Here is a 112241-nt window from a genome sequence, read left to right as displayed (position 1 = left end):
GCGCTGGTCTTCGTGATCATCACCGCGCTGATGGTGCTGCACCTCGGTTGGTCCAGTTATCGGCGCAATGCCATTCGCCGGGCATCCTCCTAAGCCCGGCCTAACCGCGTCGCCCCAGGCGAACACGTAATCACAACAACCTGAATGAGGAATCTCCATGTACCTTAAACGACTCAGCACCGCCATTGTGGCCACTGCCATGGCGGTGGGCGTAGCGCAGGCCGACGACTTCCCGAGCAAGCCGCTGACCCTGGTAGTGGGCTTCGGTGCCGGCGGCAGCACCGATATCCAGGCCCGCGTACTGGCCAACGTGCTCGAGGAAGAGCTCGGCCAGCCGGTCAACGTGGTCAACCAGCCCGGGGCCGGCGGCGGCGTGGCGCTGTCGCGCCTGGCGGTCAGCGACGACGAGGGCTACACCTTCGTCTTCGGCACCTCGATGACCATCACCTTCGGCCCGCTGTCCACCGAGACCAACTACCAGCTCGACGACTTCCGCTACGTCGCCGGCGTGACCCTCGGCCAGTCGGCCATGGTCACTGGCGAAGACCGTCCCTTCGGCGACACCTGGGAAGGCCTGATCGAGTATGCCAAGGAGAACCCGGGCACCAGCTACGCGACCCAGACCGCGCTGGACCGCATGATCATCGAGTACATCGCCCAGCAGGAAGGCCTCGACCTGCGCATCGTGCCGACCTCCGGTGGCGCCGGCATGGCCCCGCTGATCCTCTCCGGCGACGTCGACTTCGCCTACAGCGGCGGCACCCACTCCGGCTACGCCGACTCCGGTGAAATGCCGGTGCTGCTGAGCCTCGCCGAAGACCGCCTGGTGGCCTTCCCCGACGCACCGTCGATCCAGGAAGCCGGCTACGACATCAACCCCGCCGAGATCCGCGTGGTGATGGTCCCGCAGAATACCCCGGACAGCCACGTCGAGCGCCTCGCCGAGGCCCTCGAGGTCGCCACTCAGGACGAGCGTTTCATCGAGATCACCGAGGAGCGCATCCTGATGCCGGTGACCTGGATGCCCGAGGACGAGGTCACCCAGACCCTCGGCGACCAGGTCGCCGGCTACAAGGCGCTGCTCGAGGAGCTGGGCGGACTGCCGCAAGACGAGGAGTGACCGAGGCACACCGCCCAGCATAGGCGGACAGTCTCTACTGCGCCCGGGGCCCGCGAAGAGCGGCCCCGGGCGTTTTTTTGGCGATAGCACCTAATGCATCAGGTGTCTGGTGCAGTGTGCTGCACTCGGTGGCGCCAAGAATGCAACGCAGTGCATCGTTGCGCCAAATTTTTTCCATCAAATCAACTGGTTTAATCGGGGAGCGCTACCAATAAGACAACAGCGGAGACCCATCATGCTTGACCTGCTCAACGAGCTCCTCTGGGGCAAAATCCTTCTCGTCCTGCTGGTCACCGTGGGCATCGGTTTCACCGTTGCCTCACGCTTCGTCCAGTTTCGCTACTTCGGCCGCATGTTCCAGATCCTGGGATCTCGCCAGGCCTTCCGCCATGACAAGCACGGCCACCTCAGCAGCTTCCAGGCGCTGGTGCTATCCGTCGCAGGCCGCGTCGGCGGCGGCAATATCGCCGGCGTCGCCGTAGCGATTACGCTGGGCGGCCCGGGGGCCATCTTCTGGATGTGGCTGGTCGGCCTGATGGGCATGGCCACGAGCTTCCTGGAATGCACTTTGGCACAGACCTACAAGCAGCCTCAGGCCGACGGCACCTATCGCGGTGGGCCAGCCTACTACATCGTCAAGGGCCTGGGCCGCAACTGGCGCTGGCTGGCCGGCTTCTATTCGGTGCTACTGCTGCTGACCTTCGGCTTCGCCTTCACCGCCCTGCAATCCTACGCCGTGTCGACTTCGTTCAACGACGCCTTCGGCGTGCCGGTGCTCTACAGCGGCATCGCCCTGGCCATGCTGGTCGGCCTGATCATCTTCGGTGGCATCAAACGAATCGCCCGCATCTCCGAGGTATTGGTGCCCTTCATGGCCGTCGGCTATCTGCTGATCGCGCTGATCGTGATCGGCCTGAATCTCGAGCGCATCCCCGAGGTCATGACCCTGATCGTCAACAGCGCCTTCGGCCTCGAGCCAGCCATCGGCGGCGGCATCGGCGCGGCCATCATGATGGGGCTCAAGCGCGGCCTGTTCTCCAACGAGGCCGGCCTGGGCAGCGCTCCCAATGTGGCCGCCGTGGCCTATGTGCCGCATCCGGCCAACCAAGGTATCGTGCAGGCCTTCTCGGTGTTCATCGACACCCTGATCATCTGCTCTTCCACCGCTTTCCTGATCCTGCTCAGCGGCGCCTATGACCCGGGCGCCGGTGGCAACATCGAGGGCATCGCCCTGACCCAGGCAGCGCTGGCCGACCACGTCGGCGAGTGGGGGCGCGCTTTCGTCAGCGTGGCATTGCTGCTGTTCGCCTTCAGCACCATCCTCTACAACTACTACCTGGGCGAGAACAGCCTGAACTTCTTCAGCCGCGACAACCAGAACCTGTTCAATGCCTTCCGCGTGGCCATCGTGCTGCTGGTGTGCTGGGGCGCCACCTCCGACCTGGGCACGGTATTCGGCTTTGCCGACGTCACCATGGGCCTGCTGGCGGTCACCAACCTGGTGGCCCTGATCCTGCTGTTCAAAACGGGACTGCGCATCCTCAAGGACTACGACGACCAGCGCCGCCAGGGCGTCAGCCAGCCGGTTTTCGACGCAAGCCAGCATCCAGACCTGAATCTCTATCCACACGCCTGGGACCTCGAGCCTGAGGACCGAGAGCTTTTACGAGGCAGCACCGCCAAGACGCCACGCCGTCCCGTCGCGGAGTAAACGCCACACGCCGGCCCTCGCTTAGCTAGGGTCGGCATACTCTTCCAACGCTAGAGCGTCTACGCCATGACTACTCGTATCGAACATGACCTGCTGGGCGAGCGCACCCTGCCGGCGGATGCCTGGTACGGCATCCAGACCCAGCGCGCGCTGGAGAACTTCCGCATCACGGGGATTCCGATCAGCCACTTCCCCGAGCTGGTGCAGGCACTGGCCATGGTCAAGTCGGCCGCCGCCAGCGCTAACCAGGCGGTGGGCGCCCTCGAACCTCACAAGGCCGCAGCGATACAGGACGCCTGCCAGGAGATCATCGCAGGCGCGCTACACGACCAGTTCGTCGTCGACCTGATCCAGGGGGGCGCCGGCACCTCCACCAACATGAACGCCAACGAAGTGATCGCCAACCTGGCGCTGGCCAAGCTTGGCCACCCCAAGGGGGCCTATCAGCACCTGCATCCCAACGACGACGTCAACCGCTCCCAGTCGACCAACGACGCCTACCCCACCGCTGCCTGCCTGAGCATGCAGTTCGCCGCGGAACCGCTGATCACTGCCATAAGCGACCTGGGCGATGCCCTCCAGGAGAAGGCCGTGGCCTTCGCCGACGTGGTCAAGATGGGACGCACCCAACTGCAGGATGCCGTCCCCATGACCCTGGGGCAGGAGTTCGAGGCCTTCGCGGTAAACCTCGGCGAGGACATCGAGCGCCTGCGGGAAGCCCAAAGACTGCTGTGCGAGATCAACCTCGGCGGCACTGCCATCGGCACCGGCCTCAACGCACCGGCACGCTACCAGGCACTGGCCGTCGAGCACCTGGCGCAGTTGTCGGCGCGCCCGCTAGTGCCGGCGTCGCACCTCATCGAGGCCACATCGGACATGGGCGCCTTCGTGTTCCTGTCGGGGATGCTCAAGCGCTTCGCCATCAAGCTGGGTAAGCTGTGCAACGATCTACGTCTACTCTCCAGCGGGCCGCGCACCGGGTTTGGGGAAATCACCTTGCCCCCCGTGCAGCCCGGCTCCTCGATCATGCCCGGCAAGATCAACCCGGTGATTCCCGAGGCGGTGAACCAGACCGTCTACCAGGTGATCGCCAGCGATCTCGCCGTCACCATGGCCGCTGAGGCGGGTCAGTTGCAGCTCAACGCCATGGAGCCGATGATCATCTACAACCTGCTCAATGCCATGCGCATGCTGGGCGAGGCCTGCCATATGTTGCGCACCCGCTGCATCGTCGGCATCGAAGCCAACCGCGAGGCCTGTGCCCAGCACGTCGAGCGCAGCATCGGCGTAGTGACCTCGCTGGTACCGCACATCGGCTACGCCAATGCCACGCGTATCGCCCGCCAGGCCCTGCACAGCGGTGCCACGGTCCGCGAATTGGTAATCGCCGAAGGGCTGCTGGAGCCACAGCGGCTCGATGCACTGTTGCGCCCCAACGCCATGCTGGCCCCGATACAGGAGGACCAACCATGCAACGACTGCTGATTCTCTATACCGGCGGCACCCTGGGCATGCAGGCGTCACCGGCGGGCTACGTGCCCTCGGCCGACTTCGACGAGCGGCTGAACACGGCCCTGGCGACCTATCCGGCCGGGACGCTGCCAGACTACACCCTGCACAGCCTGCAGCCACTGATCGATAGCGCTGACCTCAGCCTGGGGTGCTGGAATCGCATGGTCACCGTGCTGGCCGCCGCCTGGGAGCGCTACGATGGGTTCGTCATCCTGCATGGCACCGACACCATGGCCTACACGGCCTCGGCGCTCTCCTTTCTGCTCGGCGCACTCGACAAGCCGGTGATATTGACCGGGTCCCAGGTTCCGCTAGACGAACCGCGCAGCGATGCCCTCAATAACATCATCCTGGCCATGCAGGCGGCTGCACACCCGGCTGCCCCACGCGAGGTGTGCCTCGCCTTTCACGGCCGCCTGCTGCGCGGCAACCGTGCACGCAAGTGCCGGACTCAAGACCTGGATGCCTTCGACTCGCCCAACGCCCCCTGGCTCGGCGAGGCGGGCATCGAGCTGCGCTTCTCAGCTCACGACCCGCTGCCGAGCGGCACCCCCGAGCTGGCTGTAGCTGGTTTCGAAGCGGGCCGCGTCGGCGTGCTGCACTGCCACCCAGGGCTGTCGCCGCGGCAGGTCGCCCTGCAGCTCGACGATCACCGGCTTCAGGGCCTGGTACTGATGACCTACGGGGTCGGCAACCCGCCCGGTCTCGACGGTCAATTGCTCGACTGCCTACAGCAGGCTGCCGACAGGGGGCTGGTCGTCTTCAACGTGACGCAGTGCAGTCAGGGCGCGGTGCAGCAGGCGACCTATGCCACCGGCAAACGCCTCCACGATGCCGGGGTGATCTCAGGGCAGGACATCACCCCCGAAGCAGCGATCACCAAGCTGCAGGTGCTGCTCGCTCGCGGCCAGTTCGGCCAGGCGCTACGCGACGCCCTGGGCCTACCGTTGCGCGGCGAGATGCGTGCACCGACAAGCTAGGCCCCAACGATGTACAAATTATGTCCAATTTTTATGTTAGAGAGAAGGAAGCCATGCCTACACTGCAACTCTTCTCGCCCTAAATGGGCAAAGAATTCGCCCCTGGCGCCAATCTCTCCTACATTACTTGTACATTCACTCTTGAGGCATTCAACATGGCCGAGAGCATCCACCCGGTCTCGGGCAATATCACCCTGAAGCAGCTGAGCCGCGGCGTCGCCGATGGCCATACCCCGATCGTCGAGGTCGAGTCCCAGGACGGCATCTACATCGTCCGCCTGCACTACGCGAATGGCGTGGCCGAACTCTCCGACGAGCAGGGCAAGACCCGCACCTTCCTGGGCACCGGCGAGATCCGTGACCTGCTCGGTGAAACCGGCCTGACCCACGGCGTGCTGACCTGGGCCGACCAGTGCGGCGACGAGATGATAGGCGTCCAGGGGCATGCCATTACCCCCGATGAAATGCTCGCCTACGGCACGCGTATCTCGTTTCGCTGAGCCAATCTCCACAGCGGCGCCCCGGGCGCCGCGTGGACGATGGACACCGCTACGTGGCATGCCGATTGCCAGTGTCTAACCGGACTCAATCGCTCCATGTACTCACCGCCTGTTCGATGGCCTCGGGTGAAACCTGAACCGCTCCCCGGAAGGGATTGTCCTGGATGGCCAGCAACCACAGAGCGACGACCGCAGCAAGGCTGAAGACAACAATTGCGTGCCGGTTCGCGGACGCCCTGTCGAGGAATCCCATGCCCATCACGAATTGCGTCAGGAAGCCGAGCAGGAACAAGGCACTCCACGAAAATTGCTGGTAATGATTAGCCACAACGGCGATGCGGTTTGTCCGCGCTTCGACAATATCTTGTGCTAGAGACAGCATCTGGCCGTGGACCGCGGCCGAGTGGGCCTCATCGTTCGTGGCGTCCCGAACGGCGCGTAACAGTTCGAGTAGCGCCTGTTCCGTCTTGCTGCTTCCGCTTTCCTGAACCAGGCGCGGCCATTCGTCCGCCACCACCGAGTCAGCGTAGTCGACAATCGCCGCGCGGATCCTCCCTCCGCTGGCCGTTGTCGTTTCACTGGCGACACCGAGTCCGAAGATCGCCGCGCTCTCGGTTTGGACGGCTTGGGAGGCTCGCTCCTTGCGGTCCATGGTGTCAGCGAGCAGGAAGGCCGCGAACAGCGCAAACAAGGTCGAAACGGCCACGAAGGTTGGCAAGCCGAGGGCGCCCCCCTTGAGGTGAGCGCTGAGCGGGGAATGAAACTGGATCCAGTGGATCAATGCCCCGGAAGCCAGAAATACAATCAGCAGGAGCGGAAGGATCAATAGGGGGTGGAACTCAAACCAGAAGCGGATCATCGCAATGTATCGACTTGCGCCCGGTACGGCTCAAGTCTTGCCGTTGGCAGGCCCAGCCGCTGGGTTCGCCATCGGCCCCACGTCTTGGTAGAAGGCGCGTACTTCGGCGACGCCGGGCCGCTCCATCTCGTTAGGGAAATCGACGCCAGCGACCATGAGACCGTCGCAAGCGAGAGGCTCGATGCGCCCGACAGCCCCGGCATACTCATGATGCCCTCGATACAGAAACCGGCCGCAAGGATCCGCGGTTCGTCTTCCCAGAGATCAGCGTTTGTAACAGGAAAAGCGGAAACATAGTTTCCCCTAGGTTCTTGTATTTTTATAAGGCCAACATTGCCGGTCGGGTTTGCCTCCGGCATTTCATCTTCGCCTGTATCGTGGCGGCATTCAAGTTGCAGAGGTTTGCCCTGGACCGAAAGATTCCGAAGGGCGAAATGATCATGGAAACCGCGTTCATGAGCGTGTTCGAGCAGACGACGGGGCTGCACGCGCGACGACAAATCGGCTAGTAACTTCAGAGCAATGGTATGCCTGACGTGCATAGACCGCTGCCTGCGTGCAGCTTTTCGGACAATACCTAGTCGCCGAGCTGATTGAGGCGCGCTGCCTCGACGATCTCGATCCAGTAGCCGTCGACGTCCTTGACGAAGGCCACGTCCTTCATCTTGCCCTGGTCGGGGCGCTTGACGTACTCGACGTCGTTGGCATCGAACCAAGTCACCGCGGCGTCGAGGTCCGGCACGCTGAAGCAGATATGCCCGAAACCCTGGGGTTCGGCATTGCCGTCGTGGTAGGCGAATCCCTCCTGCTCCTCGGTGCCCCAGTTGTGGGTCAGCTCGAGCAAGCCCTTCTGGCTGAAGGTCCACACCGTACGCTGCCGGTCATCCTCCGGCACCTCGTCGCCGGCCTCGAGCTTGGCCAGGAAGTAGAGGCTGAACTGCATCTCCTCGAAGTCGAGCCGCCGCACCACCTGCATGCCGAACACCCGGGTATAGAAGGCCAGCGCCTTCTCGGGATCCTTGATACGCAGCATGGTGTGGTTGAGACGGAAGCCCTGGGATTCGGCGCTGGGGGCCACTACGCCGGGGTGCTGCTCACCGTTGAAGCTCATCCAAAAATCCTCTATTAATCAAAAGGTGCATTAAGGAATACTAGAGTATCTGTGTATGCGGCGACGCAAATTCAAGCCTGGAGCCTCATGAACCCACTCCCTACTCCCATGCCGCGGCGCGCCCTGCCTCTCGCCTGGATGCTGCTGTTGCTGGCCCTGATCTCGGGCTGCGCCAGCCGCGACATCGCCACCCGCGACGCGCCCATCGACGCAGACGGGCTCTCCATCGAGCGCGCCATGATACTGGCCAACGCCCAGCAGGCGCTGGGCACGCCGTATCGCTTCGGCGGCAACTCTGCGGATGGGCTCGACTGCTCGGGACTGGTGGAAATGGCCTATCGCGCCGCCGGCATTCGAGTGCCGCGCACTGCCCATGACCAGTTCCGCCAACTGCCGCAGGTGGACGAGGCGCGCCCCGGCGACCTGCTGTTCTTCGGCAGCGGGCGCAAGGCAACCCATGTGGGGATCTATCAGGGCGACCGCCAGATGATTCATGCGCCGGGACGCGGCCGCGAGGTGGTCAGCGTGCCGCTGGATATCGACTACTGGCAGAGTCGCTTCCTGGGGGCCGCCGGGCCGGCGCCGTGAGCGCCTGGCAGCGCGTCAGGACGACTCGTGCTGCTGGCTGAAGCGCTGCATCGCTGCCAGCGTCTCCTCGCTGACGTGATGCTCCATGCCCTCGGCGTCGATCCGCGCGGTGTCGTCGCTGATGCCCAGGGCACGCAGAAACCGCAGCACGATGGCGTGCCGCTGGCGTGACATGGCGGCCATCTCTTCCCCGCGTTCGGTCAGGAACAGCGAGCGATAGGGCTTGCTGGCCACCAGGCCGAGCCCCTTGAGCCGCGCCACCATCTTCGACACCGTGGCCTGGCTGACCCCCATGCGCTGTGCAATATCCGCAGAGCGGGCTTCTCCCTGGTGCTCGATCAGATCGCCGATCAGCTCGACATAGTCTTCCAGCAATTCGGTTTCATGGGCGTTACGCACGGCAGCGTACTGCTGAGCGTGCTGGTCGCTCGGCGGCAGCGCATCCGCTTCGCAGAGACAGGGGGAGGGGCTTTCATCTGGGGTCTCGATCATGCGACGAATATAGCCAACCTCCTCTGATGCAGCAACCTCACTTCATTGCAGTCTTGCGCAATACAGTTAGCCTTTGCTAAGTTATTTTGACTATACTCAAGAAAACCAAGTGGCCGCTCTTCGGCCCTTACCAGTGGGAGATCAGCATGCAAGCACATATGCGCGGCGCCTTGCTCGGCGCCCTGGCCATGGGGCTGGCGAGCACCGCACAAGCGCAGCCACTCAACGTGGCGGTGACCTTTTCGGTACTCGGCGACTTGGTCGAGCGGGTCGCCGGCGCGGATGCCGAGGTCAGCACCCTGACCCCGGTGGGGGCCGAGGTGCATGAGTGGGAGCTGATCCCCAGCAACTTCGCCGACCTCGAGGACGCCGACCTGGTGTTCTACAACGGCTATGGGCTTGAGCAGTGGCTGCCCCAGGTCGAGTCGAGCGTCGGCGACGGCGTTGCCGTGGTGGCGGTGGCCGAAGCCTCCGGCTACCCCACCCAGCCGATCGTCACCGGTGAGCTTGCCGGCGAGCCGGACCCGCACCTGTGGATGGACCCGCGCGCCAGCGCCGAATACGCCCGGGTGATCGCCGACGCCCTGAGCGAGGCGAGGCCCGAGGCCGCCGAGGGCTTCCAGGCCCGCGGCGCGGCACTCGCCGAGTCCCTCGAGGCGCTGCATGCCGAGATCGAGGCAACGTTGGCCGAGATCCCCGCCGAGCAGCGCCTGCTGATCACCAGCGAGGCGGCCTTTCTCTACTTCGCCGACGCCTTCGACTTCGAGCATGACGGCATCTGGGGCACCAACGCCGAGGATGAGGGCACCCCGCGCCAGCTGATGCGCATCGTCGATCTCATCGAGGCGCGCCAGCCGGCGGCGATCTTCTGGGAGAGCACCATCTCCGACCGCCACGTGCGTAGCGTCGCCGAAGAGACCGAGATCGCCATCGCCGGGCCGCTGTACGTCGACTCGGTCAGCGACGCCCAGGGCGAGGCACCGGACTACGCCGCCATGCTGCGCCACAACGCCGCGCTGTTGAGCGAAGCGCTGGGGGCCCAGCGTGATTGATACGCCGGCCCTCGAGGTGCGCCGACTATCCGCCGCCTACCACCGTGAGCCGGTGCTCAGCGACATCAGCCTGACGCTTGCCGCCGGCCAGTGGACCGCCATCGTCGGCCCCAACGGAGCCGGCAAGTCTAGCCTGCTGAAGGTGGTGCTCGGCACCCTGCGTCCGCTGCGCGGTGAGCTGAGAGTGCTCGGCGCCAGCGCCAGCCAGCAGCGCCGCGCGGGCAAGATCGCCTACATGCCCCAGCATGAGCAGGTGGAGTGGGATTTTCCGGTCTCGGTGCGCGAGACGGTGATGACCGGCCGCTACGGGCTGATGCGCCGCGACCCCTGGTGGCAGCGCGTGGTGCCCCAGCGCTGGGCCAATGCGCGGCACCGCGACGCTGTCGATGAGGCGCTGGACGCCGTCGACATGCGCGAGCACGCCGCGCGCCCCATCGGCGAGCTTTCCGGCGGCCAGAAGAAGCGCGTGATGCTGGCCCGGGCACTCGCCCAGCAGGCCGAGATCCTGCTGCTCGATGAACCGCTGGCCGGCGTCGACCCGCCCAGCGAGCGGCTGATCCTGCGCATGCTCGAGCGCGAGCGCCGGGCCGGCCGCAGCATCGTCATGGTCACCCACGATTTGCCCAGTGCCCGCCAGCATGCCGACCAGGTGGCGCTGATCAATCACGTGCTGGTCGGCATCGGCGCGCCCGACGAGATGCTCAGCGATGCCATGCTGGCGCAGCTGGCCGTGGGTGGCTCGCCCAAGGGAGGGCTGCGTGTCGCTGCTTGAGAGCCTGGGCAACGGTCTGATCGAGGCCTTGATCGCGCTGCTGATGCTCGGCATCAACCTGCTGCCCGATAGCCTCGCGGCCGCGTTCGAGTATCGGTTCATGCAGCGTGCACTGCTGACCGCGGTGCTGGTCGGCGCCATCTGCGGCCTGCTCTCCAGTTTCGTGGTGCTCAAGCGCTGGTCGCTGCTGGGCGACGCCATCTCCCACGCCGTGCTGCCCGGCGTCGCCATCGCCTACCTGCTCGGCTGGCCGTTCTTCATCGGCGCCTTCATCACCGGCGCGCTGACCTCGCTGGGCATCGGCGCCATCGAGCGCCACACCCGCATCAAGCCGGATGCCGCCATGGGCCTGATGTTCACCGCGGCCTTTGCGCTGGGTATCGTGATCATCAGCAAGATCGCCTCGAGCACCCACCTGATGCACATCCTGTTCGGCAACGTGCTGGGCGTGCAGACCTCGGCGCTGCTGCTCACCCTGATGGCCGGCCTGGTCACGCTGCTGGCGGTGTGGTTGGCCTATCGGCCACTGCTGCTCTACACCTTCGACCCGCAGCAGGCCCAGGCGCTGGGCTTCAACGTCGGGCTGATCCACTACGGGCTGATCATGCTGCTGACCCTGACCATCGTCGCCAGCCTGGAGACCGTCGGCATCATTCTGGTGGTGGCGATGCTGATCACCCCCGGCGCCACCGCCCACCTGCTCACCGACCGCTTCAAGCCGATGCTGGCGATCTCGGTGCTGGTCGGCATCGTCTCGGCAGTGGCCGGGCTGCTGCTGTCGTTCCATTTCGACGTCGCCTCCGGCGGCGCCATCGTTCTGGTCGCCACCGCGCTGTTCTGCGTGGTGCTGCTCGCCGCCCCCCGGCACGGCCTGGTGGTGCGTCTCTGGCAGCGCGCCCGGCTGAGCAGATGACCATGGCGGGGAGGCCGCTGAGACGAGGCTATTCGCTCACCGCGCTGTAACCCCAACGACACCTGAGAGACACACGGCTGTCACCTCGCACTGACAGGGTATGGACGCATTATTCCGATCCATCCCGAGGTGATACCGTGAAAAAGCCACTACTCTCCCTTGCCGCTGCCATCGCCCTGGCCGCCGCCGGACAGGCGCAGGCCCAGACGGCCGACTCCTGCCCCACCACCCTGCGCTTCGCCGATACCGGCATCGAAGGCACTGAAGAGCTGCAGCGTGCCTTCCAGGAGTTCGTCGACGAAGTTGAATCGCGCCTCGGCGTCGAGGTCGAATTCTTCCCGGTAGGCAACCGCACCACCGCCATCAACGCCCTGCGCTTCGAGCAGGTCGACATCGTGCTGGCCGGTCCCTCCGAATACGTGCTGATGGCTGAGCGTGTCGAGGGCATCAAGCCGATCACCGCCATCGTGCGCCCCGAGTACTACTCGGTGTTCATCGCCCCCACCGACAGCGACATCGAGACGCTGGAAGATCTGCGCGGCAAGCACGTCGCCATGAAGGACCACGGCTCTACCACCGGCCACATCATGCCCAGCTATATGCTGCACCAGGCCGGTCTGGACATCGACCGTGACCTGCAGATCACGCTGCTCGACGGTGCCCGCATGCAGGCGCTGGCCTCGGGCGAAGTCGACGCGGTGGGCACCGGCGTACGCGACTTCGCCCCCTTCGCGGAACAGCACGGCGAGGAGAACTACCGCATCATCGCCCGCGGCCAGGACATGCCGGGCGACCCCATGGTGGCCGGCCCGCACATCTCTGCCGACTGCGTGGCCGAGATCCGAGACGCCTTCATGGCCGACCCAGAGAGCCTGCTCCAGGCAATCCTTGCCCCTGGCGAGCGCGACAAGTACATCGGCGCGGAAATGGTGCGCGTGGACGATGCCGAGTATGACGTGGTCCGCGACTCCTATGCCCTGCTGGGCCTCAACGACTGAGCGGTGCCCCATGCAAGTGACCGTAAGCGACCTGACCAAGGTCTACCCGGACGGCACCCGCGCCTTGAGTGGGCTGTCGATGGATGTCAGCCCTGGAGAAGGCGTGGTCATCCTCGGCCACAACGGCTGCGGCAAGTCGACGTTGATGAAGTGCCTGACCGGTCTCGAGCGCCCCACGTCGGGGCGCCTCGTGCTGGATGGCATCAACCTGGCCAGCGCCAGCCGCCGTGAGCTGAGGCCGCTGCGCCAGCGCATCGGCTGCGTCTTCCAGAAATTCAACATGGTCGGCAACCTCTCGGTGCTGCAGAACGTGCTGTTCGGCCTGATGGGCCGCCACGGCATCCTGGCCAGCCATGCGCTGACCGCCAGCCGCGAATCACGCCTGGCCGCCATGCAGGCACTCGAGCGGGCCGCGAGGTGATGGAGCTGCTCTGGTCGGTGGTACGCGAGCGTGGCATGACCGTGCTCTGCGTGCTGCACCAGATCGAGCTTGCCCGCGAGTTCGGCGAACGCCTGATCGGCCTTCACGCCGGCCGGCTGGCCTTCGATCGCCCCAGCGGCGAGATCAGCGACGCCGACATCACGGCGCTCTACCAGACCGACACTCCCCAGGAGGCCGACACCGATGAGCCAGTCATCACCGCGCCACACCGCGCCGCCCAGGCTTGAACGCCCCTCCCCCGTCGCCTTCATCCTGTTGCTGGCATTCGCTGCCTTCTTCATCAGCGGTTTTTCCAGCGCCGATATCCATCCCGACCGGCTGCTGAGCGGCGTCGTGAACCTGGGCACCTTCTTCGGTGAGGCGCTGCCGCCGAATTTTTCCCGCTGGGACGTGATCGCCGTAGCCATGCTGGAGACCTTTCAGATGGCCATCGTCGGCGTGGTATTCGGGGTGATCCTGAGCCTGCCCATGGCCCTGCTGTGCGCCCGCAATACCAGCCCCCATCCGGCGATCCGGGTGGTCGCCCGCAACCTGGTGGCCACCCTGCGCACCGTGCCCGACCTGGTATGGGCGCTGATCTTCGTGGTCGCCGTCGGCCTCGGCCCGCTGGCCGGGATCCTGGCCATCATCATGGACACCATCGGCTTCTGCGCACGCTTCTTCTCGGAGCGCATCGAAGAGGTAGACCCCGGCCCGGGGCAGGCCCTGGCCGCCACCGGCGCCTCGCGCAGTGGCGTGGTGTGCGGCGCGATCATCCCCGAATGCACGCCCTCCTTCGTGGCAACCAGCCTGTTCTCGGTAGAGAAGGCCATACGTAGCGCCGTGGTGCTGGGCCTTGTGGGTGCCGGCGGCATCGGCGTGGAACTCTCCGCTGCCATGAACCTGTTCCGCTACGACCAGGCCCTCACCGTCATCCTGGCCATCCTGGTGGTGGTGATCGGCGTCGAGCAGGTCAGCGCCTGGATTCGCAAGCGGGTGATTTGAACAGCTAGACACCCTCTCTCCTCAAGGCCGCCTTCTGGCGGCCTTCCACATTTCCCAACGCACCACGCCACGCAACCTCCTTATTAATAACAGACCCCGACTGCCCTATCACGTCATTCAATTTTCCTGAACGGCTTGCCATTAAGCAGGTGAAAAATCTCAAATTCCTGATATCCATCTTTATTAAATAGATGGAATATCGACACTTAATAAACGGGAAATATGTACGTCACACTCAGACTATAGCCTTAGATTCGTCGAATCGGCCGACTTGACACCGAGATTAATTCCTTCGCCACGGACTGGTGAACCTAACTCCATGACGACAGGCAATACTCATGTATGTGTTCAAGAAAATGCCCCTGGCCCGTACCGTGGCCCTGATGGCAATCCTGGCAGGCGCTTCCGCCTCCCAGATAGCCATCGCCAGCGAAGACGCTCTGCTGCAACGCCTGATGGAGCGCGGCGTCCTTACACAGCAGGATGTAGATGAACTGCGTGCCGAGTCCCAAGCCGATCAGGCCGCTACTCAGCAGCCGACCCGCAGCGATGGCCTGCAGTACGAGCCCCAGGAGGGTTTACAGCAGGATAATGCCAACGTACAAGTGCGGCGCTTTGGGGTAGAAACGGCCGATGGCAGCGACCGTTTCCGGATTCGTGGCCGCTTGATGCTAGATGCCGCTCACCTCGATGATAACCTCGATACTACCGATGATCATCGAGTCGGCGAAGGTAACCTTGGCAATACAGGAACCATCATTCGACGAGCCAGGCTGGGCGCCCTTGGCCTGTTCCACGACAACTGGGAGTGGCAGCTCGAGGTTGATTTCCGCGACGAAGAGGTGCGCTTCGCCAACGCCTATATCGCCTATTTAATGGATAATGGCCGCTTGGCTTTCGGCCATTTCAAGGAGCCTTTCAGCCTCGAAAGCTCCACCAGTTCGCGGCGTATTTCCTTCCTCGAGCGTGCCACGCCGATCGACGCTTATCGGCCCAGCCGTAATCTCGGTGTGATGTACGAGACATTGCAGCCAGACTGGTACGGGGCCATCGGTGTCTTCGGCGGCGACGGCGTGGGACGCGACCGTGAGGTCTCCGAGGGTTATGCCCTCTCCGGCCGCGCCAGCATCGCTCCCATCAACGAAGACAATGCCTTCGTGCATCTCGGCGTCTCCGGTAACTACCGCAAGAATGCCCGCAACGAGGACGATGAAGAATATTCAGATGTTCGCATGCGTAGTCGTTTAGGCACCCGAGCCATCGACGGCCGCATTATCGGGCGCCGCGACATGGAAGCGGTAAGCGACTACACCACCACCAACCTGGAGTTCGCCGCCGGCCATGGCCCCTTCTCCGTTCAAGCGGAATATATTCGCCAGGACCTGAGCCGAGACGTCAACGACCCCAACTTCAGCACGGGCGAAGTCGACAGCATGACCATGGACGGCTGGTACGCCCAGGCCGGCGTCTTCCTGACCGGCGAATCGCGGAACTACCGGGCGTTCAGCGGCGATTTCGGACGCGTTACACCCCATCGTCCCTTCAACCCGTCACAGGGCCACTGGGGCGCATTTGAGCTGCTGGGACGCTATGCCACCGCGGATCATACCGACCATCACGCGCCGCGCGGCAAACAGCAGGTCGATCACTGGACGCTGGGCCTGAACTGGTATCTCCAGCCTGAGATTATTGCCAAGTTCAACGTCATGTATATCGATGCCGAGGCCGGCGACGAGAGCCTGGATGATGGCGTCAAGGAGTGGGATAGCTGGGTGCTGGGCGCCCGTCTGCAGTACGAATTTTAACCCCTTAGCTGCACACACGACGGTTCGGGCACAGGGAGGTGCCTGGTTACAAGCGTCATCCCCCTGTCACATCAGTGACATCTTTCCCCTCTAGGTTGGGACTTCCAAGCAAGAGAGGCACCCCTTCATGTCCACTCATGCACTCAACATCAAGCGCCTGCACAAGCGCTTCGGCGACACCGTGGCCCTGGACGGCATCGACCTCGCGCTGCGCCGGGGCCAGGTGCTGGCACTGCTGGGCCCTTCCGGCTGCGGCAAGACCACCCTGCTGCGCTGTATCGCCGGCCTGGCCGAGGTCGACGGCGGCGAGGTACACCTCGACGGCCAGTGCGTCGCCGCCCCGGGCCGCCACCTGAGCCCCGATGATCGCCAACTGGGCATGGTCTTCCAGGACTACGCGCTGTGGCCGCACATGAGCGTCTACCAGAACGTCGCCTTCCCGCTGGAAATGCAGGGCGTCAAGGCCAACGCGCGACGCCCCCAGGTGGAGTGGGCGCTCTCCCTGGTCGGGCTTGGCGATTTCGCCGAACGCTCACCCGGCGCGCTCTCCGGCGGCCAGCAGCAGCGGGTTGCCCTGGCACGGGCCATCGTCGCCAAGCCGCGCCTGCTGCTGATGGACGAGCCCCTCTCCAACCTCGACAAGGGCCTGCGCGAGAACCTGGCCCTGGAGATTCGCAACCTGATCGAGGAGCTCAACCTGACGGCGGTGTTCGTCACCCACGACCAGCACGAAGCCTTCGCCCTGGCCGACCGGGTGGCCGTGCTCCAGCACGGTCGGCTGCAGCAGGTCGACTCGCCGGAGGCGCTCTTTCATACCCCGGCCACGCCGGAGATCGCCGACTTCGTCGACGCCGGCACCCTGCTCGACGGCCGGCTCGACGCCGAAGGCCTGGCGCTTGCCGATGTCTATTTGCCGCTCGGCGCCGCCTGCGGTCATCGCGGCGAGGTAAGCGTGCTGCTGCCGCGCCGCGCCCTGCGACTCTGCGCGCCCGGGGAGTGCCTGCTGAGCGGGCGCATCACCGGCCGGCTGTTCCAGGGCGAGCACCTGTCGCTTCAGCTCACCCTGGCCGATGGCCGCACGCTCAAGCTGCATGCACCCCATGCACCGGAGCGCGGCTGCCAGGTGGGGATCGACATCGACGTCAGCGCCCTGCGCGCCTGGAATGCCGAGGCGCGCCTGATCGACCTGATGCCACGCGCCGACGTGGCCGCCAGCGCCAGCGCCTGATGCGGCCTGGCCCACTTCTTTTTTCCTTCTCGGGAGCCTTCAATGCACGCCTTGAAACCCTTTGCCCTCAGCGCCTGCCTCTTGGCCCTGCCAGGCCTGGCCTCGGCCAGCGCCTTGACCGTCTACTCGGCGGGCCCCGGCGCGCTGATCGAGGATCTCGCCGCCGACTTCTCTGAGGAGACCGGCATCGAGGTCAATGTCTTCCAGAGCACCACCGGCCAGGTGATGGCCCGCCTGGAGTCCGAGCAGGCCAACCCGCTGGCCGACGTGGTGATCTCCGCCTCCTGGGACAGCGCCGAGTCGCTGCACGAGGAGGGCCTGCTGCATGAGTACCGCTCACCCAACGCCGAGACGGTGCCCGACTTCCTCAAGACCGACCACTACGTCGCCCAGGGGGTCTCGGCCCTGGCCCTGGTATGGAACCGCAACAGCGATGTACCCCAACCCAACGATTGGAGCGATCTGACCGATGCGGCCTATCACGACCAGGTGACCATGCCCGACCCGGCGCAGTCCGGCGCCGCCTTCGAGCTGATCAGCGGCCTGCTCACCGCCATGGGCGAGGACGCCACCTGGCAGTTGATGGCAGACCTCGCCGACAACGGCATGCTGGTGCCGGGGCCCAACGCCCGGGCTCTGAACCCGGTGCTGCAGGGGGCCAAGTCGGTGGTGTTCGGCGCGGTGGACTACATCTCGCTGGGCCAGCAGGCCGAGGGCGAAGCCATCGAGGTGATCTTTCCCGAGAGCGGCACGGTGATCGCGCCGCGGCCGATGATGATCCTGGCCTCCACCGCCATGCCCGACGAGGCCGAGCAGTTCGTCGACTTCGTGCTCTCCGAGCAGGGCCAGGCACGGGTCGCCGAGCGCTACCTGATGCCGTCGCGCAGCGACATCGAGGCGCTGCGCCCGACCATCGAGGAGCTGACCCTGATCGAGGTCGACAGCGACGCAATGAACGCCCAGCGCGAGGCGATTCTCGAGCGCTTCCGCGAGGCCACGGGTAGCTGATGGCGGCGCGCCTCGCCCTCGGTCTTCCCCTGCGCCTGCCCCGGATCACCGGGGCGGGCGTGGTCATGCTGCTGACGGCGGCGGCCCTGCTGCTGCTGGTCGGGCTGCCGCTGCTCTACGTGCTGCTGCAGGCGATCTTTCCCGGCTGGTCGCGGGGCGAGCTGAGCGGCGCCTTCGGCCTGTTCGTGCCGCTGCTCTCCGACCCGGCGCTGCTCGGGCTGCTGGGCAATACGCTGCGCCTGGGCATCGCCGTGGTGGTGGTGTGTGCTCTGCTGGCCATCCCGCTGGGAGCGCTGCGCGCCCTGACCCGGGTACCCGGCGGCGCCGCCTGGGACTTGATCTTCCTGATCCCGTTCATGATTCCGCCGTATATCGCCGCGCTGTCGTGGATGCTGACCCTGCAGCCGCGGGGCTACGCCGAACAGCTGAGCGGACTCTCGGCCAGCGCTTTCCTGTTCTCCTTCTCGGGCATCGTCTTCGTGATGGTGCTCAACGTCTTTCCGGTGGTCTATTTCGCGGTGTCGCGCACCATGATGAGCGTCGGCGGCCGCTACGCCGCCGCCGCCCGGGTCAGCGGTGCCGGCGGCTGGCGCGCCTTCTGGCGCATCACCCTGCCTCTCTCCACCCCAGGCATTGCCGCCAGCCTGCTGCTGGTGTTCGCGCTGACCATCGAGGAGTTCGGCACCCCGGCCACCCTGGGCGCCCAGGCCGGCTACAAGGTACTGGTGACCGGGATTCACGAGCGCTTCGCCGACTGGCCCATCGATATCCCAGGCGCCGCCGTGCTGTCGCTGCTGCTGGTGATGCTGGCCATGGCAGCCTTTTACCTGCAGCACTGGCTGGTGACCCGGCGCTCCTTCGTCAGCCAGACCGGCAAGCCGACGGCGCCGGAGCGCATCGAGCTGGGCCCCTGGCGCTGGCCGGTCGTGGGCCTGTTCAGCCTGGTGGCGCTGATTGCCGTGGCGGTGCCTATCCTTGCCGTGCTGGCCACCGCCTTCACCGGCACGCTGTCCGGCGGCATTGCCTGGGACAACCTCTCGCTGCGCCACTTCGAGGCGCTGTTCGCCAATCGTGGGGGCGCGATGCAGGCGCTCTCCACCAGCCTCGGGCTGGCCATCGGCACGGCCCTGCTGACCGGCGTGCTGGGTGCCCTGGTGGGCTACCTGGTGGTGCGTGCCCAGCTGCGCGGCAAGGGGCTGCTGGACCTGCTGTCGCTGCTGCCCAATACCATGCCCGGCATCGTCGTCGCGGTGGGACTGATCCTGGCCTGGAACCAGAGCTGGTGGCCGATCCAGATCTACAACACCGGTGCCATGCTGCTGCTCGCCTATGCCTGCCTGCTGCTGCCCTACCCAGTGCGCTACGCCTCGGCGGCCTTCCGCCAGATGGGCGAGAGCCTGGAGGCCGCCGCCCGGGTCTGCGGCGCCGGTTTCTTCACCGCCTTCCGGCGTATCCTGCTGCCGGCCCTGGCACCCAGCCTGATCGTCTCGATGCTGCTGGTGTTCGCCATCGCCTCGCGCGAGCTGGTGGCCTCACTGATGGTGGCACCGGCCGGCATGCGCACGGTCTCGACCTTCGTGTTCGGCCAGTTCGAACAGGGCTCCCCCGGGGTCGGCATGGCCATGAGCGCCGTGGCGATCCTCACCACCACGGCGCTGCTGGTGGCGCTGACGGTATTCAGCCGCAAGAAGCTGCCCATCGCCGGCTAATATCAGGCGCCCTGAGCTTTGTACGAAAAGTCGGCGAGCGAAGGTCAGGGCTAGGCCCGTTCCCGACGGGCCAACGCACTCCCCACATCCATGTGGGTCGCAAAGCAAAAATCGGCGACAAATCGTCAGGATTGACGATTTGGGCAGCTCCGCTGCTCGCAGAGCGAGAGACAAGGATGTCTCGAGTCCAAAGCGGAGTTTACGGGGTGTGAATGAGCATTTTAAGCCGGTTTTTAACGCTGCATGGCCGAGCGCAGGCAGTTTTCGTGCAAAGCTTACGCTGTGGGGCGGCGCTTAATGGTAGTGCGGCGCTCGTGATAGGCGATGGCCAGGCCGCTGCCGATGATGATCGCGGTGCCGATATACACCCACATGTCGGGCATTTCGCCCCAGAACCACCAGCCCAGCAGCACCGCCCAAAGCATCCCGGTGTAGTCGAAGGGCGCGGCCAGCGCCGCCGGGGCGTGGCGAAAGGCCAGCGTCAGGCAGGCCATGGCGCCGATACCGAAGATCCCGGCACCGATGAACCCCCACCAGTGCAGCGGCCACGGCGTCTGCCATACCCAGGCCAGCATCGCCCCGGTCACCAGCAGCGGCACCAGGGTGACGTAGAACACCATCGCCCACAGGTACTCACGCACGCCGTAGCGCCTGGCGGTGATCATCACCAGGGCATAGAACATCGCCGCCGCCACCACCACCAGGGCCCCCAGCTGGAAGCCGGCGCCGCCCGGGCGCACCACCACCAGCACGCCGAGAAAGCCGATGATCGCCGCTACCAGCGGCAGCCGCTCGACCTTCTCACCCAGCAGCGGCACCGACAGCAGGGTGACGAACAGCGGCGCGGCGAAGGCGATCGCTGTGGTCTCGGCCAGCGGCAGCAGCACCAGCCCGAACACGAAACACAGCATGGTGCCGGTGGCCAACAGGCCGCGTACCAGGTGCACGCCGGGGCGCCGGGTGGTGAGCTTGCGCAGGCCGCCGTTGAAGTGCGCAATCAGCGCGATCAGCGGCAGCGAGATCAGGGTACGGAAGAAGATGATCTGGATCGGCGAATGCACCTCGCCCAGCCACTTGGAAATCGCATCACCCACCGACAGGCAGAACACCCCGGCGCACATCCATAGTATCCCCTGCAGCGGTGGTGACATTCGCCCTCCTGTTATACGCACGCTTCGCACCAAACGGGTGCGGCAACCAAGCCTTCTAACATAGCCGAGTCGCCAGGTCGGGGCGATGCATAAGCGCCAAAAGCATAAGCGCACATATTCTCGACTGAATCGTTATGTTATATAGTAACTATACGATCCCGACCGGAGGACACTGCATGCCTGCCGCTACCGCGCCCCTGCTGGACGCTCCCTTACTCGAGGCCAGCGCCACTACGCCCGACGCCGGGGAGCCCCACTGGGCCTTCGGCGATGATATCGGCGTCTTGCCAAGGATCTTCGATGCGCAGATCACCCTGGCGGTGATGACCCGGCGCCTGGACGCCGCGCTCCGGGCCAGCATCACCACCCAGCTTGGCAGTGAGCGTGGCGTCTCCTGGCACTGGCGCGGCGGCGTGGGTCAGGCACTGGCCGACGACCTGGCCGCCCATCTGCCGGCCCCGGCCGAGGCCGCGGCGCTGATCGACGATATTCACACCGTTGCCGAGGCCATGGCCTACCTGTTCGACACCGATACCATCGGCGTGCGTCTGCGCACCCTGGAGGGGGCGATGTGCCCGCGCTTCCACGTCGACAATCTCGCCGTACGACTGGTCACCACCTACGCCGGCCCGGCCAGCGAGTGGCTGCCCGAGTCGGCGGTGGATCGTGCCGGCCTGGGCGCGCCACACCCGGGCAAGCCCGAGGCGCTGCGCGACCCCGCGGCGATCCAGCAGCTCGGCGTTGGCGATCTGGCGCTGCTCAAGGGCGACGGCTGGATCGGCAACGAAGGGCGTGGGCTGGTGCACCGCAGTCCACAGCCCGCGCCCGGCGAGCGGCGCCTGCTGCTGGCCCTGGATCCCGGCTGAGGGCGCGCACGTGCTGGGAATGATCGTCGACTGGTTCATGCTGCCGTTCGGCTATGGCTTCATGCGCCGCGCCCTGGTGGCCTGCCTGACGCTGTCGCTGACGGCGCCGATCATCGGCGTGCTGCTCACCCTGCGCGGCCTGAGTCTGGTCGGCGAACCGCTCTCCCACGCCATCATGCCCGGCGTGGCGGTGGCCTACCTGCTGACCGGGCTCTCGCTGCCCTGGATCATGCTCGGCGGCTTGGCCGCAGGGCTGGCCACGGTGTTCCTGGCCGGCGGCATCACCCTGTTCAGCGGCCTCAAGTCGGATGCGGCGATGACCAGCCTGTTCCTCACCGGCATGGCGCTGGCGGTGTTGCTGATCGCGTCCGCGGGCAGCGCGCTGGATCTCAGCCATGTGCTGTTCGGCTCGATCCTGACGGTCGGCAGCCACGACCTGATGGCCATCGTGATCACCGGCAGCGTGGTGCTCACCGGCCTGGCCGTTGGCCTGCGGGCGCTGATGGTCGAGGCGCTGGACCCCGGCTTCCTGCGCGTGCAGGGCACGCGCCCTGCGTGGATTCAGGGCGCCTTCATGACCCTGGTGGTACTCAGCCTGGTCACCGGCTTCCAGGCCCTGGGCACGCTGATGGCCGTCGGCCTGATGATCCTGCCGGCCACCCTGGCACGCTTCTGGAGCCGCCGCCTGGAGGGCATGGTCGCGGTCGCCGCCGGGTCGGCGATGGCGGCCAGCCTGCTGGGGCTGCTGCTCTCCTACCACTATGCCCTGCCCTCGGGCCCCAGCATCGTGCTGCTGCTGGGGGTGGGCTATCTGTTGTCGCTGCTTGGCGGACGCCACGACAGCCTGCTGTCGCGCTGGCGCCGTCTGTCATCTTCTTGAACCCATGATCATGTCAAAGGACGTTACGATGCTTGCACCGCGCTCCCTGGGCCTGGCCCTGCTCCTCGGCCTGCTGCCCCTCACCGCCGCGGCCGACGACCGCTCTCTGGACGTCGTCGCCCCCTGGGAGATCACCGGCCTCGACCCTTCCACCTCCGGCTATGTGTTCGCTCGCATGGGTATCGGCGAGACCTTGGTCGATACCGACGCCGAGGGCCAACCCAGCGCCGGCCTGGCCAGCGACTGGCAGGTCGCCGACGACGACCTGAGCTGGCGCTTCACGCTGCGAGACGACGTGCTCTTCCATGACGGCAGCCCGCTTTCCGCCGAGGCCGCGGCCCAGAGCCTAGAGTACGCCTGGCGCAAACCGGGCATGCTCGACTCCGCGCCGATCGAGGCCATCGAGGCCGAGGATGGCGAGGTGGTGTTCCGCCTCTCGGAGGCCTTCGCTCCGCTGCCGGCGCTGCTCGCCCACTCGACCACGCTGATTCTGGCCCCCGACGCCTACGACGAGAGCGGTACGGTGCGCGAGCTGATCGCCACCGGCCCCTACCGGCTGGCGTCGCTGGCCCCGCCGCAGCGCCTCACCGCCGAGCGCTTCGACGACTATTGGGGCGAGGCGCCGACCATCGCCCAGACCAGCTACCTGGCGGTGGGTCGCGGCGAGACCCGCGCGCTGATGGCCGAAAGCCGCGACGCCGATATCGTCTTCACCCTGGATCCGGCGAGTCGCGCCCGGCTGATGCGCAACGAGCGGCTGAGCATCCACGCCGAGCCGCTGCCGCGCACCATCGTGCTCAAGGTCAACGCCGGCCACCCCTTCCTCGAGGACCAGCGCGCGCGCCAGGCGCTGAGCCTGGCCATCGACCGCAGCGGCATCGCCACCGGCCTGCTGCGCCACCCCGAGGCCGCCGCCGCCGAGCTCTTCCCCGAGGCCCTGGGCCCCTGGCACCTGGGGCTGGATGCCGGCGAGTCCCAGGATCTCGAGCGCGCCCGAGAGCTACTCGCCGAGCAGGGCTGGGAGGCCGGCGACGATGGCGTGCTGCGCCGCGATGGCGAGCCCTTCCAGTTGACCCTGCGCACCTTCTCCGACCGCCCGGAACTGCCGCTGGTGGCCACCGCGCTGCAGGACCAGTGGCGCGAGCTGGGCGTCGATCTGGACGTCGCGGTAGGCAACGCCAGCGAGATTCCCTCCGGCCACCAGGACGGCAGCCTGGAGCTGGGCCTGGCGGCACGCAACTACGGCCTGGTGCCCGACCCGCTGGGCACCCTGCTGGATGACTTCGGCAGCAACCCCGACGACATGGGCGGCGACTGGGGCGCCATGGGCTGGTCGGACGCCGAACTCGCCGGCTGGCTCGCCACCCTGCGCCACGACACCGACCCCGAGGTGCGCAGCGAGCTGGCCGGCCGCGTCGCGACACGCCTCAACCAGGCCATGCCGGTGATACCGGTGGCCTGGTACCAGCAGACAGCAGCTGTCGGCACTCATCTGCAAGGCTTCTCCATCGACCCGCTGGAGCGCAGCTACCGCCTGGATGAGCTGAGGTGGGCCGAATGACCAGCCTGACGTTGAGCCGCTCCTCCCCGTCGCGCTGGAGCAGCGGGCTACGCGGCCTGCTGCTGCAGCGGCTGTTCCAGGCCGGGCTGGTGGCGTGGATGGTCGGCACCCTGACCTTCGTGCTGACCCGCACCCTGCCCGGCGACATGGCCTACCGCATCGCCGCCGGCCGCTACGGCCACGACATGGTCGACAGCGCCGCCGCCGAATCGGTGCGCGCCGAACTGGCCCTCGACCAGCCGGCGCTCGGCGCCTACTTCGGCTGGCTGTGGGACCTGCTGCAGCTCGACCTGGGGCGCTCGCTGGTCAGCGGCGAGCCGGTGATCCACGAGCTGTGGCACCAGCTCGGCCACTCCCTGGGCCTGGCCGTGATGGCGGTACTGCTGTCGCTGCTGCTCGGCCCCCCGCTGGGGCTGCTGGCCGGCCGCAAGCCCGCCGGCGCACTCGACCGCGTCAGCGAAGTCGCCGCCAGCGTGCTGCGCGCGCTGCCGCCCTTCGCCGTTGGCCTGCTGCTGATCCTGCTGTTCTCGGTGGCGCTGGGCTGGCTGCCCGCCGCCGGCCACGGCCGCTTCGCGCATAGCGTGCTGCCGTCACTGACCCTGGCGCTGGCGCTGGCCGCGGTATCCAGCCGGGTGGCGCGCAACGCCATGGCCGAGGTGTCGCAGTCGGCCTACTACGCCTTTTCGCACACCAAGGGCCTCGGCTCGCGGCTCAGCTTCCTGCGTCACGGAATGCGCAATGCCGCCCTGCCGGTGGTGGCCTACCTAGGCGTGCAGTTCGTTTACCTGATCGAAGGCGTGGTGGTGGTCGAGACGCTGTTCGCCTGGCCCGGTATCGGCCACGCCCTGGTCCACGCCATCGTCGCCCGCGACGTGCCGATGATCCAGGGCACCGCGCTGGTGATGGGCCTGATGTTCGTGGCCCTCAACACCGCGGTGGATCTCATCTGCCACTGGCTCGACCCGAGGAGACGCGAGACATGATGCAAGCGACGCTGATCGCCCCGCTGCGACGACTCGCCTGGCCCGCGCTGAGCACCCGCCAGCGGGTCGGCGCGCTGCTGCTGGCACTGCTGCTGGCCTTCGCCTGGCTGGTGCCGCTGTGGCACGACGCCGACCCGGCCCGCCAGCAGCTGGTGCGCATCCTCGAGCTGCCAACGCTTGCCGCGCCGCTGGGTACCGATCACCTGGGCCGCGATATGCTGGCGCGCACCGCCGCCGCCCTGCGCCTGTCGCTGGGCATGGCGCTGCTCAGTGTGGTCACGGCCGCCGTGCCGGGCATCCTGTTCGGGGTGATCGCCGGCTGGCGCGGCGGCTGGCTGGATCGCATCCTGGGCAGCGTCGCCGACGCTTGCCTGGCGCTGCCGGGCCTGCTTCTGGTGCTGCTGCTGGTGGCCATCGCCCCGGGCAACTTCTGGGCGCTCTACGTGGGCATCTCGCTGGTGCTGTGGATCGAGTACTTCCGGGTGGTGCGCGCCCGCACCCGGGTGCTGGTGGCCTCGCCGCAGCTGGAGGCGAGTCGCCTGCTCGGCTTTGGGCCGCTCTACCTGTTCCGCCGCCATCTGTGGCCAGAGCTGGCACCCCAGGTGCTGACCCTGGCCGCCTTCGGCGCCGCCAGCGCGATACTCGCCATGGCCGCGCTGGGCTTCGTCAGCGTCGGCCTGCGCCCGCCCACCGCCGAACTGGGCCTGATGATGATCGAGCTGCTGCCTTACTACCACGAGGCGCCCTGGGCCATGGCCCAGCCGATCCTGGCGCTGTTCGTGCTGGTCTTCAGCCTCAACCTGCTAGCCGGGAAGGATCCACGATGAGCCACCCCCTCCTCCAGGTCAGTGACCTGACCATCCACGGCGACGGCGTGACCATCGCGCCCTTCTCCCTCAGCCTGGCCTCGGGCCAGCGGCTGACCCTGCTCGGCGAGACCGGCTCGGGCAAGAGCCTGATTGCCCAGGCGATCATGGGCACGCTGCCGCAGGGCCTCACCCCGGCGGGCGAGCTTGGCATCGATGGCACGTCCTACGCGGCTGCCGATGTCGCCGCCCGCCGCACCCTGTGGGGTCGGCGACTGGCGCTGCTGCCCCAGGAGCCCTGGCACGCCCTCGACCCGACCATGCGCGCCGCCGCCCAGATAACCGAGAGCCATCGCCATGTGGCCGGCCTGCCCCGCGCCGAGGCGCACCAGGCCACTCGGCGCGACCTCGCCGAGCTGGGCCTGGAGGACGCCGGCGGCAAGCTGCCCGGTGAGCTCTCCGGCGGCATGGCCCAGCGCGTCGCCTTCGCCGCCGCCAGCGCCGGCGGCGCCCCCATCGTGATCGCCGATGAGCCCACCAAGGGCCTCGACGCACCGCGCCGCGACGCCGTGGTCGAGCTGCTGGCCAGGACGCCCCAGGCCGGCGGCGCGCTGCTGACCATCACCCATGATATCGATGTCGCCCGGCGCCTGGGCGGCGAAGTGGTGATCCTGCGCCACGGCCAGGTGGTCGAACGCGGGCCCGCCGAACGGATCCTCGAGGCGCCGCAGACCGAGTATGGCCGGCGCCTGCTCGACGCCGAGCCCTCGCGCTGGCCGGCGCCGCCGGCGCTTGCCAGCGCGCCGGATGCGACGCCGGTGGTCGCCGCCCGCGGCCTGGCCAAGTCGCGCGGCGGGCGCCAGCTGTTCAGCGGTCTCGACGTCAGCGTACTGCCCGGTGAAATCGTTGGCGTGGTCGGCCCCTCCGGCTGCGGCAAGAGCACCCTGGGCGATATGCTGCTGGGCCTGGCGAGCCACGATGCCGGCGAGATCCAGCATGCCCCTGGGCACCGCCTGGGCCTGCAGAAGCTCTACCAGGACCCACCGGCGGCGTTCTCATCGCACTGGCGGCTGTCGCGACTGCTCGACGACCTGGTGCAGCGCCATCGCCTCGAGCGTGCGGCCATTGCCCCGCTGATGGAGCGCCTGGGGCTCGACGAGCGGCTGCTGGCGCGGCGCCCCGGCGAGATCTCCGGCGGCGAGCTGCAGCGCTTTGCCATCCTGCGCGTGCTGCTGCTCGAGCCACGCCTGCTGTTCGCCGACGAACCCACCTCGCGGCTCGACCCCATCACCCAGCAGCAGACGCTGAGCCTGCTGGTAGAGCTGGCCCGGGAGCGACACTGCGGGGTGATGCTGGTCAGCCACGACCCGGCGCTGATCGCACGGCTGTGCGACCGGCAGCTGGCACTGGGCGAGGCCACCAACGTCAACGGCCCCGCAGCGAGTGCGAGGCCGTTGGAGACCGCATCAGCGTAATGTAGTGGGAATCAGGGCGTCACGACCTGGCAGTCCATGCCGCTCTGGGCCAGGCGGTAGCAGGTCTCGCGGGCCTGGTTCTCCTGCAGGTCGACCAGCCGGGCGCGGAAGAACTTGCGATCGCTGGACTCCACTTCGGTAACCGCCACCCGCGACAGCGCCTGCTCCGAGGGCAGGTAGCTGGCCGCCCGCGACGCCGAGTCGCGGGCCTTGTTGAAGTCCTGATAGGCACCGACCTGAATCGCCCAGTCACCCTGTGCGATGCTGCCCTCGGAGGCGACACCGGAAGCACTGAGCACGGCCAGGATCGGGTCTTCATCGGCACGGTAGGCAGGCGGTGTCGTGTCAGCACGGGAGTCGACGCTATCGGCCGGCTGGCTGCTACGCGGCCTGGCATCCAGCGCCGCTATCAGCCGCAGCGGCTCGCTGGTCGCACCTGGCTGGGTCTGCAGGTCGGCCATCGCGGTGGTCGCCTGGGGAGCTGGCGCTGCCTCGCTGGAGGCCCCCTGTACCGACGCCACCAGGGTCTCCATGGGCTGGGCGATACTGGTTTCCGCCACCCAGCCGTTCTGATCATTTAGTGCCGCGCGCATAAAGCCGCGGTCCAGCAGGGTGATCATGTGGTCATCGCGGGACTGGGCGGTAAAGCCGCCCATCACCACGGCGACGATGCGCCGCCCGTCGCGCACCGCGGAGGTGGCGACATTGAACCCCGAGGCGCGAATGAAGCCGGTCTTGAGGCCGTCGGCGCCAGGGTAGTTGCGCAGCAGACGGTTGTGGCCGTTGATGGTCTGGCCACGGTAGGTAAAGCTGGAGTTGGCGAAGTAGTGGTAATAGTTCGGGAAATCGTTCATCAGCCGCACCGAGAGCGTGGCCAGGTCGCGGGCGGTGGAAGTCTGCAGCGGGTCGGGCAGGCCCGAGGGGTTACGGAAGTAGGTGTTGGGCATGCCCAGGCTGCGCGCCTTGGCGGTCATCATCTCGCCGAAGTGGTCAACGCTGCCGCCCAGCGCTTCGGCCACCACCACGGCCACATCGTTGGCCGAGCGGATGATCAGCGCCGGGATCGCTTCGCGCAGGGTGATGGTGTCGCCGGCTTTCACGCCAAGCTTGGAGGGCTGCATCGACGCCGCATAGGAGGAGACCGGCAGCGGCTGGTCGAGCCCCATGCGCCCCTCCTCGACCGCTTCGAAGGCGAGGTAGAGGGTCATCATCTTGGTGAGAGAGGCCGGGTAGCGAGTCGCGTCGGCGTTCGCCGAGTGCAGTACCTCGCCGTTCTGGCTATCGACCACGATCGCCGCGTAGCGCGGGTTGGCCTGGGCCGAGGACGCCATTAACCAGACGCCCAGCGTCAGGGCAACGAGCCCCCAGAGGCGATGGCGACCGATTGTTGTGGTTATGGTCACGAGAGATATGTTCACATCGAGCCCTTCGCGTATCGCTGACTGTCCCTGCTACCTGTGCCAGGCGGCTCCATACAGGAATTTATGCCCTATCTCCGCCATCTGTCCAGTAGCATCGTCGGTATTTACCTGCTGGGGTTGCCTGCCACGCTGCGCTGCAGGCCCCCTGGACAGGGGCCTTGCGAGTCGCCTGGCAGACAAGTCAGGCATGCTAGGTTCTGTCCGAAAACTGGCTGCGCTCGACCATACGGCGTTAAATATCGGCTCAAAGTACTCATTTACACCCCGTAAACTCCGCCTTTTCACCGATTTTTGCCTTGTCTGGTCTTCGCTCGCCGACTTTTCAGACAAACCTTAGTCAATCATTGAAGCAGTGTTTTATCCCGTCCAATTGCCGAAACTGATGGCACTTTCGCCTTTAATTGCTCGCTCGGCCTCGGGGCTTACGCCACCGCGGACTGCTCGTCCCAGCTCGGAAAGGGATCGGGCAAGCGCCGCCACACCTCTACCCCCGCGGCCATCTCGGCGTCGCTCAGCAGGCAGGCGTCGAGCGCCGCGCGCAGCCTCGCCTTGTCCAGGTGCTGGCCGATGAACACCAGCTCCTGGCGCATGTCGCCGAACGGCTCCTGCCACTTCTCCATGATATAGCCGCGGTACTCGGGGTCATCCGGCCAGCGCGCCTCGGGGACCGACTTCCAGAACATCCCGGCGTAGCCATGGTGGGCAATGCCTCCAGCCTGGCTCCACTGGCCGGCGTACTGCGGCCGCGTCGCCAGCCAGAAGTACCCCTTGGAGCGCAGCAGCTTGCCGCCAAACCAGTCGCCGTGCAGCAGGTCGTGGAACTTCTGCGGATGGAACGGCCGGCGGGCGTGATAGGCGAAGCTCGAGATGCCGTATTCCTCGGTTTCGGGCACGTGCTCGCCGCGCATCTCCTTGAGCCAGCCGGGGGACTGCTGGGCACGCTCGAAGCTGAAGCGGCCGGTCTCGAGCACCTGCTCGAGCGGCACCTGGCCCTGGCGGATGGGGATCAGCTCGGCCTCGGGATTGAGCGAACGCAGCACGGCCTTCAGCTCTTCCAGCTGCGCGGCGTCGATCAGGTCGGTCTTGCTGATCAGCAGCAGGTCGCAGAACTCGATCTGGTCGACCAGCAGGTCGGCCACGTTGCGCTCGTCCTCCTCCCCCAGGCTCTCGCCGGCCTCGGCCAGCGACTGGGCGTCGTAGTACTGGGACAGGAAGTTGGCGCCATCGACCACCGTGACCAAGGTATCGAGCCGCGCCAGCTGCGACAGGCTCTGGCCCTGCTCGTCTTCGAAGGTGAAGGTCTCGGCCACCGGCAGCGGCTCGGAAATGCCGGTGGATTCGATCACCAGCGCATCGAAGTGACCCTCCCGCGCCAGCCGTGCTACCTCGATCAGCAGGTCTTCGCGCAGCGTGCAGCAGATGCAGCCGTTGCTCATCTCGACCAGCGATTCGTCGACCCGGTTGAGGGCGATCTCGCCCAGCGCATTGTCGGCAGCGGCGCCGCGCACTGCCGCCGCGTCGATATTGACCTCGCTCATGTCATTGACGATCACTGCCACGCGGCGCTGATCGCGATTGTTGAGGATGTGGTTGAGCACCGTGGTCTTGCCGGCGCCGAGAAAACCCGACAGAACCGTCACCGGCAGGCGATGGGACAATGTAGGCAGTGGCATGGCGCATCTCCTCTAGCGTCATGGAAAGTGCCATACAAAATATGTTATATCATAACACTTATCAAGCTGCCGCCATCCGCAGATGGCGATCATTCAGTCGGGAGAGACATCGAGGCTGACGCGATAGCGATAGTCGAGATCGCTGCAGCGCTGCTCGCCGTTACAGGCGAAGGGGTTCATCACGTGCAGGAACCACACCCCCGGCTCGAGCCGCTGCTCGAGGCGAAAGTTGTGTCCGCGGCCACCGTCCCAGTCGCGGGCGACCTGGTTGCCCTCGGCATCCAGCAACCGGGCATTGGGAATCACCTGGGTCTGCTGGCCGGCATGGGTGTGGCTTTCGAGCACGACGTTGGCGGGGCTATCCAGGGTAAAGGTGAAGTAGCGCGCGCCGGCCGAGACGATCTCGACCTCGTCACCGTCCTGCAGGGTAATGGCGTGCTGCTCGTGAGGTGCCGAGGCGGCGCAGCCCGCCAACAGTAGCAGCGCCATGATGATCAGTCCGCTCAGGGGCATCGTCGAAGGCCTGCTCGAGGTAGTGGATCGCATATGGCTCTCCTCTCGGGGGTACACTCTAATAACGACAGCGGGAGCCGCAAATGGCTCCCGCGTTTGGACCGTGGGTTCTCTCAGCGCATGCGCGAGGCCAACAGCGGCCGGCCCGGCACGGTGCTGCGCGGCGCCGCGGCCAGCGGTGACGCCGGGGCCTCAGCGGCGGCGTGGCCACCAGGCTGCCGGTCGCTCGCCGCGTCGAGGGTGAACACCGCCACCGCGTCGACCAGGCGCCGCGCCTGCTGGCGAAGGTTGCCGGCGGCGCTGGCGCTCTCCGATACCAGGCCGGCATTCTGCTGGGTGACGTGATCCATCTCGGAGACCGCTTGGCCGGCCTGGGTCACGCCGACGCTCTGCTCGGCGGTGGCGTGGCTGATCTCGCTGACGTACTGGGTCACCTTGTCGATGGCGGCGATGATCTCCTGGGTGCTGCGACCGGTGTCACCGGCCAGCTCGGCCCCCTGTTCGATGCGTTCGACGTTGGCCGAGATCAGCGCTTCGATCTGCTTGGCGGATTCGGCGCTGCGCTGGGCCAGGTTGCGCACTTCGCTGGCAACCACCGCAAAGCCGCGACCGTGCTCGCCGGCCCGCGCCGCTTCCACCGACGCGTTGAGGGCCAGGATATTGGTCTGGAAGGCAATGCCGTCGATCATGCTGATGATCTCCGAGACCTCCCGCGAGCTTTCGCGGATCTCCTGCATGGTGGCAACCAGCTGCTGCACCGACTCGCCGCCTTCGCCGGCGACGCGGGTAGCGCTAGCGGCCAGCTGGTCGGCCTGGCGGGCGTTATCGGCATTCAGCTTGACGCTACTGCTGAGCTGCTCCATGGCGGTCGCGGTTTCGGTCAGCGCGCTGGCCTGCTGTTCGGTGCGCGACGCCAGTTCGTTGTTGCCCTCGGCGATCTGCTCGCTGTTGCTTGCCACTTCTTCGGCGGCCTGGCGCACGCTGTAGACGGTGCGCTGCAGCTGCTGGGACATGGTCACCAGGCTGGCCATGATGCTGCGGCTGTCATGCTTGCCCAGCCGGCGGGTGTTGACCAGCTCACCGCGCCCCACGGCTTCGGCGAAGGCGCGCACTTCATGGGGCTCGGCGCCCAGCTCGCGCAGCAGCTGGCGGGTCAGGCGAGCAGCCAGCAGCAGCGCGATGATCACCGCCCCGCCGCACAGCACCAGCATCAGGATCTGGAAGCCACCGGCCAGGTCGCGGGCGGCACTGGCTTCGGCGCCGTTCATGCTCTCCTGCAGGTCGATGAAGGTGTTGATGCTGGCCAACCAGGCACTGAACGCCGGGCTGGCCTGCTCGAGCAGCAGCTCGCGGGCACCGCTGATATCGCCCTCGAGGCGACGCTCGACCACCGCCTCGACCAGCGGCATGGTGCGCGCCTCGACGGCCTCGATGTCGGCCAGGGCGGCACGCTCTTCGGCGGTGATATCGTCGCGGTTGGCGAACATGCTGGCCATGCTGGCCGCGGCCTGCTGATAGTCCGCCTCGAGGCTGGCGATCTCACCCAGCGCGGTTTCCAGCGCGGCGCTGCTGTCGACCAGGGTGACGTCACGCAGGGCGATGGCACGATCGTGCACGCTGCCGCGGAAGTCGATGGCGTGACGCTGCTTCTCTCCATTGACATCGTTGATGACGGTCAGGCTGCGGTCGATGCTGTTGACCTGCCCGACGCCAACGGCGGTCAGGGCGATCATCAGCACGATGATGACGGTGAAGCAGGCGAGCAGACGAGTCTTGATGCTGCGACCTTTGAGGAGAGAGAGGCGGCCCTGCATGGCGGCATTCCTTGTACAATGTTATCGGGGTCTGGCGTCGGTCTTGTGGCGCACGAGGAGCGAACGCCTGTACAAAGCTATACGAACAAAGAAGTCTTGTACAATTTTACCTGCAAGCTGTACAAATTTTTACGCCCGTTACACTTCCCAACCTGCGCTGGGCTGCCGATTGGCGATTCTGGTACTCTTCTGCCGACTGCAGCTCACCACCCCAGGAACCCGCCATGCCCCGCTCTACCGCCTCTTTATCGGCCGCCCTCCTGCTTACCCTGCTGCCACTCGGCGGCGCTGCCAGCGCCGACCTCGTCGACGAACGCCTGCAGGTGATCGATGCCTGGGCCGTGGCGACCCTCGGCGACGGCGAGCAGCGCGTGTATCGCGCCCTCAACGCCAGCGACTACAGCGACGCCTATCTGGCGGTGAACTACCCAGCGGGGGTCTGCGACCTGCCGGACCTGCAGATGCGCGTCACGCTCGAGGAGACCCAGGAGCGGGATGAAGTGGTCAACCTGGCGCCCACCGAGATCCGCATCGACCGCCTGCAAACGCATAACGCCGCCGCCGAGTTCGCCACCCGCGCCGGCGACGACGGCTTCTATGCGCGCTTCTACGTCGAGGATCAGGCCGAGCTGCTGCGTGAGATGCGCCGCGGTGAGGTGATGCGGCTGCGCTTCGAGGGCGAAGAGGAAAACTACTGGTACATGGAGTTCAGCCTGTACGGCGCCGACCAGGCCCTGCCGCTGGCTGCCGACCAGTGCCGTCGCACCAGCCAGCAGCCGCAGGACTTCTTCGACTAGGCGCCTGTCAGCGGTTCATCGCCTGGGGCAGATGCAGGGCGATCTCCGGGAACAGGTACATCAGCACGATGGACAGCAGCATCAGCAGGAAGAACGGCAGCGTGGCCTTGGTAATAGTGACAATATCCTTGCCGGTGAGGCCCTGGATCACGAACAGGTTGAAGCCCACCGGCGGCGTGATCTGCGACATCTCCACCACCACCACCAGGTAGATCCCGAACCAGATCAGGTCGAAGCCGGCGGCACTCACCAGCGGCATCAGAATGGCGGTGACCAGCAGGATCAGCGAGATACCGTCGAGGAAGCAGCCCATCACCAGCAGCAGCAGGGTCAGCATGATCAGCAGCATGGCCGGCGACAGCCCCATCTCACCGATGGTGCGGGCCAGCTGCATCGGCACCTGGGTGAATCCCATTGCCGAGGTCAGGAAGGAGGCGCCGGCAATGATGAAGGCGATCATGCAGGCCGTGCGCACCGCCGCGAACAGCGAGTCCTTGAGGGTGGCCATGTCGAAGCTGCCGGTAAGGCGTGCAATCACGATGGACAGCACCACGCCCACCGCCGCGGCCTCGGTGGGCGAGGCCAGCCCGCCGTAGATCGACACGATGATGCCGCCGATCAGCAGCAGGATCGGCACCAGCGCCCAGGTGTTGCGCAGCTTGTCGATGAAGCGCATCGACGACTCGTCGTAGCCGGTGCGACCCTCGCGGTTACCCTTGAGCAGCGACCACAGCACCAGATAGCCCATGAACAGCGCCAGGATCATCAGCCCCGGGCCGATGCCGGCCATGAACAGCCGCGAGATCGACTGCTCGGTGACCACGCCGTAGACGATCAGCACGATCGACGGCGGGATCAGCAGCCCCAGGGTCGAGGCGCTGGCCAGGGTGCCGATGGCCATGTTGCTGTCGTAGCCGCGCCGCTCCAGCTCCGGTAGCGTCATCTTGCCCACCGTGGCGCAGGTCGCCGCCGATGAGCCGCAGACCGCGGCAAACATGCCGCTGCCAATGATATTGGTGTGCAGCAGCCGACCGGGCACGCGGTTGAGCCACGGCGACAGGCCGCGGAACATGTTGTCGGCGAGCCCCGAGCGGAACAGGATCTCGCCCATCCAGATGAACATCGGCAAGGCGGTGAGATCCCAGCCGTAGCTGGCACCCCAAAAGTCCGAGGCGAGGATCGGCCCCGGCGAGAAGGGGCTGAAGAATTCCAGCGCGACCCAGGCGGTGCCGATCAGCGCGAAGGCGATCCACACCCCGCTGCCGAGCAGCACCGCCAGGGTGATGATGGTAGCCAGGCTCAGTATCAGCACGTGAGTGTCTCCAGATTAGCGGGCATGGGCTCAGCGCACCTCGCTGTCGTCGGTGGCGGTGGCTTCGCGAAAGCTCGCGGGGTCGCGGGCGGCGATGCGCAGCGCCATCAGCAGGGCTTCGGCTAGCGCCAGGCACAGCAGCCCCACGCTGGTCGCCAGCACCGTCTGGGGAATCCACAGCGGGATCGACAGGAACCCCGAGGAGACGTCGTTGTACTGCAGGCTCTCGCGGGCCAGCTCGATCAGGCCATAGCCCAGCAGCAGGCTGATCGCCAGGGCCACGATCAGGCCGAACACCTCGAACCACACGCGTATGGCCGAGGGCAGTCGCGAGATCAGCAGGGTCACGCGGATGTGCGCGTGATGGACGAAGGTGTAGGCCAGGCCGAGGAAGGTGGCGCCGACCAGCAGGTAGGCGGCGATCTCGGAGACCCCGGTGATGCTCAGCCCCAGCCGGCGCAGGCCGACCAGCACCAGCAGCGCGTCGACCACGCGAAAGGCGACCTGCAGCGCGACCAGGGTGCAGATCGTCACCATGCACGCCGCCGCGCCCCAGGCCCCGAGGCGGTAGAGCTTGTCGAATTTGAAGGTCATGGTCGCAGTCTCGATGAGTGCGTGGGCGAGACGGGGCAGCGGCAGCACCGCTGCCCCCGCGGGCAGGCTTAGTTGTCGAGCCCGGCTCGATACTCTTCCAGCACCTGCTGGGCCTCATCGCTGGCGCGCTCCAGCCAGTCCTCGAACAGCTGATCGCCGGCCGCCTGCAGCGCTGCGGCAACCGCCTCATTGGGCTCGGAGATGGTGATACCGTTCTCCTCGAGCACCGCGGCGCTGTTATCGCCATCCTCACGGCTCATCTGCCAGCCACGCTCTTCGGCGCGTGCCGCGGCCTCGAGCACCGCTTCCTGGGTCGCCTCGTCGAGGCGGTCGAAGGCGCGCTGGTTGATGAAGATGATGTTCTTGGGCAGCCACAGGTTAGCGTCGGTGTAGTGATCGACGTAGTCCCAGGCGGTCATCGAGTTGCCGGTGGAGACCGACGTGATCATGGCGTCCACGCGTCCGGTGCTGAAGGCGGTGGGAATGTCCGACTCCTCGGTCTCGGTGGGATTGCCGCCGAGGTTCTGCACGAAGCGCTGGGTGTTGATGTTGGGCGCCCGCACTCGCAAACCTTCGAACTGCTCAGGGTCGGTCAGCTCGTCGGCAGTGTAGATGCCCTGGGCCGGCCAGGACACGGCGTAGAGCGGCATGATGCCCTCCGCGGCGAACAGCTCGGTGATCAACGGCTTGGTGGCTTCCCACAGCGCGAAGGCCTCGTCGTAGCTGCCGGCCACCCCAGGCAGGGTGTCGACCTCGAAGATCGGATCGTCGTTGGAGAGCACCGACATGAACACCTCGCCGGCCTCGATGGTGCCGCGCCGCACCGACGGCTTGATCTCGCCGTGGGCAACCAGCGAGCCGCCGCTGTGCACGTTGATGGTCAATTCACCGTCGGTGGCCTCGGCTACATCCTCGGCGAACTGCTTGGTGTTCTGGGTGTGGAAGCTGGCATCGCCGTAGGGCGTGGCCATGGTCCATTCGGCGGCCTGGGCGGTAGCCGCCGCGGCCAGGCTGCAAGCGGTGACCAGCAGCAGCGGGGTAGCGATTGTCTTGCGCATCATAAAAGACCTCTTGTTCACGTTGATGGTCATTCTGGGTGGATAATGGACGCCGGGGCGGGATGCACCCAGCGTACCGCGAAGGCGGGGTCCGCCATGTCCTCGCGACGACCCTCGGCATAGGCCGCAGCGCACTGCTGCGCCAGTTGGCCGACGCCGCGACAGAAGCGTGGATGATTGGCCTGGCGCCAGATTACATCGTAGTGCATGGCCGGCAGCGGGTCCGGCAGCGCCAGGCGGTATAGATCACCGCGCCGCCACTCGTCGAGTACCGTAGCCACCGGCAGGGCACCGATGCCCAGCCCCTCCATGGTCATCCGCACGATGGTCATCAGCGTGTTGACGCTGTGAATACGCGGGCTATCCAACCCCTGATCGGTAAGATAGTCGACCAGCTCTTCATAGGGCCGGGCCTTCTTTCCGAAGGAAATGAACGGCAGGCTGGCCACCCAATCGCCGGGCGTAGCACCGAGCTTTTTCGCCTGCTGTGGCGATACGAACATGCCCATTTCATAAGGATTGAGCGGCATCTGGTCGATCTGTTCAGCCGGCAGATAGCCATTCATTGCCAATAGAATATCCAGCTCGTTATTGATCAGGCGACGATTGACCGCCGGCGAGTAGTCGACCGTCAACTCGATGGTCAGCCGCGGATAGCGCTCGGTAAGTTGGCGCATGAAATCGGGAAACCAGCTGTGGGCAATGGTCTCGATGGTGCCTAGCCGAAGCGGCGCCGAGAAGTCGTCACCGGTGTCGAAAAGGGCCATGGCTTCATCGCGCTGTTCGAGCATCCGCTCGGCGTGAAGAAAGAACTCGCGTCCACGCATTGTGGGCTGAATAGGGCGCATCGAGCGCTCCAACAGCAGCTCGCCCACCGTGCTCTCCAGGCGTGAAATACGCTCGGAGACGGACGGTTGCGTCAGGTGAAGCCGGGCCGCTGCCTTGCGAAATGAGCCTAGCTTTACCGCCCAGACGAAGGCTTCGAGCTCCTTGAAATCGAGCATATGGCCGATCTCGACTCAGGCCCTTGGAGCCAAAAGTGGAACAGGAATGGCTATCGAATTCATCTTTCACCCCAGGAATAGCGCTAAACAAGCGGAAGCTTTTGTTGATGCCGACAGCGCTCCGCGATTAGCGCCTGTTATTGATGTTGTAAGCACGCACGCTAGTTAATTGATAATCCTCTCGTACCGCGACGTCAACCATTTTTCCACCTAATAACAACATGATAGAAGCTGCCGATATTCAATATCGCCAAAAACGATTGGCACTCGAGGAGTCGAGTTCATATATTGGTGTTCATATCCGGATAACCTTCTTCAATAATAACAGGAGCCCTCATGGCCATTCCCCTGCTCAACTGCGACATGGGCGAGAGCTTCGGCAACTGGACCCTGGGCATGGACGCCGAGGCCATGCCCTATGTCGACTGTGCCAACATCGCCTGCGGCTTCCACGCCTCCGACCCCCACGTGATGCGCCGCACCGTGGCACTGGCCGCCGAGCACGGGGTGCGCATCGGCGCCCATCCCGGCTACCCCGACCTGATGGGCTTCGGCCGCCGCTCGATGGCCTGTACGCCCGCCGAGGCCGAAGACCTGGTGCTCTACCAGGTCGGTGCGCTGGCCGGCATCTGCCAGGCCGAGGGCACCCGGCTGCACTACATCAAGCCCCACGGCGCGCTGTACAACGACATGGCCCGCGACCCGGCGCTGCTCGAGGGCGTCATGCGCGCGGTACGCGCCTACGACCCCAGCCTGCCGCTGATGCTGATGTCCACCGCCGACCCGGCGCCGAGCCGCGAGCTGGCGGCGCGCATGGGCGTGACGATTTGGTTCGAGACCTTCGCCGACCGCGCCTATGATGGCAACGGCCACCTCGCCTCGCGGCGCCTGCCGAACGCCGTGCATCACGATCAGGCGACCATCGTTGCCCAGGCCGTGGCGCTGGCCAAGGGCGAGCCGCTCACCGCCCTGGATGGCACCGTGCTGCAGCTGCCCAGCGACACCCTCTGCGTGCACGGTGACAATCCCGAGTCGGTGGCCGCGGTGCGCGCCATTCGCGAAGCCTTCCAGGCGCTGGAGCAGGCGTGACGCCACGTATCGACACCACCGCCATGGATGCCCTGATGGTGCGCTTGTTCGACACCATCGACGAGCGCAACATGGCCTGGGTCATGGCCGCCGACCGCGCCCTGCGCGATGCCTTCGGCGCGGCGCTGATCGACCTGGTGCCCTCCTATACCACCCTGCTGGTGCACTACGACTGCCAGCGGCTCGGCCACCTCGAGGCACGTGCGCGCAGCCTGGAAGCCCTGGAGGGCTTGGCCCCCGCCGACACCCAGGCCGGACGGCTGCACGAGATCCCGGTGTGGTACGACGAGAGCGTCGGTCCGGAGCTGCCGCGGGTCGCCAAGCGCGCCGGCCTCGACGTCGAGACGCTGATCGCGCGCCACTGCGACCACGACTACTGCGTGTTCGCGCTGGGCTTCGCCCCCGGCTACGGCTTCATGGGGCTGGTCGATGAGGCGCTGGCGACCCCGCGCCTCGAGACGCCGCGACACAAGGTCGCCGCCGGCAGCGTCGGCATCGCCGATCGCCAGACGGCCATTTACCCGCTGCTCTCACCCGGCGGCTGGAATATCCTCGGCCGCACCGCGGTGCCGCTGTTCGAGCACGCGCGGCGCGGCGAGCCGCTGCTGCGCCCCGGCGACAAGGTCCGCTTCACGGCCATCTCGCGCGCCGAGTTCGAAGCCGAGGGAGGTGACACCACGCCGCTGGAGGAGCGCCCATGAGCGACGGCATGGTGGTCAAGCAGGCCGGCCCGCTGGCGCTGGTGGAGGATGGCGGCCGATTCGGCGTGCGCCACCTGGGGGTGACCCAGGGCGGTGCCGCCGACTGGATCTCGTTTCGCTGGGCCAACTGGCTGCTCGGCAACCCCCTCGACAGTGCCGCCCTGGAAATCGTCATGGGCGGCGGTCTGACCCTCGAGGTAGAGCGGGCCACCCGCCTGGCGCTGGCCGGCGCCGACCTCGCCGCCACCCTCGACGATGCGCCGCTCACTCCCGGCACCAGCTTCACGGTGCGCCCCGGCCAGCGGCTGGTATTCCGCCAGCCGCGCGCCGGGCTGCGCACCTACCTGGCGTTCCCCGGCGGCCTCGCAGCCCCCGAGGTGCTGGGCAGCCGCGCCTGCACCGTGCGCGAACGCCTGGGCGGCCTCAACGGCGACGGCCAGCCGCTGGCCGTCGGCGACCGCCTCGGCTGGCCCGGCGCGGCGCCCGCCGAGCGTCGGCTGCCCGAGGGCCGGGGACCGCGCATGCCCGAGCCAGGCTGCCACCTGGCGCTGGTGCCCGGTGCGCAGATCGCCCACTTCAGCGGCGCCAGCCTGTTCCGCGCCTTCAACCTGCCCTGGCATGTCGACAACCGCGCCGACCGCATGGGCGTGCGGCTGACCGGCCCGGCGCTGCGTTGCTCGCTGCGCGGCATGGTCTCGGAGGGCATTCCGCTGGGCGCCGTGCAGGTACCCGCCGACGGCCAGCCCATTGTGCTGCTCAACGACCGGCAGACCATCGGCGGCTACCCGCGGCTGGGCGCCCTCACCCCCAGCGCCTGCGCCACTCTCGCCCAGTGCCTGCCGGGCAGCGAGGTGCACCTGGCACCGCTAAGCCCCGGCCAGGCACAGGAAGCGCATCTGCGCCAGCTAAGGGTCTGGCACGATTAATTTTTCATCTATTTTTCAACAAATTGCATGGATCACCGCCAGCCGACCCGCAATCCCAATGTGGGTTTCGGATAGTTTGTCGTGCGCTATGATCATGGCGAAATGGCCCTGTATGCACCATAACTGAATGGCCGGGCGAGACCGCCCGGCGGCCAAATACGCACCCATAACGACAATAGCGGCGGAGCCTGTGATGCCAGAGGCAATCATCGAGACCACCGGCCTGACCAAGAGCTTCAAGGGCTTCAAGGCGGTCAACGACATCTCTTTTCAGGTGCTGCCGGGCACCATCCACGCCATGATCGGCGCCAACGGCGCCGGCAAGACGACCTGCTTCAATCTGCTCACCAAATTCCTGGCCCCCACCAGCGGCCAGATCCTGTTCAAGGGCCGCGATATCACCGCCCTCAAACCGGACCAGATTGCCCGCCTGGGGCTGGTGCGTTCGTTCCAGATCTCGGCGGTGTTCGGCCGCCTTACCGCGCTGGAGAACGTCAAGCTGGCACTGCAGCGCCACCGCGGTGAATCCTATGACTTCTGGGGTTCGCACCGGCGCCTCGACCACCAGCGACGGCGTGCCGAGGAGCTGCTCGACGACGTTGGCCTGAGCGATGTGGTCGACACTCCCGCCGCCGAACTGCCCTACGGCCGCAAGCGCGCCCTGGAGCTGGCCACTACCCTGGCACTGGATCCGCAGGTGATGCTGCTCGACGAGCCGCTGGCCGGCATGGGCACCGAGGACGTCGGCCGCATTGCCGCGCTCATCCGTCGCGTCGCCGAGGGCCGCACCGTGCTGATGGTCGAGCACAACCTCGGCGTGGTCGCCGAGCTGTGCGACCGCATCACGGTACTGGCCCGCGGCGAGGTGCTGGTGGAGGGCGACTACGCCACGGTGTCCAAGGACCCGCGAGTCATTGAATCCTATATCGGAGGTGCCGCGCATGGCTGAACCAGCACTCGACCCGCGCCCCGCGCCAATGCTCAGCATCCGCGGCCTGCAGGCCTGGTACGGCGAAAGCCACGTGCTCCACGGCATCGATCTCGAGGTGCCCGAGGGCCAGGTGGTGACCCTGCTGGGGCGCAACGGCGCCGGCAAGTCGACGACCCTCAAGTCGATCATGGGCATCGTGCCGCGGCGCCAGGGCAGCATTGCCCTGCAAGGCGTCGAGACCGTCGACCGGCGGCCCTACCATATCGCTCGCCAAGGGATCGCCTTCTGCCCCGAGGACCGCGGCATCTATGCCACCCTGGACGTACGCGAGAACCTCGAGTTGCCGCGGCGCATCAATTCCAGCGGTCTTTCCACCGAGCAGATACTCGACCTCTTTCCCAACCTGCGTGAACGCCTGCGCAGCCCCGGCTCCAAGCTCTCCGGGGGCGAGCAGCAGATGCTGGCGATCGGCCGCATCCTGCGCACCGGAGCACGCTTTCTGCTCCTCGACGAGCCCACCGAAGGCCTGGCGCCGGCCATCGTCGAGCAGATCGGCAACACCATCCGCCACCTCAAGGAACAGGGCTACACCATCCTGCTAGTAGAGCAGAACCTGCGCTTCGCGATGTCGCTGGCCGACCACCACTACCTGGTCGACCACGGCCAGGTGGTGGCCAGCTACGACCGCCAGAGCATCGAGCACAACGCCGATGCGCTGCTGGCCCAGCTCGGTGTCTGAGCGCGCTCACGCCTGGCTATGGTGGCGAAAGTGCGACGGCGAGACCCCCTTCATGCGCTTGAAGGTCTTGGAGAAGGCGAATGGGCTCTGGTAGCCGACCCGTCCGGCGATCTCCTCCACCGGCAGGCTGCTGGTGGCCAGCAGGTGAGCGGCGTGCTGCATGCGCAGCTGGGCCAGCTGCTGCATGGGGCTGCGGCCGAACACCTTGCGGCTGATACGCCGCAGATGCTCGCTGCTGACGTGGGCGATCTCGGCCATCTCCTCGATGGTCCAGTGCTTCTCCAGGGTCGGGATCACCGCGTCGAACACCGCCACGATGCGCGCGTCGCGCCGCCACGGATCGGCGAAGCGCGAGATATAGCGCTCGATGGTATCGCCCCACATCTCGCAGCTGGCGGCATCGCCCTGGCCGTGAAACACCTCGCTGTAGAGCCCCAGGATGGCGTGCTTCATCGGCTCGGGATCGAAGTGCTGCATGATCGGCGCGATGGTGCCCACCACCGAGCGCGGCGCACTCGGCAGGTAGCGCACCCAGCAGTACTGCCAGCGGCTTCCCGGCACGGCATGGAAGGCGTGCAGGCCGTGGGCCGGAGCGAAGGACATCATGTTGCGGCGCATGCTGCACCAGCCGCCGTCGAGCAGCATGCGCCCCTCGCCGCCCAGCGAGCCGTGGATATAGGCGCCGCTGAGCCGCGTGCGCACGATGCGGTAGGGCACCGCGGCATCGCCGACCCCGACGTGGGAAATGTGCCGATCCTTCAGCGCCTGGCAGTCGTCAACGCGCACGATCCACTGCTGGGTATCGTCACCCACGATGTGGGTTTCGGATAGGTAGTCGTGTGCTGACGCCATGGCGGGATCACTCTTTTTGGCCCTTACTGATAGCAGCAACACATAACAGAAAGCGGCTGCTCAAGGCCAACTATAACAACATTTACAACGAGCACAGGAGATTAACATGCCAGCCAAGACCCCTTTGAAAACCTTCGCCCTGTCGTCGATGGTGCTCGCCATGGGCGCCGCCTCCGGCGCCATGGCCAGCAATGGCTTTTCCGATGATGTAGTGCGTATCGGCGTGCTGACCGACATGTCCGGCATCTACACCGACCTCTCCGGCGAGGCTGCGGTGGAAGCCGTGCGCATGGCGGTGGAGGACTTCGGCGGTGAGGTCGGCGGCGTGCCGATCGAGGTGATCTACGGCGATCACCGCAACCGCGCCGATACCGGCGCCAGTCGTGCCCGAGAGTGGTACGACAACGACGGCGTCGACATGATCAACGACCTCTCCAACTCCGGGGTCGCCCTGGCGGTGGCGGCGGTGGCCGAAGAGCGTCAGCGCCACGCCATTTCCAACTCGGCGTCCAACATCGGGCTGACCAACGACTACTGCTCCCCCTATGTGACCCACTACACCTACGACGCCTATTCGCTGGCCCAGGGCACCGGCAAGACGATCGTCGAGGACGGCGGTGACACCTGGTTCTTCCTCACCGTCGACTTCGCCTTCGGCATCGGCCTCGAGGAGCAGGTCTCCGAGGTGGTGCGCGAGGCCGGCGGCCAGGTCGTGGGCGCCGCCCGCCACCCGCTGGACACCACCGACTTCTCCTCTTACGCCCTCCAGGCCCAGGCCTCCGGCGCCGAGATCATCGGTATCGCCTCCACCGGCGCCGATGCCATCAACGCCATCAACGCGCTGTCCGAGTTCGGGGTCTCCCCAGATCAACGCCCGGCTGCCCTGCTGCTGTGGTACGACGACATCGTCAGCCTCGGCCTGGAGGCGGCCCAGGGGCTGCTGCTGACCAACGCCTTCTACTGGGATGCCGACGACGAGACCCGCGAGTTCTCCCAGCGCTTCTACGAGCGCACCGGCCGCATGCCCAACATGGCCCAGGCCGGCAACTACTCCTCCACCATGCACTACCTCAACGCCGTGGAAGCCGCTGGCACGGATGACCCGGACGCCGTCTCCGAGCAGATGCGCGAACTGGAGATCAACGACTTCTTCGCCAGCGGCGGCTATATCCGCCCCAACGGCCGCATGGTCCACGACCAGTACCTGTGGGAAGTCAAGGCACCCGACGAGTCGGAGTATGACTACGACTTCCTGCGCCTGGTGGCCACCATCCCCGGCGAAGAGGCCTTCCAGCCGCTAGAAGACAGCAGCTGCTACCTGCTCGAACACAACCAGTGAGCGCGGCCGCTGCCCGGGGGGCTCCCCGGGCAGCGGTGTGATGCTGATCGTCGCCCCTTCGTTCTCTCTGTGAGCAGTCAATCATGGATATCTTCGGTGTACCCATTCAGGCCCTGATGGGTCAGCTCATGCTGGGTATCGTCAACGGCTCCTTCTATGCCGTCTTGAGCCTCGGCCTGGCGATCATCTTCGGCGTGCTCAAGATCGTCAACTTCGCCCACGGCGCCTTCTTCATGCTGGGCGCCTTCACCGCCTTTCTGCTCGCCCAGCATCTCGGCGCCAACTACTGGACCACGCTGCTGGTGGCCCCCCTGGCCGTGGCGCTGTTCGGCATGCTGTTCGAGTGGCTGTTCCTGCGCCGGCTGTACGGGCTCGACCCGATCTACGGCCTGCTGCTGACCTTCAGCCTGGTGCTGGTGCTGGAGGGCGGCTTCCGGGTTGCCTTCGGCTCCTCCGGCCAGCCCTTCGCCACCCCCGAGGCGCTGCGCGGCACCCTCAACCTGGGCTTCATGATCCTGCCGATGTATCGCGGCTTCGTGATCGTCGCCGCCCTGCTGGTATGCCTGGTGACCTGGTTCGTGATCGAACGCACCTCGCTGGGCGCCAATCTGCGTGCCGCCACCGAGCGCGCCGAACTGACCCAGGCCTTCGGCATCGACGTGCCGCGGCTGGTGACCCTGACCTACGGGGTTGGGGTGGGCCTGGCGGCGTTTGCCGGGGTACTCGCCGCGCCGATCTTCCACGTCAACCCGTCGATGGGCTCGAGCCTGGTGATCATTATCTTCGCGGTGGTCGTCATCGGTGGCCTGGGCTCGATCATGGGCGCCATCGTCACCGGCCTGGGGCTGGGCGTGGTGGAGGGCTTCACCCGGGTGTTCTACTCGGAGTTCTCCTCGACCATCGTGTTCCTGGTCATGGTGCTGGTGCTGCTGCTGCGCCCTGCCGGCCTGTTCGGCCGAGAGGAGGGCTGACCATGCACCTGCGTTCCCTGACCTGGCCGCTGCTGATCGTCGGCCTGCTGGCACTGCTGGCGGTGCCCTTCTTCCCGCAGCTGGTGTATTCGGTGTTCATCATGAAGACACTGTGCTTCGTGCTGTTCGCCTGCGCCTTCAACCTGCTGCTCGGGCATACCGGCATCCTCTCCTTCGGCCACGCCGCCTTCTTCGGCACCGGCGCCTACGTCACCGGCCAGCTGGTCAAGGCCTACGGCGTGCCCACCGAGCTCGGCATCCTCGCCGGCGGCCTGGTGGCAGCCCTGCTCGGCGCAGTGATCGGCGCCCTGGCGATTCGCCGCAGCGGCATCTACCTGGCGATGATCACCCTGGCGATGTCGCAGCTGGTGTTCTTTTTCTTCCTCCAGGCGCCCTTCACCGGCGCCGAGGACGGCCTCCAGCGCATTCCCCGCGGCACCTTACTGGGCATCATCGACCTCAACAGCGATGCGGCCCTCTACTACGTGGTGCTGGGCATCGTCGGCGCCGGGCTGTGGGTGGTATGGCGTACCGTCAACTCGCCCTTCGGCCAGGTGCTGCGGGCGATCCGCGAGCACGAGCCGCGAGCCATCTCGCTGGGCTATCCGGTAGCGCGCTATAAGGTGCTGGTGTTCACCCTCTCCGCGGGACTGTCGGGCATCGCCGGCTCGCTCAAGGCGATCATCTTTCAGCTCGCCGCCCTCTACGACGTGCACTGGCACACCTCCGGCGACGTCATCCTGATGACCCTGCTGGGCGGCATGAACACCGTGTTCGGCCCCGCCGTGGGCGCCGTCATCGTCTCCACCCTCAACCACTACCTGGACCCGTTCGGGGCCTGGGTCACGGTGATCATCGGCGTGGTGTTCATGACCTGTGTGCTGACCTTCCGTCAGGGCGTGGTGGGCGAGCTCGGCCGACTGCTGAGGTCGCGCCACGTACCAAAGCCAACCAAGGCGCCGCCCCACGCCAGCGCCCGTGCCGATAGCCAGCGCTGAACCGACCGCTAACCCTGAGAACAAGGAGGCCAGCATGGCCCAGCTCGATAGAACCACCTTGATGGCCCGCTTTCGTGACATGGCCACCCGTGGCCAACCGATCATCGGCGGCGGCGCCGGTACCGGCATCTCGGCCAAGTGCGAGGAGGCCGGCGGCATCGACCTGATCGTGATCTACAACTCCGGGCGCTACCGCATGGCGGGACGCGCCTCCTCCGCCGGACTGCTGGCCTACGGCAACGCCAACCAGATCGTCCAGGAGATGGCGCTGGAGGTGCTGCCGGTGGTCAAGCACACCCCTGTGCTGGCCGGGGTCAACGGCACCGACCCCTTCGTGATCATGCCCAAGCTGCTGCGCGAGCTAAAGGACCTGGGCTTCTCGGGGGTGCAGAACTTCCCCACCGTGGGCCTGATCGACGGCACTTTCCGCATCAGCCTCGAGGAGACCGGCATCACCTACGCCCAGGAAGTGGAGATGATCCGCCTGGCCCATGAGATGGACATGCTCACAACGCCCTACGTGTTCTCCGCCGAGGAGGCGGTGGCCATGACCGAGGCCGGCGCCGACATCATCGTCGCGCATATGGGCGTCACGGTGGGCGGCACCATCGGCGCCGCCACCGCCAAGACCCTCGACGAGTCAGTGCGGCTGATCGACGAGTGGGCGGCGGCGGCACGCGCAGTGCGCGACGACGTCCTGGTGCTGTGCCACGGCGGGCCCATCGCCACCCCCGAGGACGCCGCCTACGTGATGCGCGAGAGCCAGCATTGCCACGGCTTCTACGGCGCCTCGAGCATGGAGCGGCTGCCCACCGAGATCGCTCTCACCGAGCAGATCCGCCAGTTCAAGGCCATTGCATAAGCTAGTCCACACAAGGAGCACACCATGACCCGCGTCTATGTCAGTGCCGTCATGCCGATCAGCCTGGAGCAAGCCTGGCGCGTGCTGCGCGACTTCAACGGGCTGCCCGACTATCACCCGTTCTTCGCCAAGAGCTACATCGAGGACGGCAAGCCCGCCGACCAGGTGGGCTGCGTACGCCACTTCCACGACCACGACGGCAACGGCATCCGCGAGGAGCTGCTGTCGCTCTCCGACCGCGAGCACCTGTGCTGCTATCGCATCCTCGACGCCCCGGCGCTGCCGGTGCGCGGCTATGTGTCGGAGATGCGGCTCAAGCCGATCACCACCAGCGGCCACTGCTTCGGCGAATGGTGGGCGGAGTTCGAGGTCGACGACGCCGACCATGACGACGTGGTCCAGCGCGTCGGCGACACCTTCCGGCTGGCCTTCGAAGGGGCCGCCGAGCGCGCCAGCTAGGAGATACGCCATGCAAGCCATCGCCTATCTGATCGGCACCTGCGACACCAAGGCCGGCGAGCTGCGCTACCTGCGCGAACGCCTGGCCGCCGCCGGTGTCGCCAGCTGCATCGTCGACGTCGGCACCCAGGGCGACGCCCAGGGAGTTGCCGACATCAGTGCCGCCGAGGTCGCCGCCTGCCACCCCGAGGGTGCTGCCGCGGTGTTCGTCAACGACCGCGGCCGCGCCGTGGCGGCCATGGCCGAGGCGCTGCGCCGCTGGCTGCCCGCGCGCGACGATCTGGGCGGCGCCCTTGGCATTGGCGGCTCCGGCGGCACCGCGCTGATCGCCCCGGCGCTGCGCGAGCTGGACATCGGCGTGCCCAAGCTGCTGGTCTCGACCATCGCCTCCGGCAACGTCGCGCCCTACGTCGGCCCCAGCGATATCGCCATGCTCTACTCGGTGACCGACGTGGCCGGCCTCAACCGCATCTCGCGGCAGGTGCTGGGCAACGCCGCCCACGCCCTGGCCGGCATGCTGCGCGAGCAGATCCCGGCGGTGGCCGACGACAAGCCAGCCATCGGCCTGAGCATGTTCGGCGTCACCACCGACTGCGTGAACCGGCTCTGCGACAGCCTCGAGGCCGACTACGACTGCCTGGTGTTCCACGCCACCGGCACCGGCGGGCGCTCGCTGGAGAAGGTCGCCGACAGCGGCATGATCGAAGGCCTGCTGGACGTCACCACCACCGAGATCTGCGATCTGTTCATGGGTGGCGTGTTCAGTGCAGGCGACACCCGCCTAGATGTCGTCGCACGTACCGCGCTGCCCTACGTCGGATCGGTGGGGGCGCTGGACATGGTCAACTTCGGCGCCCCGGACTCCCTGCCGGCAGCCTACCGCCAGCGCCTGCTCTACGAGCACAACCCGCAGATCACCCTGATGCGCACCACCGCCGAGGAGAACGCGCGCATGGGGCGCTGGATCGGCGACAAGCTCAACCGCAGCCGCGGGCCCGTGCGCTTGCTGCTGCCCGAGGGCGGCGTCTCGGCGCTGGACGCTCCCGGCCAGCCCTTCTACGACCCGTCGGCCGACGCCGCGCTGTTCGAGGCGCTCGAAGCCACCGTCGAGCAGACCCCCGAGCGGCAGCTGATTCGCTCGCCCCATCACATCAATGACCCGGCCTTCGCGGCACAACTGGTCGAGCAGTTCCGCGAGGTCATGGCAACACGTTCAAGGAGCACACATTGAAGAAGTGGAATCGAGAGACGCTGATGGCGCACTTCCAGGCCATGGTGGCACGTGGCGAGCCCATCGTCGGCGGTGGCGCAGGCACGGGACTCTCGGCCAAGTGCGAGGAGGCCGGCGGTATCGATCTGATCGTGATCTATAACTCCGGCCGCTACCGCATGGCCGGGCGTGGCTCGCTGGCCGGCATCATGCCCTACGGCAATGCCAACGAGATCGTCAAGGAGATGGCCCGCGAGGTGCTGCCGGTGACTCAGAACACCCCCGTCCTGGCTGGCGTCTGCGGCACCGACCCCTTCGTGTTCATGGAACCGTTCCTGGCCGAGCTCAAGGCGATGGGCTTCGCAGGGGTACAGAACTTCCCCACCGTGGGCCTGATCGACGGCACCTTCCGCGCCAACCTGGAAGAGACCGGCATGCGCTACGCCCAGGAAGTGGAGATGATCCGCCAGGCCCGCGCCGCCGGGCTGCTCACCACGCCCTATGTGTTCAGCGCCGAGGACGCCCATGCCATGACCGAGGCCGGCGCCGACATCATCGTTTGCCATATGGGCCTGACCACCGGTGGCAGCATCGGCGCCGAGACCGCCATGAGCCTCGACGACTGCGTCGGCGCCATCAACGACTGGGCGGCGGCGGCCAGGGCCGTGCGTGACGATGTGATCGTGCTCTGCCACGGCGGCCCGATTGCCGACCCCGAGGACGCCGAGTACATTCTGGCTCGCTGTCCCGACTGTCACGGTTTCTACGGCGCCTCGAGCATGGAGCGCCTGCCCACCGAGCGCGCCCTGACAGAGCAGACCCGAGCCTTCAAGAATATTCGTCGGGGCTGATTTATCATGTGCTTCAACGACGCTTGGGGGGTGTGGCAATGAACACCTTCTACTTCCTGGCCCTCAACGGCCTGACCATGGCGGCGCTGCTGTTCATCATGGCCAGCGGCCTGACCCTGGCCTTCGGGCTGATGCGGGTGGTCAATCTGGCCCACGGCGCCTTCTACCTGCTGGGCGGCTATGTCGGGGTCCAGGTGATCCGCGACACCGGCAGCCTGCCATTGGGCATTCTCGCTGGCGGTGCCGTAGCCCTTGTCGGCGGACTGCTGATGGAGCGTTTCCTGCTGCAGCGGGTACGCGGCCTGGACCTCTCCGAGGCGCTGCTGACCATCGCCGTGGGGCTGATCATCGCCGACGCCCTGCTGGTGGTCTACGGCGGGCAGCCGGTGAGCCTGCCGCTGCCCCGCGAGCTGCGCGCGCCGGTGGACCTGGGCGTGATGATGTACCCCTACTTCCGGGTGCTGATCATGATCTTCGCCGTGCTGCTGGGCATCGCGCTATGGCTGGTGATGACCTATACCCGACTCGGTGCGGCCATTCGCGCCGGCGTCGACGACCGCGAAACCGCCATGACTCAGGGCATCAACGTGCCGCTGCTGTTCGGCGGCGTGTTCGCCGTGGCCAGCTTCCTGGCCGGCGTCGCCGGCGTCATCGGCACCTCCTACATGTCGCTGACCCAGGGGCTCGACGTGCGCGTGTTGATGCTCTCGCTGGTGGTGATCATCATCGGCGGCATGGGCTCGCTCAAGGGGGCCGCGGTCGGCGCGCTGATCACCGGCATGGTGTCGAGCTTCGCCACCGGCTACCTGCCGCAGTTCGCGCTGTTCTTCCTGTTCCTGCCGATGACGCTGATCCTGGTCTTCCGCCCCCAGGGCCTGTTCGGGAGGGTGACATGAAACGCGAATACCTGATCATTGTGATGATCCTCGTCGCCCTTGCGGCCTGGCCGCTGGTGATGGGCAACTACGCGGTCTCCCAGGCAAACCGGGCGATGATCTACGCCCTGGCAGCGCTGAGCTTCTCGCTGCTGGCGGGCCGGCTGGGCTGGTTCTCGCTGTGCCAGACCACCTTTGCCGGCATCAGCGGCTACACCATCGCCATCCTGGGGGTGCGCTTCGGCCTGCCCTTCCCGCTGGTGGTCACGCTGGCGCTGCTATTGACCACGCTGAGCGCGGTGATCTTCGGCCTGCTGACGGTGCGCTCGCGCAAGGTCAGCTTCCTGATGCTGACCCTGGCGCTGGGCCAGATGGTCTGGGCGCTGTCGTTCCAGTGGGTAGACGTCACCGGCGGCTACAACGGCATCGCCGGGGTACGCATGCCGGTATATGGGGACCTCAATCTCAACGATACCCGGGTCTTCTACGCCCTGGTCACGACGGTCACGGTGGCGATCTACCTCGCCGTGTGGCGGCTGTATCGCTCGCCCTTCGGCCTGCTGCTGCTGGGCATCCAGGAGAATGAGCAGCGCATGCGCGCGCTCGGCCACCCGGTCGCCCTGGCCCGCTTCACCGCCTTCGTGCTGGCGGGTGCCATTGCCGGCGTGGCGGGGGTCTTCCTGGTCTACGACATGGGCATCATGTCGCCGTCACCGCTGGGGCTCGGCCACGCCGTTTGGGTGCTGACCGCCGCTGTGCTGGGCGGCTATCGCAGCCTGCTCGGCCCGGCGATTGGCGTGGCCGTGCTGATCGCCCTGGAGACTCTGGTTTCCCAGTACACCGACCGCCACATGATGGTGATCGGTGTGGTGCTGCTGCTCTCGATTCTGCTGATGCCGCGCGGGCTGGCAGAGGTCGCCGAGCAGTATTTCACGCGCAAGTCGAAGCCCCAGGCTTCTGTGACAACAACAACCCGAGGAGAAGAGCCATGAAGTACGCCAAGACGCTCATCGTAAGCAGCATATCCGCCCTGGCGGTAGGCGCCACCGCCCACCTGCAGGCCGACGACACCCTGCGCATCGGCGTGATCGGCCCCACCACCGGGGTGTTCTCCTTCTTCGGCGACCAGCAGCGCATGGGCGTGGAGCTGGCCATGGAGGAGCTCGCAGAGCAGCTGGAGGCGCTCAATATCGAGGTCGAGTTCTACGACTCCCAGGGCGATGCCGAGACCACCGTCGACCGGCTGCGCGCCATGGAGTCGCGTGACGACGTCGACCTGGTGGTAGGCCCAGTGCTCGGCGGTACCGGCCTGGCCGGCCTGGAGTGGGCCAAGGGCTCGGGCATGCCGACGGTGATCTCCTACTCGGCTCCCGAGGACATCACCATGCGCGACCGCGCCGAGAACGTGGTGCGCGCCGGCTGGACCGGGGCGCAGCCGATGTTCGCCTTCGGCGAGTACGTCGCCGAGGAGCTCGGCCACCGGCGCATCATTGCGGTGGGCCAGGACTACTCCTTCCCCTACAACCAGCTGGGCGGCTTCCTCAAGGGTTTCTGCGCCGCGGGCGGCGAGTCGGTGGAGCGCATCTGGCACCCCACCGGCACTTCCGACTACAGCTCGATCCTGGCGACCCTGCCGGACGGCGATGCGCTGCTCTACAACGGCGCCGGCAGCGACGGCCTGGCGTTCTTCCAGCAGTACTACGACTTCGGTATCGACGCGCAGATGCCGCTGCTCGGTGGCTCCAACTTCTTCGCCGTGGGCGACCTGCCGGAGATGGGCGAGCAGGCCATCGGCGGCCTCTCGGCGCTGCAGTATGCCGAAGGCCTGGAGACCGACAACTTCCAGGCGTTCCGCGACGCCTTCTGGGCGATGCACGGCGACGAGGTCATGCCGCTGGCGCCGGCCGAGCACGGCTATGTGGCCTTCATGATGGCGGTGAACGCCTTCGAGAGCGCCAACGGCGGCGACCGCGACGCGCTGATCGCCGCGCTGCGCGAGACCGAGATGCCGGATGCGCCGCGCGGCCCTTTCCATCTCGACGAGTACGGCAACCCGGTGCAGAACATCTACATCAACGAGGTGCAGGAGGTCGACGGCCGCCTGGTCAATGTGCCGATCGAGACCTACGAGAACGTCAGCCAGTTCGGCCCCTTCGACGCCGAGGAGTACCTCGCCGGCGAGCCCGACAGCCGCGACTTCCCGCCCGGCGACTGCTCGGACCCTTACTATGACTGACCCACAGCCTGAGATGAGCCCTGTGCCGGCGCTGGAGGTCGCCGGCCTGGCCAAGTCCTTCGGTTCGCTGATGGTGGCCAGCGACGTCCACCTGCGGGTGAACGCCGGCGAGCGGCGCGGGCTGATTGGCGTCAACGGCGCCGGCAAGACCACGCTGTTCAACATGATCGCCGGCGAGCTCAAGCCCGACCGCGGCTCGATCGGCTTCTTCGGCGATGACATCACCACCGACACGGTCATCCAGCGCACCCTCAAGGGCCTCGGCCGCACCTATCAGGTATCGACCCTGGTACCGTCGGTCACGGTGCGAGAGAACCTGGCGCTGGCCCGCGGCAATGGCCGGCTGCCGTCGCTGTGGCAACCCTGGCAGTCGCGACTGGACGACGACCTGATGGACACCGCCGAGCGGCTGGGCCTGACGCCGGTGCTCGACGAGACGGTGGCCAACCTCTCCTACGGCACCCTGCGCCAGCTGGAGCTGGCCATGGTGATGGCCCAGCAGCCGCGGCTGCTGCTGCTCGACGAGCCCGCCGCCGGGCTATCACATGCCGAGCGACAGGTGCTGCAAGGCATCCTGCGCAACCTGCCCCAGGAGGTGACGCTGCTGATGATCGAACACGACATGGAGATGGTGCTGGCACTCAGCGACCGCATTTCGGTGCTGCACCAGGGCGAAATGTTCGCCGAGGGCACGCCTGACGAGATTGCCGCCCATCAGGGCGTGCGCGATATCTACCTGGGGCGTGCCGATGGCTGACACGATGATAGGCGTCGAGCACCTCGAGGCCCATTACGGGCTCGGTCTGGCGCTGCAGGGCCTCACCTTCAGCGTAGGCCAGGAGTGTGTCGCGGTGATGGGGCGTAACGGGGTGGGCAAGACCACCCTGGCCAGGGCGCTGATGGGGCTCGATCCGCCCCAGGCGCGAGGTTCGGTGGAGCTGCTCGGCCAGCCGGTACTCGGCTGGTCGCCGCAGCGCATCGCACAGTTGGGGGTCGGCTACGTGCCCCAGGGGCGCCGGCTGTTCCCGTCACTCAGCGTCGACGAGCACCTGCAGCTGAACGCACGCAAGGGCCCCGCCGGGCAACGCTGGTCGCCCAGCCGCGTGTTCGAGCTGTTTCCCTCGCTCGGTCGACGGCGCCGCGCCTACGGCGACCAGATTTCCGGCGGCGAGCGCTCGATGCTGGCCATCGGCCGTGCCCTGGTCACCAACCCCGGCTGCCTGATCCTCGATGAGCCGACGGAAGGCCTGGCGCCCGCCGTGGTCGAGGATGTGGCGCTGAGCCTGAAAGAGCTGAGCCGCGAGGGCGTCGCGGTGCTGCTGATCGAGCAGAACGTCAAGGCCGCGGTAATGGCGGCCGATCGCGCCTACTTCATGTCGGAGGGCCAGATCGTGCACGAAACCGCCGACGGCGAGTCGATGTCCGACGAGGCCACGCTGGGGCGCTATCTGGGTGTCTCGGTCTAGGCGACGATGGCCTTGTGGCGTCAGGCATCGTAGAGTGGCGGCGATTTGCACATCGAGGATCGCCGCCAATGCACCCCGAGGACCTGCAGACCCTGGTCACCATGAAGATGCCCTACGGCAAGTACGCCGGGCGCCTGCTCGCCGACCTGCCCGGCCCCTACCTGGCCTGGTTCGCCCGCGAGGGCTTTCCCGCCGGCGAACTCGGCCGGCTGCTGCAGCTGATGCACGAGATCGACCATAACGGGCTAGGCGAACTGCTCGACCCGCTGCGCTGAGGGTGCCTACAAAAAGGCTGCACTCACGCCGTGGAAACCGTGTAGACCATCTGCATGGCCAGGATCACCAGCATCACCGCGAACACCCGCTTGAGGGTCGCTACCGGCAGGCGGTGGGCGAGCCGTGCCCCCATGGGGGCGGTGAGGATGCTCAGCGGCGCCATCAGCAGCAGCGCCGGCAGATAGACATAGCCTAGCGCCGCGCTTGGCAGGCCCGCCACGCCCCAGCCGTTGATCAGGTAGCCCAGCGCCCCGGCCAGGGCGATCGGCAGGCCCACCGCCGCCGAGGTGCCGATGGCATGCTGAACCTTGATATTGCACCAGGTCAGAAACGGCACTGTAAGCGCCCCACCGCCGATCGCCACCAGCGCCGAGATACCGCCGATCCCGGCGCCGGCTCCGCTGATCCCCAGTGGACCCGGCAGGCCGCGGGTCGGCTTGGGCTTGAGGTTGATCATCATCTGCACGGCCATCAGCAGCATGAAGCAGGCGAAGAAGATCGCCAGTCCGCGGGTCGGAATCAGTGCCGCAACGAAGGTCACCAGGAAGGTACCCGCCAGGATGCCCGGGGTGATATAGCGCACCACCTGCCAGCGCACCGCGCCGTGTCGATGATGCGAGCGCAGGCTCGACAGCGACGACGGCACGATGGCGGCCATCGAGGTGCCCAGCGCCAGGTGGGCGAGGTGTTCGTGGGGCACGCCCTGCAGCACGAACAGCGAGGTCAGCACCGGTACCATGATGCCGCCGCCGCCGATTCCCAGTAGCCCGGCCATCAGGCCGACGAAACCGCCCAGCGCCATATAGGCCAACCACCATACGAGATCCAAGGTCTCACTCCTTATCAGGCACTGTCCGACACCTGCCTGCTCTCAGCCAAAGTTGGCTAGTGTAGAGCAAAAACGCGCCGCGCTGGGCCCCAACACCCTCGCACAACGTCTGACTTCCCCCTGCGACGCGGATTGCTTACCGTGGAACGCATCGACCACTGACAAACCCACGAGGCTTCCATGCAAATCCCCTCCGCCCTGCGCAACACCCTTGCCCCTACCGGCGTGCTGCGCGCCTCCATCAACCTGGGCAATCCGATTCTCGCCGGCCGCGACCCTGAAAGTGGCGAGCCCTGCGGCGTCTCGGTCGACCTGGCGCGGGCCTTTGCCGAGCGACTGGGCGTCGAGATCGAACTGCTGGCCTTCGACTCCGCTGGCCAATCAGTCGAGACCGTCACCGCCGAGCGCGCCGATATCGGCTTCTTCGCCATCGACCCGCTGCGCGGCGAAGGCATCCACTTTACCGCCCCCTATGTACTGATCGAAGGCTGCTATCTGGTCAGCGACGACTCGCCGCTGACCGACAACGACCAGGTCGATAGCACCGGCACACGGGTGGTGGTGGGCAAGGGCAGCGCCTACGACCTCTACCTGAGCCGCGAGCTCAAGCAGGCCGAGATCGTCCGCGCCCCGACCTCCACCGCGGTAGTGGCGCAGTTCGTCGAGCAGCAGCTCGAGGTCGCCGCCGGGGTCAAACAGCAGCTGGAACAGGACAGCCAGCAGCATGACGGACTGCGCCTGCTGCCGGGCCGCTTCATGGTCATTCAGCAGGCCATGGGGCTGCCCAAGGGCCGCGGCGAGCAGGCCGCCGACTGCCTGCGTGAGTTCGTCGAGGAGATGAAAGCCAGCGGCTTCGTCGCGCAGGCTCTCGAGCGCCATGGCATCCAGGGTGCCAGCGTCGCGCCCTGACCGCGACTTGCCACCACGGAGTAGCAGCGTCCTGGCGAATGGCCCCGCCAGGACGTTTAACCAACGTTTGTCCTACATTGCCACTGCACCAGCATGGTGCCGAAAATCGGCTTTTTTTGCCGAATTTCCCCACACCTTGCCTCTCATTTTCAACATGGGTCATGCAAGCGCTGCATAATGGTGCATTGAGTCGCTGTACCGTCAACAATCGTTACTGTTGGGGAAACGTCCAATGCCCTATGTCCACGACACCATTTTACGCCTGCGCCATAGTAGTCCGGCCCAGACTGAGTTCTACCAGGCCGCCGAAGAGGTCCTCGAGTGCCTGCGCCCACTCTTCGAGCGCAGCCCCTACTACCACGACCACAGCATCATCGAGCGCATCGTCGAACCCGAGCGCCAGATCATGTTCCGCGTCTGCTGGACCGATGACGCCGGCAAGGTGCGAGTCAACAAGGGCTACCGGGTGCAGTTCAACTCGGCGCTGGGCCCCTACAAGGGTGGCCTGCGCTTCCACCCCAGCGTCACCGCGGGCACCATCAAGTTCCTGGGCTTCGAACAGATCTTCAAGAACGCCCTCACAGGCCTGCCCATCGGTGGCGGCAAGGGTGGCTCCGACTTCGATCCCAAGGGCAAGTCCGACACCGAGATCATGCGCTTCTGCCAGTCGTTCATGACCGAACTCTATCGCCATATCGGCCCCGCCACCGACGTGCCGGCCGGCGATATCGGCGTGGGCGCCCGCGAGATCGGCTATCTGTTCGGCCAGTACAAGCGCCTGACCGGCTGCTATGAGGGTGTGCTGACCGGCAAGGGCCTGAGCTGGGGCGGCTCGCTCGGCCGCAAGGAAGCCACCGGCTACGGTGCGGTGTACTTCGCCCAGAGTATGCTCGAGTCCCGCGGCGAGAGCATTGAGGGCAAGACCTGCCTGGTCTCGGGTGCCGGCAACGTGGCCATCTATACCATCGAGAAGCTCTACGAACTGGGCGCCACGCCGATCACCTGCTCCGATTCCCGCGGTATGCTCCACGATCCACGCGGCATCGACCTGGCGCTGCTCAAGGAGCTCAAGGAGGTCAAGCGCATCTCGCTGGAGGCCTATCTGGCCACGCACCCCGAGGCGCACTACGTGCCGGTGGCAGACTACCCGGCCGATGGCCACGCGGTGTGGCGCATTCCGGCCGACGCCGCCTTCCCCTGCGCCACCCAGAACGAGCTGACCAAGGCCGATGCCGAGACGCTGCTCGGCAATGGCATCCGCTGCATCAGCGAAGGCGCCAACATGCCCGCCACCGCCGACGCCGTCGACCTGTTCCTGGATGCCAGGGTCGCCTACGGTCCCGGCAAGGCGGCTAACGCCGGCGGCGTGGCCACCAGTCAGCTGGAGATGGCCCAGAACAGCAGTATGCAGCAGTGGTCACTGGAGAAAGTCGATGCCAAGCTCAAGGCGATCATGGCCAGTGTCCACCGGCAGTGCGCCGACACCGCCGAGGAGTTCGGCGAACCCAGCAACCTGGTGCTGGGCGCCAACATTGCCGGCTTCCGCAGGGTCGCCGACGCCATGATCGAACAGGGCGTTGGCTGAGCTGGCAATCCCCTTGCCCGGCAATAGCCGGGCTTGGCCTTACTCGGCTATCATGCAGGCACCCAATAGTCATCCATAGGTTGCCCATGAGCTCAGAGTTAACCGATTTCGAACAACGCATGCAGCAGGAGATCGAGGACTTCCTCAAGCCTGACACCAAACCGACGACCACCCCGAGCAAGCCCGCCACGCGTCCCGTCAAGCTCGACAAGCACGACGCCAAGTCGATGAAGACTGGGCATATCGTCAAACTAGCGGTGCGCACCAAACAACTCGAGATGGACACTGCCTTCGAATACCACTCCACCAGCATCTCCAAGCTGGAAGCGCAGATGGACGCCGAGAAGGCCGCCCGTAAGGCCGGCTACCCCATCGTCGGCTACGTGATCGATATTCAGCGGCTTTAACTGTCCGATCTCAGAAGCGACGCAAGGCTGATTATCGACTCAGCTCTGGTCTTCAGCAGGCGCTTCCAACGCCGCATAGGCCACCATCTCCACCAGCATCTCCTCCCGGGCGAAGCCGGAAACGATGATCGCAGCGCGGTTGGGGAAGGGCGCCGTGACGTAGTCGGCGTAGAGGCGATTAACCGTGGCCAGGTCCTCGCGCCGGGTCACATAGATGAGCACCTGGGTCAGGTTCTGCATGCCGCCCCCCGCACGTTCCAGGGTATGGCGCAGGTTCTCGAGGGTCTGGCGCGCTTGTGCCTCGATGCCGCCCGCCACCACGGCGCCATCGCTACCAATCGGAATCTGGGCGGTAAACAGGATGCCGTTGCCGATAACGGCCCACTCCAGCGGCGCCTTGGCGGCGAACAGCTCGGTACGTACGGGATGGATCATGGGATCTCGCTCGATCAGTCGTTGTCGTTGACGCCGGCACCGGCGCCGCCACGCGAGGCCTCGCTGGACTCCACCAGCAGGCGCTGGGCCAGCGTCTTGAGCCGCGCCCAGATAGCGTCATCCACCTCGATCCCGTCGTGCAGGGCCTGCTGGCGGCAGGCCAGCAGCTCCGACTCAGAGTGGCGGGCCAGCAGGTCGAGGTCGTGGTCGGCGCCCAGGGAGGGCAGCAGCTCTACGTGGTTGGCCATCACCAGGGTGATACCGTCGTTGGGCTCGTTCTCTTCGGGCACCTCGCGCACCGAGTAGATCCTTACCTCCGGCGTGGCATGGCCGGCACGAAAGCCCACCACCTGTTCGGTGAGCGGCTTCTGGGCGTTGCGCCAGAACGCGGTGATATTGACCCCGCGCCCCGCCAGCCGGGCCAGGTAGCCCATGATCAGCTGGCGGTTATGACAGCGACGAATCTTCACCACCGAGAGCCCACGGGCCCGGGCCTTGGCATAGCCCAGCTCGGTGGCCAGGCTAATGCTGCGCAGCACGCTGTGGCCCTGGCCATCCAGTACCGCCAGGTCGCCATCCTGGTAGATCACCCGCGGTAGCGCCTCAGGGTCCTCGGCGAGCAGGAAGTCCAGGCCGCGATTGAGCTGATCGACGCCGTTGAAGCCGTGACACTGCATCCAGGCCACCATGTCGGCGGCATCGGCGGCATCGCCCTCGTCGAAGCCGATGCCGCCGAAGGCCTTGCGGCACAGGCCTTGCAGCTCGTTGAATGACACCTTCATGGAGATAGCCCTTGCGATAACGATGGGGGATGTACTCGCCCGCCCTTGCGGCGGGGCTCGAGGGGAAAGCTCCAGTCATCGAAATCCCTCAGATCCTGCGGCTCGGCGTTGAGCTCCTCGACCAGCGGCGCACCCTGGAAGAGCGTAATCCTGACCCAGCGGTCCGACTTGGGATCGAAGCGGCTGGCGCCGAAGAACGACAGCTTGGTGCGCAGCAGATGCATGGGCTTCATGTCGCGATGCCAGAGGTTGGCGTGAATATCGCCATAGGGCGCCTTGACCAGGCTCTGCACGCGGCGAACGATCTCCTTGTGGCGCGGATGCTCGAGCAGAAAGTCGACCACCTTGGCGCGGGGCGCTGCCTCCAGAAAATCACACACCGCCCGGTGGCTATGCGCCACCCGAGAGCCAATGGCGATGGACATCTCCTTCTCGACACCGGGTTCGGCGTGGCGCACCCCGAGGCGGGGCTCCTCCTTTTCCGCGGAGCGATACCAGAACCAGTAGGCCCCCTCGCTGCTCGCGTAGTCATGGCACAGCGCCCAACCGTAGTGTGTCTCGATCAGCTGACGCAGGCGCATCAGCGGCATGTCCGGCTCTAGATCCAGGTTCTCGTCGACGCCCATGCGCTCTTCCAGGGCGTCGACCGTCTGCGGGTAGAGCTCGATCAGCAGCGTATTGAGCAGTTCCTGGGCCTCCAGCGGCAGGGTCCGTGTCGCCCACTCCACCAGCTGCGACCAAAGGTCGGGCTCCAGGGGCACGCTGGCCAGCCAGGTCAGCACGTCCGGCAGCGCGGCCACGCTGGCGGCATTGCGCTCGCTCTGCTCAGGGTCCTCGGTGCGCGTCTCGGCCAGGTGCTGCATGGCGCGGCGGGTCAGCTCGATCAGTCGCTGGCGGTCGCGCTCCTCGGGCACTTGCCGCAGGGCCAGGGCCAGCGCCGTTTCGCGCTGGGTGACCCACTGGGCGATCAGCTGGGGATGGTTGATCAGGAAGGGCGCCATGCCGAGCCCGGTGGAGTTGCCAATCCCCAGGTAGCGCCGCAGTTCGGTGGCCAGCGGGCAGGCGGTCTCCGGCGCCCGGCAGGCGGCCAGGTGCTCCACCTGCTCGATGGAGAAGTGGCGCAGCAGGTAGACCCCGGCCATCTGCGCCGAGAAGGGTCGCCGGAAGTCGGGATTGTCGAGCAGGCGGGCAAAGTCGGCGAGACCGAACTTGCCATTGCCGTAGACCGCCGTGGTGCGATAGAGGTAACCAACCCGCGTCAGCCAGGCGGGGTCGGGCTGCTCGCCTCGTGCCAGGGCGTCGACGAAATGGGCGAAGTTGCGCAGGCTCTTGTTGGCCCGTGACAGTACCAGCACCCGGGGATGCTGACGTCCGGCTTCCTGCAGCGGCACATTGGCGGCCATCTGCGCCAGCAGGCTGTCATCCACGTCACCTTCGACCAGGCCGAAGGTGACATCCCAGGCCTCGGCGATTACCCGGTCGGAGCGCTGCTCATCCGCCAGCGGCTGGGCGAACATCACCCCGTGGTAGCGGGCGTTGGGCGTCTGCAGGCGATAGATCGCCGTGCCATGGCCCTCGGCGTTCAGCTCGAAACGCACCCGGCTGACCTGCCAGCGCTGGCGGGCCATCTGGCGCACCAGGCTGCGCACGAAGCTCAGTCGGGTGGCGTGCAGGCTGCCGAGGCGCTCGAGCCGCATTACCTCATCGGCAGGACGCAGCCCCAGGGGCAGCGCCGCCAGGCGTTCCACATCAGTCATTGACGATCACCTTGGGGCGCGTGGTGAGCCCCTGCTGCCGGGCCATGGCATAGGCCGCCTGGGGCCCGGTCCACAGCGAGGGCAGCAGCACCAGCGAGACCGGAATCGCGGTAATCACAATGAACTGCTGAAGAACGCCAATCTGTCCGGCCCCCATGTAGAGCAGAATGCCGGCCATCAACGACATGGCCACGCCCCAGAAGACACGCACTCCGACGTGGGGGCGATCATGCCCGGTACACACCACAGCGATGGCGTAGCTCATGGAGTCGCCGGTCGTCGCCACGAAGATGGTGGTCAGCAGCAGTATTGCCAAGGCCATCAGGACGCCGCCCGGCAGGGCCTGGGCAACGGTCAAGGTCGCCACATCGAACTGGAAGTTGTTGAGCGCTTCGGTCAGGTCGATTACCCCGGTCAGCTGGTAGTGAATGCCCGAGCCGCCCAGCAGGGTAAACCACACGGTTGTGGCAATCGGCGCCATTACCGCCACGGCCAGGATCATCTGGCGGATAGTGCGCCCACGCGAGATGCGTGCGACGAAGATCGCCATCAGCGGGCCGTAGCCGATGAACCAGGCGAAGAAGAACACCGTCCACCACTGCATCCACCAGGCCGGCGCGGTTTCCGAGGTCACGGTAGCCATGGCCAGGAATGAGCTCAGGTACTCGCCGAAGCCCTGCAAGTAGGCGTTGGTCAGAAATAGGGTAGGACCGAACAGGAAAATGATGACGGCAATCGCCAGCGCCAGGAAAACATTGAAGCGGCTCAGCATCTGTATGCCACGGTGGATACCTGTAGCGGCGGAGGTGACATAGAGCGCACCCAAAATGACCAGAATGACCAACTGGGTGCCATACCCTTCGGCGACCCCGACGAGCTCATGCAGCCCGAAACTGACCTGGGTGGCCAGGAAGCCGATCGGCCCCACGGTGCCGGCCACCACGGCGATCACACAGCAGGCATCGACCACCCCGCCGGGCCAGCCGCTCATCAAACGCTCGCCGAAGACCGGATAGAGCAGCGTCCTGGGCTGCAGCGGCAGTCCCTTATCGTAGTGGGCGTGGGCCAGCACCACGGCGGTTAACGAGCCCAGCACCGCCCAGGCCAAAAAACCCCAGTGCATAAACGACTGCGCCAGCGCACCGGCCACCGCCTCCGCGGTCCCCGGCTCGGTGTCAAACGCCGGCGGCGTGACCACGAAGTGATAGACCGGCTCGCCGGCGGCGAAGAACACACCACCTCCAGCCAGCAGCGTGCACATGATGATCGATAGCCACTTGAAGGTGCTCAGCTCGGGCGTGTCGAGACCGCCAACCCTGGCGCTGGCCGCCGGTGAGATGGCCAGCCCCATGGCGATGAAAAAGGTCAGCAGCAGCAGCAGCTGGAAGTAAGAACCAAGCATGGCGGCAGTCCAGGCGAAACCATTGCCGATGGCGTTGGCCACACCGTCGATGTCGATGATCGACATCACTACGAACAGCACCACGAAGCCGACGCTGAGTCCCAGGACGACGGGGTCTCCGAAGCGGTTGGCGTGCCCGGCGGGCGATCTTTGCGATGGATGATGGTCAGGCGTACTCATGATGTTTTCCTTGTTATGGATGAACCGCGGGTGGGAGAAATCAGCTCGTGGCCGGGATAGCGGCACGCTGCAGCAATGCCACCCAGTTACGGCCCATAATGCGCTCGACTTCGCTCTCGTCGAAACCGCGCTGGCGTAGCCCATTGATCAGGTTGGGGAAGTCGCGGCTGTCGCGCAGCCAGGCCAGGGGGCGCGGCCAGCCGGCATTGCTGGCGCTACCCTCGCCGTAGTCCATCTCCTTGGACCAGCGACCGTTGCGCATCCACTCGAGCACCGAGACCGGCTGGTCCTGACAGAGATCGGTACCCAGCCCCACGTGCTCGATGCCCATCAGGTCCACGGTGCGGGCGATCATCTCGCAGTAGGCCTCCAGGGTGCAGTCCGGCCCTCCCTTGAGATGAAAGGGGTAGGCTGAGAAGCCCAGCAGGCCGCCGCTCTCGGCGATGGCTGACAGCACGCGGTTGGACTTGTTGCGCTTGGCCTCATGGAAGAAGCTCGGATTGGCATGCGAGATGACCACCGGACGCTCGGAAAGCTCGATGGCCTCAAGGGTCGAACGCTCGGCGCTATGCGACATGTCGATGACCATGCCGACCCGATTCATCTCGCGGATCACCTGACGACCGAAGCGGGTGATGCCGCTGTCTTCGCTCTCGTAGCAGCCACAGGCCAGCAGGCTCTGGTTGTTGTAGGTGAGCTGCATGATCAGCAGACCCAGGCGGCGCATCACCGCCACCATGTCGATATCGTCCTCGATCGGCGAGCAGTTCTGGGCTCCCAGGAAGATCCCCACCTTGCCGGCCGCCTGGGCACGCAGAATATCGGCGGGCTCCAGCACCGGCATGATCAGGTCGGCGTTCTGCTCGAAGCGCCGATTCCACTCGCCCAGCCGCGAGAGGGTCTCACGCGTCGTCTCGTGGTAGACCAGGGTGGCGTGCACAGCATCGACGCCGCCTTCATGCATCTGCTGGAAGATCTCCCGGGACCAATTGGAGTACTGCAGGCCGTCGACGGTCAGCATTTGCTTGGACATGGAGCGCTCCTCAAGCCTTGACGTAGCAGGTCTTGACCACGGTGTAGAACTCCCGGGCATAGCGCCCCTGCTCGCGGGGGCCGAAGCTCGAATCCTTGCGACCGCCGAAAGGCACGTGATAATCGGTGCCGGCAGTGGCCAGGTTGACCATCACGCAGCCGGTCTCGGCGCGGGCCTTGAACTCGCTGGCCAGGGCCAGGGAATCGGTAATGATCCCGGCGGTGAGGCCGAAATTCGTGTCGTTGAGGGTGTCGATGGCCTCGTCCATGTCCGCCACCTTGATGACGCAGGCGATGGGGCCGAAGACCTCTTCACGGTTGATGGCCATGGCGTTGGTGGTACCGGTGAACAGGGTCGGCGCCATGAAGTAGCCCTCGCTATCGCAGTCGAGGCGCTCGCCACCGAAGGCCAGCTCGGCGCCGTCGGCCTTGGCGCGCTCGATCCAGGCCAGGTTGGATTCCAGCTGCCGGGCTTCGGCCACCGGGCCGATCTGCACCCCTTCCGCCAGGGCCGGCCCCACCTTGGCCTTGGCCAGGCGAGCCACCAGCTTGTCGACGAAGGCGTCATGCACGGTCTCATGGACGATCAGGCGAGACGAAGCGGTGCACTTCTGGCCGGTGCCGGAGTAAGCGCCGTTGAAGGCGGCCTCCACGGCCAGGTCGAGGTCGGCGTCCTGGGCGACGATCAGAGCGTTCTTGGAGCCCATCTCCAGCTGACATTTGACCAGATTGCCGGCGGTGGCTACCGCCACCCGGCGCCCCACCTCCAGCGATCCGGTAAAGCTCAGGGCATCGATCGCCGGGCTCGAGATCAATGCTTCACCGACGCTGCCACCGGCGCCCATCACCAGATTGAAGGTGCCGGTTGGCAGTGCCTGGCGGCTGATGATCTCGGTCAGCGCCCAGGCGCTGGCGGGTACCAGGTTGGCCGGCTTGAAGACCACCGCATTGCCGAAAGCCAGCGCCGGGGCGATCTTCCACACCGCCGTGGCCATGGGGAAGTTCCAGGGGCTGATCACCCCCACCACGCCGACCGGCTCGCGGCGAGTCTCCACCTCGATCCCGGGACGCACCGAATCGACCCGCTCGTCGATCTGGCGCAGCACCTCGGCGGCGTAGTAGTGGAAAAACTGTGCGGAACGATAGACCTCCCCGACGCCCTCGGCTAGCGGCTTGCCCTCCTCACGGGAGAGCAGGCATCCCAGCTCCTGTTTGCGCGCCGCCAGCTCGTCGCCGATGGCCATCAGCAGCGCATAGCGCTGTTCCAGGCCACTCCTGGCCCACTCGCGCTGGCCCTGCCTGGCCGCGGCGATGGCCTCTCCGACCTGGGCGGCACTGGCCTGGGCATAGTGGCCGATCAGGTCCTGGCGATCCGACGGGCTGAAGTTAGCGGCGGTGCTTTCACCCTCGACCCATTGGCCGGCGATAAAAAGGGAGTGGTTGGCTGACATGATGATCTCCTGAATAGCGTTGACATCATCCTAGGAGAGGCACCAATATAAGGATAATCAATAAATTATAAAAATTGATCAAAAAATCTTACCATGCTCCCAGAACTCAAGATCCAGCCGCTCCGCTATGTATTGGCGATCATCGATCACAGCGGCTTCCATGCCGCCGCCAAGCAGTTGCATCGCAGCCAGCCTGCCATCTCCATGGCGGTACGCGATCTGGAGTCCCGCCTTGGCCAGCGGCTGTTCGAGAAGGGCAACGGCCAAACATTACTTACCCCCTTCGGACACTGGTGTGAACCGCGCTTTCGCGAGCTGGTAGCCCATCACGACCGCCTGAGCCGCGACGCAATGGCCTTGGCGAGCGCCCAGGTGGGTCGTGTCGATATCGCCGCGGTCCCCTCAGTGGCCAGCCGGCTGATGCCTGCCATCCTGGCCAGCTTCGTGCACGACTATCCCGGCATCGAGATCAGCCTTCAGGACGGCCACTCCGAGGGGGTCAACCAGATGGTACTCAGGGGCGAGGTGGAACTCGGCATTACCAGCATATGGCTGCCCGACGAGGCGCTGAACTTCACCCCCCTGCTACAGGACGAGATAGGGGTGGTGTGCCGCGACGATCACCCCCTGGCCAATCATGATCAGCTGCATTGGCAGGCACTGATCGGCCATCCCTTGATCAGCAACGGCACCTCGCGACTGCTGGAGGGCTCCCCCGCCGCCGAGCTACTGGTCGAGAGCACGCTATATATTTCCAACATGATCTCCCTGACCGCCATGCTCGAGGCCGGCATCGGCATCACCACCCTGCCGCGCCTAGCCTTCCAGGAGGAGCATGAGCGGCTGCGCTTCGTCCCCCTCTCCACGCCCAGGCTGGAGCGGCAGATTGGCCTGCTGCGCCGGGCACGACAAAGCCTCTCGCCTGCCTGTGAGGCGATGCATGAATACCTGCTTGAAAGGCTGGTGGGATCCCACAACGAGGAAGGGCCTACGGCGGAACCGTAGACCCTCGGAATAGTGGCGCGCCCAGAAGGATTCGAACCTTCGACCCCTGCCTTCGGAGGGCGTTCTTTCCATATTTCACCATACACTAACAGAAACAACAAACGGCAATTATACCCAATAAAAACAATGCATTAGATATATATTATTGTTTCCTGTTTGTTGCCACTCAGCGCCCGGTATATCCTGTTCATGGAACCTATTTGGAACCTGGAAACCGAGACCACGGGTATGGGCAATAAAACAGAGCGGCTTACGACAAGGGTGCTGGAGCGCCTCGCCAAGGAGTTGCCCGAGGGCGCCGAGGTATGGGATAGCGAAGAACCCGGCTACCACGTCCGCGCCGGCAAGCGTGGTTTATCGCTGCGAGTGTCCTACTACAACCTGTCAGGGAAGCGCCGCGTGCAGACCCTTGGCCGTTATGGCGTCGGCAACATGACCGCCGCGAAGGGCCGCAAGGACGCCGCCGAGGTGCTGGGCATCGTTGCCCAGGGAGGCGACCCCCGCGCGGTGATGGAGGAGGCCAAGTCCGAGGAGAAGCGCCAGCAGCAGCAGACCTTGGGCGCTTACCTGGATGGCCCCTACACCGTTACCCAGCGCCGCAAGAAAGACGGCACCGCGACCCTGCAGCGCATCCGTAGAGCGTTCGTCGATTGGCTCGATAAACCCATGAGCGAGATTGCCCGCGGCGACGTCGAGCGCTGGCAGGGCGAGCGAGAGGCCAAGGGTGAGGCACACAGCACCAGCCGTCGCCACCTTGGCGCGCTCAAGACGCTGCTGGCGCATGCGGCCGAGCGTCATGTGATACCCACCAACCCGCTGGCGCGAATAAGCCTACAGCGGCCGGCCATGAGCGATGAGGAGATGGCCGAGCAGGCATCCCAGCGCCGCTACCTCGAAGCCGAGGAGGTCGAAGCGCTGTTTGCTGGCCTGGCGGCATACCAAGATAACAAGCGCATCCAGCGCCGCAGCAGCCGAGCCCATGGCAAGGCGTATCTGCCCGACCTGGATGGCTTGGCCTATGTAGATCACGTCGCGCCGTTCATCACGCTGATGTACTTCACTGGATTCCGGCCTGGCGACCTTTTCGGCCTGCGCTGGGATCACGTCAATCTGGCCTTCCGCACCGTCCGCAAGGTGGTAGAGAAGACAGCCCACCACCGCCCCGAGCCTCAGACCTTCCCACTTTCCACTGCCGCTGTTGACGTGCTCAAGACCTGGCACCAGCAGCAGGGCGAGCCCAAGACCGGACTGGTATTCCCGTCAGGGCGCAACGGTAAACGCATGGACAAGAAGGCCATGCAGAAGCCGTGGGCTACCGTCCGCAAGCTGGCCGGCCTTCCTGGTGACCTGCTGCTGTACAGCCTGCGACATAACTTCGCCAGCCAACTGGTCATGGCAGGCGTTGACCTGCTGACCGTTTCCAAGTTGATGGCCCACGCCGACATTCAAACGACGATCAAGTATTACGCCCACCTGCGGCCTGACCACTCCCGCGATGCTGTCGAGACGTTCGTCAAGCTGGCGCCGGGTCATGATTCCGCCGCCGATCAGGCGGCACAAGAAGGCCCCGGGGTGATTGAGCACCCCGGGGCCATACACATCGGCAACCACTGAAGGAGATGCCGACATGCCCAACAAGACTACCATGATCAGCAGTACCAACCCCGCGCCAGCCTCTGACCTGGACATTGCCCAGCAGGAGGTAAGCAAATTCACTTATGAAATCAGCCGGGCAACCTGCGCCCTCCGCAGCTTGGGTGAGGTTATGAGTGATCCAGATCACCCCATTGATCCTGGCAACATCGGCGGCCTTTGCCTAGCTGTGACAATGGTCGGTGATTACCTGGAGCTCTTCGCAGACGATCGACAGTATCTGCTCGACCACATAGAACAAGAGCGATTAGCGGGCGGTAGATAAGCCCGAGAACACACGCAATAGCTGACGAGGAGATACCGATATGCAACAACGGATGAACACCGATCACCTGACCACCTACCCCGTACACCTGGCCCGTACCGGTGAGCGCCTGCTGGTGCCTGCCCAGGACTGGCGCGAGGCGCTTAAGGTCACCGGCAGGCCCGACGCCTGCCTGATAGAAGAGCGTGTCGACCTGCTGGGCGATAGTGGCGCTACGATTGACGTCACCTTCGATCCCGACACCCCCACCACCATCACCACCCGTTGCAGGCAGGGCACCGACGTCGAGCGCGTGTCGTTCGCCCTGTCTTGCGTGGCCGACTATCTGGATAAGGAGCTGGCGGGAGCCGTCCGAGCCTGAGGCGCAACACGTTGGCACCGGTCGGCTGCGGATGCTGCGGAATTGCGGAAACCCGCACCGCTGCCGGCCGCGCCGCCTGCGGACGCGTTGCGGACGATTGCGGAAACCGGCCGGCTGTTCCGTGCTGGCGCCAGCACCGGCCAGCCGGCGACCGATCAACACCACCTGGCCCTGGTAGCCCACCGTGCCGCCCGAGCCCAGCGCCAGCCCGAGGAGGTGCGCCCATGGATGACGAGCTGAAGGCAAACCGCTACAGCGAGCATGACAAGCAGCGCGATGATGCCTTGGTGAGCGCAGCAATTGATGCGCTGCGCGCCTTGGAAAATCGCCTTGAGGAGCTGGCGCCTGGCATAACCGAAGATCCCGATAACGTGCTGCCCGAATCTGCCGGCAGATGGAGGTTTGATAGCTTTCCGCGTGTGGGGCTGGCACTGCTGTCGCACATGATGCAGACAGGCAGCCATGATCTGGTGGGCAGCGCGTCTGTGTGGGAAATCCACCGCGAGACGATCCAGAGTGTCCGGCAGGTATATCAAGCGCGTTACCCACGTGAGCCGTTGCGGCTGGCGCTGGCAGAGCATGGCTACTCCCGATACCGAGGATTCCCACCGTCATCTTCCAGCACAAGCGAGATAGACCGGCATTTTATCGAGTATGCCCAAGAGCTGGTGAAGCACTACGGCGAGGGTGCTATCAGCCCAAACAGCGGGCAGGCCGTGAGGAGCCGGTGCAAGGAAGAGGAATACAAAGACATAGCCGAGCGGTTTCATGAGCTGCATACGGCCGATCCCGAGCAATTCCCGAGGTCTGGGACCGGCTACACGGCTGCGGCCGCCGTCATGGCTGATGAAGGCTTCAAGAAGGTGAGCAAGACCAAAGTAGAGTCAGCTTACACGAGTTCTGACCTATACCTGTCCGCCGTCATGTTCGGCGTTCTCAAGAGTCCTAAAAGCAGGCGTTAATCGGTATCCCAGAATTTCGCCTGACTTTCTGGGACTGATCTTCCAAGACCATATACCAGCCTAGAAGAGCCACGACCGGCAACCACCGGATTTAGGAGGCTCTTCAATGCCCACCAAGACACAACCCCCCGGCGACATTCTGGCCAATGCCCTGGCCCGCTACCGCGACGGCTTCGACCCGGCACTAATCGAGCTGCCAGAGTCCGCCGTCTTCCCTGGCCTGATTCCCGCCCAACCAGCCACCGCCCGCAAGGCACGCACCACTGGCAGCCTGCTAGGCCGCCCGGCCCCACGCTTCGTCAAACGTGGCCGCACCGTCCGTTACCGACTCAAGGATGTCCTGGACTGGCTGGCCGATGGCGATACCTATGGCAGCACGGCCGAGGCGGGCAGGGCCGCGTCATGAGCCTGGCCACCTTCACCGTCCACCTGGCACGCACTGGCGAGCACAAGCATGTGGCCGCCCGAGACTGGCAGACAGCGCTCAAGGCCACTGGCCGGCCTGACGCCTGTCTGCTGGCAGAGCGCGTCGACCTGCTAGGCAATAGTGATCCCGCGATTGACGCCACCTTCGCCCCCGACTCACCAACCGTCATCACCACCCGCTGCCGAGAGGGAACCATCGCCGATCGCATGGCGTTTGCGCTGGCCTGCGTGGCCAATCACCTGGACACGCAGGCCACCGGGGAGGGTGCGGCATGACTCACGAACAAGCCGCCGTGCTGGTGGAGAGCGCCAGCGACTTGCTGGCGCTGGGCAACCGACTGGAGATCATCGCTCAGGCCATGGCTGATGCTGGCGAGCCCCAGGCCCACCACCAACCGCTGGCCGATGCCACCGGGCAGATAGGCGCCGCCATGCGCGGCATCTTCAACGCTCTGGAAATCGCCCATGCCGATGGAGGAGGCCCATTCCGTGAGAGCTGAGACGAGAGCGCCCGGCCATAAGGGCCGGGCACTGGGACAAACGTGCGCGCACAACGCACCCCATCATCATAGCATCACCACCGCGCTGGCCGAGGCGCTGGCCGGCCGCGGCGTCACAGGCCTGGTGATCCATGCCGATGGCGGCGTTCACCGCTTCGATGCTCCCGACAAGCGCCGCGGCAACCTGGCCGGCTGGTATGTCTGCCCCACGCCCGAAGTAGCAGTGTTCGGCTACTGGCACACCGGAGAGCAACAGACCGTGACGCTTGCCGGCGAGCATGACCCCGTCGCCGCAGAGCAGGCCCGGCAAGCCGCCGAGCGCGCGCGGCGAGAACGAGATGCCCAGCGCCAGCGAGATCACGCCGAAGCCGCCCTGCGAGCTCGCCATCTATGGGCCGCCGCCCAGCCGGCAGGCCACCATCACCCCTACCTGCAAGCCAAAGGCACCGCCCCCCATGGACTGCGCCAGCATGGCGACGTGCTGTTGGTGCCGCTGTTCTGTGATGGCGTGCTGGTCAACCTGCAGCGCATCCACCCTGATGGCGGAAAGCGCTTCCTTCCCCGCGCGCGGCTCAAGGGCGCCGCTTCCCTGGTAGGCCGCCTTGCTGGCGCTGGGCGCGTATACCTGTGCGAGGGCTGGGCCACCGCCGCCACACTGCATGAGGCAACCGGCTGCCCGGTAGTAGCCGCGATGACCGCCAACAACCTGGCGACCGTGGGCCGCAACTTACGCCAGCGCCTCCCTTCCGGGGTGGCCATCACCGTGGCCGCCGATAACGACCACCGCACCGAAGGCAACCCAGGCATCACGGCAGGCCGATCCGCCGCCCAGGCGATCCGCGCAGACCTGACCTGGCCGCGCTTCCCTTGCTCCGGTTGTGCCTGTACTGACTTCAACGACCTGGCGCGGTGCCAGCAGGAGGTGGCCCTATGACCCTGGCCGCAGTGAGAGAGCAGGGCGAGCAACCGCCCGAGCGCGCCGGCCGTATCGAGACCGCGCCGCTACCCTTGGCCGAGAGAGAGACGGCACCTGATTACCCACTGGAAGCGTTGGGGTCGGTATTGGGCGAAGCCGCCGAGCGCCTGGCCTACCACGTACAGACCCCGCGCGGCATGGCCGGCCAGTCGGTGCTGGCGGCCGCTGCGCTGGCCGTGCAAGGACTGGCGGATGTTGCCCGAGGCCCCCACGGCAGCGGGCCGGTGTCACTGTTCTTCCTAACCGTGGCCGGCAGCGGCGAGCGGAAATCGAGCCTTGACCGCCTGGCGCTGGCGCCGATCCGTGAGATGGAGACCGAAAAGCGTCAGCACCACCCCGAGGAGCTTGCCGCCCACAAGGCCGCCCGCGAGGCGTGGGAGATGCGCCGCGACTCCCTGGTAAGCGCCGCGAAGCCCAAGGGCAAACAACCCATGAGCGAAAGCGAGGCTACCTATCTGCAAGAGACCTTGGCCGCCATCGACGCCGAGGAGCCGCAACCCCCGCCGACGCCGAGTGTGACGTTCAGCGAACCCACCGCCGAGGGCATCTATCGCCACCTGCAGCACAACCACCCGAGCGCTGGATTGTTCTCTGATGAAGGCGTCGGGTTTTTCGGCGGCCACGGCATGAGCGAAGAGGGACGCGGACGAACCGTGGCCATGGTAAGCAAGCTGTGGGATGGCGACCCGATTACCCGCACTCGAGGCGCGGCCGGTGATTCTGGCGTGCTGGCCGGCCGGCGCCTCTCTGCCCACCTGATGCTTCAACCGGTAGTAGCCGCCAAGGTGCTGGGCGACCCGCTACTACAAGGCCAAGGCTTCCTGGCTCGCTTCCTGATCGTGCAAGAGCCCAGCCTGGTAGGCCAACGCCTGCTGAAAGGCCGGGACCCGAGCCAAGGGCCGCACCATGACCCGGCTATCGCCCGCTATTGGTCGAGGCTGTCGGAGTTGGTCCGTGCGCCCCTGAAGGTGGACGAAAGCGGCGCCATTACCCCCAGGCCAGTTCAGATCGGTGCCGAGGCATACACCGCATGGGCACGACTGCACGACGCTATCGAGGTGGAGAGTAGCGAAGAAGGCCGCTTCCGTGACGTTCGGCCATTCGCCAGCAAGGCCGCCGAAAACGCCGCGCGCATCGCCACTGTGCTGGCACTGGTTGAGGGAGAGGCCGCGCCGACCGTGGACCACATCGAGCGTGCCGGCCGACTGGTGGCCTACTACCTGGAGTCAATGGCGATCCGCACCGCCGAGGCGCGGCAGGACACAGAGGAGCTGCGGGCCAGGGAATTGTTGGAGTGGATCAAGGGCCACGGTGGCGTGCTTCACGCGCAGGACTTCAAGCGCCTACCGAGCGAGTACCGCAGCGCCAAGAAGGCACGTCCACTGCTGGCTTTCCTGGTGGATACCGGACACCTGCAAATTGACGGCAGCAGCCCACGTGGACTGCCAGCGAGCTGGCGCCTGGCAGGGGAGGTGTGAGCCATGATCGACCTGATGGAGATTGGTCGCCGTCTATGGGAGGACGGCGAACCTAATGCTGTTGAACAGCATGCCACCGACCTGATGGCGCTTAGCAGCGAGGTATGGGAGGAGCCGGCAGGCGATTCCCCGCCCCCGCAGGAATCCGCAGCCATCCGCAATGTATCCGCAGCCGCAGAGCCCTACCCCGCGCAGATTTCCGCAAATCCGCAAAATCCGCAGGCTGCCTTGCCAGCGCCAGCCCATGAAGCCGAGACGATCGTCACCGCCCTGGTGATGGGCGCCGGCCATGACCTTGGCCTGCCCCTGGTCAACCGCTTGCGCGATGTGCTGGCGCCGATGGATAGACCAGCTCGCGCCAGCATGGCAGCCGCGATTGATGACGCCTTCAAGGCCGCCCAGAGCGCCGAGGAGGCTCGGCAGCAGGTGGTCAAGCTGCTGGATTCCCACACCCCCAGGCAAGCCAAGCCCGAGCGCCTGGCTGGCCGACCAGACTGGATCACTTGGATAGCCGGGCAATGCCCGCTGCTGCCCGAGGATCGTGCCTTCATCCAACGGCGGCTGCATACCCTGCCGCCCAGGGCTGCAGAGCGTGCTGCACGCCGCTATGTCGAGACCTGGCAGGCCGCCGCCGTGGCCGAGCCCAAGCCCCAGGCCAAGGACAATCGAGGCCGCACGGCCGCAAACCGTACCTTGCTGGCGCTGGTGCGCCGCTGAGCCGACAGGAGGGCACCACCAGCCCCTGGATCATCGGCGCGGGTCCTCCCCAGGACTGGAGCCATCGGCCACGGGGGAGCGTAACCGCGGAATTCGACCAAATTTCGCGTTTTTATGGATCGTCAGCAGCACCTGCCACCAACCCGCATGGTTGAGCGGTTCTAGGGTGGCGAAGGTGACGATTTGGCAGCAGCAATCACGCCGGGACACCGGCACCAACCAACGCCGGAGAACCGGCGTCGAATGAGAGAGGTAGCACCATGACAGCAACAGTAAAGAGTAAGGCGACCGCGGCGGCAGATAGCTGGACCGCTTGGCTTGAGCAGCTCGAGCAGCTTCAAGCAGAGCGCGCCGAGACAGCCGGCCTGCATGACGCTCGCCAGCGGCTAGAGCGCGCGCGGAGCGGAATACAGTTTCTGATCGACAAGGCTTGGAATAACTCACTCACGCCGATCGACTTGGACCGCGCCGCCATGCGCGGCGATGAGTCAGCCCAGAATGCGCGCGCCGTTTTACGTGGCGATAGCGACGAAGGCGGCGACCACCACGCCGCCGCCACCTTCCTGCTGGGGCTGCTGAGCAAGGCAAGCCGCAGGGACGACTGGAAAAATCAGCCCGAGGAGCGTCGCACCTTCATCACGGGCCTGGAGACCAACCTGCGCGACGCCATTGCAACCCTTGAGCAGGCCAACGGCGAGGTGACTGATTTGGAGCAAGCCCGGGCTGCCGTCGACCAGCGCCTCGAGGCATTGGAGAAGAAGGCACCAAAGGTCTCTGCCTCGAGCCTGGCCCTGCTTGGCAAGGAGCGCGACGCCGCCGCAGAGCAGCGCGATCGCCTGGCTGCCGCCTTGGAGAGCCTGGCCGCCGACGATAGTCCGCTGGCGCTGGCACGTGAGGCCGAGCGCACTGCCCAAGAGCGGCTCGAGGAGGCCGAGGCGCTGGTGGCCATGGGGGAGGCCAATACCGAAGAAGAGAAGGCCGCCAGGGAAGAGGCGAAGCGTGCAAGCCAAGCCCTCGAGCAGCAGCAAGCTGAGCACCGCCGGCAAGAGGCGGCACGGCGAGGCATGGCGCGCAAACTCGAGCAGGCAGATAGTCACCTCGACACCCTGTCCCGGGCCTATCGGGAGGCGCTTGCCCGGGTCCGACACGCTGAACTGGCCGCCCTCGAGACAGAGCTTGTCGCAGACCTTGAGGCGCTGGCATCTGATCGCCTCGCCAGGCTCGCCCAGATCTACCGGGACCTTGCCGAGGCAGAGCCAGGTAATGACTACGGCACCGCGGTCATGAAAGTGAAGCTGCCACACTTCTACCACCACGAGCGCCGCAGCGAGCTGAACTCAGCCGGTCTGGTGCTAGGTCCGGGTAGCGGCAAGGCACTGGTATGAGCTAATTCAGCACCTCCCGCTTACCGTAAAGCCGTCAGGGGCAAAGCCTGGCCGCGGCGGCAGAAGCCCGCCTGAGCCCCAGCAAGGTCTATGCCCGGCTTGCTCAGCGGAGTAAGCACTGATGGCAACCTAACCCATGATGCCCATGGGCGCCGGGTACTGGTGAACCGCCCGGCTTTTGCGCCCCCGCTTGGGGGCGCTTTTTTGGCAGTAGTGTCCCGAGTGCCAGCTAATGGCGAGCAGCTGCATACAGGGCTGGGCAATGCCGTAAGGCCATGAGTTAGCTCAATTCCCGCAACCGGCCGGAGACAACGCCACCCACCAGTGCAGAAATCCGCAAGCGCCCGCAACCTATCCGCAGCCGTCAAGCCGCGCCCGTCGTGCTTTTCCGCAAATCCGCAAAATCCGCAGCCTTGTACGGTAGGCCCAGCGAGCGACTATCGCCACCTGCCCCTGTGCCCCTTGGCCAGTGCTGGCGCCAGCCGACCCGCGAGAACCTGGTCAACGACTTTCCGATGCATGGAACCTATTTGGAACCTGGTAGAGGGATCACGAAAAACGGCCACCGCCGCGATTGGCTAAGTGGCCGTTTTTACAGGTGTTATTGGCGCGCCCAGAAGGATTCGAACCTTCGACCCCTGCCTTCGGAGGGCAGTACTCTATCCAGCTGAGCTATGGGCGCGCGGCTGCAGCGGGCTGCAGTGCGTTGAAGCGGGCACAATGCTAACCGCCTGCCTGGCGAGTGTCCAGCACCGCCGCGGCCGCGGCGCAAGGGCCTTCGCCAAATGGCCTGCAATGGGGCATTTTCCTGGCAAACCTCTTGCCGGTATACTGGTGCCATTCTTCGTGCCTGGCGCGGCTGCTGGTGGCATGGCGGCGCCCCACACAATAACGCATCGAGCAGTTCTCGATACCGGACCGTAAGAGGTGGTGAGAGTGAATTCCAGCAAGTTGATCATCGGGTGCCTGACCACCCTGGGCCTGGCCGTGGCGGCCGCCTCCCAAGCACACGCCGAGGCTGATCGTGATGCCATTTCCGAGCGCCTGCGGCCAGTGGGCCAGGTGTGTCTGCAGGGCCAGGACTGCGGCACCGCTGCGGCCGCCGAAAACGGCGACGCTGCCGCGGATAACGGTGGCGGTATCGACGGCGAGGCGATCTACGGCCGCGTCTGCGCCGCCTGCCACGACAGCGGTGCTGCCGGCGCGCCGATGATGGACGACGCCGACGCCTGGGCCGATCGGCTCGACCAGGGCATCGAGACCCTCTACGACCACGCCATCAACGGCATCGGCGCCATGCCGGCCCGCGGCGGCGACTCCAGCCTCTCCGACGAAGAGGTCATGGCGTCTACCAACTACCTGATTGAATCCGTCTACGACGGCGACCTGCCGGAAATCGGCGGTGATGACGAGGCCGAGATGGCCGACGCTGCCAACGGTGAGGAAGAGACCGACGTCGCCGCCAACGGCGAGGAAGACGCGGCCGCCGAAGAAGAGGTAGCGGCTACCGAGGAAGAGAATGGCCTGGATGGCGAAGCGCTGTATGCCAGCGGTGGCTGTGCGGCCTGCCACGCCAGCGGTGCAGCCGGCGCGCCGATCCTTGGCGACGACTGGGGCGACCGTCTCGACCAGGACATGGAGACCCTCTACGACCACGCCATCAACGGCATCGGTGCCATGCCGCCCAAGGGCGGCAACACCAGCCTCTCCGATGAAGAGGTCGAGGCCATCGTCGACTTCATGGTCGCCGAGTCCGAATAAATGACCTGAGCGGTTGAGGTCATTGCTTTGAAGGGCGCCAGTTGGCGCCCTTCCTGCGTCTGGGCGGTTCCTGCTGGCAGGTGAAGGCTTTGCTAGTTGAGTAGCGAGCGAATACCCGCCAGGGCATCCTTGCCGCGGGCCTGCTTTTTCTCCGGGTCTTCCTTGTCGGCGCGCCCCTCCCAGGCCAGGTCCGCCTCGGGCAGTTCGTCGAGGAAACGGCTCTGGGTGCAGTCCATCAGCTCGCCGTAGCTCTTGCGCTGGCGGGCCAAGGTCAGGGTCAGGGTGCGTCGCGCGCGGGTGATGCCGACGTAGGCCAGGCGGCGCTCCTCCTCCACCGTACCCGCCTCGATGGCGTTGCGGTGCGGCAGCAGCTCCTCCTCCCAGCCCATCAGGTAGACGTGGGGGAACTCGAGGCCCTTGGAGGCGTGCATGGTCAACAGCTGGACGCGGTCGGAGTCGTCCTCCTCGGCCTGCTGTTCGAGGATGTCGCGCAGCACCAGCCGCGAAATGGCGGCTTCGACGCTGTCGGTTTCGGTGTCTTCGCTGGCGATGCTCTCGTCTCCGGTCTCGTCGGGCGCACGCTGCATCGACTTCTCGAGCTGGTCGATCAGGATCCACACGTTGGCCATGCGCCGCTCGGCGATGGTCGGCGCGCTGGCGTTCTGGTAGAGCCATGCCTCGTAGTCCATCTCGCGCAGCATGTCGCGGATGGCGTGGATCGCATCGCCGCCGTCCATGCGCAGCCGCACGCCGTCGATGAAGTGGGTGAAGCGTCCCAGGCGCTCCACGGCGCGGGTCGGCAATAGCTGCTCGAGCCCCAGCTCATGGCAGGCGGCGAACAGCGAGCTGCTGCGCTCGGTGGCGTAGTTGGCGAGCTTCTCCAGGGTGCCGGGGCCGATCTCGCGACGCGGTACGTTGACGATGCGCAGGAAGGCGTTGTCGTCGGCGGGGTTGATCAGCAGCCGCAGGTAGGCCATGGCATCCTTGATCTCGTTGCGCGAGAAGAACGAGGTGCCGCCGGAGAGCTTGTAGGGAATCTGGTAGTGCTGCAGCTTGAGCTCCAGCAGCCGGGCCTGGAAGTTGCCGCGGTAGAGCACCGCGAAGTCGCGCCACTCGGCACGCTCCTTGATGCGCCGGGTGAGGATCTCGCTGGCCACCCGCTCGGCCTCGGCCTCCTCGTGGCGGTTGACCACCACGCGGATCGCCTCGCCGTCGCCCATGTCCGACCACAGGGTCTTGTCATAGACGTGGGGGTTGTTGGCGATCAGGGTATTGGCGGCGCGCAGGATGGTGCCGGTGGAGCGGTAGTTCTGCTCCAGCTTGATCACCTTGAGGCGCGGAAAGTCCTCGCCCAGGGTCACCAGGTTTTCGGGCCGCGCGCCGCGCCAGGCATAGATCGACTGGTCGTCGTCGCCGACCACGGTGAAGGTCTTGCGCTCCTCCATCAGCAGCTTGACCAGCAGGTACTGCGAGACGTTGGTGTCCTGATACTCGTCGACCAGCATGTAGTGGATCTTGCGCCGCCAGCGCGCCAGCGCCTCGGGGTCGTCGCGCAGCAGCACCACCGGCAGCAGGATCAGGTCGTCGAAGTCCACCGCGTTGTAGGCCTTGAGGTGGCGGCCGTAGGCCTCGTAGACCCGCGCCGCGAAATGCTGGTCATCGTCGGCGGCGTGGGACAGCGCCTCGCCGGGCAGCACCAGGTCGTTCTTCCACTGCGAGATTTGCCCCTGCACGGCGTTGATTTGCTCGGCGTCGACCTGGGCGTCCTTGTTCATCAGGTCGCGCAGCAGCGCCTTGGCATCCTCGGGGTCGAACAGCGAGAAGCCCGGCTTGTAGCCTAGCGCCTTGAGCTCGCCGCGGATGATGTTGAGCCCCAGGGTGTGGAAGGTCGAGACGGTCAGGCCGTGGCCCTCCTTGCCCTTGAGCATCTGACCGACGCGCTCCTTCATCTCGCGGGCGGCCTTGTTGGTGAAGGTCACCGCGGCGATGCGCCGGGCGCTCATGCCGCACTCCTGCACCAGGTAGGCGATCTTGGTGGTGATCACGCTGGTCTTGCCCGAGCCGGCCCCGGCCAATACCAGGCAAGGCCCGTCGATATAGCGCACGGCGTCCTGCTGGCGGGGATTGAGCTTGGCCAGGCGCTGCTGGATCGACATCGCTTACTCCTTGGTGGGCTCGCTGGCACCGGCGAACCCCAGCTGCCGCCAGGCCTCGTAGACGATGATGGCGCAGGCATTGGAGAGGTTCAGGCTGCGGCTATCGGCTAGCATGGGAATACGCAGGCGCTGCTCGGGTGGCAGGGCATCGAGCAGCGCCTGGGGCAGGCCGCGGGTCTCGGGGCCGAACACCAGCGCATCGCCGCGGCGATAGCTCGGCTCATGGTAGCCGCTGCGACCGCGGGTCGATACGGCAAATATCCGCTCGGGTGCCAGCGCCTCGACAAAGGCCGGCCAGTTGCGGTGCACGCGCACCGCCGCCCACTCATGGTAGTCGAGGCCGGCACGCCGCAGGCGCTTGTCGTCGAGCACGAAGCCCAGCGGCTCGATGAGGTGCAGCCGGAAACCGGTATTGGCGCACAGCCGGATCAGGTTGCCGGTATTGGGCGGGATCTCGGGTTGGTACAGCACCACGTCGAGCATGCGCTATCCGCGTGTCGGGCCCCAACGCACTCGGGCCCGGCTCGGCAAGGCCGAGGGGCCCGATATAGCGCCGCGGGCGGTGGATCAGAAGGTCAGTCGCACCCCGGCATGGGCGCCGCTGTCCAGCGTCTGGTTGCCCGGCGAGGTGTCGAAATCGGCGCGCAGGCGGCGATAGCCGACATAGCCGTCGACGTTGCGGGTGAAGGCGTAGCGCGCCCGCACGCCGACTTCGAGGCTGTCGTCGAGGTCGCTGGTGGTCACCACGCTGGGGGTGTAGAACGCATAGCCGCCCAGCGACACCGCCGGTGCCTGGGGCAGGTAGGCGTAGCCGTAGCCGCCCAGGCCGAGCCCGCCGCCGTTACCGTAGTCGGTGTCATACTGGCTCCAGCGCGCGCCGATGCCGATGTCCAGGTCGCTGTTGCGATCCACGCCGAGCAGCTGGATATGCCCCTGGGTGGCATCGTCGCGGTAGTCGCTGTGCAGGGTGCCGCCCCCCAGGGCGATGCCCGGCGCGATTTCGCCGGCGGCGTCGAACTGCACGGCGTCGCCGCTCAGGTTGAGGTCGAGGCTGCTGGCCGCAGAGGCGGCGCTGGCAGCCAGCAGCAGCGTGCTGCCGGCCAGGACGAGGAAGGTACGTTGCATGGCATGTCTCTCACGTACAGGCTGATGGAAAAACGCGAGTCAATGACCCACGCCGTAGCGGGCGCGATAAGCGCGAATCGCTTCGGCGTGGGGCCGCATCGACTCGCCGGCATGCTGCTCGAGGTACTCGAGCACCATATCCAGGGTGACGATGCTGACCACCGGCATGGCATAGCGCTGCTCGACTTCCTGGATGGCACTCAGCTCGCCGGCACCGCGCTCCTGGCGGTCGAGGGCGATCACCACGCCCGCCGCCTCGGCGCCGGCTGCATCGATCAGCGCCATCACTTCGCGAATCGCGGTGCCGGCGGTGATCACGTCGTCGATGATCAGGATACGCCCGGCAAGCTCGGCGCCGACGATATTGCCGCCCTCGCCGTGGTCCTTGGCTTCCTTGCGGTTGAAGGCGAACGGCAGGTCGCGGCCGTGATGCTCGGCCAGCGCCACGGCGGTGGTCGCGGCCAGCGGAATGCCCTTGTAGGCGGGCCCGAACAGCACGTCGGCGTCGATGCCGCTGGCCTCGATGGCCTGGGCATAGCAGCGCCCCAGCCGCACCAGGGCGGCGCCGCTCTTGAACAGCCCGGCATTGAAGAAGTAGGGACTGACGCGCCCCGACTTGAGGGTGAACTCACCGAAGCGCAGCACGCCCTGGTCGATGGCGAATTCGATGAATTCGCGCTGGTACGGCTGCATTTCGCCAGCCTTGCCTTGCTGCGCCACAGGACCTCCTATCATGTTTATCAACTAAGGCCATTTACCTAAACGTCGAAACGTCGGGTATCATACACGCGCGACGGAAAAGGGACCACGTAATGAAAATCGCCAGCATCAATGTCAATGGCATCCGCGAAGCGGTCGGTCGAGGCTTTCTCGACTGGCTCGCCAACCAGGATGCCGATGTCGTCTGCGTACAGAACCTCAAGGCCAAGAGCTTCGAACTCGACGACAGTATTCTCTACCCCGAAGGCTACGAGGGCTACTTCCTCGACGCCGAACAGGACGGCTTCTCCGGGGTCGGCCTCTACTGCCGCAAGATACCCAAGGCCATCATGTACGGCCTGGGCTTCGAGCAGTGCGACCACGAAGGACGCTTCCTGCAGGCCGACTACGACCGTTTCAGCATCGCCAGCTTTCTGATGCCCGACGGCAGCGACCCGCAGGCCAAGGAAGCTTTCATGGCGCAGTACCAGGAGTACCTCGGCAAGATGGCACGCAAGCGTCGCGAGTACATTATCTGCGGCACCTGGCACATCGCCCACAAGACCATCGACCTGGAGAACTGGGCCGACAACCAGACCACGCCGGGCTTCAAGCCCGAAGAGCGTGCCTGGATGGACCAGGTGCTCGGCCCGACCGGCTTCATCGACACCTTCCGCGAGATCAATCGCGACGCCGGCGAATACACCTGGTGGCCGGCGCTGGACCAGGATCAGCCGCGCTCGCGACAGGAAGGCTGGCGCCTCGACTACCAGATGGTCGGCCCCAACTTCCGCCGCCACGTGGTCGACGCCTGGATCGACTATGACGCGACCTTCTCGGAGTTCGCGCCGCTGATCGTCGAGTACGACCTCAGCCTCTAGGCCCCGCCCTCCGTCCCCATGACGCCGGCCTCAGGGCCGGCGTCATGCGTTGCGCCTCGCGCTACTGGCGGATGCCCAGCGCCTCGCGCTGATGGTTGAAGAGGTCGCTCCCGGTGGCCTCGGCCAGGTCGAGCAACGCATTGAGTTCAGCCCGCGAGAACGCGCCGGCCTCGGCGGTGCCCTGCACCTCGATCAGCCCCCCCGACTCGGTCATCACCACGTTCATGTCGGTATCGGCGCCGCTATCCTCGGGGTAGTCGAGGTCGACCACCGGGGTGCCCTTGAAGATGCCCACCGACACCGAGCTGACCAGCTGCACGAAGGGGTCCTGCTTGATCAGCTTCTTGCGCTGCATGTAGCGGATGGCATCGACCAGCGCCACGCAGGCACCGGTGATCGAGGCGGTGCGGGTACCGCCGTCGGCCTGGATCACGTCGCAGTCGACAGTGATGGTGAATTCGCCCAGTTTCTTGAGGTTGACCGCGGCGCGCAGCGAGCGGCCGATCAGGCGCTGGATCTCCAGGGTGCGGCCGCCCTGCTTGCCGCGTGACGCCTCGCGCCCGCCGCGGGTATGGGTGGCCCGCGGCAGCATGCCGTACTCGGCGGTGACCCAGCCCTGGCCCTTGCCACGCAGCCAGCGCGGTACGCCGGCCTCGACGCTGGCATTGCACAACACCTGGGTGTCGCCGAACTCCACCAGCACCGAGCCTTCGGCGTGGCGGGTATAGTCGCGGGTCAGGCGGATCTCGCGGGCCTGGTCGGGCTGTCGTCCACTGGGGCGCATAGGTCTCTCAACTCTCGGGCTTGCAATCGGAATGAAGGGCGGCCGGCCGGGCCGTCGAGATGGCTGGTGGCCGCCGCCGTGGCGCCATTCTACACGTTCGCAGCGACGAATCGGGTACACTGGCGGCATCGCTTTCCACCGCTATCGACAGCCCAGGAGATTTGCATGGTGCACAGCATGACCGCCTTCACCCGCCAGCGCCACGAGGCCGAGTGGGGCAGCCTGCAGCTCGAACTGCGCTCGGTGAACCAGCGCTATCTCGACCTGCACTTCCGCCTGCCCGACAGCCTGCGCGATCTCGAGCCGCTGTGGCGCGATGCGCTGCGCCACCGCCTGGCGCGCGGCAAGGTCGAGTGCACCCTGCGCTTCGAGCCGCTGGCCGGCGGCGACGGTCTGAGCGTCGACCGCACGCGCCTCAAGGCCCTCGCCCAGGCGCTGGTCGAGGTGCGCAGCGAGCTGCCCGGCGTCGCCATGCCCGACGCCCTCGGCATGCTCCAGCACCCCGGCGTACTGGCCGCCGACAGCGTCGACCACGAAGCCATCCAGGCCGCCGCCCAGGCGCTGTTCAAGACCGCCCTGGACGACCTGGTGGCCGGCCGCGGCCGCGAAGGCGCACAGCTCGCCGAGCTGATTCACGCCCGGCTGACCGGCATCCGCGAGCAGGTCGCCGAGGTGCGCCGCCTGCTCCCCGACATCCTCGCCCGCCAGCGCCAGCAGCTGCTCGAGCGGCTCGAGGTGGTCAAGGCCGAGCTCGACCCCCAGCGCCTCGAGGCCGAGCTGGCGCTGATGGCGCAGAAGGCCGACGTCGACGAAGAGCTCGACCGCCTCGATACCCACGTCAGTGAGGTCGAGCGCCAGCTCACCCAGCAGGGCCCGGTGGGCCGGCGCCTGGACTTCCTGATGCAGGAGCTCAACCGCGAGGCCAACACCCTCTCCTCCAAGTCGGTGGTCGCCGAGTCGACCCGCTGCGCGGTGGAGCTCAAGGTGCTGATCGAGCAGATGCGTGAGCAGATCCAGAACATAGAGTGACGCCTGCGGAAGACCACGTGGGCCACAGGCCATTGTTTTAAATCAAAAACTGCATGGCATATCAACGCCGCGCCATGGCGCTCGCCATCCGTGAACGGAATGAGCGCTTAGGCCCTGGGCCGTCACCGTGACGGCCCAGGGCCTTGGGCGTGGTTCGAACAGTCGGCAATAAAGGGTAGATAAGCAGTAATATGCAAGAAAGATGAGCCAATCGAGTATAAAATAATACTTTAACTTAATGCCTACTATCGCATTAATCAACATTGCCTATTTCATAAAAACGCCAATATGTTTTATTAAGCGCCGAAAACTTTTTGCCTTTAATTTACCAAACAAAGAAACAAAGCTTGTGCCGCTCCCAAAATACAACTAATGTAAATCTACGTTATACCAGCTTTCGATGTTATAACGTTGAACAGGCTGATATTCGCACTGGCCTGGCGCCTGAAATAACAGGCAACATGTTGACAAGGGCATAGCCGTTGCAAAGCGGTGACGCAAAGCTACCTGTCCAGGGATGCCCGCATCCCGTGGATCGAGGGGCCGCCACACGCCTGAATTCCATTTCGGGATTCCCTCCTTGTTGCGATCCTCTTTCTGGATAATAAGCTCTTTGTGTATTTAGTTTTAGAACCGTAACCAGTCGGCGACACACAGAGTAAGCGTATGCCTTGGTCAATTGATTATTAGGTCGTTATCAACGACATAATACACTCGAGGGAGCGCTCTCTATGCGCAACAAGACATTTTCGCTACGTAAACTGGCCCTGATTTCCGCCGTGGCCTTGGCCGCCGGGGGGAGTGCAGTTGTTCATGCACAGCAATCTACGGACCTCGATGTCAGCGCTACTGTCGTGGCGAGTTGCACCATCGGCGCCACGGCCCTGGCGTTTGGTGACTACGACCCCATTGATCCGGTGGCGCTGGATGGTACCGGCAACGTGACCGTGACCTGTACCCAGGACGCCCCGGTTGCCATCACCCTGGGGCAGGGTGCCAACCCCGGCGGCACCTCTAGCGACGCCGCCCCCGAGCGGCAGTTGACCGACGCCACCAACTTCCTGACATATTCACTCTTCAGCGATGCTGGGCGCACCACTGAATGGACCAACGATGCGACGGGTAGCGTCGCCACGACGGGCACAGGGGCCGCGGAGGACCACACCGTGTTCGGCAGGATCGACGGCGCTCAGAGCAGCGCACCCGCGGGGGCCTACACCGATACCGTTGTAGCCACCGTTACTTTCTGATGACCTACCTAAGCTCACGCCAGGCCGCTTATCGCGGCCTGGTTGTGCCTCTCTTCATGCTGACGCTGCTGCTGGCAAGCCAGGCGCTGGCCGGCAGCTTCAGCGTCAGTCCGACCCGGGTGGTCTTGTCCACCCAGGACAATGTGGTGGCGCTGCGGGTACGCAACACAGGCGCCGAGGAAACGTCGGTTCAGGTGGAGCTTCAGGCATGGCGCCAGGAGGGCGGGCAGGACATCTACACGCCCAGCCGCGAGGTGCTCGCCACGCCCCCCATTTTTACCCTGGCCCCCGGGCAGACGCAGATGCTGCGGGTAGGACTGCGTCGCCCGCCCGCGCAAGATACCCAGCTCAGCTATCGACTCTTCCTGCAGGAGCTTCCACCGCCCAGCGCGGATGACTTCCAAGGCTTGCGCATGTCGCTACGCATCAGCCTGCCGGTATTCGTGGCACCGGCATCAGGCGTGGCGGCTCCACACATGCACTGGCGCGTCGAGCGCGGCAGCGGTGACGAATGGCATCTGAGCGCCGACAACCGCGGCAACGGCCACGGCCAGGTGAGTCGACTTCGCGTACGGCTGCCCGATGGGCGGACACTACAGCCCTCAGGCAACGCCTATGTGTTACCAGGCGCCACGCAGCGCTGGCGCCTGAGTTCAGGCAGTCCCCTCCCCGCGGCAGGCAGCGAGCTTGTCATCACGGCGGGCGTCAATGGTCAGGAAACCGCCTCACACCTGAAGGTGGAGTAGTCGTGCAGCGGTCGGCGTGGCATAGGGGGAGCACCTTGGCCGTCATGCTGCTGATGTCGAGCCAGGCACATGCCGACACCACGCCGGCTCCAGCCGCCAGGCTCGCTGACTGGTATACGCGCTTAGTCGCGCAGCTCTCGCCGGAGCCGGACTGGGCGGGGGCTTCCGGCGTGGCTGCGTCAGGCATTCCAGGCATCGGCACGCTCGAGGAGCTGTGGCTGGAAGCCACGGTCAATGACCAGCGCCGGCCCACCACCGCGCTGGTGCTGATACACGACGGGCATGCGGTCTGGGTGGCCGCCAGCGACCTCGAGCAGTGGCGTATCTCGCTACCGGCTAGCGAGCCCTTGGATCACTATGGCGAGCCTTTCTACCCGCTTGAACCGCTGGGTATCTCCTCCGAGCTGGACCGGCGCCGCTCCACGCTGGACCTCAAGGTGCCCGCGGCGCTGTTCGCCGACACCCACCTAGGGGGCCTGGGCCGGGAGCGCGTCGCGCTGACGCCTTCGTCCCCGGGCGCCTTCTTCAACTATGACCTGTCGAGCACCAACAGCCGCGGAGAGACCCGCCACAGTGGGCTGCTTGAGCAGGGCGTGTTCAACGGCTGGGGCAGCGGCGTCAATCGCCTGGTGGTGCGTGCCCCCCCGGCCGACGATCTGCCGAGCATCGTGCGCCTGGACACTCAGTGGCGCCGCGACAATCCCGACAACATGCGCACCCTGCGGCTCGGCGATACCACCACCCTGGGCACGGCCTGGAGTGGCGGCGTGCGCTTCGGCGGCCTGCAGTGGGGAAGCAACTTCACCACCCGCCCGCAAATGGTCACCCTGCCCCTGCAGAGCATGGCCGGTGAGGCCGCGCTACCGTCTACCGTCGATCTCTACGTGAACGATGCCCTGCGCCTGCGACGCGACGTGCCACCCGGACCCTTCATTATCGACGAGATACCCATGATCACCGGCCAGGGCCAGGCAAGGCTGGTAGTACGCGACGTCCTCGGCCGCGAACAGCTGATCACCCAGTCTTTCTATACCAGCGCGCGACTGCTGCAACCAGGCCTGAGGAGCTACTCCGTGGAGCTGGGCACGGTTCGCCAGGACTACGGTCGTGAGAGCAATGCCTATGGTCGGGCACTGGGCACGGCGACCTACCGCGCCGGAGTGACCCACTGGCTGACCACCGAGCTGCATGCCCAGGTGCTGCAGGACCAGCAGATGGCTGGCTTGGGCGGCAGCTGGCTGCTGCCGTTCGGCGGTGTCATGCATGCCGCCTATGCTGCCAGCGAGGCCGATGGCCGCCAGGGTGACCTGACGACCCTGGGCTTGCAGCGCCAAGGGTGGCCCTTGAGCGTGGGGGTCGAAAGCCAGTTCGCCAGCGAGGACTTCATGCGCCTCGGCATGCAGCAGGGGCGGCCCTTGCCGCGCCATCAGCAGAGTGTCTTCTCCAGCCTCTCGAGCGCCCAGCTGGGCTCGCTAAGCCTCAGCTATACCGCTCAGCGTTTCGACAGCAGGGATGATATCGAGATCATCAACCTGGGCTACAGCAAGAGCTTGGGCTCCTTCGGCCATCTGACGCTGGCGGCGCTGCACTTCATGGCAAACGGTGAAACCGCCTTGCGGGCAGGCTTGAGCATTCCGCTGGGCATGCCACGCACTCGTGCCAGCCTGAGCTTCAGTGAGCGCGGAGAAAATCGCCAGGGCAGCATGCAGATACAGCGCAGTCTGCCGGTAGGCAGGGGAGTCGGCTACCGGGTTAGCGCCGGCCTCGGCGACGACGATCACCACCAGGCCAGCCTCGGCCTGCAGAGCGACTACCAGACCTACCTATTGGAGGCCTCTCAGCGCCATGGCCACACCGCCAGCCGAGCCAACGTGCGTGGTGGTGCCGCCTGGCTCGGCGGCAACCTGTTTGCCAGCAGGCATATCGATCGCAGCTTTGCCGTGGTACAGCTGCCGGGCTTTGCCGATGTCCAGGTCTATGCCGACAACCAGCCGGTCGCACGCACCAATCGTCACGGCAATGCGCTGGTTCCACGCCTGCGCGCTTATGAACACAACCGCATCGGCATTGAGCAGGCGGACCTGCCCCTCGGCGCCAAGGTCGACAGCCTGGAGATGCAGGTAGCCCCCTACTACCGCAGCGGCGTGGCGCTGCGCTTTCCAGTGACCCATAGCCGCGATGCGCTATTCCGGATCCTGCTGGAGAGCGGCGAGCCGTTGCCGGCCGGGGCGGTGGTGGAAAATGCACGCGGCGAGCACTTTGCGGTGGGACTGCGAGGCGAGGCCTTCGTGACCGATTTGGCGTCGACTAACCGCCTACGCGCCCGCTGGCGGGGGCAGGCCTGCGATTTCACCCTGCAGGTGCCGGAAGTCGAAGATGTCTTTCTCGAGCTAGGTGATGTCACCTGCCACGGAGTCACACCATGAATGCTGTTCCCTTTTCATGCACCTGGGCTTCGAGCGGCTGTCGCGCTGCCCGCCACCCGCTGCTGCGCTGGCTGGCCGCAGCGGCCCTGGCGCTGGCAGCCGGCGCCGCCCAGGCGGAGTGCAGTGTCAGCGCCAGCGGGCTGGGCTTTGCCGAGTACGACGTCTTCAGCGCAACGCCCAGCGATAGCAGCGCCACCATCACGGTAAGCTGCAGCGAAGCCACCAGCTATAGCCTCGCCCTGCACTCGGCCAACGGCAGTCCCCAACAGCCCTTGTTGGGCAGCAGCAGCGATACTCTGGCCTACCGCTTGCATCAGGATGCTGCCCGCACGTTGGTCTGGGGCGAGGGGGCCTTCGCTCTCAATGGCAGCACCGAGGGGACCCAGGAGCACACCCTGTATGGGCGCATCCCGGAGGGCCAGAATGTCCGCGTGGATAGCTACACGGATCTCCTTACCGTGACACTGGAGTTCTAGCATGATGCTGGACGCGTCAGCCCATCACCCTTGTGGTCGGCAATATGGGCTGAGCCCACTGCTCAGACGACGCTGCTCGGCGAGCCGGTTGTGGCCAGAGACAGCGGCTGACGCTGCGTCGCCGTAAATGTGCTCACCACGAACGGAGAGGTCATCGCGCGCAGCAGCGCCGAGTAATCGAGGCCGAAGCGCAGCTCCGTGCCGGCTGCCAGGCGCTGCTGGGTCTCCAGTACCAGGTGGTCGCTGCTGGCGGCAAGCACGCTGACGCCGGCAGGCGGCGTCAAGCCCTCGGGATTTACGTCCTGGCGCCCGATTGCGGCAATCGTCTGGATGATGGTGCCGCGTTCGCGCATTGCTGCCGGCACGCCGAATGCCGCCTCCCCGGTGGCGCCGCGCGGCGCCGTCGGCTTGGCCAGCGACTCGATGACGGGCACCACCAGGGTGAAGGCGTCGGTGTGCAGGCCATGCAGCGGCAGCCGCGTGACAGGGTCGCAGCCCAGCAGGATCGACTCGCCGAGCCGCAGGTCGTTGACGCGGCCCGCGGGCGCGGCGAAGGCCCAGGCGAGATTAGCCGAATTGCCGCCGGAAACCAGCGGCAGGTGCAGGCCCAGCTCGTCCTCGAGCCTGCTCACCAGCGCCGAGAGCTCGCCCATGTTGTCGGCGCTCGGCACGACACCGGCACGGCACGCCAGGTTGGTGCCGAGGCCAACGAGCGTGACGTGGGGGAGCCGCAGCATGCGCCGGGCGAGGTCGAGTACGTCCTCTGGCAGTACGCCCTCACGCAGGTCGCCCAGCTCCACCATCAGCACCAGGCCGTGACGGCTGCCAAGCCTGCCCGCCGCCGCCGAGAGTGCCTTGGCCACCTCGAGCTCGCTGATCTGGCTAAGGCTGGCGCACGCCACTGCCCGGGCGGTCTGGTCGGGCGTGGGCGAGCGCAGCAGGGTCAGCGGGGCCCGGATGCCGGCATCGCGCAGTGCCTCGAGATTGGCGATCCGCGAATCGCCGAGACGCACCACGCCCCCCGCAAGCATGGCCCTTGCCACCTCCGGGGAGCCCAGCGTCGCCTTGGTGACCCCGGTGACGGCGATACCGCGGCCGGACAAGCGACTGACGAGTGCGCGGGCATTCTCCTCGATCCTGGTCAGATCGATCTCGACGCGCGGGCAGGTCACGCCATGGCCAGTGGTTGATGCACCTTGAGTGCAGGAAAGGCGGCGGTGACCATTGCCACCAGCGCCGCAGGGTCGTGCCACAGCGCATCGGTGGCAGGAATACCGAGCTCGCCAGCGTAGCGGGCGATGGCCGCCGCGACCTCCTCCCGGGTCATGTCCTCATGGTTGATCGCCAGCCCGATGACTCGGGTCTTGCCGAACAGCTCGATAAGCTTGAGCTCCGAGAGCGGCGACGGCATCGGCACTGCCGGATAGTCGCTGAGCATTCGGCGGGCCGGGGCATGCTGCATGATCACGGCCTGCGGCCGGCTGGCGCGCAGCACCACCGTCGAGCTCAGGTAGGCGGGGTGGCTGAGGGCACCCTGGCCCTCGATCACGATGACGTCGGGGTGCTCGCCCTCATAGGCGGCGAGCACCGCCCCTTCCAGTTCGCCGACACCGAACTGAGCGGGAATGGCATCGAGCGCAACGCCATAGGCGGCACCCTGCATCAGGCCGGTCTGTCCCGTGCCTACCATCACGGTGTGAATCCCGGCGTCGTTGAGCGCCTGGGTGAGCAGCGTCGAGGTGGTGCGCTTGCCGATGGCACCATCGGTACCCAGCACCGCGATGCGCACGCAGTCGACGCTGCCGATCGCGCCGTCGAACATGCGCAGATCCTTGGTCGGGCGTGGCCGACGAATATCGTGCAGCGTTACCCCGCTGGCCTTAGCCGCCGCCGCGATCTCCGGATCGTCGGCGAGAAACTCGTGCAGGCCGGATACCACCCCGACGCCCGCCGCCACCGCCGCCAGCACCACCGCGCGGTCGGCCTCGGACATCAGGCCCGAGAGCGGGGCAAGCCCGAAGATGAGAAAGTCGGGCAGAGCGTCGGCCGCGTCCAGCGCATCGGCCAGATCGGCCACGATGGGGATGCCCACCGCCGCCTCGCCCAGGGCGACACCCGCGTCTTCGCCGCTCAGGGTGCTGTCGATGACGGACAGGATGCGATAGCGCTCACTGTTGCGCACCAGGCCGTTGGCCGTCTTGCCATCGATGCGTGCGAAATTGCCCTCGCAGTAGACGATGGCCGAATGGCGGGCGTCACTGGGGGCAGCGGCGGCGTCGAGAATGGCTTGAAGGGAACCTGGAAGCATGAATCGCCTACCTCGAGTCTGTACTCAGGGGAGGCAACGGGATGGTGTCGATCGAGACAGCCGACAGTCAGCGAGAGGTCTCCACTAAGCAAGTGGATGTACGTCAGCATACGGAGATTGGGGCCGCCCGTATGTTGCTGGGCGCACACTGCAAGAGAAGATTCCTGCCTTCATCTGAGCATGCCATGGACGCGGGTCGGAACCACGCAACGCTGGCCTGTGCCCGGCACGACGCGTGCCGAAACATGACGCCGAGCGCTGCGGCCACGTATAATGCCTGGCCTCTAGCCACTCGCCTTCTGCTCCGGAGCCGCTATGTCCCAAGGCACGCTGTTTATCGTTTCCGCGCCCTCCGGCGCCGGCAAGACCAGCCTGGTGCGGGCGCTGCTCGAGCGCCTCGACGGCCTGCAGGTCTCGGTGTCGCATACCACCCGCGCCATGCGCCCCGGTGAGCTGGACGGCGTCAACTACCACTTCGTCGAGACCGCCAGCTTCGAGGCGATGATCGAGCGTGGCGATTTCTTCGAGCATGCCCGCGTCTTCGACAACTACTACGGCACCTCGCGGCCGGCGGTGCAGGCCCTGCTCGCGGCCGGTACCGACGTGATCCTGGAGATCGACTGGCAGGGCGCACGCCAGGTCCGCGAGCAGGTCGCCGAGGCCGAGTCGGTGTTCATCCTGCCGCCGTCGCTGGCCGCCCTGCGCCAGCGCCTGTCATCCCGCGCCACCGACGACGAGGCGGTGATCGCGCGGCGCATGCGCGATGCGGTCAGCGAGATGTCACACTACGACGAGTACGATCACGTGATCATCAACGACGACTTCACCACGGCGCTCGACGACCTCGAGGCGCTGGTGCGCGCCGCCCGCTCGCGACTGGCCCGTGTCCGCGAGGCACAGGCCCCGCTACTGCAGGCGCTCTTGTCAGGGAGCGAGGCGGTCGAGTAGACTCTTCTGTCCTCCATAGCATCGAATGGCCAATTTGGCCGTTCCTTCGCCATTTCCGCCCTACATCGAAGTCAGGTACCTGCACATGGCGCGAGTCACCGTTGAAGATTGTCTCGAAAACGTCGAAAACCGGTTCAAGCTGGTGATGATCTCCACCCAGCGCGCTCGCCAGCTGGCTCGCGGCTCACGCGACGCCCTGCTGCCGTGGGAGAACGACAAGCCCACCGTGATGGCGCTACGCGAGATCGCCGCCGGCAAGATCGACGAGAACGTTCTCGACGAGCCGGTGGAAGCCGCACCGGTTCGGGTGCGTCGCGAGCCGGAGATGGGCGAAGAGTGATTCGTTGACCACCCGGGGATAGGCGCGCTGCATGTTCACCATAGATGACCTGGCCGACCGCCTCGGCGGCTATCTTCCCCCTGAAGAGATCTGCCAGGTCAAGCGCGCCTTCTACTACGCCGAGCAGGCCCACGACGGCCAGCGGCGTCGCTCCGGCGAGCCCTATGTGACTCACCCGCTCGCCGTGGCCAATATCCTCGCCAATATGCACATGGACCATCAGAGCCTGATGGCCGCCATGCTGCACGACGTGATCGAAGATACCGGCGTCTCCAAGGAGGCCCTCGGCGAGCAGTTCGGCGAGGCGGTGGCCGAGCTGGTCGATGGGGTCTCCAAGCTGACCCAGATCACCTTCGAGGACAAGGCGGTCGCCCAGGCCGAGAACTTCCAGAAGATGGTGCTGGCGATGTCCAAGGACATCCGCGTGATCATCGTCAAGCTCGCCGACCGCCTGCACAACATGCGTACCCTGGGTGCCCTGCGCCCCGACAAGAAGCGCCGCATCGCCCGCGAGACGCTGGAGATCTACGCCCGCATCGCCGGCCGGCTGGGCATCAACACCATCCGCGTCGAGCTCGAGGATCTCTCCTTCCAGGCCCTGCATCCGATGCGCTCGGAGCGCATCAAGCGTGCCGTGAGCAAGGCCCGCGGCCATCGCCGCTCGACCATCCGCCAGGTCCAGAGCAGCCTGCAGAAGTGCCTCGACGACGACGGCCTGCCGGGCACCGTGATCGGCCGCCAGAAGCACCTGCTGTCGATCTACAAGAAGATGCGCGACCAGCGCAAGCCGTTCGCCGAGATCATGGATGTGTTCGGTTTCCGCATCATCACCGACGACGTCGACAGCTGCTATCGCATCCTCGGCGCGGTGCACAACCTCTACAAGCCGGTGCCGGGGCGCTTCAAGGACTATATCGCCATCCCCAAGGCCAACGGCTACCAGAGCCTGCACACCACCCTGTTCGGCAGCGGCGGCATGCCCATCGAGGTGCAGATCCGCACCCGCGAGATGGAGGCCATGGCCAACAACGGCATCGCCGCCCACTGGCTCTACAAGGCCGGCCAGACCGAGCGGCCGATCGCCGCCGGCAGCCACGCCCGAGCCCGCGAGTGGGTGCGCGGCCTGCTCGAGATGCAGCGTCACGCGGGCAACTCCCTGGAGTTCATCGAACACGTCAAGAACGACCTGTTCCCCGACGATATCTACGTGTTCACTCCCAAGGGCGACATCATGGAGCTGCCCCAGGGCGCCACGGTGGTCGACTTCGCCTACAGCGTGCACACCGATATCGGCAACAGCTGCATCGCCTGTCGCATCGACCGCCACCTGGCGCCGCTGTCGAGCCGCCTGGAAAGCGGCCAGACGCTGGAGATCATCACTGCTCCCGGGGCGCGGCCCAACACCACCTGGCTGTCGTTCGTGATCACCGCCAAGGCGCGCTCGGCGATCCGTCATGCGCTCAAGAACCAGCAGCACACCGAGTCGGTGCAGCTCGGCCGGCGGCTGCTCAACAAGGCCTTGGCGGATTTCGAGACCAGCCTCGAGGAGCTGCCCGAAGGCCACCTCGCCACCCAGCTCGAGGCGCTGGGCGTCAAGCAGCAGGACGAGCTGCTGGAATCGATCGGGCTGGGTACGCGCATGGCCTATGCAGTGGCGCGCTGGCTGGTCGAGGCGCTGCAGGAGACCCCCGAGCCGCGCGGCCCGCGCGTCGTCGATGGGCCGATCGTGATCAGCGGCGCCGAAGGCATGGTGATCAACTTCGCGCGCTGCTGCCACCCGCTGCCCGGCGACCCGGTGATCGGGCATACCTCGGTGGGCAAGGGCATCGTGGTGCACCGCGCCGAGTGCCGCAACCTCGACGACCTGCGCAACGACCCGGAAAAGCTGTTCGCCCTCGAGTGGTCCGAGACCCAGGTGGCCGACTTCCCGGTGGCGCTGCGCATCCAGGTCGAGAGCCGCCGCGGCTTGGTCGCCGAGCTGGCCGGTCTGGTCACCGACGCCGATGCCAACATCGAGCGCATCGGCATCGAGGAGCGCGATGCGCGGCTGTCGATCGTCAATCTGACCCTGGCGGTACGCAACCGGGTGCATCTGGCACGCATCATCAAGCGCATTCGCAACCTGCCCCACGTCGGCAAGATTCACCGCGTCACCAACTGAACGCGACCCTTGGCCTCGCTGCGGTGCGCCGCAGCGGGGCCAGCGTCGTTAAAATACATTCATTACAATGCACCATATCGCACTACGCGAGGGAGACATCATGAGCAACAAGGCCGTGATCAACACCGACAAGGCGCCCGCCGCCATCGGCCCCTATTCCCAGGCCATCAAGGCCGGCAACACCGTTTATCTGTCCGGGCAGATCCCCCTCGACCCGGCCACCATGACGCTGGTTTCCGAGGACTTCGAAGCCCAGGCCCGCCAGGTCTTCTGCAACCTGCAGGCCGTCTGCGAAGAGGCCGCCGGCACGCTGGCCGACGTGGTCAAGGTCAACCTCTACCTGGTCGACCTCGACAACTTCGCCATCGTCAACAAGGTCATGGAGGAGTTTTTCACCGCGCCCTTCCCGGCCCGCGCCGCGGTCGGCGTCAAGGCGCTGCCCAAGGGCAGCCAGGTCGAGGCCGAGGCGGTGATGGTGATCGGCGACTGAGGCCGTTTTCCTGCTAATCGTTTCTGGCGTAAACTCGCCGAACGAGCCGCAAGTATTCAGGGACGAAACGCAGGAAAACCACATGAGACGAGTGACGCTTCATCGCCTGGCAGCCGCACTGCTGCCCGGTATCGTGCTGCTGGGCAGCCCCGTGGCCAGCCTGGCTGATGGCTATGCCACACTGGGCGCCACCAGCGAGGGCACCGCAGCACTGAGCCTGGGACTGGACCGCACCTACAGCCTCGCCCACTGGCACTCGCAGCTCGATCTGCGGCTGGCCAGCGGGCTGCTGCTGCTGCCGGGGGATGACGGCGACGACAACGCCGCCTGGACGCTGACCCCGGCACTGCGCTGGACCTTCGCCGGCGAGCGCGGGGTGTTCGCCGAGGCCGGTATCGGGGCGGCGCTGTTTCTCAACACTCGCCTCGAGTCACGCAACCTCTCCAGCGCCTTTCAGTTCGAGGATCGCCTGGCGGTGGGGATGCCGCTGGGCAGCGGCGAGCTCTCGGCGAGCCTGATCCACTACTCCAACGCCGGCATCAAGCGTCCTAATGACGGCTTCGAGACGCTATCCGTAGGCTACCGACATCCACTGTGAGGCTGACCCGAAAGGCAGCAAACGCCCCCTCTCACGTCGGCAGCTTCGAGACATTGTCCTTAGGCTACCGCCACCCCACTCCCTCTAATGAGTGGGCGCTGTGCGCTCAGTGCTACGCCTGCGCGGGCAGGAAACCGCCCTCCTTGAGCACCTGGGCGTAGCCCTCACGGTAGCTGGGGTAGCGGAACACATAGCCGCTCTCGCGCAGCCGGCTGTTATCACAGCGCTTGCTGGCACGGCGCCGCAGCGGCGACTGAATGGTCTCGGTGGACTCGACCTTGAGCTTGCCGGCCAGCCACAGCATCACCTCGTGCAGAGGCGCCGGCTCGCAGTCGCTGGCCAGGTAGAGGTCGTCGACCGGGGCCTGGTCGTGGGTGCGCTGGATCAGGTGCGCCAGCGCCCCGGCGCAGTCGTCGCGGTGGATGCGGTTGGAATACATCGGCGGGGCACCGGCGGCGATCCGGCCTTCGCTGACCTGGCGGATCAAACGGTCGCGTCCCGGCCCGTAGATGCCCGAGAAGCGCACCACGGTGCCGGGCAGCGGGTGGTCGAGCAGCGCCTGCTCGGCCTGGCGCATCAGGATCCCCGAGAAGCCGTGGGGCTCGGTGGGGCTGGTCTCGTCCACCACCTCGCCGTCCTGCTGGGCGTAGACGCTGGTCGATGAAACGAAGAACACCCGCTTGGGCGGGGTCTTGCGTCCGGCAAGTTCGCCAAGCACGGCGCGCAGGCCGTCGGGGTAGGCGGCGCGATAGGCCTCCTCCTCGAAGCGGTCGGCGCTGAGCACGTAGACCACGGTGTCGGCATTGGGCAGCTCAGTCAGCGCCGCCGGGTCGCTGATGTCCAGCGCCAGCGGCTCGATTCCGCTATCCTTGAGCGCCGCGATGGCCCCGCGGCGCACCCCGATCACCCGTTGGCCGGCAGCAATCAGCTGCTGTCCCAGGGTCATGCCGATGTCGCCACAGCCAATAATCAGTGTCGTCGTCTTCACCTTTCCCTCGCCCCTTGATAAAAAGTCCCTATTGGAAATTTGCTATCCATCTGCTCGAGAGGATGCCCACTGGCACCGCTATGACTCTAACAGAACTGCGCTACATCGTAACCTTGGCCCAGGAGCGCCATTTCGGGCGCGCCGCCGAGCGCTGCTTCGTCTCCCAGCCAACGCTCTCGGTGGCGGTCAAGAAGCTCGAGGAGGAGCTCGGCGTGGCGCTGTTCGAGCGCTCCAAATCCACCGTCCAGGTCACTCCGCTGGGCGAGCGGATCGTCGAACAGGCCCAGCGGGTGCTGGAGCAGAGCAGCGTGATCAAGGAGCTGGCCAACGCCGGCAAGGACCAGCTGGCAAGCCCCTTGCGCCTCGGCGCCATCTACACCATCGGCCCCTACCTGTTTCCGTACCTGGTGCCGGAGTTGGCACGCAGCGCGCCGCAGATGCCGCTGTATATCGAGGAGGGTTTCACCGCCGCGCTGCGCCGCAAGCTGCGCAGCGGCGAGCTAGATGCGATCATCGTGGCGCTGCCGTTCACCGAGTCCGACGTACTGACCAAGTCGCTCTACGACGAGCATTTCGAGGTCCTGATGCCCGCCGATCATGCGTGGACGGCCAAGGCCACCATCGACAAGGAGGACCTGCTCGAAGAGCGGCTGCTGCTGCTCGGCGAGGGCCACTGCTTCCGCGACCAGATTCTCGAAACCTGCCCAGCCATCAGCCATCAGCTCAACAGCCCCAGTAACACCCTCACCGCCGAGGGCGGCTCGCTGGAGACGATCCGCCACATGGTGGCCTCCAAGCTGGGTATCACGGTGCTGCCGCAGTCGGCGATCGGCACCGGCCACTACGAGAGCGGCGTGCTGACCAGCCGGCCGTTCACTCCCGAGGCACCGTCGCGCACCGTGGCCATCGCCTGGCGCGCCAGCTTCCCACGGCCCAAGGCCATCGATGCGCTGACCGACGCCATCGCCCGCTGTCGCAGCCAGGCCATCGCCGCCGCATGACACCCTTCGAGCAGCCGGTCACCGAGCTCAGCGGCGTCGGCGAGGCGCTGGCCGCCAAGCTGGCCAGGCTACGTATCGCCAGCCTGGCCGATCTGCTCTTCCACCTGCCGCTGCGCTACCAGGACCGCACCCGCATCACCCCGATCGGCACGCTGCGCGGCGGGGTCGAGGCGGTGGTCGACGGCGAGGTGGCGGCCAGCGACGTGATACGCGGCCGCCGCCGCAGCCTGCTGGTGCGGCTCAAGGATGGCTCGGGGATACTCAGCCTGCGCTTCTTCCACTTCTCGCCGGCGCAGCAGCAGCAGTTTCAACCCGGCACGCGGGTGCGCTGCTTCGGCGAAGCCCGCGCAGGCGCCACCGGGCTGGAGATATATCACCCCGAGTACCGCCTGCTCAAGCACGGCGAGGTGCCGGTGGACGAGCATCTGACGCCGATCTACCCGACCACCGAGGGCCTCAACCAGGCGCGCCTGCGCGGCCTGCTCAAGCAGGTGCTGACACGCCTGGAGGAGGACCCCGACGCCTTGCCCGACGGCATCCCCGATGCACTGCGCGAGCGCTTCCGCCTCGCCGGCCTGCACGAGTGCCTGCACTATCTACATCAACCGCCGCCGGACGCCGACCTGGAGCGCCTGGCCAGCGGCCAGCACCCGGCCCAGCGGCGCCTGGCGCTGGAGGAGCTGCTCGCTCACCAGCTGAGCCTGCGCCAGATCCGCCTGCGCATCCAGGCCGACGGCGCCCCACGTCTGCCCTCGGGGCGCAGCCTGCAGGCGCGCTTCATCACCCAGCTGCCGTTCACCCTTACCGCTGCCCAGCGCCGCGTGCTCGACGAGATCGGCCACGACCTGGAGCGACCGGCGCCGATGCTGCGCCTGGTGCAGGGCGACGTCGGCTCGGGCAAGACAGTGGTTGCCGCCATGGCCGCGCTGCAGGCCCTGGCCAGCGACTGCCAGGCAGCGCTGATGGCGCCCACCGAGTTGCTCGCCGAGCAGCACTTTCGCAGCTTCCGCGCCTGGTTCGAGCCGCTCGGCATCGAGGTGGCGTGGCTGGCCGGCAAGCTCAAGGGCAAGGCGCGCCTGGATACCAAGGCGGCCATCGCCGATGGCCGGGCGCGCATGGTGGTCGGCACCCACGCCATCTTCCAGGAGGATGTGCACTTTCAGCGCCTGGGCCTGGCGATCATCGACGAACAGCACCGCTTCGGCGTGCACCAGCGCCTGGCACTGCGCGAAAAGGGCGAGGCCGGCGGTCTGACCCCCCACCAGCTGGTAATGACCGCTACGCCGATTCCGCGCACCTTGGCGATGAGCGCCTACGCCGACCTCGACGTCTCGGTGATCGACGAGCTGCCCCCTGGGCGCACCCCGGTACAAACCGCCGCGGTGCCCGACGAGCGCCGCCCCGAGGTGGTCGAGCGTATTCGCCGGGCCTGCGCCGAGGGCCGCCAGGCCTATTGGGTCTGCACCTTGATCGAGGAGTCGGAGGCGCTGCAGTGCCAGGCCGCCGAGGCAACCCACGCCGAGCTCGGCGAGGCGCTGCCCGAGCTCGCCATCGGCCTGGTCCACGGGCGCATGAAGGCCGCCGACAAGGCCGCGGTGATGGACGCCTTCAAGGCCGGCGAGCTCGATTTGCTGGTCGCCACCACGGTCATCGAAGTCGGCGTCGACGTGCCCAACGCCAGCCTGATGATCATCGAGAATCCCGAGCGGCTCGGGCTATCCCAGCTGCACCAGCTGCGCGGCCGGGTCGGCCGGGGTGCCACCGAGAGTTTCTGCGTGCTGCTCTACCGCCCGCCGCTCTCGGCCCACTCCCGCGAGCGCCTGGGGGTGATGCGCGAAACCAGCGACGGCTTCCGCATCGCCGAGAAAGACCTCGAGCTGCGCGGCCCCGGCGAGGTGCTGGGCACCCGCCAGACCGGCCTGGCGCAGATGAAGATCGCCGACCTGGAGCGCGACCGCGACCTGCTCGAGCAGGTCAGCCCGCTGGCGCGGGCGCTGCTGGAGCAGGCCCCCGAGGCCAGCCCGCCGCTGATTCGCCGCTGGTTGGGCGAGGAAGCGGGGCGTTACGGGCAGGTCTAGGCGCCACCGGCCTGCGCGCGCCGACTTTGGCCCACGCTATCTGCTCAGGCTGCAGCGGCTGATGCCTCGGGCGCGGCGCCGGCGCCGGCCATCACCAGTCGATTGGCGGCCTCGCCAATCGGCACCAGCTGCTGGGCGATCAATCGCAGCTGGCTCTGGATCGGCCGGTAGGGCGCTTGCGCTTCAGCGGCCTCCGCCAGCGGCGCCTCGAGCCGCTCGAGCAGCACATTCACCTCGGCCTCCAGCGCCCGCAGCGGACGCCGCGCCGCCAGCGCCTCGGCGATCTCGCCGAGCAGGACGCCGATCTCGCGGGCCAGCGGCACCAGCGTGGCGTCATCCTCGTCGTCGGCCAGGCGGTGGCGATGCGCGCCCAGTGCCGAAAGGTGGCTGAGCAGGGTGTGGGAGAGCACCAGGAAGCGCAGCCCGTCGTCGGCCTCCGCCTTACGGTAGTGGCCCGGCTCGTGGAGCATGTTGGTCAGCACCGTAGACAGCGCGGCATCGGCATTGTGGGCGTTGCGCCGCGCCAGCCGGTAGGCCAGGTCGTCCTGCTTGCCGGCCTCGTACTGATGAATGATCTCGTCGAGGTAGCCGCGGCAGTTGGTCAGCACCTTGGCCGCCTCGCGGTTGAGGCGCCGGCCCTGCCAGTCGGGGAGGATGAAGAACACCGCCAGCCCGGCGATCAGCGCGCCGAGCAGAGTATCGAACAGCCGCGGCCAGATCAGGTCGAAGCCGTCGCCGACCTGGTTGAAGCTGCACAGCACCAGCAGGGTGATCGAGGCGGTGGCGATCACATAGTGCTTCTCGCGGTTGGCAAAGAACGCCACCCCGGCGATCACCGCGATCAAGCTCTGCACCAGCGGCTGCGGAAACAGCGTGATCGACGCCCAACCGACCACCAGGCCGAGCACCGTGCCGGTGATTCGCTGGGTCAGGAATCGCCGCGTGGTGGCGAAGTTGGGCCGGCATACGAACAGCGTGGTGAGCAGGATCCAGAAGCCCTGCTGCGGGTCGAGCCACTGCAGCAGCCCGTAGCCGGCGAGCAGCGCCAGCGGCAGGCGCAGGGCGTGGCGGAAGGTCGGTGACGCCAGCGTCAGGTTGAGGCGAATGCGCTCCCAGGCGTCTCTCAGGCTGCTCGGCGAGCGGTCGAACAGCGCATCGTCGCGGCGCGGCTCATCGGCATCCGGATTGTGGGCGCTGGCCAGCTGCGACTCCAGGGTGGCGAGGTTGTCGGCCAGCGCCTCGAGGGGGAACAGCAGCTCGCGCCACTCCGGTCGGCGCTGGTCGCGCAGGTTGTCGATCGAGGCGCGCAGATCCTCCAGCGCCTGCTCGCTCTGGCGGTGGTCGAAGCCGCGGTTGAGCAGCAGCGCCTTGGCCAAGCGCCGGCAGGCCAGGCCCTGCTGGTCGAGCAGCCGCTGGCAGCGGAACAGTACGTCGTGGTGGAAGAAGGCCTCGGTCAGGGCAGCATAGGGGTAGTGGGTGGAGCTGGCCCGTTCATGGATGTCCTGGGCGATGAAATAGATACGCAGGTAGCGGTTGAGCTTGCGGTCGCCGCGCTGGCCCTCGAGGCGCCGGAAGATCATCTCCTTGGCCTGGTTGAGGGCCTCCACTACCTTGCCGTTCTGACGCGCCAGCGCCAGCCGTCGCGCCTCGAGGTCGACGTCGCGCAGCGGCTCGAGCAGCGCCGACTTGAGCACCAGATACTCGCCCAGGGTCTTGTAGACCCGCGCCATGCTCTGCTTGACCGGCTGGCGCGAGAACAGCGCGCACCAGATCACCGAGATCAGCCCGTACCAGGCCGCCCCGGCCAGCAGCAGCAGCGGCTGGTGCCAGGGGCCGTCGTCGGGCACCCCGCCGTGATGCTCGATATTGATCATCGAGTAGATCGACAGGATCAGCGTGCCGGAGGCGATGGTGGCGTAGCGCTGGCCGATGGCGCCGAGCATGATCAGCACGAAGGTGGCCAGGCCCAGGCCGGCGGCGAACAGCCACGGCCAGGGGTAGAGCCACTGCACGCTGAACGAGGCCACGGCAAAGCAGGCCAGGGTCACCAGCAGCGCCTGCAGGCGCCCCTGCCAGCTGTCGTCGGTCTCCGACAGGGCGCTGGCGATGATGCCCAGGAACAGCGGTATCACCAGCGCCACCTCGCCCAGCCCCCAGCTGAGCAACAGCGCTCCGCTGAAGGCCAGGAAGACCCGCAGGCTGTAGGCAAACTTGTCGAGCGTCCACAGGCGACGCAGCGGTAGCGAGAACGTAGTCGGCATAGGGACGTTATACGTTAGTATAACGATGGCTGGCTAGCGTAGGCGTCAACGCGGCGTGCAGCCTAGAGATGTCTCAGCAATGTCTGCAACCGGGTCAGATCCTTGGAGTCACCGACCAGGCGTACCTTGCCGCTCATCATGCCGTCGAGAAAACGGCGCTGTGTCGGCTTGCGCAGCACCTGCACCGCGCTATCCGGATCGCTGAAGCGCAGCTCCAGATCGAGATCCACCGGCAGCCCCGAGGCCGTCTCGATACCGCGTGGTGACATCCGGTAGTGGCGCGCGATGGACAGATCTTCGGTGGCGATGCCCCAGTCGAGGCCGCGCATCTCGTCGAGCGCCTTGCGAAACGCCGGCTTGCGCCGCTGCGCTCGCTTGAGCAGCAGGCCGAGCAGCCACAGCATCAATCGAAGCTTCATGGTATGTCCTGGCGTGGAAGTGGGTCGCACAGATACGACGCCGACGGCCGAGGGGGTTCGGCACTGGGCGTCGCATCATCGGGCAGCATTACTTGGCGACGGCATCCTTGAGCGCCTTGCCGGGCTTGAAGGCCACGGTCTTGCTGGCCGGGATGGTCAGCGGCTGGCCGGTCTGGGGATTCTTGCCGGTACGTGCGGCACGCTCGCGCACGGTGAATGAGCCGAAGCCGATCAGTGACACGTCCTGGCCCTTCGACACGCTGCCGGTGATCTCGTCGAGAATGACGTTGAGCACCTGGCTGGCTTTGTCCTTGGATAGATCGGCACGCTCGGCAATCGCCGAGGCGAGTTCTGGCTTGCGCATATAGCCCTCCTAGTTTGGCATTGGCATAGCGGCATGGCCGCCGTGTTATTGTTCGCTAAAGAACATGTTTACAGTTTGGTTACGCGATGATGATAACTGCCTCGCAACACAACGACATTAGACTAGCAACGCCGGTGCCGCCCGCGCCAGTGCGACTTTCCGCCTGACGCAGGCGCCTGTCAACGCAAATCCGATCAAACGGCCGTCCTCGGCCTCGGCCAGAGCCGCCAGATCGGCGCCCTCGCCCTCGATGCGCCAGCGCGCCACCGGCTGGGTTGGCGGCAGTGCCACGCAGGGCAGCAGCGGGGTCTTGACCAGGATCGGCCAGGCGCCGTAGCTGACCTGAGTGGGGGTACCGGCAAGGGTCGCCGCCAGCGCCTTGGCGCTGGCCTGCAGCGGCTGCACGTACATCGCGTTGACGCCCGCCACGCAGGCCACGTCGCCCAGCGCGTAGATGCCCGGCTGTGAGCTGCGCAGCTGGCGATCGACGCGTATACCGGCGTCACTGACCGCCAGCCCAGCCTCGGCGGCAAGCCTGGTGCGCGGCGCCAGGCCGGTGGCCACCAGTACCAGATCGGCAGCGAGCGCATGGCCGTCGTCGAGGCGCACCGCCACCTGGCTGCCCTGCGCCTCCAGCGCCGTGAGGTGGCGCTCCAGATTCAACGCCATACCCGCCTCGCCAAAGGCTGCCCCCAGTGCCTGGCCCAGCGGCTCGGGCAGCAGCCGCGGCAGCGGGGTGGCCTCGGGGGCAATCAGGCTTACCGCATGGCCACCCGCGACCAGGTCGTTGGCAAACTCGCAGCCCACCAGGCCGGCGCCGATGATCGCCACCCGTGCCGGGCGTCCCAGTGCCTCTAGGGCGGCGTAAAAGCCGCGGTAGTCGTCGAGGTCGTTGATGGTGAAGACCCGCGTGGCAACCGCCTCGGGAATCGCAAAGGGCACCCGGGGAGCGGCGCCGGTGGCGATCACCAGCTCGCCATAGGGCAGGGTTTCCGCGCCTATCGACAGGCGGCGCGCAGCAGGGTCGATGGCCGTGACCCGGGTATGGGTTCGCACCACCACGCCGAGCTGGTCGGCCACCTCCAGCGCCGAGCGGGCCGCCAGGCGCTCCGGCGGCAGGCGCTTGGCGAAACCCGTGGAGAGCAGCGGCTTGGCGTAGTCGTCGCCGCTGTCGGCAGTGATCAGGGTAATCGGCCGCCGGGCGTCGCGCTCGCGCAGCTGGCGTACCAGGCCCAGCGCGGCCATGCCGCTGCCGATGAGGGTCAAGGGGACGTCCATGAAACTCCTGGGGATCGGGATCAGGCAACCGGGATCATTGGTCGCCCATGGTACACTACGGCCCCGTTTTTGACCCGGAGCCCGCCGGTGCCCGACCGCCCATCACTGAGCTTCCCGCGCTGCCGCTGGCGCCCCGCCGCCGCCCACCGCCCGGCCATGAGCGCCGACTGGTGGCAGTGGGTCGCCTCCAGCGACTCCTTGACCGCGCGGCTTGTCGCCGCCGCCGACGGTCGCCCGTTTCGCGTCAGGCTGCTCGATCAACGCCTGGGCCGGCCGCGCCTCGACGAGGCCCGAGCCCTGGGGCTGCCACGGCACCAGGCGGCCTGGCTACGCCAGGTGGCGCTATGTGTCGACCAGCGCCCCTGGGTGGTGGCCCGCTCGGTGGCGCCGCTTGCCCAGCTGCGCGGCCAACGCCTCGAGCGGCTCGGCGAGCGCTCGCTGGGCAGCTGGCTGTTTCGCCAGCCCGGCCTCGAGCGCAGCCCCATCGATGTCAGCGCCGATCCCGCGCCCTTCGCCGCCGCGCTGAACCCCTCGGGGCCCTGGGGCCGCCGCTCGGTATTTCGCCACGCCGGCTTCGCGGTGCTGGTACAGGAGTTCTTTCTCGCTACCATGGCGGATGAATTGGCGCTGCCACCGCGCTAGGCTAGGCTGCGTCGCTGCTGGAGACTGAAATGGACCATCCCCCTCGCCCTCGCGGCCTGAAACGCCTTCCCGACTTCCTGCGCCTGATGCGCCTCGACCGGCCGATCGGCACCTGGCTGCTGATGTGGCCGACGCTGTGGGCACTGTGGCTCGCCGCCGAGGGCCTGCCGAGCCGCGATATCCTGCTGATCTTCGTCGCCGGGGTCTACGCCATGCGCGCCGCCGGCTGCGTGATCAACGACTATGCCGACCGCCACGTCGACGGCCACGTCAAGCGCACCCGCGAGCGTCCGCTGGCCACCGGCCGCATCAGCGAGCAGGAGGCCAAGGGGCTGTTCGCCGGCCTGGTGGCGCTGGCCTTCCTGCTGGTGCTGTTCACCAACCTGTTCACCATCCTGCTGTCGATCGGCGGGGTGGTGCTGGCCTTTATCTACCCCTTCATGAAGCGCTACACCCACTTCCCGCAGGTGTTCCTGGGTGCCGCTTTCTCGTGGGCGATTCCCATGGCCTTCGGCGCCGTACTCGGCCATGTGCCGCCCGAGGCCTGGCTGCTGTTCGCCGCCAACCTGGCCTGGACGGTGGCCTACGATACCCAGTACGCCATGGTCGACCGCGACGACGACCTCAAGATCGGCATCAAGTCCACCGCGGTGCTGTTCGGCCGCGCCGACAAGGCGATCATCGGCCTGCTGCAGCTGGTCACCCTGGGCCTGCTCGGCTGGGTCGGCCAGCGCCTCGGGCTCGGCGCCTTCTACTGGCTCGGGCTGGCCGCCATGGCGGCGATCTTCGTCTACCAGCAGTGGCTGATCCACGACCGCTCCCGGGAGCACTGCTTCCAGGCCTTCCTCAACAACCACTGGGCGGGGCTGGTGCTGTTCACCGGACTGGCGCTGACGCTATGGCCGGAGGGGTAGGGTTGTCACGAGAATGTCATCTAAGCGCGGTGTAATCGCCATACTGTCATGACCCCGATGAGGCCACCGGATGACCGCCAAGACCGTTCTGATCGTCGATGACGAAGCCCCCATCCGCGAAATGATCGCTGTGGCCCTCGAGATGGCCGACTACCGGGTGCTCGAGGCCGACAACGCCCAGGATGCCCACGCCATGATCGTCGACGACCAGCCCGACTTGCTGCTGCTCGACTGGATGATGCCGGGCACCAGCGGCATCGAGCTGGCACGCCGCCTCAAGCGCGAGGAGACCACCAGCGAACTGCCGATCATCCTGCTCACCGCCAAGGGCGAGGAGGACAACAAGATCCAGGGCCTCGAGGCCGGCGCCGACGACTACATCACCAAGCCGTTCTCACCCCGCGAGCTGGTGGCGCGCCTCAAGGCCGTGCTACGCCGCACCACGCCCAAGGGCGTCGAGGAGGCGGTGGAGGTCGAGGGGCTGATACTCGACCCCGCCAGCCACCGGGTCAGCGCCCACGGCAGCGCGGTGGAGATCGGCCCCACCGAATATCGCCTGCTGCAGTTCTTCATGACGCACCAGGAACGCGCCTATACTCGTAGTCAGCTGCTCGACCAGGTGTGGGGCGGCAATGTCTATGTCGAGGAGCGAACCGTGGATGTGCATATCCGCCGCCTGCGCAAGGCGCTGGGCGAACCCCATCAGCACCTGATCCAGACCGTGCGCGGTACCGGCTATCGGTTCTCCGCCAAGATCTGACATGCGTCTCTGGAGCCGCGAGCTGTGGCGCCTGGCGCTGATCGTCGCCGCCGCCAGCCTGGTCGGCTGGTTGCTGGGTTTCGCCAGCCTCGGCCTGGCCGCAGGCCTGGCCATCGTGCTGCTGCTGCAGCTGCGCCAGCTGCACGCCCTGCACCGCTGGTTGACCCGCCACCCTCACGCCGAACCGCCCGCCGCCCGCGGCCTGTGGGGCGAACTGTTCGACCGTCTCTACAAGTATCAGAAGGCCCAGCGCATCACCCAGCAACGCCTGCGCGACACCCTCAAGCGCATCCAGGACTCCTCGGAGGCGATGAGCGACAGCGTGGTGATGCTCGACCGCCGCGGCGACCTGGAGTGGTGGAACAGCGCCGCCGGACACATGCTGGGGCTGCAGACCGTCCACGACCGCGGCCAGCACATCACCAACCTGCTGCGTGATCCGCGCTTCATCGACTACTTCAACGCCCGCGACTACCGCGAGCCGCTGACGCTGACCTCGCCCATCGATGAGCGCCAGGTGCTGCAGTTCCAGATCACCCTCTACGGCGACGACGAGCGGCTGCTGATGGCCCGCGACATCACCCGCCTGCACCGCCTCGAGCAGATGCGCCGCGACTTCGTGGCCAACGTCTCCCACGAGCTGCGCACGCCGCTGACGGTGCTGGCCGGCTACCTCGAAACCTACACCGACATCGCCGACCAGCTGCCACCGCGCCTGGCCCGTGGCCTGGGCCAGATGGAGGCCCAGACCTCGCGCATGCAGAACCTGGTCAACGACCTGCTGCTGCTGTCGCGGCTGGAGATCGACCGGCGCGGCGACGACGAAGCGCCGGTGGCCGTGGAGTCGCTGCTCGAGGCGATTCGCCGCGACGCCGAGTCGCTCTCCGCCGGGCGCCACCGCCTGCTGGTGGAGTGCCACGATCCGCGGCAGCTGGTGGGCAGCGAGCAAGAGCTACGCAGCGCCATCTCCAACCTGGTCTTCAACGCCGTGCGCTACGCCGGCGACGGCCGCCATATCACCCTGCGCTGGCGCACCCAGGGTGACGCTGCCTGCCTCGAGGTAGAGGACGACGGCGAGGGCATCGACCCGGTGCACATCCCGCGCCTCACCGAGCGCTTCTACCGCGTCGACAAGGGCCGCAGCACCGCCACCGGCGGCACCGGCCTGGGCCTGGCGATCGTCAAGCACGTGCTGCTGCGCCACGACGCCCACCTCGAGATCGTCTCCCACCCCGGCCGCGGCGCGCTGTTTCGCTGCGTCTTCCCGGCCACCCGCCTGTCCCGGCCGAGTGCCGTGGCGCTATCGTCTCAGGCCTGAGCCGTGGCTGTCGCGAGACGGTTTCATATGCAACAGTCAAAACAGCGCTGAAAGATTGCACCAAGCCCCCCTGGCATTCTCGGCTACCTTGTGAGAGAAATCTCACACGGGCAGTCGCCCATCAAACGCTTGAATGAACCGAGGACAAAACAACATGACGTTCAACAAGACCCTGCTGGCCACCGCCGTGATCGGCGCCATGCTGGCCTCCACGGCCCACGCCGAGACGCTGCGCTGGACCCGCTCCGCCGACAGCCTGACCATGGATCCGCACTCCCAGAACGAGGGGCCGACCCACTCGGTCAACCACCAGATCTTCGACACCCTGCTCTACCAGGACATGGACGTGGAGTACCAACCCGGCCTGGCCACCGACTGGTACGTCCATGAGGATGATCCCAGCGTCTGGGTCTTCGAGATTCGCGAGGGGGTGACCTTCCACGAGGGCCAGGCGCTGACCGCCGACGACGTGGTCTTCTCGCTCAACCGCGCGCGCCACGAGCATGCCGACATGCGCGGCCTGCTGACGTCGATCGTCGAGGTACGTGCTGCCGACGACTTCACCGTGGAAGTGGTCACCGACGGCCCCAACCCGCTGCTGCCCAACAACCTCACCAACCTGTTCATCATGAGCCGCGAGTGGGCCGAGGAGCACGGCGTCGAGGAGCCGCAGAACTACGCCGCCGGCGAAGAGACCCATGCCGTGCGCAACGCCAACGGCACCGGGCCGTTCCGCGTCGAGAGCCGCGAGCCGGATGTGCGCACGGTGTTCGTGCGCAACGACGACTACTGGGGCATCGATCACTACCCGATGGAGATCTCCGAGCTGATCTTCACCCCCATCGAGTCCGCCTCGACCCGCGTCGCCGCGCTGCTCTCCGGTGAGGTCGACCTGCTCCAGGAGACCCCGGTGCAGGATATCGAGCGCCTGGCCCAGGCCGACGGCATCAAGAACGAGCAGGGCGCCGAGAACCGCACCATCTTCCTCGGCATGCGCATGGACCTAGAGGTGCTCGACAGCGCCGACGTCGACAGCAACCCCTTCGCCGACCGCCGCGTGCGCGAGGCCATCAACCTCGCCGTGGATGCCACCACCATCCAGCGCTCGGTGATGCGCGGCAACTCCGAGCCCGCCGGGATGATCGCGCCGCCGTTCGTCAACGGCTACAGCGAGGAGATGGACGAGGTGCTGCCGGCCGACGCCGAGCGCGCCCAGGAACTGATGAACGAGGCCGGCTACGGCGACGGCTTCCGCGTCACCCTCAACTGCTCCAACGACCGCTACGTCAACGACGAGCAGATCTGCCAGGCCGTGGTCAGCATGCTGGCGCGGATCGGCATCACCGTCGACCTGATCGCCCAGACCCGCTCGCTGCACTTCGCCGAGATGGCCCGCGAGGAGTATGACTTCTACCTGCTCGGCTGGGGCGTGCCGACCATGGATTCGGAGTACGTCTTCAACTACCTCTACCACACCAAGGAGGAGGACCGCGGCAGCTGGAACTTCACCGGCTACTCGGATGAGCGGGTCGACGAGCTGACCGTGGCCATGGGCCAGGAGGTCGACGAGGAGGCGCGCAACGAGATGATTGCCGAGGCGTGGCAGATCGTCCACGACGAGATCATCTATATCCCGATCCACCACCAGATGCTGACCTGGTCGATGCGTGACGATATCGACTTCCAAGTGCAGAGTGAAAATACCCCGCACTTCAAGTACCTGCGCTTTAACAACTAAGCCGTAACCCGTGCTAGGCCCTCCGCGCGTTATCCTCGCGCGGAGGGCTGCACCGTGGAGATCCCATGCTGGCATTCCTGATCCAGCGCGTCTTCCAGGCCATCTTCGTGATGCTGGTGGTCGCGCTCATTGCGTTTTCGCTGTTTCACTACGTCGGTGACCCGGTCCTCAACATGGTCGGCCAGGAGGCCACCGAGGCCGACCGCGCTGAGCTGCGCGCGCGCCTCGGCCTCGACCAGCCGATACCGATCCAGTTCTTCCAGTTCATCGCCAACGCCGCCCAGTTCGAGTTCGGCATCTCCTACCGTTCGGCGCGGCCGGTGACCGACCTGATCGTCGAGCGCCTGCCGGCGACCCTGGAGCTGGCCATCATCTCGGCCATCTTCGCGGTGGTGATGGGCATCGTGCTGGGCATCTACACCGCGCTCAATCGCGGCAACTGGCTGTCCAACTTCATCATGACTGCGTCGCTGATCGGCGTGTCGCTGCCGACCTTCCTGATCGGCGTGCTGCTGATCTATGTGTTCGCCGTGGAACTCGGCTGGCTGCCGGCCTTCGGCCGCGGAGAGACAGTGCGTCTCGGCGACTGGTGGACCACCGGGCTGTTGACGACCAGCGGCCTGCGCTCGTTGATCCTGCCGGCGATCACCCTGGGGCTGTTCCAGCTGACCCTGATCATGCGCCTGGTGCGCGCCGAGATGCTCGAGGTGCTGCGCGCCGACTACATCAAGTTCGCCCGCGCCCGGGGCCTGTCGAAGCGCGTGGTCAACCTGCGCCACGCGCTGAAGAACACCCTGATCCCGGTGATCACCATCATCGGCCTGCAGCTGGGCACCATCATCGCCTTCGCCATCATCACCGAGACGGTGTTCCAGTGGCCGGGGGTCGGGGCACTCTTCATCACCGCGGTGCGCTTCGTCGACATCCCGGTGATGGCCGCCTACCTGATAATGATCGCGCTGGTGTTCGTGGTCATCAACCTGATCGTCGACCTGCTCTATTACGCGGTGGACCCGCGCCTGCGCGTCCAGGGAGGTGCCAAATGAGCGACACACAACGCACCGTGATCCCGCCGCCCAAGCCCGGTAAGCTGCGCAGCTTCCTCGACAGCGACATCGTCTACTCCTGGAAGCGCCAGCCGGTGGTGATACTCGCCACCCTGGTCACCCTGGTGATGTTCGCTGCGGCGCTGTTCGCGCCGTGGATCGCGCCGCAGAATCCCTTCGATCCGCGCCAGCTCGATCTGATCGACGCCTTCGCACCGCCGCTGACCACCTCGGACTTCACCGGCAACTTCTACCTGCTGGGCAGCGACAGCCAGGGTCGCGACGTCTTCTCGGCGATCCTCTACGGCTCGCGCATCTCGCTGCTGGTGGGCTTCGCCGCGGTGCTCTTCGCGCTGGTGCTGGGCACCGCCCTGGGGCTGATGGCGGGCTTCCGCGGCGGCTGGCGAGATGCGCTGATCATGCGCATCGCCGACGTCCAGCTGACCTTCCCCTCGATCCTCATGGCGCTACTTATCTTCGGCGTGGTGCGCGGCTTCCTGCCGCGCTCGATGCACGCCGAGGTGGCGATCATCGTGCTGATCGTGGCCATCGGTCTCTCCGACTGGGTGCAGTACGCCCGCGCGGTGCGCGGCGCCACCCTGGTCGAGAAGGGCAAGGAGTACGTCCAGGCGGCGCGGGTGATCGGCCTGCCGGCGCGCAATATCCTGTTCCAGCATATCCTGCCCAACGTCATGCGGCCGGTGCTGGTGATCGGCACCATCGGCCTGGCCCTGGCGATCATCGCCGAGGCCACACTGTCGTTCCTGGGGGTCGGCATGCCGGCCACCCAGCCGAGCCTGGGCACCCTGATCCGGGTCGGCCAGGACTACATGTTCTCCGGGGAGTGGTGGATCCTGCTGTTCCCCGGCCTGGCGCTGCTGATGCTGGCGCTTTCCGTCAATCTACTGGGAGACTGGCTGCGTGATGTCCTCAACCCCAAGCTCCGATAGCCGCGACACGCCCGCCGTGCCGGCGCTCAGCGTGCGCGAGCTGCGGGTCGAGTTCCCCACCCGCCACGGCACCCTGGTGGCACTCGACGATGTCAGCTTCGATATCGCCCCCGGCGAGATCCTCGGCGTGGTCGGCGAATCCGGGGCCGGCAAGTCGATGACCGGCAACGCCGTGATCCAGCTGCTCGAGCCACCCGGCCACATCGCCGGCGGCGAGGTCCACCTCGGCACCCAGCGGATTGACGACCTCGACGAGGACGCCTTCGTGCCGCTGCGCGGGCGCCATATCGGGATGATCTTCCAGGACCCGCTGACCAGCCTCAATCCGCTGTTCTCGGTGGGTGAGCAGCTGATCGAGACGATTCGTGCCCACCTGCCGATGAACCACAAGCAGGCCCGCGGGCGAGCCCTCGAACTGCTGCGCGAGGTCGGCATCCCGGCCCCGGAGAACCGTCTCGACGCCTATCCGCACCAGTTCTCCGGCGGCATGCGCCAGCGCGTGGTGATCGCTCTGGCGCTGGCCGCCGAGCCCGAGCTGGTGATCGCCGACGAGCCCACCACGGCGCTGGATGTCTCGGTGCAGGCGCAGATCCTGGCACTGCTCAAGCGACTCTGCGCCGAGCGCGGCACCGCGGTGATGCTGGTCACCCACGACATGGGGGTGATCGCCGAGACCGCCGATCGGGTAGCGGTGATGTACGCCGGCCGGCTAATCGAGATCGGCCCGGTGGAGGCGGTGATTCGCGAGCCGCAGCACCCCTACACCCGCGGCCTGATGGCGTCGATTCCAGGCATCGAGACCTCCCGCGAGCGGCTCTACCAGATCGAGGGCGCCATGCCGCGGCTGGCGGCGATCCCCAGCGGCTGCGCCTTCAACCCGCGCTGCCCGCATGCCACCGAGCGCTGCCGCCGCGAGCGACCCGACCTGCTGCCCGCCGGCACCAGCCGCGCCGCCTGCTGGCTGCATGATCCCGAAGATCCCGTGATTCCCGTTAGCGAGGAGGTCGCCGCCGATGGCCACTGAACCCCTTGAATCCGCCGCGGGCGGCGAGGTGCTGCTCGAGGCCCGCGACCTGGCACGCCACTTCGATGTCTCCAAGCCGTGGCTCAATCGCGTGCTGGAGCGCAGCGACAAGCTCACCCTCAAGGCGGTGGACGGCGTCAGCTTCGCCATCCGCCGCGGCGAGACCCTGGCGCTGGTCGGCGAGTCCGGCTGCGGCAAGTCCACCGTGGCGAGGCTGATCGTCGGCCTCTACGGCCTGACCCGCGGCCGCCTGCTGTTCGACGGCGAGGACATCAGCGACCTGGTCAATCGCAGCGGCAAGCAGGCTGCGGC

The 112241-nt window shown here is 66.3% G+C and carries 112 protein-coding genes, 1 tRNA gene and 1 riboswitch (1 of these 114 cut by a window edge); of the genes, 80 read left to right on the top strand and 33 right to left on the bottom strand.

Annotated features, from left to right (window positions below; genetic code table 11):
* Positions 1–157 precede the first annotated feature (157 nt).
* The 5 genes from QC821_RS02170 (at position 158) to QC821_RS02150 (ending at position 5823) form a co-directional block, all read left to right on the top strand.
* On the top strand, positions 158–1120 hold the full coding sequence (locus QC821_RS02170; RefSeq protein ID WP_309716357.1) for a Bug family tripartite tricarboxylate transporter substrate binding protein: 963 nt from the start codon (positions 158–160) through the stop codon (positions 1118–1120).
* A gap of 235 nt (positions 1121–1355) precedes the next feature.
* On the top strand, positions 1356–2831 hold the full coding sequence (locus QC821_RS02165) for an alanine/glycine:cation symporter family protein (protein ID WP_309716356.1): 1476 nt from the start codon (positions 1356–1358) through the stop codon (positions 2829–2831).
* 66 nt (positions 2832–2897) lie between these two features.
* Positions 2898–4316: an aspartate ammonia-lyase gene (locus QC821_RS02160; protein WP_309716354.1), complete on the top strand. Its 1419-nt coding sequence runs from the start codon at positions 2898–2900 to the stop codon at positions 4314–4316.
* Positions 4301–5323, top strand: a complete 1023-nt coding sequence (locus QC821_RS02155; protein ID WP_309716351.1) for an asparaginase domain-containing protein — start codon at positions 4301–4303, stop codon at positions 5321–5323. The genes QC821_RS02160 and QC821_RS02155 overlap by 16 nt, the downstream gene beginning before the upstream one ends.
* A 155-nt stretch (positions 5324–5478) precedes the next feature.
* Positions 5479–5823: a hypothetical protein gene (locus QC821_RS02150; protein WP_309716349.1), complete on the top strand. Its 345-nt coding sequence runs from the start codon at positions 5479–5481 to the stop codon at positions 5821–5823.
* 85 nt (positions 5824–5908) lie between these two features.
* Here the strand turns inward: QC821_RS02150 and QC821_RS02145 are convergent, their stop codons facing one another.
* Both QC821_RS02145 and gloA read right to left on the bottom strand, forming a co-directional pair.
* On the bottom strand, positions 5909–6682 hold the full coding sequence (locus tag QC821_RS02145) for a bestrophin-like domain (protein ID WP_309716346.1): 774 nt from the start codon (positions 6680–6682) through the stop codon (positions 5909–5911).
* 577 nt (positions 6683–7259) lie between these two features.
* Positions 7260–7793: a lactoylglutathione lyase gene (gene gloA, locus QC821_RS02140; protein ID WP_309716343.1), complete on the bottom strand. Its 534-nt coding sequence runs from the start codon at positions 7791–7793 to the stop codon at positions 7260–7262.
* A gap of 87 nt (positions 7794–7880) precedes the next feature.
* On the opposite strand from gloA, the gene QC821_RS02135 reads away from it, so the two are divergent.
* Positions 7881–8381 carry a C40 family peptidase gene (locus tag QC821_RS02135; protein ID WP_309716340.1) on the top strand — a complete coding sequence of 167 codons (501 nt, stop codon included), beginning with the start codon at positions 7881–7883 and terminating at the stop codon, positions 8379–8381.
* 15 nt (positions 8382–8396) lie between these two features.
* On the opposite strand, the gene mntR is transcribed toward QC821_RS02135, so the two are convergent.
* On the bottom strand, positions 8397–8873 hold the full coding sequence (mntR, locus tag QC821_RS02130; protein WP_309716338.1) for a manganese-binding transcriptional regulator MntR: 477 nt from the start codon (positions 8871–8873) through the stop codon (positions 8397–8399).
* A 146-nt stretch (positions 8874–9019) separates the two neighbouring features.
* Between mntR and QC821_RS02125 the strand changes: the two genes are divergently transcribed.
* From QC821_RS02125 to QC821_RS02075, 11 genes are all read left to right on the top strand, one after another.
* Positions 9020–9925 (top strand): metal ABC transporter solute-binding protein, Zn/Mn family, encoded by a 906-nt coding sequence (locus QC821_RS02125; protein WP_309716335.1) that lies wholly within the window; start codon positions 9020–9022, stop codon positions 9923–9925.
* Positions 9918–10697: a metal ABC transporter ATP-binding protein gene (locus QC821_RS02120; protein WP_309716331.1), complete on the top strand. Its 780-nt coding sequence runs from the start codon at positions 9918–9920 to the stop codon at positions 10695–10697. The genes QC821_RS02125 and QC821_RS02120 overlap by 8 nt, the downstream gene beginning before the upstream one ends.
* A gap of 43 nt (positions 10698–10740) precedes the next feature.
* The gene (locus tag QC821_RS02115; protein WP_309716385.1) at positions 10741–11610 is read left to right on the top strand and encodes a metal ABC transporter permease; all 870 of its coding nucleotides are present in this window, start codon (positions 10741–10743) and stop codon (positions 11608–11610) included.
* 137 nt (positions 11611–11747) lie between these two features.
* Positions 11748–12608, top strand: a complete 861-nt coding sequence (locus QC821_RS02110) for a phosphate/phosphite/phosphonate ABC transporter substrate-binding protein (protein WP_309716328.1) — start codon at positions 11748–11750, stop codon at positions 12606–12608.
* Between the two features lie 10 nt (positions 12609–12618).
* Positions 12619–13029 (top strand): ATP-binding cassette domain-containing protein, encoded by a 411-nt coding sequence (locus QC821_RS02105; RefSeq protein WP_309716326.1) that lies wholly within the window; start codon positions 12619–12621, stop codon positions 13027–13029.
* Positions 13029–13277 carry a P-loop NTPase family protein gene (locus QC821_RS02100; protein WP_309716325.1) on the top strand — a complete coding sequence of 83 codons (249 nt, stop codon included), beginning with the start codon at positions 13029–13031 and terminating at the stop codon, positions 13275–13277. The genes QC821_RS02105 and QC821_RS02100 overlap by 1 nt, the downstream gene beginning before the upstream one ends.
* Positions 13234–14034 (top strand): phosphonate ABC transporter, permease protein PhnE, encoded by an 801-nt coding sequence (phnE, locus tag QC821_RS02095; protein ID WP_309716322.1) that lies wholly within the window; start codon positions 13234–13236, stop codon positions 14032–14034. Before QC821_RS02100 ends, phnE begins: the two co-directional genes overlap by 44 nt.
* Positions 14035–14372: 338 nt before the next feature.
* A complete protein-coding gene (locus QC821_RS02090) occupies positions 14373–15839 on the top strand; it encodes an OprO/OprP family phosphate-selective porin (protein WP_309716320.1) in 1467 nt (488 codons plus the stop codon).
* A 127-nt stretch (positions 15840–15966) separates the two neighbouring features.
* The gene (locus QC821_RS02085) at positions 15967–17067 is read left to right on the top strand and encodes an ABC transporter ATP-binding protein (RefSeq protein ID WP_309716318.1); all 1101 of its coding nucleotides are present in this window, start codon (positions 15967–15969) and stop codon (positions 17065–17067) included.
* 42 nt (positions 17068–17109) lie between these two features.
* Positions 17110–18075, top strand: a complete 966-nt coding sequence (locus tag QC821_RS02080) for an ABC transporter substrate-binding protein (protein ID WP_309716316.1) — start codon at positions 17110–17112, stop codon at positions 18073–18075.
* Positions 18075–19784 (top strand): ABC transporter permease, encoded by a 1710-nt coding sequence (locus tag QC821_RS02075; RefSeq protein ID WP_309716314.1) that lies wholly within the window; start codon positions 18075–18077, stop codon positions 19782–19784. Before QC821_RS02080 ends, QC821_RS02075 begins: the two co-directional genes overlap by 1 nt.
* 275 nt (positions 19785–20059) lie before the next feature.
* Here the strand turns inward: QC821_RS02075 and QC821_RS02070 are convergent, their stop codons facing one another.
* Positions 20060–20935 carry a DMT family transporter gene (locus QC821_RS02070; RefSeq protein ID WP_309716312.1) on the bottom strand — a complete coding sequence of 292 codons (876 nt, stop codon included), beginning with the start codon at positions 20933–20935 and terminating at the stop codon, positions 20060–20062.
* A 176-nt stretch (positions 20936–21111) separates the two neighbouring features.
* Between QC821_RS02070 and QC821_RS02065 the strand changes: the two genes are divergently transcribed.
* From QC821_RS02065 to QC821_RS02040, 6 genes are read left to right on the top strand one after another with little or no spacing between them, the layout of a single operon-like run.
* On the top strand, positions 21112–21801 hold the full coding sequence (locus tag QC821_RS02065; protein WP_309716310.1) for a DUF1826 domain-containing protein: 690 nt from the start codon (positions 21112–21114) through the stop codon (positions 21799–21801).
* 19 nt (positions 21802–21820) lie between these two features.
* A complete protein-coding gene (locus tag QC821_RS02060) occupies positions 21821–22681 on the top strand; it encodes a metal ABC transporter permease (protein WP_309716382.1) in 861 nt (286 codons plus the stop codon).
* A 28-nt stretch (positions 22682–22709) separates the two neighbouring features.
* Positions 22710–24242 carry an ABC transporter substrate-binding protein gene (locus QC821_RS02055; RefSeq protein WP_309716306.1) on the top strand — a complete coding sequence of 511 codons (1533 nt, stop codon included), beginning with the start codon at positions 22710–22712 and terminating at the stop codon, positions 24240–24242.
* Positions 24239–25225 (top strand): ABC transporter permease, encoded by a 987-nt coding sequence (locus QC821_RS02050; protein ID WP_309716304.1) that lies wholly within the window; start codon positions 24239–24241, stop codon positions 25223–25225. The genes QC821_RS02055 and QC821_RS02050 overlap by 4 nt, the downstream gene beginning before the upstream one ends.
* On the top strand, positions 25222–26052 hold the full coding sequence (locus tag QC821_RS02045; RefSeq protein ID WP_309716301.1) for an ABC transporter permease: 831 nt from the start codon (positions 25222–25224) through the stop codon (positions 26050–26052). Before QC821_RS02050 ends, QC821_RS02045 begins: the two co-directional genes overlap by 4 nt.
* Positions 26049–27506, top strand: a complete 1458-nt coding sequence (locus QC821_RS02040; RefSeq protein WP_309716299.1) for an ABC transporter ATP-binding protein — start codon at positions 26049–26051, stop codon at positions 27504–27506. Before QC821_RS02045 ends, QC821_RS02040 begins: the two co-directional genes overlap by 4 nt.
* Positions 27507–27517: 11 nt before the next feature.
* Here the strand turns inward: QC821_RS02040 and QC821_RS02035 are convergent, their stop codons facing one another.
* The 4 genes from QC821_RS02035 to QC821_RS02020 all read right to left on the bottom strand — a co-directional run bounded on the left by QC821_RS02035 (position 27518) and on the right by QC821_RS02020 (position 32927).
* On the bottom strand, positions 27518–28837 hold the full coding sequence (locus QC821_RS02035; RefSeq protein WP_309716297.1) for a D-alanyl-D-alanine carboxypeptidase family protein: 1320 nt from the start codon (positions 28835–28837) through the stop codon (positions 27518–27520).
* Between the two features lie 512 nt (positions 28838–29349).
* Positions 29350–30600, bottom strand: coding sequence for a zinc metallochaperone GTPase ZigA (gene zigA, locus QC821_RS02030; protein WP_309716295.1), 1251 nt, complete (start codon positions 30598–30600; stop codon positions 29350–29352).
* A gap of 93 nt (positions 30601–30693) precedes the next feature.
* A complete protein-coding gene (locus tag QC821_RS02025; protein WP_309716293.1) occupies positions 30694–31146 on the bottom strand; it encodes a hypothetical protein in 453 nt (150 codons plus the stop codon).
* A gap of 80 nt (positions 31147–31226) precedes the next feature.
* Entirely contained in the window at positions 31227–32927 is a 1701-nt protein-coding gene (locus tag QC821_RS02020) for a methyl-accepting chemotaxis protein (RefSeq protein ID WP_309716291.1), read from the bottom strand.
* Positions 32928–33151: 224 nt separating this feature from the next.
* On the opposite strand from QC821_RS02020, the gene QC821_RS02015 reads away from it, so the two are divergent.
* Entirely contained in the window at positions 33152–33724 is a 573-nt protein-coding gene (locus QC821_RS02015; RefSeq protein WP_309716289.1) for a hypothetical protein, read from the top strand.
* Between the two features lie 7 nt (positions 33725–33731).
* On the opposite strand, the gene QC821_RS02010 is transcribed toward QC821_RS02015, so the two are convergent.
* The 4 genes from QC821_RS02010 to QC821_RS01995 all read right to left on the bottom strand — a co-directional run bounded on the left by QC821_RS02010 (position 33732) and on the right by QC821_RS01995 (position 37692).
* Positions 33732–35036, bottom strand: a complete 1305-nt coding sequence (locus tag QC821_RS02010; protein WP_309716286.1) for a TRAP transporter large permease — start codon at positions 35034–35036, stop codon at positions 33732–33734.
* A 30-nt stretch (positions 35037–35066) separates the two neighbouring features.
* Positions 35067–35630 carry a TRAP transporter small permease gene (locus QC821_RS02005; RefSeq protein ID WP_309716284.1) on the bottom strand — a complete coding sequence of 188 codons (564 nt, stop codon included), beginning with the start codon at positions 35628–35630 and terminating at the stop codon, positions 35067–35069.
* A 68-nt stretch (positions 35631–35698) separates the two neighbouring features.
* Positions 35699–36688: a TRAP transporter substrate-binding protein gene (locus QC821_RS02000; protein WP_309716379.1), complete on the bottom strand. Its 990-nt coding sequence runs from the start codon at positions 36686–36688 to the stop codon at positions 35699–35701.
* 29 nt (positions 36689–36717) lie between these two features.
* Positions 36718–37692 (bottom strand): LysR family transcriptional regulator, encoded by a 975-nt coding sequence (locus QC821_RS01995; RefSeq protein WP_309716281.1) that lies wholly within the window; start codon positions 37690–37692, stop codon positions 36718–36720.
* A gap of 336 nt (positions 37693–38028) precedes the next feature.
* Between QC821_RS01995 and QC821_RS01990 the strand changes: the two genes are divergently transcribed.
* The 5 genes from QC821_RS01990 to QC821_RS01970 all read left to right on the top strand — a co-directional run bounded on the left by QC821_RS01990 (position 38029) and on the right by QC821_RS01970 (position 42078).
* Positions 38029–38781: a 5-oxoprolinase subunit PxpA gene (locus tag QC821_RS01990; RefSeq protein ID WP_309716278.1), complete on the top strand. Its 753-nt coding sequence runs from the start codon at positions 38029–38031 to the stop codon at positions 38779–38781.
* Entirely contained in the window at positions 38778–39482 is a 705-nt protein-coding gene (pxpB, locus tag QC821_RS01985) for a 5-oxoprolinase subunit PxpB (protein WP_309716276.1), read from the top strand. The genes QC821_RS01990 and pxpB overlap by 4 nt, the downstream gene beginning before the upstream one ends.
* Complete coding sequence (locus QC821_RS01980) at positions 39479–40408, top strand: 5-oxoprolinase subunit C family protein (protein ID WP_309716273.1); 930 nt, start codon at positions 39479–39481, stop codon at positions 40406–40408. Before pxpB ends, QC821_RS01980 begins: the two co-directional genes overlap by 4 nt.
* A gap of 193 nt (positions 40409–40601) precedes the next feature.
* On the top strand, positions 40602–41357 hold the full coding sequence (locus tag QC821_RS01975) for an ABC transporter ATP-binding protein (RefSeq protein ID WP_309716270.1): 756 nt from the start codon (positions 40602–40604) through the stop codon (positions 41355–41357).
* The gene (locus QC821_RS01970) at positions 41350–42078 is read left to right on the top strand and encodes an ABC transporter ATP-binding protein (RefSeq protein ID WP_309716268.1); all 729 of its coding nucleotides are present in this window, start codon (positions 41350–41352) and stop codon (positions 42076–42078) included. Before QC821_RS01975 ends, QC821_RS01970 begins: the two co-directional genes overlap by 8 nt.
* A 6-nt stretch (positions 42079–42084) precedes the next feature.
* On the opposite strand, the gene QC821_RS01965 is transcribed toward QC821_RS01970, so the two are convergent.
* On the bottom strand, positions 42085–42930 hold the full coding sequence (locus QC821_RS01965) for a helix-turn-helix transcriptional regulator (RefSeq protein WP_309716265.1): 846 nt from the start codon (positions 42928–42930) through the stop codon (positions 42085–42087).
* A 106-nt stretch (positions 42931–43036) separates the two neighbouring features.
* Here QC821_RS01965 and QC821_RS01960 point away from each other — a divergent pair, with 106 nt between their 5' ends.
* The 13 genes from QC821_RS01960 to QC821_RS01900 all read left to right on the top strand — a co-directional run bounded on the left by QC821_RS01960 (position 43037) and on the right by QC821_RS01900 (position 54472).
* A complete protein-coding gene (locus QC821_RS01960; protein WP_309716262.1) occupies positions 43037–44269 on the top strand; it encodes an ABC transporter substrate-binding protein in 1233 nt (410 codons plus the stop codon).
* An 83-nt stretch (positions 44270–44352) separates the two neighbouring features.
* Positions 44353–45240 carry a branched-chain amino acid ABC transporter permease gene (locus QC821_RS01955; protein ID WP_309716260.1) on the top strand — a complete coding sequence of 296 codons (888 nt, stop codon included), beginning with the start codon at positions 44353–44355 and terminating at the stop codon, positions 45238–45240.
* 2 nt (positions 45241–45242) lie between these two features.
* Positions 45243–46238 carry a branched-chain amino acid ABC transporter permease gene (locus QC821_RS01950; RefSeq protein WP_309716257.1) on the top strand — a complete coding sequence of 332 codons (996 nt, stop codon included), beginning with the start codon at positions 45243–45245 and terminating at the stop codon, positions 46236–46238.
* A gap of 34 nt (positions 46239–46272) precedes the next feature.
* A complete protein-coding gene (locus QC821_RS01945; protein ID WP_309716255.1) occupies positions 46273–47100 on the top strand; it encodes a phosphoenolpyruvate hydrolase family protein in 828 nt (275 codons plus the stop codon).
* 24 nt (positions 47101–47124) lie between these two features.
* Positions 47125–47559 carry an SRPBCC family protein gene (locus tag QC821_RS01940; protein ID WP_309716252.1) on the top strand — a complete coding sequence of 145 codons (435 nt, stop codon included), beginning with the start codon at positions 47125–47127 and terminating at the stop codon, positions 47557–47559.
* 10 nt (positions 47560–47569) lie between these two features.
* Positions 47570–48790 (top strand): Tm-1-like ATP-binding domain-containing protein, encoded by a 1221-nt coding sequence (locus QC821_RS01935; protein ID WP_309716249.1) that lies wholly within the window; start codon positions 47570–47572, stop codon positions 48788–48790.
* Entirely contained in the window at positions 48787–49620 is an 834-nt protein-coding gene (locus QC821_RS01930; RefSeq protein WP_309716247.1) for a phosphoenolpyruvate hydrolase family protein, read from the top strand. Before QC821_RS01935 ends, QC821_RS01930 begins: the two co-directional genes overlap by 4 nt.
* 38 nt (positions 49621–49658) lie before the next feature.
* On the top strand, positions 49659–50516 hold the full coding sequence (locus QC821_RS01925) for a branched-chain amino acid ABC transporter permease (protein ID WP_309716244.1): 858 nt from the start codon (positions 49659–49661) through the stop codon (positions 50514–50516).
* Positions 50513–51487 carry a branched-chain amino acid ABC transporter permease gene (locus tag QC821_RS01920; protein ID WP_309716243.1) on the top strand — a complete coding sequence of 325 codons (975 nt, stop codon included), beginning with the start codon at positions 50513–50515 and terminating at the stop codon, positions 51485–51487. Before QC821_RS01925 ends, QC821_RS01920 begins: the two co-directional genes overlap by 4 nt.
* Positions 51484–52731 carry an ABC transporter substrate-binding protein gene (locus QC821_RS01915; protein ID WP_309716240.1) on the top strand — a complete coding sequence of 416 codons (1248 nt, stop codon included), beginning with the start codon at positions 51484–51486 and terminating at the stop codon, positions 52729–52731. The genes QC821_RS01920 and QC821_RS01915 overlap by 4 nt, the downstream gene beginning before the upstream one ends.
* Positions 52724–53488, top strand: coding sequence for an ABC transporter ATP-binding protein (locus QC821_RS01910; RefSeq protein ID WP_309716237.1), 765 nt, complete (start codon positions 52724–52726; stop codon positions 53486–53488). The genes QC821_RS01915 and QC821_RS01910 overlap by 8 nt, the downstream gene beginning before the upstream one ends.
* On the top strand, positions 53481–54197 hold the full coding sequence (locus QC821_RS01905) for an ABC transporter ATP-binding protein (protein WP_309716234.1): 717 nt from the start codon (positions 53481–53483) through the stop codon (positions 54195–54197). Before QC821_RS01910 ends, QC821_RS01905 begins: the two co-directional genes overlap by 8 nt.
* A 68-nt stretch (positions 54198–54265) precedes the next feature.
* Positions 54266–54472 carry a DUF3820 family protein gene (locus QC821_RS01900; RefSeq protein ID WP_309716231.1) on the top strand — a complete coding sequence of 69 codons (207 nt, stop codon included), beginning with the start codon at positions 54266–54268 and terminating at the stop codon, positions 54470–54472.
* Positions 54473–54495: 23 nt separating this feature from the next.
* Here the strand turns inward: QC821_RS01900 and QC821_RS01895 are convergent, their stop codons facing one another.
* Positions 54496–55302 (bottom strand): sulfite exporter TauE/SafE family protein, encoded by an 807-nt coding sequence (locus QC821_RS01895; RefSeq protein ID WP_309716228.1) that lies wholly within the window; start codon positions 55300–55302, stop codon positions 54496–54498.
* A 180-nt stretch (positions 55303–55482) separates the two neighbouring features.
* Here QC821_RS01895 and QC821_RS01890 point away from each other — a divergent pair, with 180 nt between their 5' ends.
* The 3 genes from QC821_RS01890 to QC821_RS01880 all read left to right on the top strand — a co-directional run bounded on the left by QC821_RS01890 (position 55483) and on the right by QC821_RS01880 (position 58203).
* A complete protein-coding gene (locus QC821_RS01890; RefSeq protein WP_309716226.1) occupies positions 55483–56211 on the top strand; it encodes an ABC transporter substrate-binding protein in 729 nt (242 codons plus the stop codon).
* A 232-nt stretch (positions 56212–56443) separates the two neighbouring features.
* Complete coding sequence (gene gdhA / locus QC821_RS01885) at positions 56444–57796, top strand: NADP-specific glutamate dehydrogenase (protein WP_309716223.1); 1353 nt, start codon at positions 56444–56446, stop codon at positions 57794–57796.
* An 86-nt stretch (positions 57797–57882) separates the two neighbouring features.
* Complete coding sequence (locus tag QC821_RS01880) at positions 57883–58203, top strand: hypothetical protein (protein WP_163501324.1); 321 nt, start codon at positions 57883–57885, stop codon at positions 58201–58203.
* A gap of 39 nt (positions 58204–58242) precedes the next feature.
* On the opposite strand, the gene QC821_RS01875 is transcribed toward QC821_RS01880, so the two are convergent.
* The 6 genes from QC821_RS01875 to QC821_RS01850 are packed head-to-tail and all read right to left on the bottom strand — an operon-like array spanning position 58243 to position 65242.
* Positions 58243–58638: a RidA family protein gene (locus QC821_RS01875; protein WP_309716216.1), complete on the bottom strand. Its 396-nt coding sequence runs from the start codon at positions 58636–58638 to the stop codon at positions 58243–58245.
* Between the two features lie 14 nt (positions 58639–58652).
* Positions 58653–59420, bottom strand: coding sequence for a DUF3726 domain-containing protein (locus QC821_RS01870; protein ID WP_309716213.1), 768 nt, complete (start codon positions 59418–59420; stop codon positions 58653–58655).
* The gene (locus QC821_RS01865) at positions 59417–61177 is read right to left on the bottom strand and encodes a hypothetical protein (RefSeq protein WP_309716211.1); all 1761 of its coding nucleotides are present in this window, start codon (positions 61175–61177) and stop codon (positions 59417–59419) included. The genes QC821_RS01870 and QC821_RS01865 overlap by 4 nt, the downstream gene beginning before the upstream one ends.
* Positions 61170–62759, bottom strand: a complete 1590-nt coding sequence (locus tag QC821_RS01860) for a BCCT family transporter (protein ID WP_309716209.1) — start codon at positions 62757–62759, stop codon at positions 61170–61172. Before QC821_RS01860 ends, QC821_RS01865 begins: the two co-directional genes overlap by 8 nt.
* A 40-nt stretch (positions 62760–62799) precedes the next feature.
* Complete coding sequence (locus tag QC821_RS01855) at positions 62800–63792, bottom strand: dipeptidase (protein WP_309716207.1); 993 nt, start codon at positions 63790–63792, stop codon at positions 62800–62802.
* A gap of 10 nt (positions 63793–63802) precedes the next feature.
* A complete protein-coding gene (locus QC821_RS01850) occupies positions 63803–65242 on the bottom strand; it encodes an aldehyde dehydrogenase family protein (RefSeq protein WP_309716204.1) in 1440 nt (479 codons plus the stop codon).
* Between the two features lie 93 nt (positions 65243–65335).
* Between QC821_RS01850 and QC821_RS01845 the strand changes: the two genes are divergently transcribed.
* From QC821_RS01845 to QC821_RS01790, 12 genes are all read left to right on the top strand, one after another.
* Positions 65336–66247 (top strand): LysR family transcriptional regulator, encoded by a 912-nt coding sequence (locus QC821_RS01845; RefSeq protein ID WP_309716201.1) that lies wholly within the window; start codon positions 65336–65338, stop codon positions 66245–66247.
* Between the two features lie 228 nt (positions 66248–66475).
* Positions 66476–67861, top strand: coding sequence for a tyrosine-type recombinase/integrase (locus QC821_RS01840; RefSeq protein ID WP_309716199.1), 1386 nt, complete (start codon positions 66476–66478; stop codon positions 67859–67861).
* A 13-nt stretch (positions 67862–67874) separates the two neighbouring features.
* On the top strand, positions 67875–68165 hold the full coding sequence (locus tag QC821_RS01835; RefSeq protein ID WP_309716196.1) for a hypothetical protein: 291 nt from the start codon (positions 67875–67877) through the stop codon (positions 68163–68165).
* A gap of 40 nt (positions 68166–68205) precedes the next feature.
* Positions 68206–68526: a hypothetical protein gene (locus tag QC821_RS01830; RefSeq protein WP_309716193.1), complete on the top strand. Its 321-nt coding sequence runs from the start codon at positions 68206–68208 to the stop codon at positions 68524–68526.
* A 224-nt stretch (positions 68527–68750) separates the two neighbouring features.
* Positions 68751–69488, top strand: a complete 738-nt coding sequence (locus tag QC821_RS01825) for a hypothetical protein (RefSeq protein ID WP_309716192.1) — start codon at positions 68751–68753, stop codon at positions 69486–69488.
* 106 nt (positions 69489–69594) lie between these two features.
* Positions 69595–69894: a hypothetical protein gene (locus QC821_RS01820; RefSeq protein ID WP_309716190.1), complete on the top strand. Its 300-nt coding sequence runs from the start codon at positions 69595–69597 to the stop codon at positions 69892–69894.
* Positions 69891–70190: a hypothetical protein gene (locus tag QC821_RS01815; protein WP_309716188.1), complete on the top strand. Its 300-nt coding sequence runs from the start codon at positions 69891–69893 to the stop codon at positions 70188–70190. Before QC821_RS01820 ends, QC821_RS01815 begins: the two co-directional genes overlap by 4 nt.
* The gene (locus QC821_RS01810; protein ID WP_309716186.1) at positions 70187–70414 is read left to right on the top strand and encodes a hypothetical protein; all 228 of its coding nucleotides are present in this window, start codon (positions 70187–70189) and stop codon (positions 70412–70414) included. Before QC821_RS01815 ends, QC821_RS01810 begins: the two co-directional genes overlap by 4 nt.
* Complete coding sequence (locus QC821_RS01805) at positions 70404–71348, top strand: toprim domain-containing protein (protein ID WP_309716182.1); 945 nt, start codon at positions 70404–70406, stop codon at positions 71346–71348. Before QC821_RS01810 ends, QC821_RS01805 begins: the two co-directional genes overlap by 11 nt.
* Positions 71345–72868: a YfjI family protein gene (locus QC821_RS01800; protein WP_309716179.1), complete on the top strand. Its 1524-nt coding sequence runs from the start codon at positions 71345–71347 to the stop codon at positions 72866–72868. Before QC821_RS01805 ends, QC821_RS01800 begins: the two co-directional genes overlap by 4 nt.
* 3 nt (positions 72869–72871) lie before the next feature.
* On the top strand, positions 72872–73585 hold the full coding sequence (locus tag QC821_RS01795; protein ID WP_309716176.1) for a hypothetical protein: 714 nt from the start codon (positions 72872–72874) through the stop codon (positions 73583–73585).
* A 260-nt stretch (positions 73586–73845) separates the two neighbouring features.
* The gene (locus QC821_RS01790; RefSeq protein ID WP_309716173.1) at positions 73846–74970 is read left to right on the top strand and encodes a coiled-coil domain-containing protein; all 1125 of its coding nucleotides are present in this window, start codon (positions 73846–73848) and stop codon (positions 74968–74970) included.
* Between the two features lie 605 nt (positions 74971–75575).
* Here the strand turns inward: QC821_RS01790 and QC821_RS01785 are convergent.
* Positions 75576–75652 (bottom strand) — tRNA-Arg (locus QC821_RS01785).
* Between the two features lie 254 nt (positions 75653–75906).
* Between QC821_RS01785 and QC821_RS01780 the strand changes: the two genes are divergently transcribed.
* On the top strand, positions 75907–76731 hold the full coding sequence (locus QC821_RS01780) for a c-type cytochrome (RefSeq protein WP_309716170.1): 825 nt from the start codon (positions 75907–75909) through the stop codon (positions 76729–76731).
* A 92-nt stretch (positions 76732–76823) separates the two neighbouring features.
* Here the strand turns inward: QC821_RS01780 and rep are convergent, their stop codons facing one another.
* The 4 genes from rep to pyrE all read right to left on the bottom strand — a co-directional run bounded on the left by rep (position 76824) and on the right by pyrE (position 80705).
* Entirely contained in the window at positions 76824–78887 is a 2064-nt protein-coding gene (gene rep / locus QC821_RS01775; RefSeq protein WP_309716166.1) for a DNA helicase Rep, read from the bottom strand.
* A 3-nt stretch (positions 78888–78890) separates the two neighbouring features.
* Complete coding sequence (trmL, locus tag QC821_RS01770) at positions 78891–79370, bottom strand: tRNA (uridine(34)/cytosine(34)/5-carboxymethylaminomethyluridine(34)-2'-O)-methyltransferase TrmL (RefSeq protein WP_309716164.1); 480 nt, start codon at positions 79368–79370, stop codon at positions 78891–78893.
* Positions 79371–79454: 84 nt separating this feature from the next.
* Positions 79455–80012, bottom strand: a complete 558-nt coding sequence (locus tag QC821_RS01765) for a YfaZ family outer membrane protein (protein WP_309716162.1) — start codon at positions 80010–80012, stop codon at positions 79455–79457.
* 39 nt (positions 80013–80051) lie between these two features.
* Entirely contained in the window at positions 80052–80705 is a 654-nt protein-coding gene (pyrE, locus tag QC821_RS01760) for an orotate phosphoribosyltransferase (RefSeq protein WP_309716377.1), read from the bottom strand.
* A 119-nt stretch (positions 80706–80824) separates the two neighbouring features.
* Between pyrE and QC821_RS01755 the strand changes: the two genes are divergently transcribed.
* Positions 80825–81592, top strand: coding sequence for an exodeoxyribonuclease III (locus QC821_RS01755; protein WP_309716158.1), 768 nt, complete (start codon positions 80825–80827; stop codon positions 81590–81592).
* A 61-nt stretch (positions 81593–81653) separates the two neighbouring features.
* Here QC821_RS01755 and rph read toward each other — a convergent pair whose 3' ends face one another.
* A complete protein-coding gene (gene rph / locus QC821_RS01750; RefSeq protein WP_309716155.1) occupies positions 81654–82376 on the bottom strand; it encodes a ribonuclease PH in 723 nt (240 codons plus the stop codon).
* A 165-nt stretch (positions 82377–82541) separates the two neighbouring features.
* Between rph and QC821_RS01745 the strand changes: the two genes are divergently transcribed.
* The 5 genes from QC821_RS01745 (at position 82542) to QC821_RS01725 (ending at position 88303) form a co-directional block, all read left to right on the top strand.
* A complete protein-coding gene (locus tag QC821_RS01745) occupies positions 82542–83405 on the top strand; it encodes a YicC/YloC family endoribonuclease (RefSeq protein ID WP_309716152.1) in 864 nt (287 codons plus the stop codon).
* 462 nt (positions 83406–83867) lie between these two features.
* A riboswitch (cyclic di-GMP riboswitch) is annotated at positions 83868–83956 on the top strand.
* Between the two features lie 180 nt (positions 83957–84136).
* The gene (locus QC821_RS01740; RefSeq protein ID WP_309716148.1) at positions 84137–84655 is read left to right on the top strand and encodes a Csu type fimbrial protein; all 519 of its coding nucleotides are present in this window, start codon (positions 84137–84139) and stop codon (positions 84653–84655) included.
* Positions 84655–85401: a fimbrial biogenesis chaperone gene (locus QC821_RS01735; protein ID WP_309716145.1), complete on the top strand. Its 747-nt coding sequence runs from the start codon at positions 84655–84657 to the stop codon at positions 85399–85401. Before QC821_RS01740 ends, QC821_RS01735 begins: the two co-directional genes overlap by 1 nt.
* Positions 85402–85445: 44 nt before the next feature.
* Entirely contained in the window at positions 85446–87827 is a 2382-nt protein-coding gene (locus QC821_RS01730; protein ID WP_309716375.1) for a fimbria/pilus outer membrane usher protein, read from the top strand.
* Positions 87824–88303: a Csu type fimbrial protein gene (locus QC821_RS01725; protein WP_309716143.1), complete on the top strand. Its 480-nt coding sequence runs from the start codon at positions 87824–87826 to the stop codon at positions 88301–88303. Before QC821_RS01730 ends, QC821_RS01725 begins: the two co-directional genes overlap by 4 nt.
* Before the next feature lie 62 nt (positions 88304–88365).
* Here the strand turns inward: QC821_RS01725 and QC821_RS01720 are convergent, their stop codons facing one another.
* On the bottom strand, positions 88366–89475 hold the full coding sequence (locus QC821_RS01720) for an alanine/ornithine racemase family PLP-dependent enzyme (protein ID WP_309716141.1): 1110 nt from the start codon (positions 89473–89475) through the stop codon (positions 88366–88368).
* Positions 89472–90611 carry an N-acetyltransferase DgcN family protein gene (locus tag QC821_RS01715; protein WP_309716138.1) on the bottom strand — a complete coding sequence of 380 codons (1140 nt, stop codon included), beginning with the start codon at positions 90609–90611 and terminating at the stop codon, positions 89472–89474. Before QC821_RS01715 ends, QC821_RS01720 begins: the two co-directional genes overlap by 4 nt.
* Positions 90612–90926: 315 nt before the next feature.
* Here QC821_RS01715 and gmk point away from each other — a divergent pair, with 315 nt between their 5' ends.
* The 5 genes from gmk (at position 90927) to QC821_RS01690 (ending at position 95148) form a co-directional block, all read left to right on the top strand.
* Positions 90927–91559: a guanylate kinase gene (gmk, locus tag QC821_RS01710; protein WP_309716135.1), complete on the top strand. Its 633-nt coding sequence runs from the start codon at positions 90927–90929 to the stop codon at positions 91557–91559.
* 85 nt (positions 91560–91644) lie between these two features.
* Positions 91645–91899: a DNA-directed RNA polymerase subunit omega gene (rpoZ, locus tag QC821_RS01705; RefSeq protein WP_089657954.1), complete on the top strand. Its 255-nt coding sequence runs from the start codon at positions 91645–91647 to the stop codon at positions 91897–91899.
* Positions 91900–91930: 31 nt separating this feature from the next.
* Positions 91931–94060, top strand: coding sequence for a RelA/SpoT family protein (locus tag QC821_RS01700; protein ID WP_309716132.1), 2130 nt, complete (start codon positions 91931–91933; stop codon positions 94058–94060).
* 100 nt (positions 94061–94160) lie between these two features.
* The gene (locus tag QC821_RS01695; protein WP_309716129.1) at positions 94161–94550 is read left to right on the top strand and encodes a RidA family protein; all 390 of its coding nucleotides are present in this window, start codon (positions 94161–94163) and stop codon (positions 94548–94550) included.
* Between the two features lie 82 nt (positions 94551–94632).
* On the top strand, positions 94633–95148 hold the full coding sequence (locus QC821_RS01690; RefSeq protein ID WP_309716128.1) for an acyloxyacyl hydrolase: 516 nt from the start codon (positions 94633–94635) through the stop codon (positions 95146–95148).
* Between the two features lie 112 nt (positions 95149–95260).
* On the opposite strand, the gene QC821_RS01685 is transcribed toward QC821_RS01690, so the two are convergent.
* Positions 95261–96136: an SDR family oxidoreductase gene (locus QC821_RS01685; RefSeq protein ID WP_309716126.1), complete on the bottom strand. Its 876-nt coding sequence runs from the start codon at positions 96134–96136 to the stop codon at positions 95261–95263.
* An 80-nt stretch (positions 96137–96216) separates the two neighbouring features.
* Between QC821_RS01685 and QC821_RS01680 the strand changes: the two genes are divergently transcribed.
* Positions 96217–97137 (top strand): hydrogen peroxide-inducible genes activator, encoded by a 921-nt coding sequence (locus QC821_RS01680; protein ID WP_309716123.1) that lies wholly within the window; start codon positions 96217–96219, stop codon positions 97135–97137.
* Positions 97134–99215 carry an ATP-dependent DNA helicase RecG gene (recG, locus tag QC821_RS01675; RefSeq protein ID WP_309716120.1) on the top strand — a complete coding sequence of 694 codons (2082 nt, stop codon included), beginning with the start codon at positions 97134–97136 and terminating at the stop codon, positions 99213–99215. The genes QC821_RS01680 and recG overlap by 4 nt, the downstream gene beginning before the upstream one ends.
* 44 nt (positions 99216–99259) lie before the next feature.
* Here the strand turns inward: recG and yccS are convergent, their stop codons facing one another.
* The 4 genes from yccS to QC821_RS01655 all read right to left on the bottom strand — a co-directional run bounded on the left by yccS (position 99260) and on the right by QC821_RS01655 (position 103537).
* Positions 99260–101476 (bottom strand): YccS family putative transporter, encoded by a 2217-nt coding sequence (gene yccS / locus QC821_RS01670; protein WP_309716118.1) that lies wholly within the window; start codon positions 101474–101476, stop codon positions 99260–99262.
* 62 nt (positions 101477–101538) lie between these two features.
* Positions 101539–101895, bottom strand: coding sequence for a hypothetical protein (locus QC821_RS01665; protein ID WP_309716115.1), 357 nt, complete (start codon positions 101893–101895; stop codon positions 101539–101541).
* Between the two features lie 88 nt (positions 101896–101983).
* Positions 101984–102259: an HU family DNA-binding protein gene (locus QC821_RS01660; RefSeq protein WP_043531173.1), complete on the bottom strand. Its 276-nt coding sequence runs from the start codon at positions 102257–102259 to the stop codon at positions 101984–101986.
* 117 nt (positions 102260–102376) lie between these two features.
* Positions 102377–103537, bottom strand: coding sequence for an NAD(P)/FAD-dependent oxidoreductase (locus tag QC821_RS01655; RefSeq protein WP_309716110.1), 1161 nt, complete (start codon positions 103535–103537; stop codon positions 102377–102379).
* A gap of 87 nt (positions 103538–103624) precedes the next feature.
* On the opposite strand from QC821_RS01655, the gene QC821_RS01650 reads away from it, so the two are divergent.
* From QC821_RS01650 to QC821_RS01610, 9 genes are all read left to right on the top strand, one after another.
* On the top strand, positions 103625–104179 hold the full coding sequence (locus QC821_RS01650) for a chorismate--pyruvate lyase family protein (protein WP_309716107.1): 555 nt from the start codon (positions 103625–103627) through the stop codon (positions 104177–104179).
* Between the two features lie 29 nt (positions 104180–104208).
* A complete protein-coding gene (ubiA, locus tag QC821_RS01645) occupies positions 104209–105093 on the top strand; it encodes a 4-hydroxybenzoate octaprenyltransferase (RefSeq protein WP_309716104.1) in 885 nt (294 codons plus the stop codon).
* 70 nt (positions 105094–105163) lie between these two features.
* Positions 105164–105853: a phosphate regulon transcriptional regulator PhoB gene (gene phoB, locus QC821_RS01640; protein ID WP_309716101.1), complete on the top strand. Its 690-nt coding sequence runs from the start codon at positions 105164–105166 to the stop codon at positions 105851–105853.
* Position 105854: 1 nt separating this feature from the next.
* Positions 105855–107171, top strand: a complete 1317-nt coding sequence (gene phoR, locus QC821_RS01635) for a phosphate regulon sensor histidine kinase PhoR (protein WP_309716098.1) — start codon at positions 105855–105857, stop codon at positions 107169–107171.
* A gap of 154 nt (positions 107172–107325) precedes the next feature.
* Complete coding sequence (locus tag QC821_RS01630; protein WP_309716095.1) at positions 107326–108909, top strand: ABC transporter substrate-binding protein; 1584 nt, start codon at positions 107326–107328, stop codon at positions 108907–108909.
* Positions 108910–108974: 65 nt separating this feature from the next.
* On the top strand, positions 108975–109955 hold the full coding sequence (locus QC821_RS01625; RefSeq protein WP_309716092.1) for an ABC transporter permease: 981 nt from the start codon (positions 108975–108977) through the stop codon (positions 109953–109955).
* Positions 109952–110905 carry an ABC transporter permease gene (locus QC821_RS01620; protein ID WP_309716089.1) on the top strand — a complete coding sequence of 318 codons (954 nt, stop codon included), beginning with the start codon at positions 109952–109954 and terminating at the stop codon, positions 110903–110905. Before QC821_RS01625 ends, QC821_RS01620 begins: the two co-directional genes overlap by 4 nt.
* Positions 110880–111929 (top strand): ABC transporter ATP-binding protein, encoded by a 1050-nt coding sequence (locus tag QC821_RS01615; RefSeq protein WP_309716086.1) that lies wholly within the window; start codon positions 110880–110882, stop codon positions 111927–111929. The genes QC821_RS01620 and QC821_RS01615 overlap by 26 nt, the downstream gene beginning before the upstream one ends.
* Positions 111919–112241: the 5' end (the start) of an ABC transporter ATP-binding protein gene (locus QC821_RS01610; RefSeq protein WP_309716083.1), read on the top strand. It continues 712 nt past the right edge of the window; the window shows 323 of its 1035 coding nt (coding positions 1–323); the start codon lies at positions 111919–111921; its stop codon lies beyond the right edge, outside the window. The genes QC821_RS01615 and QC821_RS01610 overlap by 11 nt, the downstream gene beginning before the upstream one ends.

It is taken from the genome of Franzmannia qiaohouensis (assembly GCF_031451695.1).
GTDB lineage: Bacteria > Pseudomonadota > Gammaproteobacteria > Pseudomonadales > Halomonadaceae > Franzmannia > Franzmannia qiaohouensis.
Note: the sequence above shows the minus strand (reverse complement) of the source record. Positions and strands in the feature narration are given on the sequence as shown.

What these genes read in the sequence shown, in the direction of transcription:
- QC821_RS02170 (WP_309716357.1), top strand. Translation starts at nt 158, where the DNA reads ATGTACCTTAAACGACTCAGCACCGCCATTGTGGCCACTGCCATGGCG.
- QC821_RS02165 (WP_309716356.1), top strand. Translation starts at nt 1,356, where the DNA reads ATGCTTGACCTGCTCAACGAGCTCCTCTGGGGCAAAATCCTTCTCGTC.
- QC821_RS02160 (WP_309716354.1), top strand. Translation starts at nt 2,898, where the DNA reads ATGACTACTCGTATCGAACATGACCTGCTGGGCGAGCGCACCCTGCCG.
- QC821_RS02155 (WP_309716351.1), top strand. Translation starts at nt 4,301, where the DNA reads ATGCAACGACTGCTGATTCTCTATACCGGCGGCACCCTGGGCATGCAG.
- QC821_RS02150 (WP_309716349.1), top strand. Translation starts at nt 5,479, where the DNA reads ATGGCCGAGAGCATCCACCCGGTCTCGGGCAATATCACCCTGAAGCAG.
- QC821_RS02145 (WP_309716346.1), bottom strand. Translation starts at nt 6,682, where the DNA reads ATGATCCGCTTCTGGTTTGAGTTCCACCCCCTATTGATCCTTCCGCTC.
- gloA (WP_309716343.1), bottom strand. Translation starts at nt 7,793, where the DNA reads ATGAGCTTCAACGGTGAGCAGCACCCCGGCGTAGTGGCCCCCAGCGCC.
- QC821_RS02135 (WP_309716340.1), top strand. Translation starts at nt 7,881, where the DNA reads ATGAACCCACTCCCTACTCCCATGCCGCGGCGCGCCCTGCCTCTCGCC.
- mntR (WP_309716338.1), bottom strand. Translation starts at nt 8,873, where the DNA reads ATGATCGAGACCCCAGATGAAAGCCCCTCCCCCTGTCTCTGCGAAGCG.
- QC821_RS02125 (WP_309716335.1), top strand. Translation starts at nt 9,020, where the DNA reads ATGCAAGCACATATGCGCGGCGCCTTGCTCGGCGCCCTGGCCATGGGG.
- QC821_RS02115 (WP_309716385.1), top strand. Translation starts at nt 10,741, where the DNA reads ATGCTCGGCATCAACCTGCTGCCCGATAGCCTCGCGGCCGCGTTCGAG.
- QC821_RS02105 (WP_309716326.1), top strand. Translation starts at nt 12,619, where the DNA reads ATGCAAGTGACCGTAAGCGACCTGACCAAGGTCTACCCGGACGGCACC.
- QC821_RS02100 (WP_309716325.1), top strand. Translation starts at nt 13,029, where the DNA reads ATGGAGCTGCTCTGGTCGGTGGTACGCGAGCGTGGCATGACCGTGCTC.
- phnE (WP_309716322.1), top strand. Translation starts at nt 13,234, where the DNA reads ATGAGCCAGTCATCACCGCGCCACACCGCGCCGCCCAGGCTTGAACGC.
- QC821_RS02090 (WP_309716320.1), top strand. Translation starts at nt 14,373, where the DNA reads ATGTATGTGTTCAAGAAAATGCCCCTGGCCCGTACCGTGGCCCTGATG.
- QC821_RS02085 (WP_309716318.1), top strand. Translation starts at nt 15,967, where the DNA reads ATGTCCACTCATGCACTCAACATCAAGCGCCTGCACAAGCGCTTCGGC.
- QC821_RS02080 (WP_309716316.1), top strand. Translation starts at nt 17,110, where the DNA reads ATGCACGCCTTGAAACCCTTTGCCCTCAGCGCCTGCCTCTTGGCCCTG.
- QC821_RS02075 (WP_309716314.1), top strand. Translation starts at nt 18,075, where the DNA reads ATGGCGGCGCGCCTCGCCCTCGGTCTTCCCCTGCGCCTGCCCCGGATC.
- QC821_RS02070 (WP_309716312.1), bottom strand. Translation starts at nt 20,935, where the DNA reads ATGTCACCACCGCTGCAGGGGATACTATGGATGTGCGCCGGGGTGTTC.
- QC821_RS02065 (WP_309716310.1), top strand. Translation starts at nt 21,112, where the DNA reads ATGCCTGCCGCTACCGCGCCCCTGCTGGACGCTCCCTTACTCGAGGCC.
- QC821_RS02060 (WP_309716382.1), top strand. Translation starts at nt 21,821, where the DNA reads ATGATCGTCGACTGGTTCATGCTGCCGTTCGGCTATGGCTTCATGCGC.
- QC821_RS02055 (WP_309716306.1), top strand. Translation starts at nt 22,710, where the DNA reads ATGCTTGCACCGCGCTCCCTGGGCCTGGCCCTGCTCCTCGGCCTGCTG.
- QC821_RS02050 (WP_309716304.1), top strand. Translation starts at nt 24,239, where the DNA reads ATGACCAGCCTGACGTTGAGCCGCTCCTCCCCGTCGCGCTGGAGCAGC.
- QC821_RS02045 (WP_309716301.1), top strand. Translation starts at nt 25,222, where the DNA reads ATGATGCAAGCGACGCTGATCGCCCCGCTGCGACGACTCGCCTGGCCC.
- QC821_RS02040 (WP_309716299.1), top strand. Translation starts at nt 26,049, where the DNA reads ATGAGCCACCCCCTCCTCCAGGTCAGTGACCTGACCATCCACGGCGAC.
- QC821_RS02035 (WP_309716297.1), bottom strand. Translation starts at nt 28,837, where the DNA reads ATGGCGTCCTCGGCCCAGGCCAACCCGCGCTACGCGGCGATCGTGGTC.
- zigA (WP_309716295.1), bottom strand. Translation starts at nt 30,600, where the DNA reads ATGCCACTGCCTACATTGTCCCATCGCCTGCCGGTGACGGTTCTGTCG.
- QC821_RS02025 (WP_309716293.1), bottom strand. Translation starts at nt 31,146, where the DNA reads ATGCGATCCACTACCTCGAGCAGGCCTTCGACGATGCCCCTGAGCGGA.
- QC821_RS02020 (WP_309716291.1), bottom strand. Translation starts at nt 32,927, where the DNA reads ATGCAGGGCCGCCTCTCTCTCCTCAAAGGTCGCAGCATCAAGACTCGT.
- QC821_RS02015 (WP_309716289.1), top strand. Translation starts at nt 33,152, where the DNA reads ATGCCCCGCTCTACCGCCTCTTTATCGGCCGCCCTCCTGCTTACCCTG.
- QC821_RS02005 (WP_309716284.1), bottom strand. Translation starts at nt 35,630, where the DNA reads ATGACCTTCAAATTCGACAAGCTCTACCGCCTCGGGGCCTGGGGCGCG.
- QC821_RS02000 (WP_309716379.1), bottom strand. Translation starts at nt 36,688, where the DNA reads ATGCGCAAGACAATCGCTACCCCGCTGCTGCTGGTCACCGCTTGCAGC.
- QC821_RS01995 (WP_309716281.1), bottom strand. Translation starts at nt 37,692, where the DNA reads ATGCTCGATTTCAAGGAGCTCGAAGCCTTCGTCTGGGCGGTAAAGCTA.
- QC821_RS01990 (WP_309716278.1), top strand. Translation starts at nt 38,029, where the DNA reads ATGGCCATTCCCCTGCTCAACTGCGACATGGGCGAGAGCTTCGGCAAC.
- QC821_RS01980 (WP_309716273.1), top strand. Translation starts at nt 39,479, where the DNA reads ATGAGCGACGGCATGGTGGTCAAGCAGGCCGGCCCGCTGGCGCTGGTG.
- QC821_RS01975 (WP_309716270.1), top strand. Translation starts at nt 40,602, where the DNA reads ATGCCAGAGGCAATCATCGAGACCACCGGCCTGACCAAGAGCTTCAAG.
- QC821_RS01970 (WP_309716268.1), top strand. Translation starts at nt 41,350, where the DNA reads ATGGCTGAACCAGCACTCGACCCGCGCCCCGCGCCAATGCTCAGCATC.
- QC821_RS01965 (WP_309716265.1), bottom strand. Translation starts at nt 42,930, where the DNA reads ATGGCGTCAGCACACGACTACCTATCCGAAACCCACATCGTGGGTGAC.
- QC821_RS01960 (WP_309716262.1), top strand. Translation starts at nt 43,037, where the DNA reads ATGCCAGCCAAGACCCCTTTGAAAACCTTCGCCCTGTCGTCGATGGTG.
- QC821_RS01955 (WP_309716260.1), top strand. Translation starts at nt 44,353, where the DNA reads ATGGATATCTTCGGTGTACCCATTCAGGCCCTGATGGGTCAGCTCATG.
- QC821_RS01950 (WP_309716257.1), top strand. Translation starts at nt 45,243, where the DNA reads ATGCACCTGCGTTCCCTGACCTGGCCGCTGCTGATCGTCGGCCTGCTG.
- QC821_RS01945 (WP_309716255.1), top strand. Translation starts at nt 46,273, where the DNA reads ATGGCCCAGCTCGATAGAACCACCTTGATGGCCCGCTTTCGTGACATG.
- QC821_RS01940 (WP_309716252.1), top strand. Translation starts at nt 47,125, where the DNA reads ATGACCCGCGTCTATGTCAGTGCCGTCATGCCGATCAGCCTGGAGCAA.
- QC821_RS01935 (WP_309716249.1), top strand. Translation starts at nt 47,570, where the DNA reads ATGCAAGCCATCGCCTATCTGATCGGCACCTGCGACACCAAGGCCGGC.
- QC821_RS01925 (WP_309716244.1), top strand. Translation starts at nt 49,659, where the DNA reads ATGAACACCTTCTACTTCCTGGCCCTCAACGGCCTGACCATGGCGGCG.
- QC821_RS01920 (WP_309716243.1), top strand. Translation starts at nt 50,513, where the DNA reads ATGAAACGCGAATACCTGATCATTGTGATGATCCTCGTCGCCCTTGCG.
- QC821_RS01915 (WP_309716240.1), top strand. Translation starts at nt 51,484, where the DNA reads ATGAAGTACGCCAAGACGCTCATCGTAAGCAGCATATCCGCCCTGGCG.
- QC821_RS01910 (WP_309716237.1), top strand. Translation starts at nt 52,724, where the DNA reads ATGACTGACCCACAGCCTGAGATGAGCCCTGTGCCGGCGCTGGAGGTC.
- QC821_RS01905 (WP_309716234.1), top strand. Translation starts at nt 53,481, where the DNA reads ATGGCTGACACGATGATAGGCGTCGAGCACCTCGAGGCCCATTACGGG.
- QC821_RS01900 (WP_309716231.1), top strand. Translation starts at nt 54,266, where the DNA reads ATGCACCCCGAGGACCTGCAGACCCTGGTCACCATGAAGATGCCCTAC.
- QC821_RS01890 (WP_309716226.1), top strand. Translation starts at nt 55,483, where the DNA reads ATGCAAATCCCCTCCGCCCTGCGCAACACCCTTGCCCCTACCGGCGTG.
- gdhA (WP_309716223.1), top strand. Translation starts at nt 56,444, where the DNA reads ATGCCCTATGTCCACGACACCATTTTACGCCTGCGCCATAGTAGTCCG.
- QC821_RS01880 (WP_163501324.1), top strand. Translation starts at nt 57,883, where the DNA reads ATGAGCTCAGAGTTAACCGATTTCGAACAACGCATGCAGCAGGAGATC.
- QC821_RS01875 (WP_309716216.1), bottom strand. Translation starts at nt 58,638, where the DNA reads ATGATCCATCCCGTACGTACCGAGCTGTTCGCCGCCAAGGCGCCGCTG.
- QC821_RS01870 (WP_309716213.1), bottom strand. Translation starts at nt 59,420, where the DNA reads ATGAAGGTGTCATTCAACGAGCTGCAAGGCCTGTGCCGCAAGGCCTTC.
- QC821_RS01865 (WP_309716211.1), bottom strand. Translation starts at nt 61,177, where the DNA reads ATGACTGATGTGGAACGCCTGGCGGCGCTGCCCCTGGGGCTGCGTCCT.
- QC821_RS01860 (WP_309716209.1), bottom strand. Translation starts at nt 62,759, where the DNA reads ATGAGTACGCCTGACCATCATCCATCGCAAAGATCGCCCGCCGGGCAC.
- QC821_RS01855 (WP_309716207.1), bottom strand. Translation starts at nt 63,792, where the DNA reads ATGTCCAAGCAAATGCTGACCGTCGACGGCCTGCAGTACTCCAATTGG.
- QC821_RS01850 (WP_309716204.1), bottom strand. Translation starts at nt 65,242, where the DNA reads ATGTCAGCCAACCACTCCCTTTTTATCGCCGGCCAATGGGTCGAGGGT.
- QC821_RS01845 (WP_309716201.1), top strand. Translation starts at nt 65,336, where the DNA reads ATGCTCCCAGAACTCAAGATCCAGCCGCTCCGCTATGTATTGGCGATC.
- QC821_RS01840 (WP_309716199.1), top strand. Translation starts at nt 66,476, where the DNA reads ATGGGCAATAAAACAGAGCGGCTTACGACAAGGGTGCTGGAGCGCCTC.
- QC821_RS01835 (WP_309716196.1), top strand. Translation starts at nt 67,875, where the DNA reads ATGCCCAACAAGACTACCATGATCAGCAGTACCAACCCCGCGCCAGCC.
- QC821_RS01830 (WP_309716193.1), top strand. Translation starts at nt 68,206, where the DNA reads ATGCAACAACGGATGAACACCGATCACCTGACCACCTACCCCGTACAC.
- QC821_RS01825 (WP_309716192.1), top strand. Translation starts at nt 68,751, where the DNA reads ATGGATGACGAGCTGAAGGCAAACCGCTACAGCGAGCATGACAAGCAG.
- QC821_RS01820 (WP_309716190.1), top strand. Translation starts at nt 69,595, where the DNA reads ATGCCCACCAAGACACAACCCCCCGGCGACATTCTGGCCAATGCCCTG.
- QC821_RS01815 (WP_309716188.1), top strand. Translation starts at nt 69,891, where the DNA reads ATGAGCCTGGCCACCTTCACCGTCCACCTGGCACGCACTGGCGAGCAC.
- QC821_RS01810 (WP_309716186.1), top strand. Translation starts at nt 70,187, where the DNA reads ATGACTCACGAACAAGCCGCCGTGCTGGTGGAGAGCGCCAGCGACTTG.
- QC821_RS01800 (WP_309716179.1), top strand. Translation starts at nt 71,345, where the DNA reads ATGACCCTGGCCGCAGTGAGAGAGCAGGGCGAGCAACCGCCCGAGCGC.
- QC821_RS01795 (WP_309716176.1), top strand. Translation starts at nt 72,872, where the DNA reads ATGATCGACCTGATGGAGATTGGTCGCCGTCTATGGGAGGACGGCGAA.
- QC821_RS01790 (WP_309716173.1), top strand. Translation starts at nt 73,846, where the DNA reads ATGACAGCAACAGTAAAGAGTAAGGCGACCGCGGCGGCAGATAGCTGG.
- rep (WP_309716166.1), bottom strand. Translation starts at nt 78,887, where the DNA reads ATGTCGATCCAGCAGCGCCTGGCCAAGCTCAATCCCCGCCAGCAGGAC.
- trmL (WP_309716164.1), bottom strand. Translation starts at nt 79,370, where the DNA reads ATGCTCGACGTGGTGCTGTACCAACCCGAGATCCCGCCCAATACCGGC.
- QC821_RS01765 (WP_309716162.1), bottom strand. Translation starts at nt 80,012, where the DNA reads ATGCAACGTACCTTCCTCGTCCTGGCCGGCAGCACGCTGCTGCTGGCT.
- pyrE (WP_309716377.1), bottom strand. Translation starts at nt 80,705, where the DNA reads ATGCAGCCGTACCAGCGCGAATTCATCGAATTCGCCATCGACCAGGGC.
- QC821_RS01755 (WP_309716158.1), top strand. Translation starts at nt 80,825, where the DNA reads ATGAAAATCGCCAGCATCAATGTCAATGGCATCCGCGAAGCGGTCGGT.
- rph (WP_309716155.1), bottom strand. Translation starts at nt 82,376, where the DNA reads ATGCGCCCCAGTGGACGACAGCCCGACCAGGCCCGCGAGATCCGCCTG.
- QC821_RS01745 (WP_309716152.1), top strand. Translation starts at nt 82,542, where the DNA reads ATGGTGCACAGCATGACCGCCTTCACCCGCCAGCGCCACGAGGCCGAG.
- QC821_RS01740 (WP_309716148.1), top strand. Translation starts at nt 84,137, where the DNA reads ATGCGCAACAAGACATTTTCGCTACGTAAACTGGCCCTGATTTCCGCC.
- QC821_RS01735 (WP_309716145.1), top strand. Translation starts at nt 84,655, where the DNA reads ATGACCTACCTAAGCTCACGCCAGGCCGCTTATCGCGGCCTGGTTGTG.
- QC821_RS01730 (WP_309716375.1), top strand. Translation starts at nt 85,446, where the DNA reads ATGCTGCTGATGTCGAGCCAGGCACATGCCGACACCACGCCGGCTCCA.
- QC821_RS01725 (WP_309716143.1), top strand. Translation starts at nt 87,824, where the DNA reads ATGAATGCTGTTCCCTTTTCATGCACCTGGGCTTCGAGCGGCTGTCGC.
- QC821_RS01715 (WP_309716138.1), bottom strand. Translation starts at nt 90,611, where the DNA reads ATGCTTCCAGGTTCCCTTCAAGCCATTCTCGACGCCGCCGCTGCCCCC.
- gmk (WP_309716135.1), top strand. Translation starts at nt 90,927, where the DNA reads ATGTCCCAAGGCACGCTGTTTATCGTTTCCGCGCCCTCCGGCGCCGGC.
- rpoZ (WP_089657954.1), top strand. Translation starts at nt 91,645, where the DNA reads ATGGCGCGAGTCACCGTTGAAGATTGTCTCGAAAACGTCGAAAACCGG.
- QC821_RS01700 (WP_309716132.1), top strand. Translation starts at nt 91,931, where the DNA reads ATGTTCACCATAGATGACCTGGCCGACCGCCTCGGCGGCTATCTTCCC.
- QC821_RS01695 (WP_309716129.1), top strand. Translation starts at nt 94,161, where the DNA reads ATGAGCAACAAGGCCGTGATCAACACCGACAAGGCGCCCGCCGCCATC.
- QC821_RS01690 (WP_309716128.1), top strand. Translation starts at nt 94,633, where the DNA reads ATGAGACGAGTGACGCTTCATCGCCTGGCAGCCGCACTGCTGCCCGGT.
- QC821_RS01680 (WP_309716123.1), top strand. Translation starts at nt 96,217, where the DNA reads ATGACTCTAACAGAACTGCGCTACATCGTAACCTTGGCCCAGGAGCGC.
- recG (WP_309716120.1), top strand. Translation starts at nt 97,134, where the DNA reads ATGACACCCTTCGAGCAGCCGGTCACCGAGCTCAGCGGCGTCGGCGAG.
- yccS (WP_309716118.1), bottom strand. Translation starts at nt 101,476, where the DNA reads ATGCCGACTACGTTCTCGCTACCGCTGCGTCGCCTGTGGACGCTCGAC.
- QC821_RS01665 (WP_309716115.1), bottom strand. Translation starts at nt 101,895, where the DNA reads ATGAAGCTTCGATTGATGCTGTGGCTGCTCGGCCTGCTGCTCAAGCGA.
- QC821_RS01660 (WP_043531173.1), bottom strand. Translation starts at nt 102,259, where the DNA reads ATGCGCAAGCCAGAACTCGCCTCGGCGATTGCCGAGCGTGCCGATCTA.
- QC821_RS01655 (WP_309716110.1), bottom strand. Translation starts at nt 103,537, where the DNA reads ATGGACGTCCCCTTGACCCTCATCGGCAGCGGCATGGCCGCGCTGGGC.
- ubiA (WP_309716104.1), top strand. Translation starts at nt 104,209, where the DNA reads ATGGACCATCCCCCTCGCCCTCGCGGCCTGAAACGCCTTCCCGACTTC.
- phoB (WP_309716101.1), top strand. Translation starts at nt 105,164, where the DNA reads ATGACCGCCAAGACCGTTCTGATCGTCGATGACGAAGCCCCCATCCGC.
- phoR (WP_309716098.1), top strand. Translation starts at nt 105,855, where the DNA reads ATGCGTCTCTGGAGCCGCGAGCTGTGGCGCCTGGCGCTGATCGTCGCC.
- QC821_RS01630 (WP_309716095.1), top strand. Translation starts at nt 107,326, where the DNA reads ATGACGTTCAACAAGACCCTGCTGGCCACCGCCGTGATCGGCGCCATG.
- QC821_RS01625 (WP_309716092.1), top strand. Translation starts at nt 108,975, where the DNA reads ATGCTGGCATTCCTGATCCAGCGCGTCTTCCAGGCCATCTTCGTGATG.
- QC821_RS01620 (WP_309716089.1), top strand. Translation starts at nt 109,952, where the DNA reads ATGAGCGACACACAACGCACCGTGATCCCGCCGCCCAAGCCCGGTAAG.
- QC821_RS01615 (WP_309716086.1), top strand. Translation starts at nt 110,880, where the DNA reads ATGTCCTCAACCCCAAGCTCCGATAGCCGCGACACGCCCGCCGTGCCG.